This window comes from Pedobacter sp. AC464 (assembly GCF_979253075.1).
Genome location: NZ_CEEDBV010000001.1, coordinates 1383687 through 1499029 on the forward strand (window position 1 = coordinate 1383687; position 115343 = coordinate 1499029).

112 protein-coding genes (2 of these 112 cut by a window edge) are annotated in these 115343 nt (G+C 38.5%); 49 read left to right on the forward strand and 63 right to left on the reverse strand.

Annotated elements, in window-relative coordinates:
- From AC0IWT_RS05915 to mnmE, 10 genes are all read right to left on the reverse strand, one after another.
- Nucleotides 1–763, reverse strand: the start of a protein-coding gene (locus AC0IWT_RS05915; RefSeq protein ID WP_471796401.1) for a SusC/RagA family TonB-linked outer membrane protein. 2183 nt of this gene lie to the left of the window's left edge; 763 of the gene's 2946 nt are visible here — the first part of the coding sequence; its start codon is at nt 761–763; its stop codon lies off the left edge, out of view.
- A 391-nt stretch (nt 764–1154) separates the two neighbouring features.
- Entirely contained in the window at nt 1155–2876 is a 1722-nt protein-coding gene (locus AC0IWT_RS05920) for a DUF6377 domain-containing protein (protein ID WP_471796402.1), read from the reverse strand.
- A gap of 203 nt (nt 2877–3079) precedes the next feature.
- Nucleotides 3080–3871 carry a hypothetical protein gene (locus AC0IWT_RS05925; protein ID WP_471796403.1) on the reverse strand — a complete coding sequence of 264 codons (792 nt, stop codon included), beginning with the start codon at nt 3869–3871 and terminating at the stop codon, nt 3080–3082.
- 254 nt (nt 3872–4125) lie between these two features.
- The gene (locus AC0IWT_RS05930; protein WP_471796404.1) at nt 4126–5082 is read right to left on the reverse strand and encodes a HipA domain-containing protein; all 957 of its coding nucleotides are present in this window, start codon (nt 5080–5082) and stop codon (nt 4126–4128) included.
- Nucleotides 5075–5407, reverse strand: coding sequence for a HipA N-terminal domain-containing protein (locus AC0IWT_RS05935; protein ID WP_471796405.1), 333 nt, complete (start codon nt 5405–5407; stop codon nt 5075–5077). Before AC0IWT_RS05935 ends, AC0IWT_RS05930 begins: the two co-directional genes overlap by 8 nt.
- A gap of 1 nt (nt 5408) precedes the next feature.
- Entirely contained in the window at nt 5409–5624 is a 216-nt protein-coding gene (locus AC0IWT_RS05940) for a helix-turn-helix domain-containing protein (RefSeq protein WP_471796406.1), read from the reverse strand.
- A gap of 150 nt (nt 5625–5774) precedes the next feature.
- Nucleotides 5775–8465 (reverse strand): hypothetical protein, encoded by a 2691-nt coding sequence (locus AC0IWT_RS05945; RefSeq protein WP_471796407.1) that lies wholly within the window; start codon nt 8463–8465, stop codon nt 5775–5777.
- Nucleotides 8466–8469: 4 nt separating this feature from the next.
- Nucleotides 8470–9216 carry a GLPGLI family protein gene (locus AC0IWT_RS05950; protein ID WP_471796408.1) on the reverse strand — a complete coding sequence of 249 codons (747 nt, stop codon included), beginning with the start codon at nt 9214–9216 and terminating at the stop codon, nt 8470–8472.
- A 42-nt stretch (nt 9217–9258) separates the two neighbouring features.
- Nucleotides 9259–9459 carry a hypothetical protein gene (locus AC0IWT_RS05955; RefSeq protein WP_471796409.1) on the reverse strand — a complete coding sequence of 67 codons (201 nt, stop codon included), beginning with the start codon at nt 9457–9459 and terminating at the stop codon, nt 9259–9261.
- Nucleotides 9460–10126: 667 nt separating this feature from the next.
- Entirely contained in the window at nt 10127–11485 is a 1359-nt protein-coding gene (mnmE, locus tag AC0IWT_RS05960) for a tRNA uridine-5-carboxymethylaminomethyl(34) synthesis GTPase MnmE (RefSeq protein ID WP_471796410.1), read from the reverse strand.
- 241 nt (nt 11486–11726) lie between these two features.
- On the opposite strand from mnmE, the gene AC0IWT_RS05965 reads away from it, so the two are divergent.
- The 3 genes from AC0IWT_RS05965 to AC0IWT_RS05975 all read left to right on the forward strand — a co-directional run bounded on the left by AC0IWT_RS05965 (nt 11727) and on the right by AC0IWT_RS05975 (nt 13652).
- Nucleotides 11727–12851, forward strand: coding sequence for an AI-2E family transporter (locus tag AC0IWT_RS05965; RefSeq protein ID WP_471796411.1), 1125 nt, complete (start codon nt 11727–11729; stop codon nt 12849–12851).
- A gap of 12 nt (nt 12852–12863) precedes the next feature.
- Nucleotides 12864–13382: a protease gene (locus tag AC0IWT_RS05970; protein ID WP_471796412.1), complete on the forward strand. Its 519-nt coding sequence runs from the start codon at nt 12864–12866 to the stop codon at nt 13380–13382.
- A 69-nt stretch (nt 13383–13451) separates the two neighbouring features.
- Nucleotides 13452–13652, forward strand: a complete 201-nt coding sequence (locus AC0IWT_RS05975; protein ID WP_056872521.1) for a hypothetical protein — start codon at nt 13452–13454, stop codon at nt 13650–13652.
- A gap of 64 nt (nt 13653–13716) precedes the next feature.
- Here AC0IWT_RS05975 and AC0IWT_RS05980 read toward each other — a convergent pair whose 3' ends face one another.
- From AC0IWT_RS05980 to argS, 3 genes are all read right to left on the reverse strand, one after another.
- On the reverse strand, nt 13717–14133 hold the full coding sequence (locus tag AC0IWT_RS05980; RefSeq protein WP_471796413.1) for a DUF1810 domain-containing protein: 417 nt from the start codon (nt 14131–14133) through the stop codon (nt 13717–13719).
- 71 nt (nt 14134–14204) lie between these two features.
- Nucleotides 14205–14975: a sulfite exporter TauE/SafE family protein gene (locus tag AC0IWT_RS05985; protein ID WP_471796414.1), complete on the reverse strand. Its 771-nt coding sequence runs from the start codon at nt 14973–14975 to the stop codon at nt 14205–14207.
- Nucleotides 14976–15036: 61 nt separating this feature from the next.
- Nucleotides 15037–16809, reverse strand: coding sequence for an arginine--tRNA ligase (argS, locus tag AC0IWT_RS05990; RefSeq protein WP_471796415.1), 1773 nt, complete (start codon nt 16807–16809; stop codon nt 15037–15039).
- 149 nt (nt 16810–16958) lie between these two features.
- On the opposite strand from argS, the gene AC0IWT_RS05995 reads away from it, so the two are divergent.
- The 6 genes from AC0IWT_RS05995 to AC0IWT_RS06020 all read left to right on the forward strand — a co-directional run bounded on the left by AC0IWT_RS05995 (nt 16959) and on the right by AC0IWT_RS06020 (nt 23265).
- On the forward strand, nt 16959–18404 hold the full coding sequence (locus AC0IWT_RS05995; protein WP_471796416.1) for an arginine deiminase family protein: 1446 nt from the start codon (nt 16959–16961) through the stop codon (nt 18402–18404).
- Nucleotides 18405–18760: 356 nt separating this feature from the next.
- A complete protein-coding gene (ctlX, locus tag AC0IWT_RS06000) occupies nt 18761–19675 on the forward strand; it encodes a citrulline utilization hydrolase CtlX (RefSeq protein WP_471796417.1) in 915 nt (304 codons plus the stop codon).
- A 407-nt stretch (nt 19676–20082) separates the two neighbouring features.
- Nucleotides 20083–21471 carry an arginine decarboxylase gene (locus tag AC0IWT_RS06005; RefSeq protein WP_471796418.1) on the forward strand — a complete coding sequence of 463 codons (1389 nt, stop codon included), beginning with the start codon at nt 20083–20085 and terminating at the stop codon, nt 21469–21471.
- A 308-nt stretch (nt 21472–21779) separates the two neighbouring features.
- The gene (locus AC0IWT_RS06010) at nt 21780–22016 is read left to right on the forward strand and encodes a DUF433 domain-containing protein (protein ID WP_471796419.1); all 237 of its coding nucleotides are present in this window, start codon (nt 21780–21782) and stop codon (nt 22014–22016) included.
- Nucleotides 21997–22236: a DUF5615 family PIN-like protein gene (locus tag AC0IWT_RS06015; RefSeq protein WP_471796420.1), complete on the forward strand. Its 240-nt coding sequence runs from the start codon at nt 21997–21999 to the stop codon at nt 22234–22236. The genes AC0IWT_RS06010 and AC0IWT_RS06015 overlap by 20 nt, the downstream gene beginning before the upstream one ends.
- 126 nt (nt 22237–22362) lie before the next feature.
- Nucleotides 22363–23265 carry a DUF72 domain-containing protein gene (locus AC0IWT_RS06020; RefSeq protein ID WP_471796421.1) on the forward strand — a complete coding sequence of 301 codons (903 nt, stop codon included), beginning with the start codon at nt 22363–22365 and terminating at the stop codon, nt 23263–23265.
- Between the two features lie 34 nt (nt 23266–23299).
- Here the strand turns inward: AC0IWT_RS06020 and AC0IWT_RS06025 are convergent, their stop codons facing one another.
- Entirely contained in the window at nt 23300–23797 is a 498-nt protein-coding gene (locus AC0IWT_RS06025) for a DUF1579 domain-containing protein (RefSeq protein ID WP_471796422.1), read from the reverse strand.
- 83 nt (nt 23798–23880) lie between these two features.
- Here AC0IWT_RS06025 and AC0IWT_RS06030 point away from each other — a divergent pair, with 83 nt between their 5' ends.
- From AC0IWT_RS06030 to AC0IWT_RS06055, 6 genes are all read left to right on the forward strand, one after another.
- Nucleotides 23881–24594 (forward strand): 3'-5' exonuclease, encoded by a 714-nt coding sequence (locus AC0IWT_RS06030; RefSeq protein WP_471796423.1) that lies wholly within the window; start codon nt 23881–23883, stop codon nt 24592–24594.
- Nucleotides 24594–26297, forward strand: a complete 1704-nt coding sequence (locus AC0IWT_RS06035) for an ABC transporter ATP-binding protein (RefSeq protein WP_471796424.1) — start codon at nt 24594–24596, stop codon at nt 26295–26297. Before AC0IWT_RS06030 ends, AC0IWT_RS06035 begins: the two co-directional genes overlap by 1 nt.
- Nucleotides 26278–27342 carry a sialidase family protein gene (locus AC0IWT_RS06040; protein ID WP_471796425.1) on the forward strand — a complete coding sequence of 355 codons (1065 nt, stop codon included), beginning with the start codon at nt 26278–26280 and terminating at the stop codon, nt 27340–27342. The genes AC0IWT_RS06035 and AC0IWT_RS06040 overlap by 20 nt, the downstream gene beginning before the upstream one ends.
- Nucleotides 27343–27446: 104 nt before the next feature.
- Complete coding sequence (rnr, locus tag AC0IWT_RS06045) at nt 27447–29576, forward strand: ribonuclease R (RefSeq protein WP_471796426.1); 2130 nt, start codon at nt 27447–27449, stop codon at nt 29574–29576.
- Nucleotides 29577–30776: a carboxypeptidase-like regulatory domain-containing protein gene (locus AC0IWT_RS06050; protein ID WP_471796427.1), complete on the forward strand. Its 1200-nt coding sequence runs from the start codon at nt 29577–29579 to the stop codon at nt 30774–30776.
- Between the two features lie 8 nt (nt 30777–30784).
- Nucleotides 30785–31759: a polyprenyl synthetase family protein gene (locus AC0IWT_RS06055; RefSeq protein ID WP_471796428.1), complete on the forward strand. Its 975-nt coding sequence runs from the start codon at nt 30785–30787 to the stop codon at nt 31757–31759.
- 325 nt (nt 31760–32084) lie between these two features.
- Here AC0IWT_RS06055 and rpmA read toward each other — a convergent pair whose 3' ends face one another.
- Both rpmA and rplU read right to left on the reverse strand, forming a co-directional pair.
- Nucleotides 32085–32498, reverse strand: a complete 414-nt coding sequence (gene rpmA / locus AC0IWT_RS06060) for a 50S ribosomal protein L27 (RefSeq protein ID WP_082491691.1) — start codon at nt 32496–32498, stop codon at nt 32085–32087.
- Between the two features lie 52 nt (nt 32499–32550).
- Nucleotides 32551–32862 (reverse strand): 50S ribosomal protein L21, encoded by a 312-nt coding sequence (gene rplU / locus AC0IWT_RS06065; protein ID WP_056090270.1) that lies wholly within the window; start codon nt 32860–32862, stop codon nt 32551–32553.
- A 406-nt stretch (nt 32863–33268) separates the two neighbouring features.
- Between rplU and AC0IWT_RS06070 the strand changes: the two genes are divergently transcribed.
- Both AC0IWT_RS06070 and AC0IWT_RS06075 read left to right on the forward strand, forming a co-directional pair.
- A complete protein-coding gene (locus AC0IWT_RS06070; protein WP_471796429.1) occupies nt 33269–34228 on the forward strand; it encodes a GLPGLI family protein in 960 nt (319 codons plus the stop codon).
- Nucleotides 34225–36891 (forward strand): TonB-dependent receptor, encoded by a 2667-nt coding sequence (locus AC0IWT_RS06075; RefSeq protein ID WP_471796430.1) that lies wholly within the window; start codon nt 34225–34227, stop codon nt 36889–36891. Before AC0IWT_RS06070 ends, AC0IWT_RS06075 begins: the two co-directional genes overlap by 4 nt.
- 125 nt (nt 36892–37016) lie before the next feature.
- Here AC0IWT_RS06075 and AC0IWT_RS06080 read toward each other — a convergent pair whose 3' ends face one another.
- From AC0IWT_RS06080 to AC0IWT_RS06095, 4 genes are all read right to left on the reverse strand, one after another.
- Nucleotides 37017–38486, reverse strand: a complete 1470-nt coding sequence (locus AC0IWT_RS06080; RefSeq protein ID WP_471796431.1) for a M56 family metallopeptidase — start codon at nt 38484–38486, stop codon at nt 37017–37019.
- A 4-nt stretch (nt 38487–38490) separates the two neighbouring features.
- On the reverse strand, nt 38491–38853 hold the full coding sequence (locus AC0IWT_RS06085; RefSeq protein WP_471796432.1) for a BlaI/MecI/CopY family transcriptional regulator: 363 nt from the start codon (nt 38851–38853) through the stop codon (nt 38491–38493).
- A 112-nt stretch (nt 38854–38965) separates the two neighbouring features.
- Nucleotides 38966–39466: a hypothetical protein gene (locus AC0IWT_RS06090; protein WP_056872503.1), complete on the reverse strand. Its 501-nt coding sequence runs from the start codon at nt 39464–39466 to the stop codon at nt 38966–38968.
- 146 nt (nt 39467–39612) lie between these two features.
- Complete coding sequence (locus AC0IWT_RS06095) at nt 39613–40989, reverse strand: dicarboxylate/amino acid:cation symporter (RefSeq protein WP_056872502.1); 1377 nt, start codon at nt 40987–40989, stop codon at nt 39613–39615.
- 162 nt (nt 40990–41151) lie between these two features.
- Between AC0IWT_RS06095 and AC0IWT_RS06100 the strand changes: the two genes are divergently transcribed.
- From AC0IWT_RS06100 to AC0IWT_RS06110, 3 genes are read left to right on the forward strand one after another with little or no spacing between them, the layout of a single operon-like run.
- Nucleotides 41152–41649, forward strand: coding sequence for an RNA polymerase sigma factor (locus tag AC0IWT_RS06100; RefSeq protein WP_056872501.1), 498 nt, complete (start codon nt 41152–41154; stop codon nt 41647–41649).
- A complete protein-coding gene (locus AC0IWT_RS06105; protein WP_471796433.1) occupies nt 41636–42235 on the forward strand; it encodes a hypothetical protein in 600 nt (199 codons plus the stop codon). Before AC0IWT_RS06100 ends, AC0IWT_RS06105 begins: the two co-directional genes overlap by 14 nt.
- A 32-nt stretch (nt 42236–42267) precedes the next feature.
- Complete coding sequence (locus AC0IWT_RS06110) at nt 42268–42825, forward strand: DUF922 domain-containing protein (RefSeq protein WP_471796434.1); 558 nt, start codon at nt 42268–42270, stop codon at nt 42823–42825.
- Here the strand turns inward: AC0IWT_RS06110 and AC0IWT_RS06115 are convergent.
- The 7 genes from AC0IWT_RS06115 to AC0IWT_RS06145 form a co-directional block, all read right to left on the reverse strand.
- Nucleotides 42817–43188 carry a diacylglycerol kinase family protein gene (locus AC0IWT_RS06115; protein WP_471796435.1) on the reverse strand — a complete coding sequence of 124 codons (372 nt, stop codon included), beginning with the start codon at nt 43186–43188 and terminating at the stop codon, nt 42817–42819. The genes AC0IWT_RS06110 and AC0IWT_RS06115 overlap by 9 nt on opposite strands.
- A 70-nt stretch (nt 43189–43258) precedes the next feature.
- Nucleotides 43259–43858 carry a hypothetical protein gene (locus AC0IWT_RS06120; protein ID WP_471796436.1) on the reverse strand — a complete coding sequence of 200 codons (600 nt, stop codon included), beginning with the start codon at nt 43856–43858 and terminating at the stop codon, nt 43259–43261.
- Nucleotides 43859–43918: 60 nt separating this feature from the next.
- Nucleotides 43919–45829, reverse strand: a complete 1911-nt coding sequence (locus tag AC0IWT_RS06125) for a beta-N-acetylhexosaminidase (RefSeq protein ID WP_471796437.1) — start codon at nt 45827–45829, stop codon at nt 43919–43921.
- Nucleotides 45830–46008: 179 nt separating this feature from the next.
- Nucleotides 46009–46965, reverse strand: a complete 957-nt coding sequence (gene trxB / locus AC0IWT_RS06130) for a thioredoxin-disulfide reductase (protein WP_056872495.1) — start codon at nt 46963–46965, stop codon at nt 46009–46011.
- A gap of 159 nt (nt 46966–47124) precedes the next feature.
- The gene (locus AC0IWT_RS06135) at nt 47125–48300 is read right to left on the reverse strand and encodes a dipeptidase (protein ID WP_471796438.1); all 1176 of its coding nucleotides are present in this window, start codon (nt 48298–48300) and stop codon (nt 47125–47127) included.
- Nucleotides 48281–48745 (reverse strand): hypothetical protein, encoded by a 465-nt coding sequence (locus tag AC0IWT_RS06140; protein ID WP_471796439.1) that lies wholly within the window; start codon nt 48743–48745, stop codon nt 48281–48283. The genes AC0IWT_RS06135 and AC0IWT_RS06140 overlap by 20 nt, the downstream gene beginning before the upstream one ends.
- Nucleotides 48746–48847: 102 nt before the next feature.
- Nucleotides 48848–50476 (reverse strand): acyl-CoA carboxylase subunit beta, encoded by a 1629-nt coding sequence (locus AC0IWT_RS06145; protein WP_471796440.1) that lies wholly within the window; start codon nt 50474–50476, stop codon nt 48848–48850.
- A gap of 332 nt (nt 50477–50808) precedes the next feature.
- Here AC0IWT_RS06145 and AC0IWT_RS06150 point away from each other — a divergent pair, with 332 nt between their 5' ends.
- Complete coding sequence (locus AC0IWT_RS06150) at nt 50809–51252, forward strand: DUF2721 domain-containing protein (RefSeq protein WP_056872492.1); 444 nt, start codon at nt 50809–50811, stop codon at nt 51250–51252.
- 21 nt (nt 51253–51273) lie between these two features.
- Here AC0IWT_RS06150 and AC0IWT_RS06155 read toward each other — a convergent pair whose 3' ends face one another.
- The 6 genes from AC0IWT_RS06155 to AC0IWT_RS06180 form a co-directional block, all read right to left on the reverse strand.
- Nucleotides 51274–51738 carry a MaoC family dehydratase gene (locus AC0IWT_RS06155; protein ID WP_056872491.1) on the reverse strand — a complete coding sequence of 155 codons (465 nt, stop codon included), beginning with the start codon at nt 51736–51738 and terminating at the stop codon, nt 51274–51276.
- A gap of 59 nt (nt 51739–51797) precedes the next feature.
- A complete protein-coding gene (locus AC0IWT_RS06160; protein ID WP_471796441.1) occupies nt 51798–52391 on the reverse strand; it encodes an LOG family protein in 594 nt (197 codons plus the stop codon).
- Nucleotides 52392–52880: 489 nt separating this feature from the next.
- Entirely contained in the window at nt 52881–55460 is a 2580-nt protein-coding gene (locus AC0IWT_RS06165; protein WP_471796442.1) for a TonB-dependent receptor, read from the reverse strand.
- A gap of 396 nt (nt 55461–55856) precedes the next feature.
- Complete coding sequence (guaB, locus tag AC0IWT_RS06170; protein ID WP_471796443.1) at nt 55857–57326, reverse strand: IMP dehydrogenase; 1470 nt, start codon at nt 57324–57326, stop codon at nt 55857–55859.
- Between the two features lie 160 nt (nt 57327–57486).
- Nucleotides 57487–58758 carry a M16 family metallopeptidase gene (locus tag AC0IWT_RS06175; RefSeq protein WP_471796444.1) on the reverse strand — a complete coding sequence of 424 codons (1272 nt, stop codon included), beginning with the start codon at nt 58756–58758 and terminating at the stop codon, nt 57487–57489.
- Complete coding sequence (locus tag AC0IWT_RS06180; RefSeq protein ID WP_471796445.1) at nt 58751–59995, reverse strand: M16 family metallopeptidase; 1245 nt, start codon at nt 59993–59995, stop codon at nt 58751–58753. The genes AC0IWT_RS06175 and AC0IWT_RS06180 overlap by 8 nt, the downstream gene beginning before the upstream one ends.
- A 172-nt stretch (nt 59996–60167) precedes the next feature.
- Here AC0IWT_RS06180 and AC0IWT_RS06185 point away from each other — a divergent pair, with 172 nt between their 5' ends.
- Nucleotides 60168–61292: a CofH family radical SAM protein gene (locus tag AC0IWT_RS06185; RefSeq protein WP_471796446.1), complete on the forward strand. Its 1125-nt coding sequence runs from the start codon at nt 60168–60170 to the stop codon at nt 61290–61292.
- Between the two features lie 2 nt (nt 61293–61294).
- The gene (locus AC0IWT_RS06190; protein ID WP_471796447.1) at nt 61295–61801 is read left to right on the forward strand and encodes a hypothetical protein; all 507 of its coding nucleotides are present in this window, start codon (nt 61295–61297) and stop codon (nt 61799–61801) included.
- A 123-nt stretch (nt 61802–61924) separates the two neighbouring features.
- Here AC0IWT_RS06190 and AC0IWT_RS06195 read toward each other — a convergent pair whose 3' ends face one another.
- Complete coding sequence (locus AC0IWT_RS06195; protein WP_056872483.1) at nt 61925–62776, reverse strand: ferritin-like domain-containing protein; 852 nt, start codon at nt 62774–62776, stop codon at nt 61925–61927.
- Between the two features lie 18 nt (nt 62777–62794).
- Complete coding sequence (locus AC0IWT_RS06200; RefSeq protein WP_056872482.1) at nt 62795–63514, reverse strand: ferritin-like domain-containing protein; 720 nt, start codon at nt 63512–63514, stop codon at nt 62795–62797.
- A 127-nt stretch (nt 63515–63641) separates the two neighbouring features.
- Here AC0IWT_RS06200 and AC0IWT_RS06205 point away from each other — a divergent pair, with 127 nt between their 5' ends.
- From AC0IWT_RS06205 to AC0IWT_RS06225, 5 genes are all read left to right on the forward strand, one after another.
- Nucleotides 63642–64427 carry a LytR/AlgR family response regulator transcription factor gene (locus AC0IWT_RS06205; RefSeq protein WP_471796448.1) on the forward strand — a complete coding sequence of 262 codons (786 nt, stop codon included), beginning with the start codon at nt 63642–63644 and terminating at the stop codon, nt 64425–64427.
- A gap of 79 nt (nt 64428–64506) precedes the next feature.
- Nucleotides 64507–67422, forward strand: coding sequence for a sensor histidine kinase (locus AC0IWT_RS06210; RefSeq protein ID WP_471796449.1), 2916 nt, complete (start codon nt 64507–64509; stop codon nt 67420–67422).
- Nucleotides 67423–67673: 251 nt separating this feature from the next.
- Nucleotides 67674–68240: an SMC-Scp complex subunit ScpB gene (gene scpB, locus AC0IWT_RS06215; protein WP_471796450.1), complete on the forward strand. Its 567-nt coding sequence runs from the start codon at nt 67674–67676 to the stop codon at nt 68238–68240.
- An 88-nt stretch (nt 68241–68328) separates the two neighbouring features.
- Nucleotides 68329–68520 carry a hypothetical protein gene (locus AC0IWT_RS06220; RefSeq protein ID WP_471796451.1) on the forward strand — a complete coding sequence of 64 codons (192 nt, stop codon included), beginning with the start codon at nt 68329–68331 and terminating at the stop codon, nt 68518–68520.
- Between the two features lie 70 nt (nt 68521–68590).
- On the forward strand, nt 68591–69709 hold the full coding sequence (locus AC0IWT_RS06225; RefSeq protein WP_471796452.1) for a GNAT family N-acetyltransferase: 1119 nt from the start codon (nt 68591–68593) through the stop codon (nt 69707–69709).
- A 154-nt stretch (nt 69710–69863) separates the two neighbouring features.
- On the opposite strand, the gene AC0IWT_RS06230 is transcribed toward AC0IWT_RS06225, so the two are convergent.
- The 6 genes from AC0IWT_RS06230 to AC0IWT_RS06255 form a co-directional block, all read right to left on the reverse strand.
- Nucleotides 69864–70181: a helix-turn-helix domain-containing protein gene (locus tag AC0IWT_RS06230; protein ID WP_471796453.1), complete on the reverse strand. Its 318-nt coding sequence runs from the start codon at nt 70179–70181 to the stop codon at nt 69864–69866.
- 26 nt (nt 70182–70207) lie between these two features.
- Nucleotides 70208–71560, reverse strand: a complete 1353-nt coding sequence (locus AC0IWT_RS06235) for a UDP-N-acetylmuramate--L-alanine ligase (protein ID WP_471796454.1) — start codon at nt 71558–71560, stop codon at nt 70208–70210.
- A 78-nt stretch (nt 71561–71638) separates the two neighbouring features.
- On the reverse strand, nt 71639–72484 hold the full coding sequence (prmA, locus tag AC0IWT_RS06240; protein ID WP_471796455.1) for a 50S ribosomal protein L11 methyltransferase: 846 nt from the start codon (nt 72482–72484) through the stop codon (nt 71639–71641).
- Nucleotides 72484–73245 (reverse strand): triose-phosphate isomerase, encoded by a 762-nt coding sequence (tpiA, locus tag AC0IWT_RS06245; RefSeq protein WP_471796456.1) that lies wholly within the window; start codon nt 73243–73245, stop codon nt 72484–72486. The genes prmA and tpiA overlap by 1 nt, the downstream gene beginning before the upstream one ends.
- A 51-nt stretch (nt 73246–73296) precedes the next feature.
- On the reverse strand, nt 73297–74463 hold the full coding sequence (locus AC0IWT_RS06250) for a putative sugar nucleotidyl transferase (protein ID WP_471796457.1): 1167 nt from the start codon (nt 74461–74463) through the stop codon (nt 73297–73299).
- A 72-nt stretch (nt 74464–74535) separates the two neighbouring features.
- The gene (locus AC0IWT_RS06255; protein ID WP_056872608.1) at nt 74536–74784 is read right to left on the reverse strand and encodes a type B 50S ribosomal protein L31; all 249 of its coding nucleotides are present in this window, start codon (nt 74782–74784) and stop codon (nt 74536–74538) included.
- Nucleotides 74785–75027: 243 nt separating this feature from the next.
- On the opposite strand from AC0IWT_RS06255, the gene AC0IWT_RS06260 reads away from it, so the two are divergent.
- Nucleotides 75028–76650: an amidase gene (locus tag AC0IWT_RS06260; protein ID WP_471796458.1), complete on the forward strand. Its 1623-nt coding sequence runs from the start codon at nt 75028–75030 to the stop codon at nt 76648–76650.
- A 111-nt stretch (nt 76651–76761) separates the two neighbouring features.
- On the opposite strand, the gene AC0IWT_RS06265 is transcribed toward AC0IWT_RS06260, so the two are convergent.
- Both AC0IWT_RS06265 and mce read right to left on the reverse strand, forming a co-directional pair.
- Nucleotides 76762–77043 (reverse strand): hypothetical protein, encoded by a 282-nt coding sequence (locus AC0IWT_RS06265; protein WP_471796459.1) that lies wholly within the window; start codon nt 77041–77043, stop codon nt 76762–76764.
- Between the two features lie 258 nt (nt 77044–77301).
- Nucleotides 77302–77709: a methylmalonyl-CoA epimerase gene (gene mce, locus AC0IWT_RS06270; RefSeq protein WP_471796460.1), complete on the reverse strand. Its 408-nt coding sequence runs from the start codon at nt 77707–77709 to the stop codon at nt 77302–77304.
- A 119-nt stretch (nt 77710–77828) separates the two neighbouring features.
- Between mce and AC0IWT_RS06275 the strand changes: the two genes are divergently transcribed.
- The 7 genes from AC0IWT_RS06275 (at nt 77829) to AC0IWT_RS06305 (ending at nt 85032) form a co-directional block, all read left to right on the forward strand.
- Nucleotides 77829–79040: an IscS subfamily cysteine desulfurase gene (locus AC0IWT_RS06275; RefSeq protein ID WP_471796461.1), complete on the forward strand. Its 1212-nt coding sequence runs from the start codon at nt 77829–77831 to the stop codon at nt 79038–79040.
- 120 nt (nt 79041–79160) lie between these two features.
- Complete coding sequence (iscU, locus tag AC0IWT_RS06280) at nt 79161–79574, forward strand: Fe-S cluster assembly scaffold IscU (protein WP_025142622.1); 414 nt, start codon at nt 79161–79163, stop codon at nt 79572–79574.
- A gap of 86 nt (nt 79575–79660) precedes the next feature.
- Complete coding sequence (locus tag AC0IWT_RS06285; protein WP_056872468.1) at nt 79661–79987, forward strand: HesB/IscA family protein; 327 nt, start codon at nt 79661–79663, stop codon at nt 79985–79987.
- Between the two features lie 260 nt (nt 79988–80247).
- Nucleotides 80248–82164, forward strand: coding sequence for an AMP-dependent synthetase/ligase (locus tag AC0IWT_RS06290; RefSeq protein WP_471796462.1), 1917 nt, complete (start codon nt 80248–80250; stop codon nt 82162–82164).
- 173 nt (nt 82165–82337) lie between these two features.
- On the forward strand, nt 82338–82796 hold the full coding sequence (locus tag AC0IWT_RS06295) for a MaoC family dehydratase (protein WP_056872466.1): 459 nt from the start codon (nt 82338–82340) through the stop codon (nt 82794–82796).
- A gap of 212 nt (nt 82797–83008) precedes the next feature.
- Entirely contained in the window at nt 83009–84718 is a 1710-nt protein-coding gene (gene lysS, locus AC0IWT_RS06300) for a lysine--tRNA ligase (protein ID WP_471796463.1), read from the forward strand.
- A gap of 101 nt (nt 84719–84819) precedes the next feature.
- Nucleotides 84820–85032, forward strand: coding sequence for a hypothetical protein (locus AC0IWT_RS06305; protein ID WP_471796464.1), 213 nt, complete (start codon nt 84820–84822; stop codon nt 85030–85032).
- Nucleotides 85033–85104: 72 nt separating this feature from the next.
- Here the strand turns inward: AC0IWT_RS06305 and AC0IWT_RS06310 are convergent, their stop codons facing one another.
- On the reverse strand, nt 85105–85659 hold the full coding sequence (locus AC0IWT_RS06310; protein ID WP_471796465.1) for a pyridoxamine 5'-phosphate oxidase family protein: 555 nt from the start codon (nt 85657–85659) through the stop codon (nt 85105–85107).
- 146 nt (nt 85660–85805) lie between these two features.
- Entirely contained in the window at nt 85806–86345 is a 540-nt protein-coding gene (locus AC0IWT_RS06315; protein WP_471796466.1) for a DUF2892 domain-containing protein, read from the reverse strand.
- 117 nt (nt 86346–86462) lie between these two features.
- Between AC0IWT_RS06315 and AC0IWT_RS06320 the strand changes: the two genes are divergently transcribed.
- The 3 genes from AC0IWT_RS06320 (at nt 86463) to AC0IWT_RS06330 (ending at nt 88279) form a co-directional block, all read left to right on the forward strand.
- Entirely contained in the window at nt 86463–86981 is a 519-nt protein-coding gene (locus AC0IWT_RS06320; RefSeq protein ID WP_471796467.1) for a thioredoxin family protein, read from the forward strand.
- A 72-nt stretch (nt 86982–87053) separates the two neighbouring features.
- Entirely contained in the window at nt 87054–87734 is a 681-nt protein-coding gene (gene ung, locus AC0IWT_RS06325; protein ID WP_471796468.1) for a uracil-DNA glycosylase, read from the forward strand.
- Nucleotides 87734–88279, forward strand: a complete 546-nt coding sequence (locus tag AC0IWT_RS06330) for an alpha/beta fold hydrolase (RefSeq protein WP_471796469.1) — start codon at nt 87734–87736, stop codon at nt 88277–88279. The genes ung and AC0IWT_RS06330 overlap by 1 nt, the downstream gene beginning before the upstream one ends.
- Before the next feature lie 154 nt (nt 88280–88433).
- On the opposite strand, the gene AC0IWT_RS06335 is transcribed toward AC0IWT_RS06330, so the two are convergent.
- Entirely contained in the window at nt 88434–88904 is a 471-nt protein-coding gene (locus AC0IWT_RS06335; protein WP_056090420.1) for an Lrp/AsnC family transcriptional regulator, read from the reverse strand.
- 126 nt (nt 88905–89030) lie between these two features.
- Here AC0IWT_RS06335 and AC0IWT_RS06340 point away from each other — a divergent pair, with 126 nt between their 5' ends.
- Together AC0IWT_RS06340 and AC0IWT_RS06345 are read left to right on the forward strand one after the other, a co-directional pair.
- Nucleotides 89031–89693 carry a metal-dependent transcriptional regulator gene (locus AC0IWT_RS06340; RefSeq protein ID WP_056870401.1) on the forward strand — a complete coding sequence of 221 codons (663 nt, stop codon included), beginning with the start codon at nt 89031–89033 and terminating at the stop codon, nt 89691–89693.
- Nucleotides 89680–91542 carry an Nramp family divalent metal transporter gene (locus AC0IWT_RS06345; protein WP_471796470.1) on the forward strand — a complete coding sequence of 621 codons (1863 nt, stop codon included), beginning with the start codon at nt 89680–89682 and terminating at the stop codon, nt 91540–91542. Before AC0IWT_RS06340 ends, AC0IWT_RS06345 begins: the two co-directional genes overlap by 14 nt.
- On the opposite strand, the gene AC0IWT_RS06350 is transcribed toward AC0IWT_RS06345, so the two are convergent.
- Nucleotides 91532–92008 (reverse strand): TlpA family protein disulfide reductase, encoded by a 477-nt coding sequence (locus tag AC0IWT_RS06350; RefSeq protein WP_471796471.1) that lies wholly within the window; start codon nt 92006–92008, stop codon nt 91532–91534. The genes AC0IWT_RS06345 and AC0IWT_RS06350 overlap by 11 nt on opposite strands.
- 215 nt (nt 92009–92223) lie before the next feature.
- Here AC0IWT_RS06350 and smpB point away from each other — a divergent pair, with 215 nt between their 5' ends.
- Nucleotides 92224–92673, forward strand: a complete 450-nt coding sequence (smpB, locus tag AC0IWT_RS06355; protein WP_056870404.1) for an SsrA-binding protein — start codon at nt 92224–92226, stop codon at nt 92671–92673.
- 55 nt (nt 92674–92728) lie between these two features.
- On the opposite strand, the gene AC0IWT_RS06360 is transcribed toward smpB, so the two are convergent.
- The gene (locus AC0IWT_RS06360) at nt 92729–93385 is read right to left on the reverse strand and encodes a protein-L-isoaspartate(D-aspartate) O-methyltransferase (protein WP_471796472.1); all 657 of its coding nucleotides are present in this window, start codon (nt 93383–93385) and stop codon (nt 92729–92731) included.
- Between the two features lie 190 nt (nt 93386–93575).
- Between AC0IWT_RS06360 and AC0IWT_RS06365 the strand changes: the two genes are divergently transcribed.
- Nucleotides 93576–94262 (forward strand): hypothetical protein, encoded by a 687-nt coding sequence (locus AC0IWT_RS06365; RefSeq protein ID WP_056870406.1) that lies wholly within the window; start codon nt 93576–93578, stop codon nt 94260–94262.
- Here AC0IWT_RS06365 and priA read toward each other — a convergent pair.
- Together priA and AC0IWT_RS06375 are read right to left on the reverse strand one after the other, a co-directional pair.
- Nucleotides 94259–96739 carry a replication restart helicase PriA gene (gene priA, locus AC0IWT_RS06370; RefSeq protein ID WP_471796473.1) on the reverse strand — a complete coding sequence of 827 codons (2481 nt, stop codon included), beginning with the start codon at nt 96737–96739 and terminating at the stop codon, nt 94259–94261. The genes AC0IWT_RS06365 and priA overlap by 4 nt on opposite strands.
- Nucleotides 96739–97125 carry a DUF423 domain-containing protein gene (locus AC0IWT_RS06375; RefSeq protein ID WP_471796474.1) on the reverse strand — a complete coding sequence of 129 codons (387 nt, stop codon included), beginning with the start codon at nt 97123–97125 and terminating at the stop codon, nt 96739–96741. The genes priA and AC0IWT_RS06375 overlap by 1 nt, the downstream gene beginning before the upstream one ends.
- A gap of 92 nt (nt 97126–97217) precedes the next feature.
- On the opposite strand from AC0IWT_RS06375, the gene AC0IWT_RS06380 reads away from it, so the two are divergent.
- Together AC0IWT_RS06380 and AC0IWT_RS06385 are read left to right on the forward strand one after the other, a co-directional pair.
- Nucleotides 97218–98786 carry a hypothetical protein gene (locus AC0IWT_RS06380; protein WP_471796475.1) on the forward strand — a complete coding sequence of 523 codons (1569 nt, stop codon included), beginning with the start codon at nt 97218–97220 and terminating at the stop codon, nt 98784–98786.
- 27 nt (nt 98787–98813) lie between these two features.
- The gene (locus AC0IWT_RS06385; RefSeq protein WP_471796476.1) at nt 98814–100223 is read left to right on the forward strand and encodes a DUF5723 family protein; all 1410 of its coding nucleotides are present in this window, start codon (nt 98814–98816) and stop codon (nt 100221–100223) included.
- A gap of 3 nt (nt 100224–100226) precedes the next feature.
- Here AC0IWT_RS06385 and tsaB read toward each other — a convergent pair whose 3' ends face one another.
- The 7 genes from tsaB to AC0IWT_RS06420 form a co-directional block, all read right to left on the reverse strand.
- Nucleotides 100227–100913, reverse strand: coding sequence for a tRNA (adenosine(37)-N6)-threonylcarbamoyltransferase complex dimerization subunit type 1 TsaB (gene tsaB, locus AC0IWT_RS06390; RefSeq protein ID WP_471796477.1), 687 nt, complete (start codon nt 100911–100913; stop codon nt 100227–100229).
- A 55-nt stretch (nt 100914–100968) separates the two neighbouring features.
- Complete coding sequence (gene yidD / locus AC0IWT_RS06395) at nt 100969–101199, reverse strand: membrane protein insertion efficiency factor YidD (protein WP_056870412.1); 231 nt, start codon at nt 101197–101199, stop codon at nt 100969–100971.
- Complete coding sequence (locus AC0IWT_RS06400; protein ID WP_471796478.1) at nt 101183–101581, reverse strand: ribonuclease P protein component; 399 nt, start codon at nt 101579–101581, stop codon at nt 101183–101185. The genes yidD and AC0IWT_RS06400 overlap by 17 nt, the downstream gene beginning before the upstream one ends.
- A gap of 67 nt (nt 101582–101648) precedes the next feature.
- The gene (gene rpmH / locus AC0IWT_RS06405; RefSeq protein WP_010601723.1) at nt 101649–101807 is read right to left on the reverse strand and encodes a 50S ribosomal protein L34; all 159 of its coding nucleotides are present in this window, start codon (nt 101805–101807) and stop codon (nt 101649–101651) included.
- Between the two features lie 149 nt (nt 101808–101956).
- Nucleotides 101957–102691 (reverse strand): LytR/AlgR family response regulator transcription factor, encoded by a 735-nt coding sequence (locus AC0IWT_RS06410; RefSeq protein ID WP_471796479.1) that lies wholly within the window; start codon nt 102689–102691, stop codon nt 101957–101959.
- Nucleotides 102669–103730 carry a sensor histidine kinase gene (locus tag AC0IWT_RS06415; protein WP_471796480.1) on the reverse strand — a complete coding sequence of 354 codons (1062 nt, stop codon included), beginning with the start codon at nt 103728–103730 and terminating at the stop codon, nt 102669–102671. Before AC0IWT_RS06415 ends, AC0IWT_RS06410 begins: the two co-directional genes overlap by 23 nt.
- Nucleotides 103731–103943: 213 nt before the next feature.
- Nucleotides 103944–104708 carry a LiaF transmembrane domain-containing protein gene (locus AC0IWT_RS06420; RefSeq protein WP_471796481.1) on the reverse strand — a complete coding sequence of 255 codons (765 nt, stop codon included), beginning with the start codon at nt 104706–104708 and terminating at the stop codon, nt 103944–103946.
- A gap of 130 nt (nt 104709–104838) precedes the next feature.
- Between AC0IWT_RS06420 and AC0IWT_RS06425 the strand changes: the two genes are divergently transcribed.
- Nucleotides 104839–105711: a ChaN family lipoprotein gene (locus AC0IWT_RS06425; RefSeq protein WP_471796482.1), complete on the forward strand. Its 873-nt coding sequence runs from the start codon at nt 104839–104841 to the stop codon at nt 105709–105711.
- 39 nt (nt 105712–105750) lie between these two features.
- Here the strand turns inward: AC0IWT_RS06425 and mscL are convergent, their stop codons facing one another.
- Complete coding sequence (mscL, locus tag AC0IWT_RS06430) at nt 105751–106200, reverse strand: large conductance mechanosensitive channel protein MscL (RefSeq protein WP_056870450.1); 450 nt, start codon at nt 106198–106200, stop codon at nt 105751–105753.
- Nucleotides 106201–106367: 167 nt separating this feature from the next.
- On the opposite strand from mscL, the gene rpoN reads away from it, so the two are divergent.
- Nucleotides 106368–107840 carry an RNA polymerase factor sigma-54 gene (gene rpoN, locus AC0IWT_RS06435; protein ID WP_056870417.1) on the forward strand — a complete coding sequence of 491 codons (1473 nt, stop codon included), beginning with the start codon at nt 106368–106370 and terminating at the stop codon, nt 107838–107840.
- An 18-nt stretch (nt 107841–107858) separates the two neighbouring features.
- Here the strand turns inward: rpoN and AC0IWT_RS06440 are convergent, their stop codons facing one another.
- The 5 genes from AC0IWT_RS06440 to AC0IWT_RS06460 form a co-directional block, all read right to left on the reverse strand.
- On the reverse strand, nt 107859–108875 hold the full coding sequence (locus tag AC0IWT_RS06440; RefSeq protein ID WP_056870418.1) for a PorP/SprF family type IX secretion system membrane protein: 1017 nt from the start codon (nt 108873–108875) through the stop codon (nt 107859–107861).
- A gap of 2 nt (nt 108876–108877) precedes the next feature.
- The gene (locus tag AC0IWT_RS06445; RefSeq protein WP_471796483.1) at nt 108878–112372 is read right to left on the reverse strand and encodes a PKD domain-containing protein; all 3495 of its coding nucleotides are present in this window, start codon (nt 112370–112372) and stop codon (nt 108878–108880) included.
- 292 nt (nt 112373–112664) lie between these two features.
- A complete protein-coding gene (locus AC0IWT_RS06450; protein ID WP_471796484.1) occupies nt 112665–112853 on the reverse strand; it encodes a hypothetical protein in 189 nt (62 codons plus the stop codon).
- 87 nt (nt 112854–112940) lie between these two features.
- Nucleotides 112941–113621, reverse strand: a complete 681-nt coding sequence (locus AC0IWT_RS06455) for an HD domain-containing protein (RefSeq protein WP_471796485.1) — start codon at nt 113619–113621, stop codon at nt 112941–112943.
- Entirely contained in the window at nt 113593–113796 is a 204-nt protein-coding gene (locus AC0IWT_RS06460) for a hypothetical protein (protein ID WP_471796486.1), read from the reverse strand. Before AC0IWT_RS06460 ends, AC0IWT_RS06455 begins: the two co-directional genes overlap by 29 nt.
- A gap of 203 nt (nt 113797–113999) precedes the next feature.
- Here AC0IWT_RS06460 and AC0IWT_RS06465 point away from each other — a divergent pair, with 203 nt between their 5' ends.
- Both AC0IWT_RS06465 and AC0IWT_RS06470 read left to right on the forward strand, forming a co-directional pair.
- A complete protein-coding gene (locus AC0IWT_RS06465; protein ID WP_056870422.1) occupies nt 114000–114653 on the forward strand; it encodes a TetR family transcriptional regulator C-terminal domain-containing protein in 654 nt (217 codons plus the stop codon).
- A gap of 3 nt (nt 114654–114656) precedes the next feature.
- On the forward strand, nt 114657–115343 hold the 5' portion of the coding sequence (locus AC0IWT_RS06470) for an ABC1 kinase family protein (RefSeq protein ID WP_471796487.1). It continues 621 nt past the right edge of the window; 687 of the gene's 1308 nt are visible here — the first part of the coding sequence; it begins with the start codon at nt 114657–114659; its stop codon lies off the right edge, out of view.

The following is a 115343-nucleotide window of genomic DNA, read 5'->3' on the forward strand; positions in this document are numbered from 1 at the left end:
TTACAACATCTACAGAGGAGTTTGCATTGTACTCAATTGAAGTGCCACTACGGCTCTTTTTCATGGTTACAATTAATACACCTGATGCACCCCGCGAACCATAAATGGCCGTTGCAGAAGCATCTTTAAGCACTTCTATACTTTGGATTTCTGTTGGTGGTATCTGGTTTAGAAAACTTACATCGCCCTGAACACCATCTATTACCACGAGTGGATTATTGTTGCCCTGAATAGACGTTATTCCACGGATTTTAATGTTGGGCGCACTTCCTGGCTCGCTACCCGTTTGTGTAATAACCACGCCTGCCGCCTTGCCGGCTATTTGTTGCAGCGGACTGGTGATGGCCCCCTGGTTAAAATCTTTACTGTTAATACTGGCTACAGCCCCGGTTAAATCTGATTTTTTCGTGCTTCCGTAGCCAACAACCACAACATCTGCCAGCGATTTGGCGTCTGGTCGCAACTGGATAACCATCGGTTTACCTGCAAGCAAAACCCGTTCTGCTACATCGTATCCAATAAAACGAATGGAAACAGTTAGTGCTGTCTGGCTGCTGCTAATTTGAAAAGCCCCTTTCGCATCAGTAGCAACCATTTGATTGGTTCCTTTTACCTGCAGTGTTGCACCTGCAACTGCCTCGTTATCTTCATCAACAACCCTTCCTGTAAACGCAGCCTGTTGCCCATGGGCAATGCTTAACGTCAGCAGAAAAAGCACCGTTAGTCCATACTTAAAAAAGTAAAAAAAGTAGTTTTTTCTCATAATGATTAGTCTTAAAATTTGGTTAGCGCAGCTTCAAATGGTGGTCTGAAGAATGCAAATCAAAGTAAACAGACTTTAAAATCAATCACAATAGCGAAGAAGCCGGATATTGAAAAAAATGTTATCAACATCAAACTAAATACTTAACTAACAGTTCGTTATTAGAATGACCGACTCCAAAATATATAGATTTTTAGCTTCCTAAGCCTACAATTTCCTAAAAAACTGCCCTGAAATTCGAGCTTTTCAAGCGGTTTTTAAGCCCTTTTTAGATAGACTTCACCCTGTCAAACTTCAACAAAAAAGCCACACATAATTTGCGTGGCTAACCTTAAAATTTCGCTCATCTCAACTGTTGAAAAATCATTCTTTAGGCGGGTTAAATCTTGCTTTAACTGAAAGTTGCAGGCAGTTCATTTTTAACTGTCCTGATGTTCATAATTTTCTTTTTGAAACAATCATTAGCAACGAGCGAACGGTTTTTAACCTTAGTTTTATAGGTGTAGATGGTGTTGACGGAGTAATTTAATATTTTGGCAATCGTCTCATTTTCGTCGATGCCCAATCGGATTAATGCAAATATCCTCAGCTCATTATTTAGCAAGTGACCGGGAACAATTTGTGTTTTGTGTTCTTCATCAAATAGTTTATTAAATTCCTCAATAAAATCGGGGAAAATATTCAGGAAAACCTCATCAAAGCTCTGATAGAAGCTTTCCCGCTCAAAATTGGTGTTCAAACGGTTTACAATAACCTGCAACTCATCATATTGTTTATGATTAACGATCTTCTCAAGCGAACGTTTAAGCCGGTCTAGCTTTTCAATATAATCGGCGTTTACATTAAAAAAATGCCCGATATATTCTTCCTTAATCATATTTACCTCGTCAAGCTTTCGGTTGGTAAGGGTTAGCGACTGATTGGCCACATCCAGCGAAGTGTTAATTTTCATCAGCTTAGCATTAGCTTTATTCAAATCCTCGTTTTGATTTACAATTAACTGGTCCGCTATCCGTAATTTCTTCAACTGCCTGAAAGTTGTAGAAGCAAAATAAATCGTCAGGACGATTAATGAAGTAATTATGGATGCGTAAATCAACAACGACTGCTTCTGCTTTTCAATGTCGTTCACCTTTTCGCGTTCAATAATCGGTAATATGTTGCTTATTTCTACCTTCCGCTGCTTTGCACCGTAAAAATTATTATCCTCAATTGCACTGTGTATATAAGTAAAAGCTTCCTTTATCTCTCCTTTTTGATATAGGTACTTCGCCAGGTTTACCAGCGCAAGCGACTCTTTTGTAGAATGTACATTATCAATTATCGATGATCTCAGCAGATAACTTAAGCCGAGCTCGGGTTGGTTAACGCTGAAATATAAATAGCTTAGGCAACTATAATTTATGGCACTATCCTGAAAGGTCGATTTCTGCTTTAGCAATTGTTCGTATGGCTGGATGGCGGCCCGGTAATGTTTGCTCCGCAACAGTTTTAATCCGGTTCCGGATAAGGATTCATAAGAGCCTTTTGGATACCTCGCCACAATGGAATCGCAGAACGTTAAGCCCCGCTGCGTATACAATTTGCTGTAGTAATCTATTTTATTGTAATCGGCAAGGTCGAAATTACTCCTGGCCATTAAAAAATAGTACTCAAATTTTTGCCTCGCATTTAAAAACCTGGTTTGCACGGTTTGCAAAGTATCAATACCCTCTTTAAACATGCCCGACGAAACCAAAACAAAGCCGAGGTTAACTTTAGCGTAACTGATTTTGTTATCATCTTTTAAAAGATAGGCGCATTCACCCGCCTTTTTGCAGTAAACATAGGCCGAATCATGAATGAAAGATTTATAAGCATTAAATAAATTAAGATAGCTTTGGTAACGTGAATCGACGGAATTGAAATTATTTTTCAATTGCTTTTGAAGCAGCGTTATACTCGCCCATTTCTTCTTATCGAGATTTTCTTTGTTAATAAGAACGGTACCGAGCACTTTTTTTAGACTGTCTACCTGCGTGCTCGCCTCAGCCCGAACACAGAAAAGTGTTTGGAAAGCTAAAATAAACAGCATGCAGATAGTTAAACCCCCATTTCTTAAAAAGCGTCTCATAATTGTTGGAGATGATTAAATTAGGACGCTCAGATGTATTGGGCAGAATGATTTAAAACCACAATGCCGACCATACAAAATCACGTTCGTTATACCTGGTAAACCAAATATAATATAAAATGAATCTGAAAGTTCAATTTGTCACTTATGTTACAAAGTGATAGACTATTGTTGCACATCCCGCAGCAGGGCGTTTCAAGCACTTACATATTCGAAACAGACCGGCTTTTACTTTTCAAACCGTTTTGTATAATGAACAACAGCACAACGAGCATCACGGCATAGCAGGCATATACAACATTTTCCCCACCTGGGTTAGCCTTGTTAGAAACGGAAATGGCAAACAATGCCCATATGCCCACCACCGCAAACTCCCGGAGGTTACGAAAATAGATTATAAGAATGTTCACCAACCCGGCAACCGCAACCATAATAATGGCCCAGGTAGCATTGCCGATACCCCAACCCTGCCATTCCAGTTTAGTAAGATACGCAGAAACATCTGCAACCAGGGCCACCGTAATCCATCCGCTATAAATGGCAAATGGCCAGTAAACAAATAAATATGCTTTTAATGGATGGCCATCCAGTTCCATTCTGGTATTGATTATAATTTTCACCAAAGAAAAAAGTAACACCAGCATAATCAGAACAGATAAACCAATATTATCGGTTAACCAGGCAACTACCCAGCTGGCATTTGCCAAACATGAAACCACAAACCACCAGCCTATTTTTGAAACCACTTCTGATTTCGACGGATGGTCCTTTACATTTATGGAGGTGTAAAGTACGAAACCCAGCAAACCCAAATAAATAACCCCCCAAATCGAAAAAGCAAACCCTGCCGGCGTAAAATAGTTGAAATATCTATCAGAAATGGTTTTCATGCTATTGCCATTGAGCAAACCAGCATTGGCAATGTAGTTAACCGCAATGGTTATAATCAATGCGATTACGTTAGCGATAGGAAGCAGTTTATCAGTCTTTTTCATGCTGGGAATGGGTTACCAGGCAGCTTGTAAGTTCATTTTGAAAGATGCCTGAAGGTAAAACCAAAAATAACTCAAATTGTTGGTAGGCTTATTAAACGGTAAAGCAAGGAAAAGGTTTGTATGGGCGTGGGTATCGGTTGTAAGCGCTATGGTTGGGAATGTGGTGCTTATTTTCCGATACCGAAAGTAAAGTAATACTGATTAATAGATAGTTAAACCACTTAAGGTAAAAATTCGGTACAAAACGAAGAAGATCACTTATTATTAAACAGTACTTGATATCTTTCTTCTAACAAAATTTTGTATTTTTCTTTATATTCGTCAGAAAGAAACGAACGTTGTATCCACTCATCCGCTAGCGGTTTAAATTTTTCAAATCGTTTAAAAACACTCCTCATTTGCTTTTTATTGAGATCAAGCTTCGTTCCTAAATATTGGAAATGCTCCAAGCCTAGTTTTTTCTTTTTGCCTTCTAATGTTAAAGCCAATTCCTCCTTATCCTCAGGATTTACAATTGCCACATTTAATAAATCGTAAGCTGGAGATAAGCTCCACTTCTCATTATCTAATAACAAAGAGAAATTTTTGAGGTGCATATCATTATTGCCTGTTAAAAAACTGAAAACAGTTAATTCAAAATAGTAAAGTTTATCAAATGCCGAACGATTAGAATATTGTCCCACAGCTTTACCAACCTTTTCCATCGAACTTTTGTATTTATCAAAAGCTTCCAAAATTTGAAACATATCGATCATGTGTTTCTTTTCACCTAAATCAGTTCGGTCAAATCTTTTAGTGATGTAAGAGAGTTCTCCAGATTTTAAACGAATTAAGCTGGACTTTGCAGTCTTCATTCCAAAAGCTTCTGCCATTCTCATGGTTAAATGTTCATTCTGTGGCATTTCTGTAAATATTTGAGATGGTGGTTTGAAGATATAATTACCTCCTAAAGCACCAACAACTGTCAGCCGACCCTTTGTACCATCATCTAAGGCAGAATTGACCATCGTTAACGACAGTTTAGGTTGTACTCCAGGAACTGCAATACTTCTTTCTATTATATTCTTTGCTAATTCATCCATCTGGGCTAAAGAATAAGAGAAGTCGGGCTGCTGTTTGGTGCCAAAAAAATCTAAACTGCAATACTCATGGAAATCTCCATTCGTTTCTTCAGGCAGCTGAGCATAACAGTATAAACACTTCTTATTCATCGGCTGTAGTTATTGGTTTAACACTCACAGCACCTATACAATTTCGGCAACAGGCTAAAAGTAATCCCATCCTGTCATTGTGATTAATTTTCCAGTTTTTTGAAGCGATATCCAAAAGCCATCCTTCTGGTATCAATCCTTCAAAAAAAGGGAATAGCCTCTTCTCTTTGTATTTACCTTTAACTACAGGCATAGAGAAAGTAATAAACTGGTTTTGATAGTTAGCGACATAATCCGGCTCATATTCAAATGTGTATTCACCATCGTTTGTCTCGATTAAGATACCAGCCAGTATTTCTCGATAAAAAATTTCTGCCTTTCTCATATTACATCATTTTTTGAAGCATAGTTTCTTCAATTGGCGCAAGTATATAGCCGAACATCTTTAGCACTTGGTTAATGCTAGATAGGTTGAGATTCTCTTTTCCCTGCTCAATTTTGCGTATTACAGTAAGGGCAACACCTGCCCTATCCGCAAACTGTTCTTGGGTTAGCTTTTCTTCTTTTCTTTTCTCTTTAATGAATTCTGCAAGATGTTTCATTATATGCAATTACTCGTATTTCTATCAAATATATAAAATTATATGCAAAAAGATATAAATACATACAATTATTCGATTTATATGCAAAAAGATATAACTTAGTGAAGTTGGTTGAAATACATAAACTAATCAAATGTAATGTTAGAAACGCTAAAAATTGTATCGAATACTTGCATAAAAGCATCTGCCAATGAGCGGTATGGAGGTGAAGTTCTGTTCAATGATTGAGCTGCTGAAAATATTAAACGCTCTTTCATTTGTAATGTTCTCAACCCTCATGCAAGTTGAAAGTGGTTTTTTGACGAACGTATAATTAAGCTCCAGGTCGCTTAAAAGGATTGTAGCTTTCTGGGCAGTAAACAGATTATTATTGAATAGATTGGTGCTAAGCATAACATAGAAATGAGGAGTAAACAGAAACCGATTGTTAATAGTAGTCCTTAAATTGGAAATTCTGTTCGTTGTATTTTCTGTCACACCACTCGGAAAGTTGTAATGATTGATTGAAAAAAAACTTTGAGCCTTAAAAAAATAACGTCTGTTCCAATTTTTCTTTATTGAAACATACAAATTCGTTGCCCTAAATTCTGTTGCTAACAGCCCTTGATTAAAACGCAGTAGTCCACCAGAGTTTGAGTATGTCATCCCGAAGTTGAGCAGTGCATTTATCAGCAAAGATGGCACCTGATTGTCTATGTTAACAGAGAACTGACTTGTAGATTTGTTAACCAACCTGTTTGAAACAAGTTGCAAGAAATACTTATAGGAATAATCGGAAACCACATTGTTGAACCAATGGTCTGAGGTAATCAGAAACGATGTTTGGCTGAGGTCACCTGGCCATTGCCATGACATTACATAGTTAAGGCGGAGTAACTTTCTTCCTCTATCGATACCCTGGGCTTGATAAAAAGACGTTGAGGAAGCCGGATAGTAAGCGTCAGATAGTTGGTTAATGTTTGGTGGTGCTTGAGAATAAATCCCGTTGAATCGACATGAAAAAAACTTAAACAATTCAAACTGTTGTGTTAAAGATGTATTTATTGTTAAGTTGAACCTATTTTTCGCACTGGAAGAACCTTCGATTAATACGCTAGCCACCCCTATTTCTGCCTTTATCAGCATGGGTTCTTTGAACAAAAACCTAACCGTTCTGGATAGATTAAGGTTCAAATTGAATAGTTGGTATTTAAGCTCGTTGTTAAGTGAATCTGGCTTTGTACTTAAGCTTTTATCCCCATTTAACTCTGTATAGTTGGATAGATTTATTACACTTAGATTTGAAGATAGTCCTATTTTATTAATGATTCCCCTAGCACTTCTACGAAATGATGACCAGCTTCCGCCTATTGTTTTAAATTTGGTGTGAATTCCCAGGTCCATTGAATCGTAGACGCCTGGGCTATTAAAGACCTGTCCTATATCCTGTGAAATGTTTCTGGCTGCCTGGGCTAGCAGTTGGCTATTGACAAAAATGGAGTAACTGTTTGCCTGCTTAGCATTTTTTCGAACAGAATAAGTGGCCATGAGGTCCAAACTATGCCAGTCATTACGGATTGATTTTTCCAATGGAGAGCCAATACTGAACCCCCGGTATATAGAGTTGCGGCTTCCAAGGGAGCCGTTAAAGAAAGCTGTGGCGTAAATGGAGAGTTGTTTGGTAGTATCGATATTAAAGTCAAAAGTCTGGCGGATAGACCATATTCTCGGGCTACTCAAATTAGAAGCAGTATCAGCCAATTGCTGATAATATTTGCCATTGTAAATCTGTGAATTAGTGAAAGTGTTTTGCCTTTGAGAATCCCTGATATGGTTTAGTTCAGTTTGGCTTTTAACATTTTTTGAAAGTGGGGCATTGACCTGCAATCTAGAATCCCACTGGTTATTTTTAATATACCATCTATTCTCAAAATTGTTCAGTAAATGGAGGTTGTTGGAATTCACCAGCAATCCGGAAGCACCGATTTCTCTGTCGTTTTTTAATTCACGTTCCTGTTGGAATCCAATTCCGTTACCGATAGAATTATAGTTTCCTATATAGCCGATTTTCGTCTTAGTAAACATGGAGAAAATTACCGGCGAAAGGTTATAGCGTCCTTTGTCGCCAATTCCTACCTCTCCATCTCCAAAAGCAGTACGCAACCTTGCATCCTTTTTTAATTCCAGATTTAAAAATACTTTTTTCTCGCCATTCAGACCCTTCAGTAGCTTTTTACTACTTTGATTTTCTATTGCCTGAACAGTATTGAGCATATGTATGGGCAGGTTGTTGATAAGCAAGTTTACCTTGTCTGAGAACAGTTCCTCATTGTCAATCATGAGCTTGTCGATGGATTGCTGCTTGTAGAGTATCTCGCCATCATTACTCAGTGAAAAATCGGGCAGTTTTAGCAAAATGTCCCTAAGTTTTTTTTCCTCTCCCTCCCTGTAAGCGTCGACCTTGTGGAACGTCGTATCGCCCCGTACCCATTTAATAGGAGCCGTTATATTGACCGTTTCCAGGGTATTATTTTGGCGCTTAAGCACAAATTCAACTGGGTTTTTCCCCAAGGACATGGCTATTCCTTTGATCGTCAATGGGTTATAGCCGATGTGGCTAACTTCTATTTTTATGGTATCTAACTGCGAAACCGCCAAAGAAGTTATAAAATTGTTTTTACTTCCTGTATTAAAATAGGCAAGTATTTGGGCCCCTTTAGATTTGGTGACCTTGATGGTAGAATTCTCCACCCCCACCTGTGCCGAATCCAATATAACGCCCTTGAGTACGGTTTTGGTTTCCTGAGCAAAAGATGGGGAAAAGTAAATTGTAAATAATATGAAAACGGAAATTAGCCTCAACGCTTTACTGATTGGTTAATTCTGCTTGTTTCTGTATCTTACTCTTTTCTCCATTTGTACCAGCTCCTTTTTTCAAATCCGGCATTCTGCTGAATGACTGACTGAATTCTTTTGGATGGAATACTGCTTCGGGAATTTGAGTACCTACGGTGTAAGAAGTAAGCTCATAACGTGTATGAATTGGCACAAACTCAGCACTCACCACTAATCCCGGAAGGCCGATGACCTTGGCTATACCAGCCTGTGTAGGGATACTTGGAGCGAACCAGGCTATCCATTGTAGATTGTTCTTAATCTTAAGCTGTGCCTTCTGGCACTTTAATCCATTGATGTCTTTATACTCATCCAAAAATTCCCAAGTATAAAAGTCTCCCTCGAATCTTTGTATAAAGTTAAAATCGGCCTTGTTCGTACCAGTTATATGCGGTCGGTAAACTCGCTCCAGGCTGTCCATGTTAACGTAGAAAAGCCGCTGGACACTGTCCATGCAGATAGCAACATTATAATTTTCCTTTAATTCAATGCGTCCATTTGGGTAATCCGAAAGATAACTGGGGTATTCGAAGTAAATATATCGATTTCCCTTTTTGAAAAACAGGCCCTTTGACTCAAGTGTAGCGACTTTCTTATTTGTGAACTGTTGCGATGAGCCTAAAATATCTTGGGAAACCTTGTAATTTGCCTCAATGTTCTGTGTCTTACCAATTAATGGAAAAAGCATCAGGCAGTATAATATATAATGAAATTTCATAGAAGAGGGTTGGGCGATTATCTCGCCCAAATTAAAGGGTTATTACTCAGGACAAATATAGCTCTTGGCTTTTACGTTATTCACTACAGTTGAATTTGAGGTCAAGTCTGCCATAATTGAAGCCACCTGGTAGGCCGTCTCACAAGTCTCTGCTGTGGCAGATGAGGTTGAGGTGGCCGTAATGGTAATGGTTGTGCCGTCAGGGCAGTCCACAGTAGCACTACTCGATTGAGTAGCTGTCATTGTACAACTTTCAGTGATTTTCGCTGAACCCGAAACAATAGTTTCAGAAGCATAGCTACACATCGAGAATGCTACAAGTGCGAGCAGCAAAATTGATTTTTTCATAATAATTATTATTAATACTTCCAGCAAGTTAGAGATATAAATCAGAATATCAACCCCTTTTAGGAATATTTTTAGCGTTCAAAAGTGAAAATCATCCGAAAATGAATCCATTTAAAATGATTCAGAATCCTGAATGAACATCGGTTTGAATGATAACTTTTAAGACACCTCAATGCTGTTCCCCTGAAAGTCCGAAAATAACTTGTGTAATAATATGTGACTGGTGCTAAACTATTTAATTGGAGAGCATTCGGCGCAATTTCCGTCGTGAAAACATTTGGCTCTAGTATGGTGATAATGTTGAATTATGCTTAAGAATCAGAATTAGGAGAGATTATTATATGCCTGATTAAAAACAGGAAAACTAATAAAAATGAATGCCTTTCCCAACCTTAGTATTTTAGTGCCTAAAGAGGTATTGCAGCTGAACAAAAAGAATTGGTAGCCAAGTTCGAGAAGAAACTTTTCTCTGATGTTGGAAAGCCAGCAAAAAAGGATGAAAGATACCCAAACAAATATTTTCAACTAGCGTCTGGATGTAGTCCTTGGTAAATTCTTATGCTTATTTTCCGATACAAAACTTGGTAAAAATATTTTCCAGTAAATCATCGGTCGTTACCGTTCCGGTTATTTCACCGAGGTAGTGTAAGGCCTGTTTAATATCCATTGCTAAAAAATCAGAAGTTACGGGGTTGTCAACATTTACAAGCACCCGTTGCAGCGCATTTTCCGTTTGTTTCAAAGCTTCCACATGGCGGATGTTCGTTACCAGCGTTTCACTGGTGTTGATGTTATGCAGGTTTACCTGCTCAAGCAACGTGGTTTTGAGTTCCTCTATGCCCTGCCCTGCTCTGGCGGCGATAAAGGCTACATTTATGTGCTCAAAAGCCTTGCGTTCTTCATCAGAAATTAAATCCGCTTTATTAATAAGCACCAGGTAAGGAATCTGCAATTTATTCAGTCCGTTTACCTGTTCTTCGATTTCTGAAATGCTCTGGGCAGCATCGGCCATGTAAATGATAAGCTTGGCCTGCTTCATTTTTTCGAGCGTACGCTCCACCCCCAGCGCTTCAATAATATCGGCAGTATCACGAATACCCGCAGTATCAATAAAACGAAAAACAATGCCGCCAATCGTAAGCTCATCCTCAATGGTATCCCTGGTAGTGCCGGCAATGTCAGAAACAATGGCCCGCTCCTCGTTCAACAAAGCATTTAACAGCGTCGATTTACCCACGTTGGGCTTACCCGCAATTACGATAGGCACACCATTTTTTATCACGTTACCCATCTCAAACGAGGATATCAGGCGGTTTAAAACGTGATTGATTCTCGTAACCAGATTTCTTAACTGTTCGCGGTTCGCAAACTCCACATCCTCTTCGGCAAAATCAAGTTCGAGTTCTATCATCGAAGCAAAATGAATTAACTGCTCGCGTAAAGCTTTTAGTTCGTTCGCGAAACCGCCACGCATCTGCTGCATGGCAACATCATGAGATGCCTTAGAGTTCGAGGCAATTAAATCGGCCACGGCCTCGGCCTGACTTAAATCAAAAGCACCATTTAAAAAGGCACGTAACGTAAATTCGCCAGGTTTAGCCGCCCGTGCGCCCTTGCTTATTAATAGGTTTATAATCCGTTGGATGATGTAATTTGAACCGTGGCATGAAATCTCCACTACGTTTTCTTTGGTGTAAGATTTTGGCGCAACAAATAACCCGGCTACCACCTCATCCACAATTTGCTCGCCGTCTTTTACTAAGCCAAAATGTAATGTGTGCGACGCCTGCTGCTCCAAATCCTTTCCTGCAAAAACCAAATTGGCGAGGCTGATGGCATCCGGACCCGAAAGGCGGATAACACCAATGGCCCCCGAACCTGAAGGCGTAGATAAGGCAATAATAGTATCCTGATTATTCATTGTCGTTTTTAAAAGGCACAAAAATAAAGTTAATCTGCGGGTATATCATTAATGCGAAGTAAATTTTTAACCCGGGCAATTGCAAACAAAGATATCTTCCAAACAAATCTTAACTTTAAAAAAAAGCGGGTAATCAGTTATGCATCCCTTAAACATTAATTTTGGCTGTTTTACCCCGCCAATTTATGCCGACACCAAACATTTACGACTAAAGCCTGTTTAAATTTCAAACCGGAAAACTATGACTAATAATTTACCACTTACTGTAAAGCGTTCGATAGAACTGCTTGGCCTTATTGCGCTGGTTACAGTTATCGTAATCGGACGCGATATTATAATGCCCATACTAATGGCCTTCTTCATTAGCATCGTATTATTACCTGTTTATCGTTTTCTTAAACGAAAAAAATTTCCGGAAAGCTTGTCCATCATACTTGCAATCATGCTGGTTGCACTATTTGTTGCAATGATTGTCTGGTTTTTTTCCAACCAGATTGGCATGTTGGTTAAAGATTTTCCTCAGATAAAAAGCAACGTAACCCAGCACATTAATTCGCTGAGCGATTGGGTTAGCCGCATTACACATTACGATGATAAGCAGCAAAAAGCCTTTATTCAGGCTAAAAGCGACGACTTGATGAATATGGGAACTTCCCTCGCCGGAGGTGCTGCCGTTACATTAAGTGGTATTTTCGTTTTTATTGGTTTACTGCCAATTTATATTTACCTGATGCTCTTTTACAAAGACATTCTGTTGCGCTTTATTTTTATGTGGTTTAAAACAGACGACCATCCAAAAGTAAAAGAAGCCATCTATGAGACTGAATCCATCATTAAAAGCTACCTGATAGGGTTGCTTATCCAGGTTACTTATATGACCATCTTGCTCGGCGGTATTTTAATGCTCATCGGCATTAAACATGCATTACTAATAGGTGTGGTTTTTGCCATCTTGAACCTTATCCCTTACGTGGGTGCCCTGATTGGAAACCTGATCGGCGTATTGCTAACACTTACTTCCTCGCAAGAATTATGGCCCGTTATTACCGTTTTGGGTGTCATTGCTTTCGTTCAGTTTCTGGATAACAACATTTTAATGCCGAGGATTGTAGGCTCAAAAGTTAAAATAAATGCACTGTTTGCCATTTTGGGGGTCTTCATCGGCGGGAGCATCGCCGGTGTGTCGGGCATGTTCCTGGCCCTGCCAATTGTTGCTGTTTTAAAAATTATTTTCGACCGTACAGAGTCATTTAAACAGTGGGGCGCCTTACTGGGAGATGAACGCCCGGCAAAAAGCCCGATGAGTTTTCCCGCCTTCAGAAGAAGGAAACCGGTCGCCGTAAAATCAGGAGTTGAAAAAGAATAACAACAAATAAATATGAAAAAAATCACTATCGTAGCCGGATTATGCATCGCTTTATTGAGCGCTTGCGGAAACAATGAAGACAAGACAGCAGCAAATGCCGACACCACACTTTTGCCGGAAAAAGGAGCCGTTAAAAAAACGGACCCAATTTTAGGAAAAATGACTTTAGAGGGCACCGCAAAACTCGGCGGACCGATAAACATCAGATTTTCAGTTTATAACAACACCGACAGCACCGTGAAATTTTGTAAATGGCATACGCCCTTCGAAAGGTTAATGAGCAAATACCTTGATGTAGCCATGGAAGACTTTACGGATGTTGCCTACAAAGGCCCAATGGCTAAAAGAATGATGCCGCCACCGGCAGACAGCTATACCTCGCTAAAAAAAGGCGACAGCACAAGTGTAAATTTTAACCTTGCTGATGGCTATGCAATAACTAAAGCAGGCGAATATACCGTAAAATATAATGCAACAAATATCAGCGGTATTGTAGTAAGCGATAGTCTGAAAATCAAGGTGATAAACTAAGTTTTTTATTCGCTTTTTTAAAACCATTGGCTTTTTACAATGTTTAAATAGTAATAAAATTGAAAAGATATGGGATTGTTAAAAACAGCTATTATAGGCGCAGCAATTTATGCTGGCGTGAAATACATCACTAAGAAAGACCCTTTAACCGGTAAATCCGTAGTTGATGATTTAAAGGATAAAGCTCCTGAGTGGATGGAGAAAGCAAAAGATTACAAAAATGAGTTCGAAACAAGAACTGCCTATGCAAAAGATGATTTAGGCATTTAAAAAATTCAGTTAAAGACAACACCGCTTGTGATTACAGGCGGTGTTTTTTTATGTCCATATTATCTTAAATACCTAAAATACGAAGGGTGTTTTGGTCTTGCTCCCCTTTAAAAAACTTTTCGAGTACGGCTTTGAAAACCACGTTGCTGTTTGGCACCGCAGCAAAAAGTGTCATCGATGATTTCAGCTTCATGTCATCCGGTCGGCCAAAAACCTCATTTGCCTGCACGGATTTGAGGTTAAGCAAAGCTTCACAAATTTCGATTAATCGTTTGCCCAAAACAGGGTGCTCAAGGTAGGCGCTGGCCTCATCTAAGTTTTCAATGCCATAAAACTTTGAAGTTTCTGAAAAACCTAAACCTTTTACCTGCGGAAATATGTACCACATCCAATGGCTCGTTTTTCGTCCCGATTTTATTTCCGAAAGCGCAACGTCGTAAGCACTTTGCTGGGCATCAATAAATCTGGTTAATGTTTTCATTAGAGAAGAAATTTGTTTCCAAAACACCTCAACTTTCAGGCCAGAGGAGACTCCAAAATTGTACTAAGCTTTTAGAGGTAATGCTTCAAAATATCGTAGGCGAATCTTAAAATTGTGCCCAGAACAACCAGGAGGAAGAATATCCTTATAAATTTATTGCCTTTTAACAATGCGAGTTTGGTTCCTAAAAATGCGCCTGCAACGTTAAAAATTGCCATGGGTATCGCATACTGAAACAATATATGGCCCGTCGAACTGAAGTAGGCAATTGCAGCCAGGTTGGTTGCAATATTTACAATCTTAGCGTGCGCACTTGCAGCTAAAAAATCAAAGCCAAGCACAGCAATAAAAACAAGAATCAAAAAGGAGCCTGTCCCCGGGCCAATTAACCCGTCGTAAAAACCAATAACCAAACCAAACAGGGCCGCCATAATTGCCTGCCTTTTAACCGAGTGGTTTTTCTCCTGATGGATGCCAAACTGTTTGTTAAAATAAGTATAAATGGCAACCAGGACAAGTACAGCCAAAATGACTGGTTTAAGTACCGAATTGTCTATCCGGCTAACCAAAAATGCGCCGCTAAATGCAGCACAAAATGCTGCGACTGCACAAACAGTTAATACCTTGAGGTTAAACTTAACATGCCTTGAGTATTTAAAAGCAGCAATCGTTGTGCCGGCAAGCGATGGAATTTTTGTGGTGCCAAGCAAAGTTGCCACCGGGTAGTGCGGCAAAATGAGTAGTGTAGCAGGCGTTTGCAATAAACCGCCTCCGCCAACAATCGCATCTATAAATCCTGCACAAAATGCAGCCAGGCAAAGTAAAATTAATTCGTTAACCATCTACAGTTTCGAAGTTTAACACTGAAGGATACAATATTGATATACCCATTCTAGAAATTACCTACATTCTTTCCGGCGAGGTGATGCCTAAAATTAACATGCCTGCATGGATGATGTCGGCCGTTTTCTTACTTAAATTTAAACGGAATTGCTTTGCATCGCCTTCTTCAGTTTTAACAATTGGGGGTACCTCGTGATAAAACTTATTGAAAAGCTTCGCCAGTTCATATAAGTAATTAGCTAAACTCGCCGGACTATGCGCCTTTGCCGCAATTTCAACTTCCGAAGGGTATTTAGCAAGCAGCATAATCATTTCAAGCTCCACTTCAGAAATTCCCGAATACTGCTCGCTACTTACCGCAAACTGATAACCAGCCTTGCCCAACAACGACTTTATACGTGCATGTGTGTACTGAATAAACGGACCGGTATTGCCCTGAAAGTCAATACTTTCGTTTGGATCGAACAGCAGACGTTTTTTCGGTTCAACTTTTAAAAGAAAATATTTTAATGCGCCTAAGCCTATATTTTTATATAGTTCTGCCTTTTCAGCTTCAGAGAAATCGTTTATTTTACCTAAATCTTCCGTTTTTTCCTGCGCAGTGGCAATCATATCGGCAATTAATTCGTCTGCATCAACCACGGTTCCTTCCCTGCTTTTCATCTTACCGTTAGGTAAATCAACCATTCCGTATGATAAATGGTAAAGCCCTTTTGCCCAGCTTTTACCGAGTTTTTCAAGTATCAAAAACAACACTTTAAAATGGTAGTCCTGTTCGTTTCCAACTACGTAAATGGATTCTTCCATACCGAAATCATCAAACTTCATCTTCGCAGTTCCCAAATCCTGGGTAATATAAACCGAAGTTCCATCCGCACGAAGAACAAGCTTCTGGTCTAAGCCATCAGCCGTTAAATCTATCCAGACAGAACCATCTTCTTTTTTAAAAAACACACCTTTCTCAAGGCCTTCATCAACAGTATCTTTTCCTAATAAATAGGTATTGCTTTCATAATAGAATTTATCAAAGTCTACACCCAAATTCTTGTAAGTAACAGCGAAGCCATCATAAACCCAGCCATTCATGGTTTTCCAAAGCGAAACGACAGCCTCATCACCCGCCTCCCACTGCTGCAACATAACTTGTGCTTCTTTAATTAATGGCGCATTTTTCTTCGCTTCCTCTTCGGTTTGTCCACCGGCTTTTAAAACCTCTATTTCTTTCTTGTATTCTTTATCAAAAATTACATAGTACTTGCCCACCAAATGGTCGCCTTTTAAACCTGAACTTTCCGGTGTTTCGCCATTTCCCCACTTTTGCCAGGCCAGCATCGATTTGCAGATGTGGATTCCCCTATCATTAACAAGGTTTACTTTTGTAACGTCGTAACCATAAGCCTTTAGCAGTTCGGCAACAGAATAACCCAATAAATTATTACGAACGTGACCTAAGTGAAGGGGTTTATTTGTGTTTGGTGATGAATACTCCACCATAACCTTCTTTCCGTTTGGCGCAAAAACACCAAACCCGGGCGATAGAATTTCTTGATTAAACTGATTTAGAAAATAACTTTCGGCAATACTTAAGTTTAGAAAACCCTTAACAACATTAAAGGCAGTAACTTTATCAACGTTTTCAACTAAATACTCGCCCAGGGACTGCGCAGTTTGTTCAGGCGATTTTTTGGATATTTTTGTTATCGGAAAAACAACAATGGTAACCTGCCCCTCAAATTCTTTACGGGTTTCCTGTATGTTAATTGCGCTCTCTGCTACTTCTTCGTTATATAGTTGTTTAATAGCATCAAGCGTTGCGGTAATAATAAAGTTCATGGTGCAAAAATAGGGATTAAAGCGCAAAGCTGAAAGACTAAAGAAGAAAGCCATTTGGAATACCAATACCCGGCATGAACTGCGCATTACACGAAACCTGATACTTGCTACTCCATGAAATTGTAATAGCTTTGTGTAACTAAATATTCATGAGCGAACAAAATCAAAATTTCAGAGTTAACGTAAAAACCGAAATCGGCAGACTGCGTAAGTTGTTAATCCATAGTCCCGACAGCGGTTTGGGAAAAGTTGTGCCATCAAAAGCACAAGATTGGCTTTTCGAAGATATTGTTCATTTAGATACCATTCGAAAAGGTGAGTATGATTATTACATTAAGCTTTTAATGTACTTTCTCGACCCCGAAAAAATAAAAGGTAAGCTGGCAAAAATAGATTCGGCAGAAGACGACCGCAGTTTCTATAAACCAAATCACCCTGATTTTCATAACTCGAAATCGGTAATTGAGATTCAAAATCTCCTGAGTGAAATGCTCGAAAATGAATCCATTAGGAAGAAATTAGTAGCCGCAGTTTGCGCCATAGAAGGTTGTACTTACAAAGTGCAAATAGAACTAACCAATACTGACCCGAAACAGCTTGCCGAGATTTTTATTTCAGGTACTTTGGCAAACGATACCATGATTTTTGCGCCAATACCAAATTTGATTTTCACCAGGGATGTAGGCACAACAATAAATGATCACATTCTCTTAAATAAACCCGCAAAGAAAGCCCGCGTTCGCGAAACGCTTTTAATGCGCTACATTTTCTTCAATCACCCGCTTTTTGAACCTTACCAGAACAGAATTCTTGAAATTCCGGATGTTACCATGCACTTCCTGCGCCCCGGTGATGAACCTGCCTTTAGTACCACTTTGGAAGGTGGCGATGTGATGATGGTTAGCCCAAATCATGTGCTGATTGGCTGCAGTGAGCGAACATCAGAACATGGTGCCAACGAGGCTATTAAATTATTGTTTGATAATGATGTGGTAGAAAAGGTAACGGTTGTTAAAATTCCGAGCAAACGCGATTACATGCACCTCGATACCGTGTTTACCCAAGTTAAGCGCAATACCTGGGTAATTTTAAACTCTATTGCCCATTCGCCAAAGTTTAACCCGCATGAGCCGATTAACTTCTTAAAGGAACCTGAAAGGCTCGAGGCAACAACAGCAATACAGTTTACAAAGGCAAATCCCGGCGAACCAAAACATTTCGAACATGTTGAAGCGCTATTAAACGATATTAGTAAAAACGATTTGCAAAGTGCCGAACCAACCCAAATTATTTACAGCGGAAACAATACTTTTCCATACGATTCCAGAGAGCAATGGACAGATTCATGCAATTTGTTAGCGATAAAAGAAGGTGTTGTTTTAGGTTACGACAGAAATGATAAAACGGTAGAAGCTTTCAAGGCAGCCGGCTTTAGCGTTGTTGACGTGAAGGATTTGATTCAGAATTTGGAAAGTGGAAGGGCAAACGCTGAAACCATTACAGATACATTAATTTTAATGCCATCGGCAGAACTTTCCAGAGCCCGCGGTGGTTTCCATTGTATGAGTTTACCAATCCTGAGAGACGATTTGTAGTTGGTCGCTGGTTTATTAAAATGTTCATTGGTCATTGGTTCATTAGGCATTAGGCGTGACGCTTTACTGTTCATTGGTCATTGGTTCATTAGGCATTAGGCGTGACGCCTAAAAATGTTCATTGGGCATTGGTTCATTGGTCATTAGGCGTGACGGCTAAAATTGAAAAACATGATCATAAAGCACTTAACGTTAAACCAATGAAATGAACGATGAACTTGACTAATGAACTAGTGAACAATCGAACCAATGAACGATTGAACAATTGAACCAATGAACGATTGAACTAGTGAACCAATGAACGATTGAACTATTGAACTATTGAACCAATAAACAATTGAACCAATAAAACAAAAATGAAACAACTCACCAACCATATATTAATGATCCGCCCTGTTGATTTCAAATTCAACGAGCAAACCGCTGGCAACAACATGTTTCAGGTTGCGTCGGAAGAAAAAAACGTACAGGCACAGGCTTTGCAGGAATTCGATGGTTTTGTCTCGCTGCTCAGAAAAAATGAGGTGGATGTTACCGTTGTTGATGATACGCTGCAACCCGCAAAACCCGACTCTATCTTCCCGAATAACTGGGTGTCTTTTCATGAAGATGGCTCAGTTTATTTATACCCCATGTTTTCTGAAAACCGCCGCTTAGAGCGCAGAAAAGAAATTATTGAGGGACTGAAAGATAAGTTTGAAATTAATCATATAAGCGATTTGAGCTTTTTCGAGATGCAACATGCTTTTCTTGAAGGCACAGGCAGCATGGTTTTAGACAGGAAAAACAAGATTGCATACGCTTGTTTGAGCGTTCGTACGGATATGGAAGTGCTAAACAACTTTTGTTTGCTTAGCGGTTACCAGGCGGTTTCCTTTCAGGCAGTAGACAGTACTAAATTCCCGATTTACCATACCAATGTGATGATGTGTATCGGCGAAAAGTTTGTAGTAATTTGCCTTGATTCTATTCCAAATGCTGAGGAAAAAGAAAGAGTTGCCATGAGCTTAATCGATGGCGGAAAAGAGATCGTAGAAATATCGCTTGAGCAGATGAATCGCTTTGCGGGCAATATGCTTGAGGTTTCAAATGCAAGAGGCGAGCATTTATTGGTGATGTCTGAGCAAGCTTATCTGGCACTCAGTGCGCAGCAAATTGAGCGGTTGCAAAAGTACAGCAGAATTATTTATGCCCCGATTTACACAATCGAAAAAAACGGCGGTGGCAGTGCAAGATGCATGTTGGCTGAAGTACATTTGCCTTTGAAATAATGATTTATCATTATATTAACCATAAATAATAGTAACTACAGGAGTATTTAAACCTGATGGCAGTGTGCACGATTCCCGGTTTTTTCAATCGGGAAGAGTAAAACGGACAGCAGGACCGACGCGGATTGTTACAGGGATGCTGCTTTCCAAATCCTTTTTTTAATTCTTAGTCCAATTTAGCAGTTTTCTGCAGGATAATAATTTCAAACCTTCCGTGAACAAGAAAACCCGTGGCATAAAACAGCTCAGTTTCGCCTAAAATAAAGTTATTTATAAAAATGCTTGTCCAAAAAAAACGGTCTGAATATTCACTCTAAAACGATTGCGTTTCCATACAGTAAAAATATCTTTAATAAAGATTAATTCTCGATTTAAAATTACATTTTTGCAAAAATTATTTAATGTAAATGCAGAGTTACTCAGAATTTCTCGATCTAAGCGTTGGCTTTCCGCAAGATGGCTTTGATGTTATAGATGATGAATTATATTTTCAGGATTTAAACCTGATGGAAATGATTGAAACTTACGGTACCCCCCTACGTTTCACGTACTTACCTTTGGTGAGTAAGAAAATTCAGCAAGCAAAAATTCTTTTTCAAACTGCCATCTTAAAGAACAACTATCGTGGTGATTATAAATATTGTTACTGCACGAAAAGTTCGCATTTTCGCCACATTGTAGAAGAGGCCTTAAAGAATAACATCCACCTGGAAACTTCTTCTGCTTTTGATATGCCGATGGTTGATGCTTTGGAAAAAAAGGGGCATTTAACTAAGGATACAACCATCATTTGCAACGGCTTTAAAACCTACCAGTACAAGCAATATATTATTGATATGTTGCATGATGGCTACACAAATATTATCCCGGTTTTAGATAATAAAGAGGAATTTAACCTTTTTGATGATGAAGTTGATATCGATACACCTTGTAATTTAGGTATCCGCATTGCAGCTGAAGAGCAACCCGATTCGCAATTTTACACGTCCCGTTTAGGTGTTCGAATGGAAGATATTATTGATTTTTACAACAATAAAATCGTTCACAATCCGAATTTCCGGGTTAAGTTGCTACATTTTTTCATCAATTCAGGAATTACTGATTCGCCATATTACTGGAATGAGCTGGAAAAATACGTAACCCTTTATTGCAAGTTCAAAAAAATCAACCCTGATTTAGATACATTGGATATTGGTGGTGGAATGCCATTTAAAGATTCTTTGGTTTTCGATTTCGATTACGAATACATGGTAAATGAAATTGTAAAACGGATAAAGGAGATTTGTGCAATACACGACGTGATGGAGCCCGATATTATTACCGAGTTTGGTAAATACACTGTTGCCGAAGCATCGGGAATTTTATATAAGGTTTTGGGTAGAAAGCAGCAAAACGACCGTGAGCGTTGGTTAATGTTAGACGGTTCTTTCATTACTAACCTGCCTGATGTTTGGGCGCTGAACCAAAAATACATTTTGTTGCCGATTAATAATTGGGATGCTGAATATGAACGGGTTAACCTGGGTGGTATAACTTGCGACGGACAGGATTATTACAATCAGGAAGCACACATGAACAGTGTATTTATGCCTAAAACGCGTAAGGTACAGTACCTCGGGTTTTTCCACACCGGTGCTTACCAGGAAGTATTAAGTGGTTATGGAGGCATTCATCATTGTTTATTACCAAGTCCGAAACATGTTTTAATCCGCAGAAACCGTGATGAAAGTTTCAACTTTGAGGTTTTTGGAGAAGAGCAGAATAGTAAGCAGGTTTTGAAAATTCTGGGTTATTAATAACACGGATCTTAAGCGTAGCACGCGAATGCTTTCAAAAGTTAAAAATTTAGAGCGCTGGAAACTAACCCAGCGCTTTTTTTTAATTTGATGCACAAGTGCGAAAACATCCACAATATGTAGATTGTAATGGGGCTTTTACCCAAATAACCTAAAAATTCTTATAACCAAAACACGACCTCAAGCTCTGTGTTATTCTGTGTTTCTGTGGCAGAAATTATGCAAACAGTTTTGATGTATAAACCGATCTTAGTTATCACTTGGATTAAAACCATTGTTTTGTATTAACAATTGTTTATATCTATAATATGGAAAGTCAGGACAGTAAATTATTAAAAAGAATTACTTTCATCCCCGGACTAATGGGTGGTAAGCCCACAATCAGAGGTAATAGATTCACGGTAATCGATATTCTCGAAATGTTATCGTCAGGAATGACAAACGAAGAAATTTTAGAGGAGCATCCCATCCTCGAAGGTGAAGACATAAGAGCCGCACTGGTTTTTAGCGCAAAACAACTCAGGGATGAATACATTTACGAATAATTGGGAATTTTGGTTGGATGAAAACATCTCTCCTATTATCGCAAAATGGCTTACAGACGAAATCAATGTTAATTGTATTTCTTTTCATTTCCTGAAATATACTAAAACACCCGATGTAGAGGTTTACGAACGTGCCAGAAGCAAAAAAAGGGTCATTATCATATCAAAAGATTCTGACTTTCGAGAGCTCGTGGCATGGAGAGGAACACCTCAAAACTAGTTTTTATAAAATTTGGTAATTGTTCAAACAAGAAAGTTTACGAACAATTGAAAAGCAAAATTTATGATGCTATGGAGCATCTAATCTATGGGGATTTGGATATATTTGAAATAAATAAAGACTAACATGCAATTCGGTAAAGTAGACGACCCTTCCATTATAGATTATACCCTCCCTGCTGATGCACCGGAAACAGCGGCAATTTTAGCTGCCAACAAGCCTAAGCAAAACTTCAAAGCTTATGTGGGTTGTGCGAAATGGAATAGGGCCGATTTGAAAGGTTTTTATCCGAAAGGAACAAAAGATGAGTTAACCTACTACTCTACGCAATTTAATTCTATAGAGCTTAACGCTACCTTCTACGGAATGCCCAGCAGCGAGCAGGTAATTGCATGGACACAAAAAACGCCGGCCGACTTTAAATTTTTTCCTAAATTAACAAACTCCGTTAGCCACTTTAAAAGACTGATAAATGTAAAGGAACCTGTTGAACACTTTTGCGATGCGATAAGTAACTTTGAAGATAAACTTGGCATGGCTTTTCTTCAATTGCATGATAATTTCAAACCAAAAGATTACGATAGGCTTGAAAAAGTCATCAGGGAGTTTCCAAAGGTGATTCCTTTAGGTGTTGAGGTAAGAAATGGTGAATGGTTTTCGAATAAAAATGTTGCCGATGAGTTTGCTAAACTGTTTGAGGATAACGGTATTGCAAATATTATTGTCGATACCTCCGGCCGCAGAGACATGCTACACATGCGCTTAACCACGCCAACCGCGTTCGTTCGGTTTGTTGGCGCCAACGTGAATGAAATTGATAAAAAACGCCTGGATGACTGGATCGAGAGAATTGTTGAATGGAAAAAGCAAGGACTGGAAAATCTATACTTTTTTGTCCATCAGAATGTGGAGTTATCCTCTCCCTTATTTTCAGCATACTTTACCGAAAAATTAAATAAAGCCCTGGGAACGGATTTAAAAATTCCGGAAATGGCAAACGGCACAGGCACAGCGCTCAGTTCGTTGTAGAGAGGAAGCTTTCGTTTTAAAATACCTTGAGAAATCAAATCCTTTTTAAAATCGTTTCGGTCGCTTTGGCTTCTTCACCTTCCGGAGAAACATTATAGGCTGAAAAGATTATCTGGTTTCCATCAACAATTTCCAGCTCCGTTCGCCATCCCCATAGTTTTTCGCCATATTCGGGACTACCATATGTGCCTAAAATCGAAAAGCCATTTTGAGTAGCATCACCGCTGGAAATCATAATCTGGGTTCCCATATGGAAGCTGTCAATCCAGCTGCTGGTGAACTTTTGGTAAGGGATATCGAAGCCAATGATCATTTTACCTTCAAGCGGTTTATCGTTTAAACTTCCCTGGTAATCGTAAGAAACAAATCTTTTCTCCAAAATTGAAGATATTACGGCTTCAACCGGAGATTCATCAGCTAGAATGTCTTTCTCAAACCAGGTTTTCGTAGTTCCTGCCCATTTTCCTATCAAATTAGATAGAACTTTATGTGGGCCTTCTTCCAGAGAGTTCTCAAACTTAAGCTTTGCCATAATCCAAATATAGAAAAATTGCTGTCTTTTCATCAACAGCTGCGAAGCAACGACGAAATGAAAATTAATGATTAACTTGTTTTATGCTAAAAACATTGGATCTTAATCAGGTGATGGTTATCGATATCGAAACTGTGCCACAATACGCTAATTACGATGAGGTACCACAAAATCTGCAAGATCTTTGGGAACAAAAAACGCACTACCAACGGAAGGCAGATCAAAGTGCGGATGACTTTTACGAAAAGGCAGGAATATTGGCCGAATTTGGAAAGATTGTATGCATAAGCATGGGCATATTTTACACCCAGAATAAAGTGCAGTGCTTACGAATTAAATCTATTTCCGGTGATGATGAGCGCCTAGTGCTTCAGGAGTTTGCCAACCTGCTGAACAAGCAACCGGCGGCCCTGCAGTTTTGTGCGCATAATGGCAAAGAGTTTGATTTTCCGTACCTATGCAGGCGCTTACTCGTTAATGAAATCGAAATTCCTGTCCAGCTTCAAATATCGGGTAAAAAGCCCTGGGAGGTTACACACATTGATACGATGGAGTTGTGGAAATTCGGCGATTACAAACACTACACCTCGCTAAACTTACTCGCCGCCATCTTTAACGTCCCTACGCCAAAAGACGATATAGACGGGAGCATGGTTCGGCAGGTTTATTATGAGGAGAAAAACCTGCCACGAATTGTTACTTATTGCCAAAAAGATGTAATTACAACTGCTCAAGTGCTTTTAAAATTCAAAGGCATGAAGATAATTTCCTCAGAAAACATTACAATTGTAACCTGATGTTAAATGTAGAAAACCTGAATATCGATTTTTTTAATCAGGAGGAGAAAACCTGGTTTAAAGCCGTAAAAAAAGTTAGTTTCAATGTAAAAAAGGGAACTATATTGGGCATCGTTGGCGAATCCGGCTCCGGGAAATCAGTTACTTCTTTCTCTATAATGCGATTACACGATGAAAGGGCAACTAAAATTACCGGAGATATAGATTTCGACAGCGTGAGCTTGCTTAACCTAAACGCCAATGAAATAAGGCAATACCGCGGAAATCAAATTTCGATGATTTTTCAGGAACCTATGACCTCGTTAAATCCGGTTTTTACCTGCGGCTACCAGGTTGCCGAAGCCATTATATTGCATCAAAGCGTTGGAAAAGAGGAAGCAAAACGCCAGACAATTGAGCTCTTTAAAGAAGTACAACTACCCAGACCAGAAAAAATATTTGAGAGTTATCCGCATCAAATTTCTGGTGGACAAAAGCAGCGGGTTATGATTGCAATGGCTTTAAGCTGTAACCCGAAGCTATTGATTGCTGATGAACCTACGACCGCACTAGACGTAACGGTTCAAAAAACCATTTTGCAACTGCTTTTAAAGCTTAAGGAAGAACGCCACATGGCGATGATATTTATCTCGCACGATTTGGGCGTAATACACGAAATCGCGGATGAAGTTGCCGTAATGTTTAAAGGCGAAATTGTAGAACAAGGAAATGCCAGGGCAATATTTCAAAATCCCCAACATCCATATACAAAAGGCTTGCTAGCTTGCCGGCCGTCGCCAGCATTACAATTAAAAAAATTGCCTGTCGTGGCCGACTTTTTAACTGGTGCTGTCGAAGATTCATTTGCGCACTTAAATGCTTCCAATCAGATAACAAAGGAAGAAACCGAGGCGAGACGGGTCGAACTTTATTCAAAAAAGCCGCTACTCGAAATCCGCAACTTATCAACCTGGTATCCAGTTAATAACGGTTTTTTTAGTAAAAGCAAAGAATTTGTTAAAGCCGTAGATCAAATTAATTTCGATGTCTTTCCTGGTGAAACGCTGGGCCTGGTCGGGGAATCTGGCTGTGGTAAAACTACTTTAGGCAGAAGCATTTTGCGCCTCATTCAACCAACTTCAGGAACGATTTCTTTTGATGGTAAAGACATTACACACGTTGGTAAAGCAGAAATGAGAAAGTTAAGGAAAGATATTCAGATTATCTTCCAGGACCCATACGCATCGCTAAATCCAAAATTAACCATTGGGCAATCAATCCTTGAACCGTTAACCGTACATAATATTTGTAAGAACGATGCGGAAAGAAAAGCTAACGTGCTAGAACTTTTAAAAAAAGTCGGTTTAAACGAATCGCATTTTAATCGCTATCCACACGAGTTTAGTGGCGGACAAAGGCAGCGTGTTGTTATTGCCAGGGCCCTGGCGCTAAAACCAAAATTCATCATTTGCGACGAATCTGTTTCCGCACTAGATGTCTCAGTACAAGCTCAGGTACTTAACCTGATAAAAGATTTGCAGCGTGAATTTGGCTTGACCTACATTTTTATTTCACACGATTTAGCAGTTGTTAAGCATATATCCGACCGAATTTTGGTGATGAATAAAGGAAAGATTGAGGAAGAAGGCTTTCCCGAAGAAATCTTTAATTCGCCAAAAGCTGCTTACACTAAAAAATTAATTGATGCGATTCCCGGCACTTAAAGGAGCAGAACTTACATATTGTCTTTTGATAACTTTGGCTTTAGCAATTCCCGCCATTACCAAAGCTCAGGTGCAGGAAATTCGGGTAGTCCAGTCTGGTTATGTTTTCGAAAATGCGCCCTTCGCTGCTTGTCATGCCTCAACGCTTATCGCATTAAATAACCAAAAAGTTATTTGTGCCTGGTTTGGCGGCAAATTTGAGGGTAGCAAGGATGTTTCAATCTGGTCGTCTACAAAAAATGATGGAAAATGGTCTGAACCGGTAGAAATTGCAAACGGTGTGCAAAATGACACTTTACGCTACGCTTGCTGGAACCCCGTATTATTCAAGGCACGAAATGGCCTGTTGTATTTGCATTATAAAGTTGGCCCAAATCCAAGAGCATGGTGGGCTGAATACAAGACTTCAAAAAATAACGGAAAAACATGGTCGGCAGCTAAAAAACTGCCAGACGGTTTTTTAGGACCAATAAAAAACAAACCAATTCAACTGGCAAATGGTAATATACTTTACCCATCAAGTACGGAAAGCGCCGATGAAAAAAAGTGGCAAATTCACATCGAAAAGTCGGATGAGTTTGGACGTAATTGGAAGAAAATTGAAATAGATTGCGATACTTTTGGCGTTATACAACCTTCTATACTTAGCTATCCACATGGGAAACTCCAGCTTTTATGCCGGAGCAGGCAGAATGTAATTGTAGAAAGCTGGTCTCGCGATAACGGCGAAACCTGGTCTAAATTAGCGAAAACTAATCTACCTAATCCCAATTCTGGCAGCGATGCAGTAACCTTAAAAAACGGTAAGCAATTATTGGTTTATAATCCGTTAGAAGCTGGAAAAAACTGGTGGGAAGGTCGCTCGGTTTTAAAATTGGCAATTTCTGATGATGGAAAACTTTGGCAGGATATTTACACTCTGGAAAATCATCGAGAAGGAGAATACAGTTACCCTGCAATAATTCAGGATGAAAACGGCAACGTTCATCTAAGTTATACCTCACTAAGAAAACGAATTAAATACGTCGAACTCAGGCTCAGATAGTCGCTGTTTCCATCAAAAGAACATCACAACTATCACATTTTCCAGCTTCATCTTTACATCATTTTCTTTCTTTTCTGTATCTTCGGTAAAATACATTTGAACATATGGCAAAGAAAAAATCTGCAAATATAAAATTGGTTCTGAATCAGCTGGTTAGTGATGTCTTCGAGAAAAACAGCAACCAACCACTAAATTATAAGCAGGTTTCTGCCAAGTTAAATTTAAATGATCAAGAATCCCGCGAAACCATCTTAGAAGTACTAAAGGAGGGCAAAAGCGCAGGCATTTTTCTCGAACCTGAAAAAGGCAAGTTCAAACTGAAGGAGCTTCAGAATTTTATTACTGGCCGGGTAGATATGACGGCCGATGGTTCAGCCTACATTATCCCGGACGATGAGTTTGAAAAAGACGTTTTTGTTGCACCACGCAAACTTAAAAATGCGCTTCACGGCGATTTGGTAAAGGTTTATGTTTTTGCAAAAAAACATGGCCGCAAAAATGATGGCGAAGTTGTGGAAATTGTTAAGCGAGCCAAATCTGATTTCACTGGTGTAATAAAAATCTCTGAAAGGTTTGCCTTTGTAATTGCTGATGATAAGAAAATGATGCACGATATTTTTGTACCCCTTTCAGATACATTGGGTGCTAAAAATGGCCAGCGTGTTTTAGTTAATTTAACTGATTGGCCTGAAGGTGCAAAAAATCCAATCGGAACCGTTAAGCACGTCCTTGGCGATCAGGGCGAGAATAATACGGAAATGAACGCTATTTTGGCGCAATATGGCTTTCCCCTCTCCTTTCCACCTGCCGTAGAAAAAGAAGCCAATGCAATTCCCGAAGAAATTCCGGAAGCAGAGATTGCCAAGCGTAAAGATTTTAGAAAAACATTAACCTTCACTATCGACCCAGCAGATGCGAAAGATTTTGATGATGCGATTTCTTATCAGAAATTACCGAATGGGAATCATGAAATCGGCGTCCACATTGCTGATGTTTCTCATTATGTAATTCAGGGTACGGAATTAGATAAAGAAGCTTATAGCCGGGCAACTTCTGTTTATTTGGTTGACAGGGTAATACCAATGCTTCCTGAAAGGTTAAGCAACGGCGTTTGTTCGCTTCGCCCACATGAAGATAAACTATGCTTTGCCGCTGTTTTTGAACTTGATGACCAGGCCAATATCCAGGCAGAATGGTATGGCAAAACCATTATTCATTCTGACAGACGCTTTAGCTACGAAGAAGCCCAGGAGGTAATCGAGAATAAAGAGGGTAATTATGCTTCGGAAATACTTAAGCTGAATGAGCTCGCTTATATATTGAGGGAGCGAAAATTTAAAAATGGCGCAATTAGCTTTGAGAGTACAGAGGTAAAGTTTAAACTTGATGAAAACGGGAAACCTATAGGCGTGTATGTTAAGGAACGCAAGGATGCGCATAAACTTATTGAAGATTATATGCTGCTGGCGAACAGAAAAGTTGCAGAATTTATTGCCACAAAACTGAAAGGAAAGAACAAGTTAACCTTTGTATATCGGGTTCACGATTCTCCAAACATGGAAACCCTTAACACGTTTGCCAATTTCGCCTCGCGTTTCGGGTATAAAATAAATACAAAATCTGATAAGGAAATTGCGAAGTCGCTGAATCATTTAATGGCCGATGTTGAAGGAAAGAAAGAACAGAATGTTTTAACTTCCCTGGCCATTCGTTCCATGGCGAAAGCGATTTACACCACTAAAAAAACCAGTCACTACGGCCTTGCCTTCGATTATTATACGCATTTTACATCTCCAATTCGCCGGTATCCCGATGTTATGGTGCACCGTTTACTTCAAGATTATTTAGCAGGAGAAAAATCTGCCGATGCGGAGTTTTATGAAGTTGCAAGTGCCCATTCATCTGCCATGGAAAAAAGGGCCGCTGAGGCGGAGCGGGCATCTATCAAGTACAAACAAGCCGAATACTTGGAAGAAAATGTTGGCAATGTTTACGCTGGTATTATTACGGGTGTTACCGAATGGGGTATGTATGTAGAAATTGAGGAAAACAAATGTGAAGGCATGGTTCGTTTGAGAGAAATTTCTGATGATTTTTATGTGCTCGATGAAAAAAACTACTGCATAATTGGACAACGCAAAAAGAAAAAATACCAATTAGGAGATGAAGTGACAATTAAAGTCAAAAAAGTGGATCTCGCCAAACGACAGATAGATTTTTCGCTGGTTTTATAGATGATAAAAAGCATCCTTTTATTGCTCTTTTTGACGCTCACTGTAAAAAGCTATTCGCAAACGATACAGGGAAAGGTTGTTGATGAGGTTTCAGGCGAAGCAATCCCTTTCGTATCGTTAATGATTGTTGGCACGCAAATTACCTCAATTACAAATGAAAACGGAGACTTTATAATTAAAGCTAACAGTTTGCCTGTTAAGCTGAAGTTTAGCCATGTAAGTTATTTAAATGGAGAAATTGAACTTAAAAGCACATCAGATAACCTGATTGTAAAGCTGAAACAGGCTGCCATAAACTTATCAGAAGTAACGATAGACCCAAACCGGGGTAAGAACTTGCTGAAAAGTGCATTGGAAAAGGCAACGAAATACATCAACGATAAGCATTACCTAAAAGCTTTCTACAGACAGTTAACGTCTGTAAATAACGAACCCGCAAAAATCCATGAGATATTTTATGATCTTAGATGGAATGTTACCAAAACAACTGGTTGGATTGCGAAACAAACACGCTTTGCTGAGCGAAAAAACCAACCTGCATTCGATTTAAGCAACCAGTCTTACTTCACCTTTAGTTCCAGTGGTTACCTAACCCAACCGAATTCGGGCACATTTGTTACGCTAAAAACGCTTGATAAATACAGCATTGAGATTGAACGTTACATTGAACAAGCAGATCAGGATATTGCCGTAATTACATGCACGATAAAAAAAGCTGGTAGAAATCAGTTTTATGCAAACACAACCTTTTTTGTCGGCACAGATGATTTCAACATTTATCGGGTTGAAAATAATATATTAAATCTTCCGATGGACCTGGGCGCAGATGCGAGTTTCAAATACCCGCCCATTGTAAAAACCGTAGCCACATTTAAAGGTGGCCCGGCTGATGTTAATGTTTTAGAAAGTATCTCTACAAAAATGTATTTGGCAATAAGTAATGGTGGGCCAATGCGTACGAATGATTTAAACGCAATCGTAAGCTCACTGCTAACCGTTTATCAGGAAGATAATAATCTGCAGAATGAAAGTTTCCAAAATGTAAGAAGAACTACTAATGATAAAAATGTTGTAGAATCTATTAAATATAATGCCGATTTTTGGCGAAATAATCCAATTGTTAAGCAAACATCACTTGAAGCTAAATTTAGCCAGTTGATGGAGGGCCTAAATGCCTTCGGAACAATGGTTAATCCATAAAACTACGAATGTATAGCACGATACAGTTACAAGAAATTTTAGAAACGGCAATCGGCAACTTAACGTTTCCTGAAAATCCAAAACAACTTTACGAACCAATTACCTACATTATAAATTTAGGTGGCAAAAGAATCAGGCCTTTGCTGGTGTTAATGTCGACAGAGTTGTTTGGCAAGGATCCAAAGGATGCTGTGCATGCAGCAATGGCTATTGAAGTATTTCACAATTTCACGCTCGTTCATGATGATATTATGGACAATGCCCCTTTACGCAGAGGCAAAGCAACAGTGCACGAAAAATGGAGCACGAACACAGCAATTTTAAGTGGCGACGTGATGATGGTTGAAGCCAATAAAAATCTTGCAAAAGTAAACCCACTGTATTTAAAAGATGTGCTGGATACCTTCAACGCAACCGCACAGGGGGTTTGCGAAGGGCAACAGCTTGATATGGAATTTGAAGACCGTGATGATGTAACCATAGAAGAATACATCAACATGATAAGGTTGAAGACCGCAGTATTACTTGGAGGTGCGCTGAAATTAGGTGCCATTATTGCACAGGCATCCGCAAGGGATGCAGATTTGATTTACCAGTTTGGCGAGAATATTGGCATTGCCTTTCAGCTTCAGGATGATATTTTAGATGTATATGCGGACCCTGAGAAATTTGGAAAACAAGTTGGTGGAGACATTATCGCTAATAAAAAAACGTTCCTTTTATTGAAAGCATTTGAGTTGGCAGAAACCGAAAATCTTCATTCGCTCAAAACCTGGACTGATTACGAACAGTTTGATGTGAAAGAAAAAGTGGAGGCCATAAAGCAGGTTTACGATGTATTGGATATCCAAAACATTGCCAAACAAACCATGGACAATTACATGAACAAGGCACTTGCATTGATGGAGCAAATAAGTGTTAGTGACGACGCTAAAGCCAATTTACTACACTTAACCAACCAGTTGATGGCGAGACAATATTAAAAAGGGCAATGCAGGTTCCTGATTTTTTATAATGCTTATGCAATCGCATTGCTAAAAAGCACTTTTTTGCCCTTAAATTGGATTTCTGAAATATGGTTTGAAGAATTTGGAACTTTGGGAGCTTAGCGATGCCTTTTTCCACTTCTACTTTCCTGCTCGCCAGGTGACTGAGCCCACATACGAACTTAATCAGCCGCTGCTTGATTTTAAAAAATAACAGCAACGCGGGATATTTTAACATCGTACTAAACGCACACAAGATACTTTAACGCAAAAAAGCTTCCGGAAAAAATCCGAAAGCTTTTTAATATGAATTTAAAACTAATTATTCTGCTGGTGCAGCTTCTTCAGTAGTTTCTTCTTTTTTAGCTACTGCTTTTTTAGCAGGTGCTTTTTTTACTGGTGTTTCTTCAACAAGTTCTTTAGCTTCAACTTCTTTCTTTGCTTTTGGGGCTTTTGCTACAGCAGCTTCAATTTCAGCTTCTGTAATAGGAAGAATAGATACATAAGATTTGTTGTCTTGTTTCTTTTTAAAGATAACAGTACCATCAACTAAAGCGAATAAAGTATGGTCTTTACCAATACCAACGCCTTTATCTGGGTGGTGTTTTGTACCGCGTTGACGTACTAAGATGTTTCCAGCGATAGCCAATTGCCCACCGAAAATTTTAATACCTAAACGCTTACTATGCGATTCACGTCCGTTTTTCGAACTACCGGCTCCTTTTTTGTGTGCCATGATTTTATATTTTTTAATTCACTTAACAGTGAATTATTGGGTTAACAATTAATTATAGCGTGATGTCAGAAATCTGAATCTTTGTGAAAAACTGGCGGTGACCATTTTTCTTTTTGTAACCTTTTCTACGTTTCTTGTGGAAAATAATTACTTTATCACCTTTTAAATGAGATACGATGGTAGCTGAAACTTTAGCACCTTTAACCGCAGGAGCACCTACAGTAATTGCACCACCATTATCAACCAACAATACGTTATCAAATTCAATACTAGCGCCTTCATCTCCTTGTAATCTGTGTACAAAAAGGTGCTGGTCTTTAGCAACCTTAAATTGCTGTCCTGCTATATTTACTATTGCGTACATTGTTTAAATATTAGTTTTTTAATTTTTATTTAACGAGGTGCAAATATAGAACAAATTCAATTAACACACAAACACATATCGAAAATAATTTTCACTAAAACGCTGCCGAACCTGGAATGACGGATTCTAACATTTCATAATCATTTAACATGCTGCTTTGTTGAAATGCAGCGTTGGCAATCTCACCCATCACCTGCCCTCCCTTTATATCATTCCCCTTTGCATTGCGAACCGATCATCACCTCCTGGTTTTACATAAATGCATTTTGATACGGCAACTCCGGTCGTTTCCTGACTCATATAAACTTGAAAAGAATGCAAGCCAGAAGGTTTAGTTAAAAAATGTTAAAGCGCTTTTGTATTACGAGAATTTCGTAGATTTACGAAAATTAAATAAATTAATTATATGAAACACATTATTACCATCGCCTGTACAGCACTCTTATCTATATCTGTTTATGCGCAAAAGCCAGATAAAGCTTTGGCAAGGGTTCGCTACACTTTAACTCACATACAGGATACGACGCAAAAAGACAAGCCCAGCACAGAGAACATGTTATTGGTTACTGGCAACAATGCATCGGTTTTTACAAGTTATGATAAGATTAACCAAAGTATGAACCTGCAAAAACAAATGCAGGAGCAAATGAAAAACCAGGCCGGTAGCGGTAATTTCACCATCAACATTAAAAGCGAAAGCAAAGGGCCAATAACACAAGCTGACTATTTCTATTTCGCTGCAGAACACAAACTAGTTACTAAGGAACGCTTAGTTAACAATTACCTGATTGAAGAGGCAGCACCAATAATAGACTGGAAAATACTGAAAGACACCACAAGTTTCTCGGGAATTCGCTGCCAAAAGGCGACAACACACTTTAAAGGAAGAAATTGGATAGCGTGGTTTGCAACTGAAATTCCTTTCCAAAGCGGCCCATGGAAGCTTAACGGACTACCGGGCCTAATTGTAGAAGCCTACGACCAAAGGAAAGAAGTGAAATTTGAATTCGCAGGTTTAGAAAATGTTAACGGACAGGCTGCTAAAGAGGCAGAAAATGATGATTCCAAATTATTGATGCCAAATGGTAGTGTTGGCACCGTTAAAATTGTTGGGCTAGACACAGGGAACCCATACCTTGGGCCAGAAATTAAACTCCCGGCAGACGCCATAAAAACAACTAAAAAAGAATTAGATAGATTAAAAGAGGCAAGGGATAAAGATCCGCAAGGCTTTATGCAAGCACAAATGGCTGCAAATGGCATACAAGGTTCATTTAAAAGTTCGACTGCTTCCAGGCCAGCTGGCTCAAATTCAATCGCGAAGCCGGTTATCAACAACCCTATAGAACTTCCTGAAAGAAAATGAGCAAGCCATTCGCATTCATCTTAATTTTCACATTGATAAGTTGTGGCACTGCACTCGCACAGAAACAGCTCAGGGGCAAGGTTAAAGACAGTTCAGGAAAAGGAATTTCGTCAGTTAATGTTACGCTGAAAGATTTGCAAGGCAATATCGTTAACTATAACCGTTCAGATCCAAACGGCGATTTCGCGATAAGCCTCAAAAATGAGGATATTCTTAATTATAGTATCGAAGCCACCAGCATTGGCTATAAGAAAACGGCAGTAAAGATAGCAGATGTAAATAAAAGCTATGATTTAGTGCTTGAACATGGTGAAATAAACCTTGAAACGGTTAACGTTAAAAACCGGCCAAAGCTAACCTCAAATGGTGATACACTCAACTATAAGCCGTCTGATTTTGCCGACAAACAAGATAGAAGCATAGGAGATGTTTTGAAGAAAATGCCCGGCATTCAAGTTGCTGAAGATGGAAAAGTGAGCTATAACGGAAAGGCGATTTCGAATTTATATGTTGATGGAGATAACCTGCTTGATGATAAATACAATATTGGCACCAAAAGTATCCCTCAGGGTGCTGTTGATAAAGTGCAGGTAATCCAGAATGACCAGCCGATTAAAATGATGCGTAAAAATAACACCAGCGACGATGTGGCCCTGAATTTGGTGCTGAAAGACGAAGCTAAACTTAAGGTGATGGGCGATGCAACCGCTGGTGGAGGGACACCCGACCGTTTTGATGAAAATTTAACCGCTATGTTATTCAATAAGAAACTGAAATTCATCAACAACGTTAAAGCAAATAATATCGGTATCGACCCCGGAATTGACCTGACATCACACAATTTTTCTGATTACCTTAAAAGGTTAGATAACGAAAAGCCATCTGGTTTACTTTCTACAGGAGCTGCAGGCGTGCCTTCTTTACCGCAAAGCCGGTACCTGTTTAACAAAGCTGGTTTAATCAATTTGAATAATCTGTATAAGTTCAACGAGGACCTGCAGCTCAGAGCCAATCTTTCTTATTTGTATGATGAGAGAACGCAACAGTACAACAAATTTTCAGAGACCTATCTACCTGAAAAAACGGTGAGGTATAGCGAAGTTCAGAATAACGTTATAAATCCACAGAAATTGAGGGCGCAGTTGAATTTAAACGGGAATGCTAACGAGTATTTTCTGAATAATAATTTCGTGTTGGATTACCTCCCTTTTAAAACAAATTCAGAAATTATAATCAATGATTTACCGGCATATCAGACACTCAACAGAAAAACCTTTGAGGTCTCAAACGAATTTAATTATCGAAAAAAATTAAAATCGGAGGATGTATTAAACTTTTACTCTTATTTAAACCGCTCAACGCAACCAGAGCATTTAAACATTACGCCGGGGTTACATGCCGATGTTTTAAATGCTGGCCAAACTTATGCAGGCTTAAATCAATTTATCAGAATACCAACCTCCTATACAAACAACTACGTTTCGTATGTTCTGACTAGAGGTAATTTTATGCAAACCTATCGTGCAGGGTTTAATATTCAAGACCAATATTTAAATTCCCAGCTATATAAAATCCAAGCCAATGGAGCAAATGAGTTGGTTTCACAAAATGCGGTAAATGATTTAAAATGGCTTAAAACCAGGATTTATTCGGAAGGCAGCTATGACTTTACCGGAGAAAAAGTAAAAATTAACCTTTCAATCCCATTAAGTTACAACCTGATAAATTATGATGATACTGGGAATAGTCTGAATAACAGCTTGTCCAGGTTTTTCATCAACCCATCATTAAACTTTAAATACCAAACCAGCACAGAAAATTACATCTCGGCAAACTATTCTTTTAAAAATGACTTGGGTGGCATAGAGGATGTATACCGGGGATCCATCTTGCGCAACTACCGGTCGCTTTTTGCAAACGATGCGCCAATTTCTGAGCGAAAAACGCATAATATTGGCGCCGGCTTTAATTTTAGAAAAGCAATGCAAATGCTTTTCATTAATGTTAATACCAGTTATAATGATGCCGAATTAAATACAATTTCGGCATATACGCTCAGCAATAACATTCAGCAGCGAATTGTGTTGCCCTTGTCAAACCACGTTAAAAGTTTTTCATTCAATGCAAATGCAAGCAAATATTTATTTGCATTAAAAAGTACAGTTAACCTCGGACTAAGCTTTATACAAAGCAAGTATAGCCAATTGCAAAACAACAATTTATTGCCCATTAAAACGCAAATGGTGACTTATACAGGAGGTATCGATGCAAAATTAAACAATTTTATAAGCTTCTCTTACAGCGCCGTTTATTCGACAAATAATAATACGGTCGAAATTGAAAAAGCTGTAACAACAAATTTTCAGCAGTTGAGACAACAGTCTACCCTGTCATTTACAACGGTTAAAAATGTGTACATAAATCTTTCTGCCGAACATTTGTTTACGCACCAGAACACACAGCCAAATTTGAGTTATCTCTTTGCCGATGCCAACATTAAATACAAATTACTAAAACTTAAAACAGATTTGGAGTTTGGAATAACTAATCTCGCGAATATTAAAACTTTCGATGCCGTAACCCTATCTGCGAATTCACTTACAAAAGGAAGTTATTCCATCCCGGGAAGGGTAGCAATGCTGAGGGCGAGATTTAATTTTTAATTGAAGCGTATGTATCGGGATAAACCCAGTCTGCCCGTCGAAGGGTACAACAAAGCCGCTGATAGGTTTACATAGAATGAGAGATGGGAAATTGAGATCAGGTTAATGTATGATACTGCCTTTATTCATTTTTGTTTTGTACTGATATCTATCATTCCGTTTTGCTTTACCACAATATTTTTGATTTGTTCAGTGGCTAATTTACTTAAATCCGCAGGAGCAACTTTATTGCCATCTATGGTGTAAGTGGCTGAATGCGTAAAGAAAAAATGTTTTACTTTTTTTGGTATTGCCGAAGAGTCGGAAGCTACTTTCCCGGTTAAAGGATTATTTACCACAGCGGTCGCATTATCAACAGCTGAAAACGAATAAGTACCGGAATTTTCATTGCGCATTCTGATTTCAATATTCCTAAGCTTAGTTTTCGGCTGACTACTTGCCGTATCTTTAAAAGTGAAACTGCTTACGAAAACCCTTTTTCTGCCCTCTGCAGCTGTAGAACCTTTCCCCGTCCCTTCTTTTAACACGACTGTAAAAATGCGAGGCAAGGAATCTGCCTGCGCTACGCTATCAGAATTGATGATGGTTAAACTCCTAATTGAATGAACTTTACCCGCCGATAAATTTGTCCTGCTGGCTGTTTTATTGAGATTTACCTTCGGTGATATATTTTTTATTTCAGTTTCTTGTGGGGCTGTAATAATTCTAATGGTCGACTTTAAACCCTTCGCTCTTTCCTTTTTATTGATGGTAAAAGCAAGTGTTATCATTAACAGAATTGGTAAAACAAAAGCATATCTGGTTAAATTTAAGTTTGATGAACGCCTCGCATTCATCATTTTAATTCGCTTTTTAAGGTCAGACGAGTTAAAATTGTTTACAATTGCCACTGATGGCTGCAAACTGCCCACATCAAGCAAACTATATTGATAAGCCTTTTTATCTACACCCTTCTTTAAAATTTTCGAATCGGTAATAAACTCAATATTTTCGCGAACGGCCCTTTTTATCAGCCAAACACCCGGATTAAACCAGTAGAAAACAAGGCTCATCTCCGCAAGTATAATATCAAGGGTATGCCACTCTTCCACATGGACACTTTCATGCTCAAGGATATTTTTTAAATCTCCTTCTTTGTGAAGGGTCGGATTTACATAAATAGTTTGCCAAAAAGAAAATGGACTTACTTTTTCATTCAATATACGTACTTTGAAATTATCGACCCGGCCAGGCTTTGAGTTTTTGTGTACACGGCGAAGCGAAACAAACTGAATCGTTAACCTCAATGCCATAAAGATTACACCTAAATAAAATACAACGGTAATAAACTGCCAGAGAGGCTCAGCAGAATTCTGCTCGGCTAATTGGTTAATGCGCTGATTTAGTTGAGGTAAATAGGCCGGAGCCGCCTGGAGTCGATGTGCAAAACGAGTTAAGTTAATGAAAGGATTAATCGTAGAAAACAAAATGCCAAAAAGGAGAAAAACACGGTTCAGTAAATAAAAGGTTAACCTACGCAAAACCAAATAATAAGCCAAGGCAAAAACCACCAGAATTAAATTTATTTTGAAAAGAATTACGAAGAAAAACGGCATAACCTTACTTTTCAGGGTTTTCTATCAGGTTTATTATTTCCTTTAATTCTGCAGCACTAATTTTTTTATCCTTCGCAAAAAAAGCAACCAATTCCTTGTAAGAACTTTTGAAATAGTTATCTACAAAACCACTCATAAATCGCTTTTTGTAATCGGCCTCCTTAACTTTTGCACTATAGCGATTTGCATTCGCAAAACGCTCGCTAATAAGATAACCTTTACGTTCGAGGTTTTTAACGGTTGAAGCTAACGTGGTGTAAGGTGGCTTCGGCTCGGGCAGCACGTCCATAAAATCTTTGATAAAGCCTTTTTTTATCTGCCAAACGGCAAGCATTGCCTCTTCTTCCTGTAAAGTTAACTTCTCCATTTATTACGAATATCTCGTAAATATACGAAATGCCTTTAACAGAAAAAAGCTTTAATAAAATGTTGATGATAACAATTTATTAAAGCCCTTATAGATTTATAAAAAAAGAATTTTACTTCCCGCTTCTCTTCTCCGCCTGGTTTATAGTTTCTTCAATAACTTTCCTCATTTGCATTGCGGCATCTAAAAGTTTCGGGTTACCATCAAAATCCCCATAAATTACAACATGCTTAGATTTCTCTTTGTATTTGAAAAGCATATCGTATCGTGGCACGGTGATAGATTTTGCACTTTTTTTGCCTATTGTATCCGGAAAATTCCATAGCCCGATTTCATTTGCTTTGCCATGCATATATAGGATATCGTCGTTATTTAAGAAAATGGTTTTTTTAATCGTAGAATCCTGACTGTTTAAATACTGATATGCGCCGGTTTTAGAATCGTACTGATTTTCCAGGGTATCTTTTATCCCCCATTTGTAAGTCATTGATACAAAGTCATTTTTTCGGAATGGCGCATTCTGAATAATAGGCTTATAGTAAATATAACAGTAAATTATCATCGGCACGATGATGGTTAAAGCCAAAAATATCTTCTTTCCTCTGGTAGACATTATAAAATTATAAATGATTTAATTTCGATTTATTAAACGCTCTAAAGCAATTTTCTCGTCAGCATTTAAAAACAGTACAAAGCTTAAAATTTTTATTGATTATCATGACATCTTAAAATCAAAAATACATCGATTTGATTCTAGTACTAGCCTTCTTTAAGTTCGCCTTCCCATTTACTAACTACGGCAGTTGCAATACTATTACCCACAACATTAGTTGCAGACCGGCCCATATCCAACAGCGGGTCGATACCAATTAATAACGCTAAACCTGCTTCGGGAATATTAAAACTTGCAATTGTTCCTGCAATTACAACCAGCGATGCTCTCGGTACGCCTGCAATGCCTTTACTGGTTAACATCAGAATTAAAAGCATAGATATTTGCTGTTCAAAACCCAGATGAATGCCATATGCCTGAGCGATAAATAACGAGGCAAAGGTCATGTACATCATCGAGCCATCAAGGTTGAAAGAATAACCCAACGGTAATACGAAACTTACTATCTTATCTTTACAACCAAAACGTTCTAAAAGCATCATGGTTTTCGGGTATGCTGCTTCACTACTTGCCGTACTGAATGCTAAAATGGCCGGTTCTTTCATATCGTTAACCAACCTAAAAACACGTTTCTTTAAAATTAAAAAACCTAAGAAAATCAAGATTGCCCAGAGAATGGCTAAACCAAGATAAAATTCACCGATAAATATTGCGTAGGTATTCAGCACATTTAAACCTTGTTTAGCAACGATTGCCGTCATGGCGCCGAAAACTGCAAGTGGTGCAAAATTCATAACATAGCCAGTCATTTTAAGAATAACATGTGCAATCGCATCAAAAGCTTTAATTACAACCTGACCCAAATCGCCGATTGCAGCGGTTGCTACACCAAAGAATAATGAAAAAACAACGATTTGAAGGATTTCATTTGTAGCCATAGATTCGGCTATACTCTTCGGAAAAACATGCGCAATAAAGTCTTTCACGCTCATCGCCGTTTTTTGAATTCCTGTATTTACCAGCTGGTCCGGCAATGTTAATTTCATGTGTTTTCCCGGCTCGAAAAGATTGACCAAAATTAAGCCGAGAACAAGTGACATTAACGACATGGCTAAAAACCAACCTAAAGTTTTACCGCCAATGCGGCCAACGGCTTTAATATCACCAACTTTAGCAACACCAACTACCAATGTTGTGAACACTAAAGGCGCAACAATCATTTTTATCAAACGCAGAAAAATATCACTTAGTAAGGTGAAATACTCAAGCTTTTTCTCTCTTATTTCCTCATTTTCACGCTTAATTTTCGAATTTGCTTTTTTATCGGCCTTTAACTGCGTAAAAACAGCTGTAGTAGTATCAGTAGTTTTCGCAATGCTTACTTCAATACTTTTCACTTTTGCATCTGCAGTAAGGATATTCTGATTGTAAACGTCGATGGAATTTACATTCAAAATGTAGCCTAAAGCAATACCTGCAATGAGGGCAATAAAAATAAACAGCGTGAGTTTGTTTTTCTTCATGAATAATTAAGTTTGTGGCTTTATTAATTTGGTAAAACTACGATATTTAGCGCTGACAACAAATTTTTGATCTGTTCGGCACAAGGAGAATATATGTATTTTTATATTTTCCTGTAACAAAAAATATCCTGCAACATCTAAAACGTAATTATAACCCACTAAATGGAACAAAAAGACAAGTTATTTAAGCAAATCTTCGATTCGAATTCCAAAAAAATATTCCATTTGTGTTACGGTTATACAGGCGACACCGATGCAGCAAACGACCTTCTGCAGGAAACATTCCTAAAAGTGTGGCAAAACCTGGATAAATTCAGAAATAAATCATTGATATCTACCTGGATTTACCGAATTGCGGTTAACACTTGTTTAACCTACCTACGCTCTGAAAAACGGCAGGCAAAAGATGAACTGACTGAAAACATTATTGAAAACAAAATTGAAGAGTTTTCTGAAAAAAACGAGCAGGTTGCTTTATTATACACCTGTATATCCAAGCTTGAGGAAAATGACCGTTTGATTATTACTATGGTTTTAGATGAATTACCATATCATGAAATTGCAGATATCTCTGGCATCAGCGAGGGAAATTTGAGGGTAAAAATTCATCGCATTAAACAAAAATTAACAGAACTATATAACCAGTATGCAAGCGTTTGATCAAATACAGGAGTTGTGGCAAAAGCACGAGGTAGAAGTAAAAGTTTCTGCTGATGAAATGTTACAACAAGCCAAGAAAGAAGTTAACGGTTTAAAGCTAAAATCGGCTTTGAACATTATGGGTATGCTTGCATCTTTTTTAGCAATAGCGGCTATTTGGATGTTTTACCATTTCGAGTCGTGGACAACTCACGTTGGTATTAGCATTACCTTGATTGCAATTGGCGTTTATACCTTGATCTTGTATCGGGATCATCGTCTGATTTCAAAGAGCGACTACACGGTGCATCCGAATGAGTACCTAAACAACCTAAAAACCTATCAGCTAAATAGATATAAACTTTACAACTCTCTTTATTGGTTCTATGCAATCGCTTTATCTTTAGGATTGATTTTTTATTTTGTAGAAATTCTCGCATATTTCAGCACCAGTCAAAAACTCATTGCAATCGGTTTAACAGCAATGTGGATAATTTTTTGTTCTACAGTTTTGCGTAAAGCAGTAATCAAGAGAGAAAAAGAGCGTATTGCACTACTCATTGAAAAATTTGAACGGATTAGCAGTCAATTCTCGATAAATGAATAATTTAGGCACGGTTTTTTCGTGAACTTTTGTCTATGAAAAACCTGCTAGTAGTTATTTTATTATCAATCTATCCGATTATTGCCCCGCTAAAGCAAGATTCAGACCAACCCGAGCAGTTGGATTGGAATATTCATTTTAAAGGTAAACCTGATAACAATTCGCCATTTTATGCGCTTACAGCAATGACTTGGAAATATAGTTATGCCTCTACAGTTTATAGAAACCGGGTTGAAATAAAATTGCAAAATGAAATTAGTATTGATAAAACTCGCTCGTGGGTTAAACTCGATAAGGTGAAGACAGAAGAATCGAGGCAAAATCTGCTACATCACGAGCAAGGCCATGTAGACATTCAATACATTTTATATTTAGAGGCAGATAGGGTTTTAAAAAACAGAAGTTATTCGGTGAAAAATTATAAAGCACAAATTTCGCAGTTGGCTAATGAGATAAGCAATTACTTCGACACCATGCAAAAAAACTACGACGAAGAAACCGAACACGGCAGCAACCACAAAATGCAACAAAGGTGGGATAAAATTATAAGTGAGAAAATGGAAGAATCAAGAGCGGCCAGAAACTCAGAATAGTTTAGGAATAAAAATCAGGGCGCCAACTGCTACCGCAAGAAACGCTGCTGCCAAAACAGCACCCGCAGCTAAATCTTTTATAATTTTAATTTTAGGACTTATCTCCGGATGCACCACATCGGCAAGTTTTTCTATAGCAGCGTTTATCATTTCGGCAATTAAAACGGCAGCTATAACGGTTAAAATAGCAATCCATTCAAAAATAGAAAGCTTCAAACAGGCAGACAAAGTTATGGCGAAAATTGCAGCAAGCAAATGAACCCTGCCATTATGATCATTCAAAAAAAACAGTTTCAACCCGTTAAAAGCGTATTTAAAACTTCTAATTCTATCAATCACCGAAAATTTTCTATTGTCTTTCATCCGAGTTTCAAGCCTTGATAGCAAATTAGTTAAATACTTAGTAAAACAAAAAATGAGCTGGCCGGCTTAACTAAGGCGTTACCTGACTTGCGCTAAAATTGCTGCCTCTCAGTTTATATTGGTAGACCTCGCTTATTATTTTTGTGGAGTCTGCTTTATCTTTTACAGGAAATGAACGAAACAAATCACCGTTTTTGATAAAAAACTTATCATTACCCGAATAAGACTTTCTTTGAGCCGAATTGAGTGATGGAAAGCTGATTTTGTTGAATCCACCTCCGGCATACTCGAAAACATTCAGGTCGAGCGAATTCTTTTTAGTCAACAACTGAACATAAATCTCTGGATTTCCATCATTGTCCAAATCCATGTTCCAGGCATCGTTTACAATGCCATTACGCTCAACCGCAACCGATTTATAGCTTCTCTTCACAGAATCAGACATTAATATTTGATAACCGCCAACCGAATCTACCCCTTTTCCCCAACTTACAATTTCAAAATTCAAACCTGGTTTTACTTCAACATCTTTGTAATAGCGGAACGGATTCTTTTCAATCCGGGCGTTTTCTACCTTAATCTCTTGCGGCTTTTCTTCGTTACAGGCAAAAAAAAGCAGCATCCCTGCTATTATCAAAAGATGCTGCATTTCAAACTTATTTATTTTCATTTGTTTTTGGGACAATTTTGTAATCCCAAATTAATGATTTTAGTTTTTTAAACAAAGTATTTATTTTTTCGCTTCCGCCTTCACTTCCGGTGCCCCGTTATTCAAAACAGTCTCAGTCATTACACTTCGTCTGCCGCTCGGTGCGAAAACAATCGTTTTCATAATACGTTTTTCGCCCTGCGGCACAGTTACCTTCACCGGCGTTGTATATAAAAATGCATTTTCAGATGGACGGGAACCGTCTAAAGAGTAATAAATTTTACCACCTTTCACAGGTACTTTTAAGTCGATAGTAAAATCGCCACCCAAAAGTGGTTGCTCACTTTGTCCAATCGGCGTTGGAATCCAATAATTAATGTTCATTTTATCTAATCGAGCTAAGTGGTTGGGTAACCGCTCCTCAGAAAAATTCTTTAAGTCTTTACGCTCAACAGGCGACCATGCAATTTCTGACAGCGCCAACAAACGCGGGAATGCATGGTTTTCAGCTTTCGCAGGCGTTTTAATGTATTCTGTCCACAAATTGGCTTGTACACCTTTGATATATTTGCGCTGATCTGCGGTCAAAACCTTCGGAACAGGGTCATAACCATATATTTTCTGATATGGAGCATAGCCACCAATCGTTACAGGCTCATCAGGCGAATTTGATTGCTTATGGTCGATATACAAACCCATTGACCCCGGGGTCATAATCACATCGTGATTTTGCTGAGCCGCAGCGATACCGCCATCTTCTCCACGCCAGCTCATTACCGTTGCATTTGGTGCCAAGCCGCCCTCTAAAATTTCATCCCAACCAATAATCGAACGGCCTTTTCCATTTACATGTTTTTCTATGGTTTGTATGAAATAGCTTTGCAACTCGTGTTCATCTTTTAAGCCCTTTTCTTTCATTAAAGCCTGGCAAAAAGGCGATTCTTTCCAATAAGTTTTTGGGGCTTCATCTCCCCCGATATGGATATATTTAGAAGGAAAAATAGCAATAACTTCATCCAACACATTATTAAGAAATGTAAAAGTATTTTCTGAGGGAACAAAAATGTCGTCGAAAACACCCCAGGTTTGTTGTACTTGTTTACCTTTTCTGGAGCCCGCCCAAGGCGTTTTGTCGCTTACAAAAGTATCTCTATTCGGGAAACAACTCAGTTCAGGATAGGCGGCTATCGCTGCCGATGCATGTCCGGGCAATTCGATTTCGGGTATAACAGTAATGTAGCGTTCTGCCGCGTACTTTACAATTTCCTTAGCTTCATCTTGTGTATAAAAGCCCTTAACCTCGGTTAAATAATTTCCATTACCAGGATAGTTGCCAATGATAGAACCATTTCTGCTCGAACCAATAGTTGTTAACTTAGGATATTTTTTAATCTCCAGTCGCCAACCTTGGTCATCAGATAAATGCCAGTGAAAGGTGTTTATTTTATAAAAAGCTAGCTGGTCAATGTATTTTTTAATGAACGAGATTGGAAAAAAATGTCTGCAAACGTCGAGCATTGTTCCGCGATACGCGAAACGAGGATAGTCATTAATATCAACCGCAGGAATATTTATCTTATCTCCAACTTTGTCCGGAATCATTTGCATTGCAGACTGCACCGCATAAAATAATCCAGCGCCCCTACCAGTAAGAATCATCTGAGTAGGTGTAACCTTGATGGTGTAACCTTCGGCGGGTAATTTATCGGCACCAACGGATGTTAGCACGATGCTTTTTTGATTTGGCTGAGCAGTTTTTGTTTCTCTTAGTGCAAATCCCGATTTGGTTACAATAAAAGCATTCAACAAATCTGCAGATTTTGCACCATCGATACTTTGATTGATTAAAACGGTTGTTTTGTCGAGGGTAAAGTTGCCATTTGCCCTGGTTACTGAAACTGGGGCCGGTATGATTCCCATATTGGGATCAGACTGGGCAAAGACATTTGTGCTGATTAATACGCCAATAAAAATCGATAATGCTTTGTTCATATTTGGTTTGAAATTAGAATAAATATTTGTTTAAATCGACCTAAGATAAAGATTACCTTAAGAACCTCTTGCTCACTTTTTTGTTACAATCTACAACAAACGTTTGATTTTTAAAAATTAAGGCTAAAAAAAATCTCTCAGAAACTAATCAGAGAGACTTTAAAGCTATTTTTTATAATTTATGCTTCTACCGGATGTTCCTTTGCGGCCAGATACCTTTCAGCATCCAGCGCTGCCATACAACCCGAGCCCGCGGCCGTTACCGCCTGACGGTAGTACATATCCTGCACATCGCCACAGGCAAAAACGCCCTCAATGTTTGTTAAGGTAGAGCCAGGTTTAGTCAACAAATAACCAGTTTCATCCATTTCCAACTGACCTTTGAAAATATCCGTATTTGGTTTGTGGCCAATGGCCACAAAAAATCCTTCAACGGGAATTTCCGAAGTGATATTCGTTTTGTTATCAAGAACTTTTACAGCAGTTACATTTTTTCCGTTTCCTAAAATCTCCTGCGTTTCTGTATTGTAGTGAACAATGATATTTGGTGTTGCTAAAACACGGCTTACCATTGCTTTAGATGCCCTAAACTCATCTCTACGAACCAATAAATGAACGGTTTTACACAGTTTCGCAAGGTAAGTTGCTTCTTCTGCAGCGGTATCGCCAGCGCCAACAATTGCAACATCCTGTCCCTTAAAGAAAAAACCGTCACACACGGCACAAGCCGAAACCCCAAAGCCATTATATTGTTGCTCGCTCGGTAAACCCAGCCACTTTGCGGTTGCACCGGTTGCAATGATAACAGAATCGGCAGTTATTGTTTTAATTTCATCAATAACAACTTTATGCGGGGCCGACGAGAAATCTACCGAACTTACGTAACCAAAACGGATATCCGTTCCAAAACGCTCTGCTTGCTTGCGAAAATCTTCCATCATCTCCGGTCCCATAATTCCCTGCGGATAACCCGGAAAATTCTCTACATCCGTGGTTTGCGTTAACTGGCCACCGGCCTGCATTCCGGTATACATAACTGGCTTTAAATCTGCTCTAGCTGCATAAATGGCCGCCGTATAACCCGCCGGACCAGAACCTATAATTAAACACTGAACGTGTTCGTTTTCTTGTGACATTATTTTAGGTGTTTGAAATTCTGTAATGAAGTACAAATTTAATGCTTTAAGTAATTGTTAACAAGTCTGCATTGTCAACATAGTTTACTTATTAACATTCAATTTTAGCAGGATAGTATATTGCAGTAGCTATCGAGACCAAAAAGCCTAGAACGGCTGTCAATTTCCTTTATTTTCTTTGATGAGCCGCACCACGTTAGCGCCCATAATTTTATTTATGTCCACCGCAGAATATCCCTTCCGCAATAATTCGGAAGTAATTTTCGGGTAATCAGCCACGCTGTTGATACCCAAAGGAAACGATTCTGCACCATCAAAATCTGCACCCAAGCCAACGTGATCTACACCAATTAACTTAACAATGTGGTCAATGTGTTCAACCAGCAAGGAAACTGGCGGCCTTGTGCTGTCGGCGTCTGCCTGATGATTTGCTATTAGCGTATCAATGGCATTGCTACGGCCGTATTTTGAAGAAAGCTTCTTCAACTCATCATCATATTTTGCAAAAAATACCTTTTGCTTGTTGTTGAAGGTTGAATCTAAAAATCCGCTATAGAAATTTACGCAAACAACGCCGCCATTTTTACCAACCGCTTTAATTTGCTCATCCTTCAGGTTTCTGGGAACGGGGTTTAAACTGTAAGCACAACTATGAGAAACAATTACCGGTTTTGAACTCGCTGCTATGGCATCGTAAAACGTCTTTTCTCCAACGTGCGATAAATCGACCATTACGCCGAGTTTATTTAATCGCCTAACAACCTGCCTTCCAAATGCGTTTAACCCGGCCTTTTCGGGCTTCACTTTGCCCGACGTTTCTTCGGCCGCAGAGCTGGCCCAAGAAGTGCTGTTGTTCCATGTTAAGGTGAGATAAGCCATTCCGCGTTTTGCCAGGCTATCGATATAATCCAAGCGGTTTTCTATCATATGGCCACCTTCAACGCCAATCATTGCCGCTAATTTCTGCTCTTTAACAGTACTCTGCAATTCTGTTGCTGTTCTTGCTAGCCCGATACGGTTTGGATACCGTTTGATTAGACTATAAAGCGAATCAATTTCCTGTTTCGCAACAGCATAACCTCCTTTTTCATCACACCAAATGGAGAAAAACTGAACATCCAACCCTCCTTGCGTAGCTCTTACCAAATCGAAATTTCCTTTCGGCTGCAGTTTTCCAATATCAATTCCTGACTTAATCTGGTTAAAGAGAATATCTCCATGTGTATCAACTACAATGGCATCCTGATGGATTTTACTCACCATTTGGGCTTTTACATGTACCGATAAAATGATGAAGAAAGCGAGGCTTAATAAACTACTTTGAAGCTTTTTCAAGAATTCCGTTTTTGTAATTTTCAATTCGTTTTAGGGTACCATCGAGGAAAAAAACACGCCAGTCGCCCTCCTTTTTATTATTAACGATATGCCCCTGCTCCGTTAAATATGATTTTGGTCGTGGTCTGGTCACTTTAGTCGAACCATCACCATCGAGCGCCTGATACTCAGAAAATTTATCACTTAGCACTTTATAATTCTTAAAGAATCCATTTGCAATTGTTAATGCCTCATCGCGGAAAGTTCCATCAACAATAATTTGCCCAGACAAACTATACTGCTTCACCCTATAAAGGCTATCATCGGCAACCTTGGGAAAAATTATAGCATATGTTTTTGCCGATGAAGAATCGGTGGCAAAATTACGCTGATCGAGGTAAATTTTCTTTTGTGCAGATGCAGAAAAGGCAAAAGCTATGATTATGCTAAGCACTAAATATTTCATGTTCTATAAACTTGAAGCTATAAACGGCGGATTGTCTGCAAATTACAAAAAAACAGGATGAAACCAAAGGCGTAAAGTATGATTAAAAACTTTCGTAATCCATTAAGTTTGAATTATCCCGACATTAAAGCGCTTAGTTATTGGCGATTGATTTGCGGCCTCAATACCCATTGAAATTACTTTTCGAGTTTCGAGCGGGTCGATAATTCCATCCACCCAAAGTCGCGAGGCGGCATAATAAGGCGTGGTCTGACTATCGTATTTATCTGTGATTTCTTTTAGCATTTCAGCTTCCTTTTCTGGTGTAATAACTTCGCCTTTAGCTTTGAGTGAAGCTTCCTGAATCTGTAACAGTGTTTTTGCAGCTTGTGAACCGCCCATTACAGCAATTTTGGCTGTTGGCCAGGCATAAATTAACCGTGGGTCGTACGCTTTTCCGCACATGGCATAATTGCCTGCGCCATAAGAATTGCCGATTACAATCGTAAATTTAGGAACCACTGAATTGGCGACGGCATTTACCATTTTAGCACCATCTTTGATAATTCCGCCATGCTCTGAGCGGCTACCAACCATGAAACCTGTTACATCTTGTAAAAATACCAAAGGAATTTTCTTTTGATTGCAGTTCATGATAAAACGAGTGGCTTTATCTGCACTATCAGAGTAGATTACCCCGCCAAACTGCATTTCGCCTTTTTTCGATTTGACTACCTTTCGTTGATTAGCTACAATACCGACCGCCCAGCCATCGACACGACCTAAACCGCAAACGATGCTTTGCCCGTAACCTTGTTTATATTCCTCGAATTCAGAATTATCAACCAAACGGTTGATGATATCCATGATCTCATATTGTTTGTCTCTATTTTCGGGAATAATACCATACAACCCCTCTTCCTTTTCTTTCGGTTTCGATGGTTTAATTCTGTCAAAACCTGCATTTTGAGGTGCGCCCAGCATGCTCATTATGTTCCTGATGCTATCCAGACAGGCCTCATCATTGGGATGTTTATAATCAGTTACACCAGAAATTTCACAATGTGTGGTTGCACCGCCCAGCGTTTCGTTGTCAACCTCCTCGCCTATCGCCGATTTTACCAGATAAGAACCTGCTAAAAATACCGAGCCTGTTTTATCTACAATCATGGCTTCGTCGCTCATTATAGGCAGATATGCCCCGCCCGCAACACAAGCACCCATAATGGCCGAAATTTGCACAATCCCATCCGAAGACATCATTGCATTATTTCTAAACATCCGGCCAAAATGCTCCTTGTCCGGAAAAATTTCATCCTGCATTGGCAAGTAAACGCCTGCACTATCAACCAGGTAAATTACTGGCAACCGGTTCTCCATAGCAATTTCCTGCGCCCGAAGATTTTTCTTGGCCGTCATCGGGAACCATGCGCCTGCCTTTACCGTGGCATCATTTGCAACGATAACACACTGCCTGCCACTCACATATCCAATACCACAAACCACGCCTGCAGATGGGCAGCCCCCTTGTTCAGCGTACATTCCATCCGCTGTGAAAGCGCCAACCTCAAGAAAGTCAGAACCATCATCAATAAGGTAAGCGATGCGCTCACGAGCTAACAGCTTGCCCTTTTCCTTTTGCTTAGCGGCGTTTTTTTCACCTCCGCCAGCGTATATTTTTTTAAGCTTGGTTTTTAGCTCGTAAACCAGCTGCTTGTTCACATCTTCGTTTTTGTTGAATTCAATATTCATGGAGGCAATTTAAATTTAATTTCATAAAAACTAAGAAGACTGAAATGGTTTCTGGTCTACCGTTGCATTTGGGGCAAAGCAAAACAGAAAAAATCACAAAATTCAAGAAACCGGTCTAACTAAAACAAAAGGATAACAGACACCGGTGCCCGGCAAAAATAAGGTTAAGCTATTTACCTAAGTGCATTTCCAACTTAAAACTGTTTGAGCGTTTGGTTAGCGAGTATCAGCTCAGTTATCTATTCATAATCGTACGCCAAGAATTTTACCCACTTTGCGATTAACAAAAAAGATATCCGATTAAAATAATATTTTTGGATAAATCACAACGAATGGAACTTACCGTTAATATCCCTGCATTACTATTCCCGGCAATTAGTTTGATAATGCTGGCCTACACCAATAGGTTTTTAGCACTTGCTGCTTTGGTGAGGAGCTTAAAAGCGAAGTATGAAGAAGGCGAGAAAAACGTTGGGCTGCAAAATCAAATTAAAAACTTGCGCTACAGGTTAAGACTTATAAAAAACATGCAGGCTTTCGGCGTTTTAAGTTTTTGCCTTTGTTTATTCTGCATGTTTTTTATTTACCTGGAATGGAACGTAGTGGCGGAAATCCTCTTCGCCTTAAGCCTGATATTTTTCATGATTTCGCTGATTATCTCTTTAATTGAAATTCAAATTAGCACAAAAGCGCTTGAACTTGAGCTGAGCACTCTTGAAGATTTGGAAGATGAATCGATTGGCGGTTTCATCAAGAAAAAGTTCAGAAAAGAATAATTAACGAATGGGCGATAGTATTTAAGCTGTAATAAAATGATATAGAAAAACGACTTCGCCGGTGAATGCTGGCTTTTTTTGTTCCTCAATCTCCATTTCAATACCCATATGTACTTTAGTTACACCACGTAAATTTACAATGGATGCCAGTTTTGCTTTCAGTCTGATTCTACTATTTACCGTTACGGGCTGTGCAAACTTTAGGGTATCAATGCCATAATTGATTTCCATTTTAAGATTCTGGATATCAACGATCTCTTTCCACAAATAAGGAATCAGCGATAGCGTTAAATAGCCATGAGCAATGGTTGAACCAAACGGCCCTTCATTTTTTGCCCTATCCTCATCGGTATGAATCCATTGATAGTCTAAAGTGGCATCGGCAAATTTATTTATTTGCTCTTGTGTAATGGTGTGCCAGGAAGATACACCAAGTTCTTTACCTAAATGTTGTTCAAATTCTGCGTGAGAAGAAATAATTTGCATTTTTTATGAATGTTATATTGCTAAATTGATTGTTGTTAATCGGCTATTAAGATTGTTCATCAGGTTAGATTACGCTCTTTAAACCAAACTTCGTCTGGAGTAGCCGAAAAATTATCCATTTTATTAATTAAAGTTACGGCATCGGCTTCATTAAAAACCAAATCGCGGTTCGCAGGTTTTAAAAATCTGTTGTTTACCATGATTTCCATTTGGGCGAAGAGCGGATCGTAGAAACCGTTAACATTTAATACTCCGATGGGCTTATTATGTAAACCCAATTGCAGCCAGGTAAGCACTTCGAAAAATTCTTCGAGTGTACCAAACCCACCGGGAAGTATGACAAAACCATCGCTTAAATCGGCCATTTTTTGTTTGCGTTGATGCATGTTTTCGGTTACGATCATTTCTGAAATGCCCTTATGCCCTACTTCTTTATCCATAAGAAACTGAGGAATAACGCCAGTTACCGAGCCGCCAAGTTCTAAAACATCATTCGCCAAAACACCCATTACGCCAACACTTCCACCGCCATAAACCAATTTGATTTCTTGTTTTACAAGTGTTTCTGCCAGTTCTTTTATCGCCTTGCGCAATTGTAAGTCGCCATTAAAATTAGAGCCACAGTACACGCAAACAGATTTAAGCTTATTCATTTAGATTAAAAATTTACCGAAGTTAAGACTTTATCGGCTTTCTGTAAATTTTAATTCTGCACAAGGCCTAAAATGTTTCAGATTTTAAATGTCTCAATTGCGTTAACGATAGTTTATTTTACAGTTTAAGTGACGTTAACGTTATGGTTCGCTTTAGCAATTAACAATTTTGAAACTAAAAGGCTTTACCATTTAGCTGGCAAAAGAATTACTGACTTCCGATTATAGACCTGATGGAAGTGAAATCCTTTTTTGTTGCCAGCTACATTGATTTGCTGTCGGAATGCTTTATGAGATAGCTTAAAAACAAAACACTGACCGGAGCAGAGGCGAATCACCTGTTCATGCGCACAACAGAATCGCAAAAAAGATTGAGCGAACAGCAGGCGTACCGCAACCGAAAAGTGCAGAAACCTGCTCTCCAAAAAAAAGCGCCGGAATAACCCGACGCTTTTTAACCAAATATAAAAAAGAGAAAAGATTGCTGTATTAAAACGAAAACCTTAAAGTAGCGCCATAAGTTCTAGGGTCGCCGAGAACGCCTGCATATAGGCCTGAGTTACCTGCAGCTGCCTGCAATTGTTCGTAGTAATTTTTATTGCCTATGTTTCTACTCCAGATAAATGCAGAGAATTTCTCCGATCTGAAGCCCAATCTGGCATTAAATAATGAATACCCTGTTACGTTTAAAACAGCGGATGGCGTTGCGTTAGAGGAATAATCTGAACGGTAACTTGCATCGCCGGCAATAAAATACCGGCCCGGTTTTGTTGCCAAATTCCCTGCTGTGCTTAGCTCCGCCCCTCCGGAAATGTTCCATTTAGAAATGCCGGGCAATCTGCCGCCCGATGCATCCTTGAAAGCAACTTGAGTGGCAACCCCATTTATCAATTCCGTATGACCAGTTTCTTCTAAAGGAAGTGGTGCGTTGGTAAATTTCACATATTTGCCATCCAAATATGATAATGCGGCATTCAAACTTAAGAATCTTTCCAACTGATAAGTTCCATCGATTTCTAGCCCTTTAACATTTACTTGTTCCGCATTTGCGAGATAGCCACGGTTTACACCGAGCTGTGGAGATTGAACGTTGGTTTGATAGTCATCAATATCGGTGTTAAAAGCAGTAACATTTAAAATTGCGCCTTTAAAAGGCTTGGTTTTAACGCCTAATTCGTAGTGCTCTACGTATTCAGGCTTAACCACCGCAAGCGATAAATCGGCAGCGCCTGTTGAAGTTGTTGGCAAACCACCAACGTTAACGCCAACGGGTTTGTAGGCGGTTGAAAAGGTTGCATAAGCATTTAACCTTGGGGTTGGGCGGTAGGAAACTGTAAAGTTTCCGGAAAGATTATTGTTGTTGGTGCTCGTATTAAATTGTTGGTTGCTGTACACTGCAGCCTTTAAAGCCAGTAAAGCGGCATCGGTAGTTTGCAAACCTCCATAGGTATTTCGGTTATAGTCTACATCTTTTTTATCGTAGGTGTAGCGTAAGCCAGGCAAAACGTGAAGGTTTTTAACCACTTCCCAATCTACCTGACCGAAAACGGCTGCACTTAGCGATTTAATGGTAGAGTTGGTTTTAATACCATAACCATCTAACAAGCCTGGTGTTGCATATAATGCCTGACTTCCGGTTGCGCTCGTTTGCACAAAGCGCCATTGGTCTTTGCCGACTTCTTCGGTTTGATCCAGACCTTTTAAGTTCTGCCCCAATGCGAAAACGCCGATTACCCCGCTTAATTTTTCAGTAATATTACCCGCATACCTAATTTCCTGCGAGTATTGATCGTGGCGGGAGTTACCCTGCGATTTTGTTAATGCGGCCAGCTCGGAAAAATCCCGGTCGTTGGTAGGGTCCCAATTCCAAAATCTCCAGGCCGTTGTAGAAGTTAAAGTACCGTTACCGATTTTATAATCTACGTTTACAGAAACGCCACCGATAGATTGGTTGTGCCTCCAGGGCGTGTTGGTATTAATTTCCCTGGCGAAAGGGTCGATTTTTGGTTGCTGGTAGCCGAGAGCGGAAACGATGGTTGCGTACTGGCGGTAAGCACTTCTTTCAGTTTGAGTAACGCCAGCAATTACCAATGGATAACCTGCCGGATGTTGAACACTAACATCGCCGCTTAATAAAATCTGCAACCTATCTGATGGGGTATAGTACAACTGCCCTTTAAATCCAAGATTGTTTTGCCCGCTGTATTTACGTTCTTCTCTCGTATTCCAGATTGTGCCATCGCGTTGCGTACCCGATAAGGAAATTTTAGCCGCGAGATTTTTTGCGAGTCCTCCGGAAACAGAAGCTTTTGCCTGAAGAAAATTATAGTTACCTACACTCATCTCTGCCTTTGCGGTTGGCGTTTGAGTGGGTTTGGTTGTGGTGATGTTAAATGCACCCGCAGTGGTGTTTTTACCGAACAAAGTTCCCTGCGGCCCACGAATTACCTCAATTCGTTCGATATCAAGAAAGTCGGTAGAGGTTGCAGCGGGGCGGGCGTGGTAAACGCCATCAACATAAAAGCCAACACCTGGGTCTATCCCGTCATTTGTTAAGCCAAAAGTTGAACCCAAACCACGAATATTCAGCGTTGTATTTCTGGCATTCGAGGCATATAGCTGAACAGAGGGAACCAGTTCTTTTAAACGATTAACATTGAAAGCACCAGCATTCTCTGCAGCCTGGCCACCGATTACCGTAATTGGGATTGGCACATCCTGCAACACCTCAGAGCGCCTTCTTGAAGTTACAACGATCTCATCGAGTTGGGTATCCTCAACTAAAATAAGTTCAAGAGGCGTTTCCTGTAACTTTAAAATCTGAAAATCCTGAGGTTTATAGCCCACATAACTTACGCGAATGTAGAATGGTGGCTGTTGCCTGGCATCTATTGTAAAACTACCGGCAGCATCACTGACGGCGGTAATATTTGTACCCCTAACAGTTATTGTTGCGCCGGGTATTGATGTATTATTTGCCCCTTTTACAACGCCGGTAACCGTGTTTTGGGCAAATACCGAAACAGCTATGAAATTTAGAAATATTAAAAGTAGTAAAAGTTTTTTCATGTCTTATGTAAGTGTGTTTAAATTTAATAACGCATCGAATCTTCTATTTTTAAGCATTGTCAATGTAACCAGGCCGGCAAAATGCCAGACTTGAAATCATTTTCAATTTTAAAAATATACAAACCCTATGGATTTAGTCGACAAATATATTAAAAAAATGTATTTGCCAAATTTTATTTTGTTAAATATTTAAATCAGTAAACTAAGAAATTTATTGGACTCAATAAATCGCTGATTTTTAGAGTGAAACACCTTAGGAAAAGGAAATTAATCGTACAAAAAAAAGCAGGGCAATCGAAAACGAGGCCCTGCTATATTAATTACGACTGTTATTATGGACCACTTTTAATATGATCCGCAACGTCAAGAATTTTATTTATGCTTTAACTGCTCAGCTTACCTGGTGTAATTTGGAGCTTCTTTGGTTATTGTAATATCATGGGGATGACTTTCACGCATACCTGCTGCTGTAATTTGAACAAACTGGGCTTCTTGTAAAGCTTCGATGCTTGCTGCACCACAGTAACCCATGCTAGCACGCAAACCGCCAATGTATTGGTACATCACTTCTGCTAATGTTCCTTTAAACGGTACTCGGCCAACAATTCCTTCAGGTACTAATTTTTTAATATCATCTTCTACATCCTGGAAATAACGATCTTTCGAACCCTGCTCCATTGCTTCGATAGAGCCCATACCGCGGTAAGATTTAAATTTACGTCCTTCGTAAATAATGGTTTCACCAGGCGACTCTTCCACACCGGCGAATAATGAACCGGCCATTACGGTGCTGGCTCCAGATGCAATTGCTTTTGCAATGTCTCCGGTATGTTTAATACCGCCATCGGCAATAACAGGTACACCCGTTCCCTTTAAGGCTTTGGCACATTCGTAAACCGCATATAACTGCGGAACGCCAACGCCTGCGATAATTCGTGTTGTACAAATTGAACCCGGACCAATACCCACTTTAACAGCGTCAGCACCAGCATCGGCCAAAAATTTAGCGGCGGCACCGGTTGCAATGTTACCAACAATAACCTGTAAATCCGGATATTTTGCTTTAACTTCTTTCAATTTATCTACCACACCTTTTGAGTGTCCGTGAGCGGTATCAATGGTAATTACGTCAACACCTGCATTAACCAGGGCATCAACCCGCTGTAGGGTATCAGCAGTTACGCCAACCGCTGCACCAACGCGTAAGCGGCCACGCTCATCTTTACAGGCAACCGGGTAATTTTTAACTTTCGATATATCTTTAAAGGTGATTAATCCACTCAAAAAACCATCTTTGGAAACCACAGGCAATTTTTCGATTTTATAATTCTGAAGAATTTCTTCTGCCTGGATTAAGTTAGTACCTTCCGGCGCAGTAATCAGATTTTCTTTGGTCATCACTTCGGCGATTGGGCGAGCCATATTTTTTTGAAAACGTAAATCGCGGTTTGTGATAATACCAACCAGTTTATTGTCGCTGCTTACCACAGGAATACCACCAATTTTGTGCTCTTTCATTATTTTGAAAGCATCGGCAACAACTGCGGTTTCCAGTAAAGTTACCGGATCTTGAATCATTCCACTTTCTGAACGCTTTACTTTACGAACTTCTTCCGCCTGTCTGTCGATAGTCATGTTTTTATGCAACATACCAATTCCACCATTTTGTGCAATGGCGATGGCAAGTTCAGCTTCGGTTACCGTATCCATGGCGGCCGAAATCAACGGAACGTTAAGCTTGATTTTTTTTGTTAAGAAAGTGGCTGTATTTACATCACGAGGCAGAATTTCTGAATATGCGGGCACCAAAAGTACGTCGTCATAAGTTAAACCTGTAGCAATAAATTTTGTGGAGTCGAGTTGCATAGCAAATAAATTAGGATTTATTATTTGCCAGGCAAAGATACAAAAAATCCAGGAAAATAAAAGTTAAAACCCAAAATCGGTTAAATATTGAGCTTAGCTGACAAACCTTAAAGGATAACAAAAATTCGCTGTCCTTCAAGGTTTGAGTTATTAAATGTTACTACTTCTTCCCCACTACAACCTCTGAAAAGGTTTCAACAGTTAAATATTTGTTAGCCAAATCCTTAATTTCAACGGATGTAACCGTTTTAACCTTTTCGATATAGCGTTCGTAATATTCGTAGTTCAATCCTGAAAAGTAAATGTTTTTGAATTTATCGGCATGCGAAAAAACATTCTCCAAACTGCCCAGCATAGAGCCTAACATGTAATTCCTGACCAGTTCAAGCTCTTCATTTTCAACAAGTTCACTTTTAAGCAGTTCTACCTCTTTGTAAATTTCCGTTAACGCTGCCTTGCAAACATCGGCGCCAACCTCTGTTGCAATAAATAAATACCCTGCATTTTTTAATGATACGATACCAGAACCAATGCCATAAGTATAGCCTTTATCTTCGCGAATGTTATTCATTAAACGAGAACCGAAATAGCCACCTAATACGCAATTTAAAATTTGAAGTCCCGGAAAATCTTCGTGTTTGCGATTAATTGCAAGTTGGCCAATTCTTATTGCAGACTGTAAAGAATCGGGTTTCTCTTTGTAAACGTCATTCTTTCCTGAAATGCTGAATTCAAATTTATTTTTAACCGCATTGCTTGGTTGCCAATCCTTGCCAAATTGTTCGTTAAGCAACGAAAAGCTATCGTCATCAAACTTTCCTGCCACCACAATTGTGCAATTATTTGGTGCATACGCAGCTTTGAAATATTCGATAAGGTCATCACGTTTTACGGCATCGTAATGTTTTAACTGAATATCTACACCATAAGCCGTATCACCAAAAAGAGCATTCGAGAAATCCTTGCGGGCTAAGACGTCGTTTTTCTGTAAGTTAACCTGTAATTTCTGCTTTTGGTTCTGAATGTAAATATCAATCTCTCTCTGCGGAAACTGGCTGTTTGAAAGTACATCTTTTACAATTGGCAAAACCGAAGCCAAATGCTTATTTAACGAGTAAAGCGTTACCGTAGACTGGTCCTGGCCGTATTCTGTTTGAAAAAATGCACCGTAAAAATCGATATTTTCGGCAATTTCTTTGGCAGAAAGTTTATTTGTACCATTATTTAGCAAGGCGTTAACGGCGATGGCCTGTAAAGGTTTCTCAATATTCCAGTTAACATTATCAAATAAAAATTCGATCCGAACCAAATCCTGTTCGCCAGAATAAATGGTAAAAACAGGGATGCCGTTCGTTAACTCAGATTTTGTAGGTTTTATAAAATTAATGGTCGATACCTGTTTAAAATCAGGTGCCTGAGTACGATTAAGCATTTTCTTCGGTTAAATAATATAGTGTTGATGATGAATTTTTATCGAAAGTTTCTTTGGATATCCTGCTGATGTCTTCCGCATCCACTTTCAGATATTTTGATGCTTCCTGGTTTAAAATATCGGCGTCGCCAAGCAGTTCGTAGTAAGCCAAATTCATTGCCTTATCCAGCAAACTCATTTCAGAAAACACTAAAACGGATTCTACTTTGTTTTTTACTTTGGTTAATTCCTTCGCCTCAATAGTTTCATTTTTTATTTTTTCCAGCTCTGCCCAAATTGCGGCTTCCGCCCTTTCCATCGAAACCCCTTCAACAAGTTTTCCTTCAACTATAAACAAACCTGGGTCTAAACTACTTGAAATGTAGGCGTTAATATCGCTGAAAAGCTGTTGTTCCTTGAGCAGGCTATTGTGTAGCCTGGATGATTTTCCACCAGAAAGGATATCAGACAATAAATCGAAAGCGTAATAATCCTGGCTCATTCTTCCCGGCATTTTGAAGGCAACATAAATTGCATTAAGTGGCACGTTTGCTTTAACGGTTTCAAACCTGGCTTCGGTTTGTTGCTCCTCCTGTGGTAAGTTTCGGTTATATTTTTCCCCCGCTGGAATGGGTTCAAACCATTTTTCGGCTAGCTTTTTTACATCTTCTGTTTTTACATTTCCGCCTACAACCAAAATTGCGTTTTGCGGATTATAGTGTTTAGCAAAAAACGCCTTAACATCGCTCATTTTTGCCTCTTCAATGTGCGAAAGCTCCTTACCTATTGTTGCCCAACGGTATGAGTGCTTTTTGTAAGCTAATGGTCGTAATTTAAGCCAGATATCGCCATATGGCTGATTGAGATAGCGTTGTTTAAACTCCTCGCTAACTACATTAATCTGCGTTTCTAAACTCTTTTCAGAAAAAGCCAGATTCAACATCCTGTCGCTCTCCAGCCAAAAAGCAGTTTCTATGTTTTCTGCCGGAAGGGTGGTGTAGTAGTTTGTGATATCGTTACTGGTAAAAGCATTATTTTCTCCTCCAACACGTTGTAGCGGCTCATCATAATTTGGAATATTTACAGAGCCACCAAACATTAAATGCTCAAAAAGGTGGGCAAATCCTGTTTTTTCGGGGTCCTCATCGCGAGCACCAACATCATATAATATATTTAAAACTGCCATTGGCGTGGTGGCATCTTCATGCACCAAAACTTTTAAACCATTGGCTAGTGTAAAGCGATTAAAATCTACCATTATCTATTTTTAGGATTGTAAAGATAGAATTTTAAGGTAAAAAGGACGATGAAAATTGTAAGCGCTGTAACACAATTAAATTTTTTAAAGTTTAACGCTTTTTTAACATTGTATTTACTAAAGCCTGACGAGTATGCGCCCGCGACTGACGAGTTTTAATTATCTTTGTGGTATGAATACAGCCGATTTACTGCAGCAGGCATTACATTTCGAATTCTTAACACTTGAAGAAGGTGTACATCTTTATCACAATGCTGATACGGCATCTCTAATGTTTGTAGCCAACGAGCTTAGAAAAATTCAGGTTCCGAGTGGAAAGGTTACCTGGCAGATTGATAGAAATGTAAATACGACAAATGTTTGCATTGCAAACTGTAAATTCTGCAACTTCTTTCGCCGCCCTGGTCACGATGAAAGCTATATAACTGATATTGAAACATACAAGGTTAAAATCGAAGAAACCTTTCGTTTAGGAGGCGACCAACTTTTATTACAAGGTGGCCACCACCCAGATTTAGGCCTGTCTTTTTATGCTGATTTGTTTAAAAAGCTGAAAGAATTGTATCCTGATTTAAAACTCCATGCTTTGGGTCCTCCCGAAATTGCCCACGTGGCCAAGCTCGAAGGCATCTCGCACACAGAAGTTTTAAAAGTATTAAAGGAAGCAGGAATGGATTCGTTGCCGGGTGCGGGCGCCGAAATTTTAAATGACCGTGTAAGGCGATTAATTTCTAAAGGGAAATGTGGAGGACAAGAATGGCTCGACGTGATGAGGGCTTGCCATCAACTGGATATTACCACTTCGGCAACCATGATGTTTGGCCACGTTGAAACCATTGAAGAACGTTTTGAACATTTGGTTTGGATTCGCCAGGTGCAGAGCGAAAAACCGGCTGATGCAAATGGATTTTTGGCTTTTATTCCCTGGCCTTTTCAGGATGACGGAACACTGCTGAAAAGATTGAGAGGAATAAGCAACAATGTTACAGCTGACGAATATATCCGCATGATTGCCCTTAGCCGAATTATGTTGCCTAACATCAAAAACATACAGGCAAGTTGGCTAACGGTTGGTAAAGCTACCGCACAACTGTGTTTACACGCCGGAGCGAATGATTTTGGCTCTATCATGATTGAAGAAAATGTTGTTTCTGCAGCGGGAGCACCACATAGATTTACGGCCAATGGAATTCAGCAATCTATTAAAGCAGCTGGTTTTGAGCCACAGCTTCGTGGGCAAAAATACAACTACCGCGATTTGCCTGAACATCTTGAAGAGCAGGTAATTACCTATTAGTTATGCACAAATATTGTTTTTGTCTGCTGTTGCTGGTTTCAGTTTCATTAAACTTAAAGGCACAAACCAGTTGGTATAGAGTTAAATTAGGCGATAGCATAAGTGTTGCATTTCCAAAAATGCCAGGTAAAGGCGCTGGCCGTTCGTATGGTTGTAAAGACAGTACGGGCGTTGTTTTTGCCGCTAGTGTGTCTGAGATTGCCAAAGCTATCAATTTTGATATAGCAACATTCGATAGCGTTGTAGTTGAACAGGATTTTGCTAAAGATTTCTTAGAAGGCTTTAAACCTTCAATGCCTAACTACAGCTTTGGCCCGGTTTCTATATCAGATTTAACCGGCAAAGTTTCTTACCAAATTGAGGGCAAAAGTGAACTAGATAAATCAAAGGTCTATTTTATCGCAATTTTTATCGACGGTACCGCCTATAGTTTTACCTGCGTGCTGCCGGACGGTAAAAGTGTAATGACTAAAAATCTTTTCTTCAAAGGTATAAGAATAGGTAAATAGTAATTACGTATAATATTAATTCTGAAATTCCTGCGGACGCAATGCCCATAAAAAAGGGAAACAAAACCTAAGTTCTGCTTCCCTACCTTAAACTAAACATTTACTTAAAAAATGTTGGATTTTTTACAATTTATTTCCTGCTTTTAGGAATAAGTTTGCGATGGTAACAACACTTGCAGTGTCTAACGGCTCATCAAAACATTCTACCGCAGCAGCTCTTGTTACCCCAGTTTGGCCATTAATACCTGTAATGGTTACACCAGCCTGAACGTCAAGGTTCTCGCCTGCGTAAACAGCATCAACTGCTGCAACACCTGTGTCGTTTGATACAGTTGCCGAACCAGTAATCCATGGTTTAATTGTCGCACCGTTCGCAGCAAGCATTTGACGGATGTGCGAAGCGTGACGAGCCTCTACAGAGTGAATTTGCAAAGCAGTAGTCAAAACTGACAAACCTTTTAACACAGTAGCCTGACCTTTGTATGCTCTAACGCCTGTATCTTCAAATCCACAAGCAACTTTTAAGAAAGTTACGTAGTCTGAATAAACTGTTGGGAATGTACCACCAGCGGTAAAATCCGTCATTGCGTATGTGATCTCAGCTCTTGCAGAACTACCCAAAGCACCTTTTAACAAATTTACGTGAGCCATTTCGTGGTCGCGGATTGTTGTAATTGCGGCTGTTGGAGCACCTGCAGGGATTAAACCTGGAGCAGCTACTAAAGCGTGATTATAAAAGTTGTACTCTAAATATTCTAATGCTAATGCGAAGTTTAATGTACCAACAACTGCTGTTGGCAAAGTTTGGCCATAAGCTTTTGTAAACATTGAACCCAATGCTAATGGTGCTGCTGCGAAAGCGATTTTTTTACCCATTGAGTAAAAATCTTTCATTGCAGATCTTCTCGGACTTAATCTTTCATAGATTTCGCCGTCAACTTTTTCAATTTCTTCTAATATATTTACGATATTCATGATTTCAGGAGATTAAGATTAAAGATTAATTACGTTAATTTTTGTTTTGATGTATTTACCAGCAATTGCCAATACTTTATCTGGTGTTAATGCGCCATCTAAACCGCCAGCATTATTTGCACCTAAAGCAGTTAGGCTTGTTAAATCGGCAAATGATCCATTTGAAATAATGTCTCTGATGTAAGCAGCATGACGTGCTTCTACTGAAACAATTTTACCGGCTAAAACTAAATAAGCATCAGTTTTAATACGTACACCTGCACCATTGTAAGCTGCAACACCTAAATCTTCGAAAGCCATTGCTGCACCTAAAACACTTGTTGCACTTGTAAAATCAATTGACGAAAAATCAACTTCTAAACTTCCGATTGCAGCAGTGCTCAATGCGTTTTTAAAGAATTCTCTGTGTGCAATCTCATGAAACTGAATGTCTTGGAAATAAGCTTTTTGTGCTGTAGTAAATGATGCTGGTGGAGCAGAAGCAACTTTCACATAAAATGCAGCCTCTAATTGCTCTAAAGCATAAGCATAATTTAATACACCAAAATCATCTTTAAAATCTAAAGTTGCACCAGCTGTTGTTGGGTAACCACGGTCTTTTTTACAACCGGCAGCAATTAACGCCATTCCGGCAGCACTTGCGCCAGCAAACTGAAGAAAAGACCTGCGGCCTAAACTACCATTAAATAAACTTTCTGTTTGAAGTTCATCTTTAATTTTTAGTTCATTGTTTTTCATATTTTTTACGTTTAGGGATTTTTAAATCTCGGTTTTGCTGATATATACGTGACAATCTGATGAGCGGTTTTTTGCATTTGCATTTTTTTTTACAACTCGTTTTTAATACATTCACAAACCCTTTGCCATGATTACACTAAAAGCTATTATTGTTGATGATGAGGAGTTTGCGAGATCTTCATTATTTTTTTTGCTCCAGCAGAACTGTCCTCAGGTAGAAATTACCGGAATTGCCCGTTCTGTTGCAGAAGCTAAAGATATTCTGGCCCACCACCCTATCAACCTCATATTTCTGGATATTGCTATGCCGGGTGGAAACGGATTTGAACTCATCCCCGATGCCCAACAACACAATGCTGCTGTTATTTTTACTACAGCATATGATCAGTATGCATTAAAAGCAATAAAAGCCAATGCCCTTGATTACCTTTTGAAACCGATAGACATCGACGAATTAAAAACTGCGGTGGACAAAGTTTTGGAGTTTACCCGCTTACATAGCACCATTAACCGAGCGGATGAACGCATAAAAAATCTTGCATCAAGCCTCAGCAGCCGGGCAGAAATTCGTAAGCTAACGTTGCCTTACGGCCAGGGTTTTAAGATGGTTGATGTTGACGATATTATTTATATCGAAGCGGACAGCAATTACTCGGTGTTTCATTTAAGTAATCATGAAAAAATTACGGTTTCGAAAGTGCTTCGCGAATTTGAAGAAGTTTTACCTTCGGAGCAGTTTGTTCGCATCCATAAGTCGAGTATTATAAACCTCAATCATCTACGGGAATACAATTCTAAAAACGGTTTACAAGCATTGCTAAAAAATGGCGAAAGCATTAACGTATCACGAAGGAGAGCCAGTGATTTTTATGAGAAAATAAAACTTTTTACAAAATCGAATAGTGAGCATTAAGACTTGCATTTATAGTTTGAGTACGGCGTATACAAGGTGTTTTCGCCTAACAAAGGCGGTTTGCTTTCAGGCAATGCTCATGCTATTAATTCTGGCTGGCTTATCAAAAAATGCTCAGGCTCAAACCACCTACCTGCCACATTATACTTCCAAAAATGGCTTGGCAAGCAACAACTGTTATTTTATTTTACAAGATAAGAAAGGGTTTATTTGGATTGCAACTGATGCCGGACTGAGCCGCTTTGACGGTACCAATTTCCAAAATTTCAATATTGAAGATGGTTTACCAGACACCCAAATTCTTCAAATTAAAGAAGATAGAGAAGGCAGATTATGGTTTTTGGCCTTAAACGGACAATTAAGTTACCTCAAAAACGGTAAGTTTTACAATCGAAATAACGACAAGGTTTTAAAAGCGCTAAATTCGAATACCGTAATCGTTTCCTTCCTCGAAGATAAAAAGGGAAGAATCTGGCTGGGCACTAATTCAAATTTAATTATCCTTTGGGATGGAAAATCCGTTAAAAAGTTTGTCTCGCCAGGCATCAATACGCAATTTACGAATGCGTTTCTACATGAAGATGAATTCGGTAACATCTACGCATACAGCGATTTAAGCCGACAGAAGTATAATGGTAAGACATTTACGGTAACAGATAATAAGGTTAACCCACTATCGTATATGACGGCCTGTAACCTGCCCAGCGGATCGCTTTACTATCTGGACGAGCAGGGCCTGAAACGCTATCAAAGAAACAAGATTACAAGCATTATCGCCATCCCCGATAATCTTTTAAAAAACATGGCGGGCTATTTTTATTACGACGATATTAATAGAGAAGTTTGGTTAGCCAGTAACAATGGTGCCCTTGTAATGAACCCGAGCGGAAAAACGGTTATGTATTTACAGGGCATTTCCGTAAACCAATCTGTTAAAGATAATAGCAACAATATGTGGTTTGCCACGAATCAGGGTATATATATGCTACCCAACATCAATTCAAGGCTATCAATAATTGATGCAGAATCGGGTTTGAGCAGTAATGTAATTAAAAGCATAACCAAAGATGGCAGGAACAGGTTGTGGTTGGGAACAGACGACGCTGTTATCGATATCCTAAACATAAAAAATTACCAGATAGATGAAGTTGGCCTGGATGACTACAAAAAATATAAAACAATAAAACAGATTGTTTACGATAAAAAAAATGAGTCCGTTTATTTCTCTTCCGACTACGGATTAGGCGTTTTTAAAGATATTTATCACTCTAAAGATGATGTAAAATACCTTAAAGAAACAAATAACTCCATGTTCGTTATTAAGCACTTTAGTTTAAGTGAAACCAACAATCGGTTGGCACTTGCACTATCATCTGGCGTTGTTTTCCTTGCAGACCGGACAAACATACTTGAATTTAATTCACTAAAGTACCGGGAAAAAGAGGATTTTTTTAAAGATAGGTCATACCATGCCTTTTATGATAAACAAGGCGCTTTATGGTTTTCTAATGTCGATGGGCTGTCGCAATTTTTAAATGGCAAGTTAATTCAACATTTTAAAAATAACCAGTTGTTAACCAAACGTATAAACGACATCCAGCAGCTGCCAGATGGAAGTTTAATCTTAGCAACCGATGGTTATGGAATTCTTTTTTACAAAAACGGAAAGATAGAAAAGCAAATAACTCAAAAAAATGGCTTAACAAATGATATTTGCACAAAGCTTTTTATCAAGAACAATGAAATTTGGGTTTTAACAAACAAGGGCGTTAACAAAATTTCTAACTACGCAAATAAAGCCGAGGTTATAAATTTCGACTACGGAAAAGATTTACTTACAGAAGATGTAAATAACCTTTACATCGATGACAGCACGGCCTATTTCGCCACCAATAAAGGATTGATTCTCTTCAATTACAATAATAAAAACAGAATAAAAAGCCAGCCCAAAGTTTATATTACCTCAATCATTAAAGATGGAGAACGCTTACCGCTAAATCAGGATAACTTTACCTTTGAAAGTGGCAATAATACGGTGCTTTTCACCTTCGGCGCCGTCGATTTTACGACAAGTGACATTACCTACAGGTATCGCCTGAATGAGAACTCTGTTTGGCTGGAAACAAGAACCCGCCGGCTGGATTTTTCTGCGTTGCAAGCTGGCGATTATATATTTGAAGTGAGTGCAAAAAGTCAGAACAACGACTGGGGACCAGCGGCAAAAATATCATTTACAATAAAAAAACATTTCTGGCAAAGCTTGTGGTTCCTCTCTATTTTAATCTTATTGGTAGGCTACGTTTTTTACAAGCTAGCCGTCTACATCACGCGAAGACAAAAAGATAAAGAACAAGAACAATTACTGCTTAAAAACAGAATATTAATGCTTGAGCAACAAGCGTTGCAGGCAATGATGAACCCTCATTTTGTTTTTAATGTAATGAATTCGATTCAGCATTACATAAATACACAAAATACCACGTCTGCAAATAAAGTTTTAACCGGTTTCGCGAGGTTGATACGCAAAAACCTGGAGATATGTACAAAAAGCTATATCTCTATTGAGGAAGAACTGGATTACCTGAACCTTTACCTAAAGCTGGAAAAAAACCGTTTTGGCGATAAACTTCACTACAAAATAAATGTTGGCGATGATATTGATAAGGACGAAACCCTAATCCCATCGATGCTGTTGCAGCCTTATGTAGAAAATGCGATTTGGCATGGCATAATGCCCAAAGAGACCGGTGGTGAAATTCAAATTAACATCACTTCTCAGGATGACCATTACCTGAAAATCGAAATAATTGATGATGGTGTAGGAATTGAAAACTCGTTAAAAAACAAAAAAGACAAGCACATTAGCAAAGGAATGCAGCTAACACGTGAACGGTTAAACTTGCTTGGACAAATTGAAGCAAAACCTATACAGTTAGATGTGCGTCAAAATGTAGGAAATGGTACTACTGTATTAATTTCTATACCGTTAAAATGACGACTTTACCGTTTACTCAATTATTAATACCACTTACTAAATAGAAATTACGTTGCATGAAGTTTAGCCTTAAACTTGTATTAGAAATAAACGATAGTGTTTATCAAAACGTTCTTATAGAATTGATATAGATATTTAATAACCTAACCTAAAACTATATCTTAATTCAGGTTTCATTTGTGTGTTGAAAGCGGTCTTGTTTTTTAAAAAGCGAGACCGCTTTTTTTTGCCCAAAAATTTTATTTTTGTTTATGCCACAAACTGATGTTACCAACCATCTCGAAGCGCTCATCTTTTCCTCTGTTCAAAGTATTAGTTTACAGGAGATTATCTTAGCCTTAAATTCGGTATTGGAGACGGAAATAACTGATACACAGGTGCAGGAAAGCCTTGCTATCATTCAAAATAAGTATAGCGAAAAAACATTCGCGATAGAACTGGTTAGTTTAAATAACGGTTATCAATTTTTAACTAAGAAGGAATATCATCAAACGGTAAATCAACTGCAGTTGCATAGATCTAAGAAAAAACTTAGTCAGGCTGCTATGGAAACACTCGCCATAATCGCTTACAGGCAACCCATTACAAAACTGGAAATCGAGCAAATTCGTGGCGTAAACTCCGACTACTCGGTACAACGCTTGTTGGAAAAAGAATTGATAAGTATAGAAGGCAAAGCGGAAACGCCAGGCAGACCCATCCTTTACACAACCAGTAGTTTATTTATGGACTACTTTGGCTTAAACAATTTATCGCAGCTACCTCAGTTAAAAGACATAACCAGGGCCGAGAATACAATTGGCGAAAATGCCGAATAGTTAATTTTAAATTGTTTAGAACCAGTTTGTTATTAAAAAAAGTTTTTTCGTATTTTTAAACTATAAAAGCAATTTTTATTTTTGTGGCATGAAAACTCCAAAGAAATCCCCGACAAAACCGACTACTAAAAAAGAGGTAGAAGATAATGACGATTTTGAAGATGATGCAGATTTGAAACCTGCCAAAAAATCCCAGGATGATGATGACGACGACTTTGACATGCCGCTTGATGACCTCGATAATTTCGATAATTTTGATGATGACGAAGATGATTATTAATTTATAAAAACTATATATTTGAAAAAGCATTCAACTTTAGTTGGATGCTTTTTTAATTTAAAATCTGCCCATGCAAATTATACAGGTAAACAACATATCATTAAAAAACGATTTCCTACAAACCCCAAAAATTCTTTACAAAAGCGACAAAAACTGGATTTGCCCTTTAGATTCTGAAGTTGAAAATGTATTTGACCCAAAGAAGAACAGTTTCTTCGCACATGGAAAGTGTACGCGTTGGGTTCTGAAAAATAGTGAAGGGAAATTAATTGGAAGGGTTGCTGCTTTTATAAATGATAAAAAGGCATTTAATTACGAGCAACCAACGGGTGGTATGGGTTTTTTCGAATGCATAGATGATGAAAAGGCAGCATTTTTGTTATTTGATACCGCCAGACAATGGCTTGCTGAAAATGGCATGAAAGCGATGGACGGCCCCATTAATTTCGGTGAGAACGATAGCTTTTGGGGATTGTTGGTTGAAGGCTTTACGCCGCCGTCTTTCGGTATGAATTATAACTTTCCTTATTACAAAAAATTCTTTGACAACTACGGATTTACAACCGAATACGAACAATTAACTAACCACATCAATTTAACGATTCCTTTTCCTGAAAGATTTACGAAAATAGCCAATTGGGTAAGAAATAAACCCGGTTACACTTTCGAATATTTTAGTAAGGCCAATTCGGCGAAGTACATTTCCGATTTGATGGAAATATATAACGATGGCTGGCAGGATTTTGAAAACTTCGTACCGATAAAAAGGGAAACTTTGGAAGAAAGCTTCAAGAGCATGGCGCCAATAATGGATGAACATTTGATTCAGTTTGCATACTTTAATGGCGAACCGGCATCGTTTGTAGTGCTGATACCTGATGCAAACCAAATGATTAAAGGCTTTGATGGAAAACTCGGCTTAATTGAAAAATTAAAATTTGCCTACCGCCGCTGGGTTGGTGTTAGCAGAATGCGGGCAATTGTTATGGGTACAAAACCAAAGTTTCAAAAACATGGTCTGGAATCGGTATTATTTATCCGTTTGGGAGAATATGTACTTCCAAAAAATCAGTATAAAGAATTGGAATTGAGTTGGGTTGGTGATTTTAATGATCAAATGATTGCCATTCACAAAGCTACGGGCGCAACATTTGGCAAGAAGCACTTAACTATGCGAAAGGTATTTTAACCATTGAAAAATATTTTGAGAAAAAAAAGCTAGAGTGCTGAATAATTGGAAAGAAATTAAAACTGGCCGAAAGAAATCTTAACTCATTTTTCTTTTCGTTTCAAAGCTCTGGCCTGGTCTTCTAATCTGGCTGCCGGCTGTTATCGTTTTGTGTCTACATCCCTAATTTATCGTATAAATCAATAACCTTTTTCCTAAGCTTGTTGAGCTCTTCCTCTTTTTCTACAAGTTCTTGTTTCAAGCTATTTATGTTATCTCCGTTCGTTTCAACAGCAGTTTCGCCCAAAAGCTCACCTGCCGAAACTTTAAAAGTTTTCGCTATTTGCAGCAAACGGGATAGGTTTAAATCTGTTTGTCCGGTTTCGATTTTACAAAACGCCGGGGTAGAAATATTTAATAACTTCGCGGCAGCGGCCTGACTTAAACCAAGGGCTACCCTACTCGATTTAATATTTTCTCCGATGCTTTTCATCAAAATGAAGCGTTAGTTTCGATAAATTATCTGGTTAAAGAAGCAGCAAGTTCCGGTAAATCGAATCCTGCATAGTTTCCGGAACTCATCATTAGTAAATTAGAATTTTTGTAATTTAAACTTAAAAGATAGCGCTTAAGTTCAAAAGCATCATTAAAAAATTTAAGGTCAGGATTTGAGAAAGCATCCCGAACGTCCTGTTCAGAGAATGGCTCCATCCGCTTTTGCTCAAAAGATTTTAAATCGATAAATACGATTGCTTCATCTGCCTTATCCATCGCTCCGGCGTACTCTTTTAAAAAATCTTTGTTTAAACTACTAAAGGTGTGCAGCTCAATGCAGGCAACTAATTTTCTATCTGTAAACTGAGCTTTAACGGCATCAATAGTAGCCTTTAACTTTGAGGGAGAATGTGCAAAATCTTTATAAACATTGGTTAATTCATCGGCAGAAATAACCTCTAAACGCTTAGCTGCGCCGGTAAAAGAAGCTATCGCTTCGTTGAACTGAGCACTACTGATGTTCAGCTGTTCGCAAACGAGTTTAGCAGCATTCATGTTCATTAAATTATGGTCGCCGAAAATTTTCAAAGCAGTTTTTTCGGGAAGCAGGTAGGTAATGCCACTTCTAATCTCATGCTCGGGAATGGCGTAGCCAATTCTTTTAATTCCCGCTTCAGATTTCTGCACAATTTCGGTTAAATCAGCATCTGCTTCACAATAAATTAAGGTGCCGCCGGCTTCAATCGTATCGATGAATTTATCAAACTGAGCCGTGTAATCTGCGTACGTTGGAAACACATTTATATGATCCCAGGCGATACCGCTTATCACCGCTACATTGGCTTTATATAAGTGAAACTTTGGGCGCCTGTCAATTGGCGACGACAGGTATTCATCACCCTCGATAATCATTACAGGCGCTTCTTTAGTTACTTTAACCATCGTTTCAAATCCTGCCAGCTGCGCACCAACCAAATAATCGAAGTCTCGGCTGTAATAATTCAAAACATGCAAAATCATGCTCGTAATGGTGGTTTTACCATGACTGCCACCAATTACAACACGCAATTTATCTTTGCTCTGCTCGTAAATGTATTCGGGATACGAGTAGATTTTTACACCCAGCTCCTGAGCTTTTAATAATTCAGGATTATCAATTCTTGCATGCATTCCTAAAATTACGGCATCCAAATCGTTAGAAATCCGGGTTTCATCCCAGCCCATTTCGGCTGGTAACAAACCATATTTATCTAAGCGGGATTTCGCCGGTTCGAAAATAACATCATCTGAGCCAGAAATTTGATACCCTTTTTTATGTAAAGCGATAGCCAGATTGTGCATTGCACTTCCCCCTATCGCAATGAAATGTATGCGCATATTTTTAATTATTGAATTAGAGAATAATCGAATGAAGGATTGCCCGACATTTGAATCAGCATCCACTCACTAAAAAATTCAATCATTTTTCTTTTCGAATTGAGCCGCAACCCAATCGCCATTTTGTTTATGATCAACATACCTGATGCCGAATTCGGCACATTCTGCTGTAATCATTGCTAAATCAGGATCGAGATAGAAGCCGCTAAAAAAAATCTTTCCGTCTGGTTTCAATACTTCAGAATACCTGCCAATCTGATCAAGCAGAATGTTTCTATTGATGTTTGCAAGTATAATATCGTATTCAACATCCGGAATTACTTCCTTACTTCCACACAACGCCTTTAAGTTTTCGACAGCATTAAGCTGGGCATTCTCCAATGTACTTTGGTAACAAATGTCGTCATAATCAATGGCCATTAATGTTTTAGCACCAAGCTTTGCTGCAAGAATTGCTAATATCCCGGTGCCACAACCTATATCTAAAACATCTTTGTCCTTTTCATCTGCAGCCAAAATGTACTGCATCATCATTGTTGTTGTTTGATGATGACCAGTTCCAAAGGCCATTTTCGGGTCAATTATAATCTCGTAAGGATACGATGGCTGAGCCTCATGGAAAGTTGCTCTAACATAACATACATCGTCGATGATTAAGGGACTAAAATTTTTTTCCCATTCAGCATTCCAGTTTTCATCGGCTACATCTTCTAAAACATATTCCGTTTTGAAATCTTTAGCATAGGTTAAAATTAGCTTTTCCAGTCCCTCACTGTCGAAATTATCTTTTATAATAAAGGCGATAAATCCGTTTTCATTATCCTCAAAGGTATCGAAGCCTAAGTCTGCAAGTTCGCTGATGAGCAAATCCTGCTGATAGTCTTCTATACCTTCGAACTTAAAAATTGCTTTTATGTATTGCATTAGCTGTTTAAAGCTTTAATAATATCTGTAAAATCTCTTGATTTTAATGAAGCGCCACCAATTAAACCACCATCAATATCCTTTTGTGCAAATAAGCTCGCAGCATTACCCGGATTGCAACTTCCTCCATATAAAATTGTTGTATCATCGGCAACATTAAACCCATAATTGGCTTCAATTTCACTGCGGATAAAAGCATGAATATCCTGAGCTTGCTCCGGAGATGCAGTTAAGCCAGTGCCGATTGCCCAAACTGGTTCATAAGCAATAACAACTTTTCTAAAATCATCTTCCGTTAAGCTAAAAAGGCCGTTAATTAACTGCTTTTTCAAAACCTCATAGTAACTGCCGTTGTTACGTTCATCTAAAGTTTCTCCAATACAAAATATCGGCTTTAAATTGTTAGCCAGGGCAATTTTAGTTTTTGCTGCTAATAGCTCATCACTTTCAGCCTGATATTGTCTGCGTTCTGAGTGACCTAAAATTACGTATTCAACGCCGACAGATTTAACCATCTTTGCGGAGATTTCACCTGTGTAAGCACCGCTCTCTTTATCATGAATATTTTGAGCACCTATTTTAACATCATTTCCACCCAATTTGGCCAAACTATTTAAATGAATAAAAGGAGCGCAAATAACAGCTAATTGATCACCTTTACGCTCATCCTTCATCATATTTACAATCTCACTGAATAACGAAATCCCTTCGTTATAGTCTAAATTCATTTTCCAGTTACCGGCTACTATTTGTTTTCTCATTGTGTTTTATTTTGTTAATTGATGATTTCTATTATAAATGATGGTTAAATATTAAAAATTTCTGTGAGGAGCTGTTAATTCGAATACCTTGGTCAGTATATCTTTTTCTGTATCATCGAAAATTACATTTTTTCTTGCAAATACTTTCGCTGTAGTTTCGAACATTTTATTTAGTTTGTAATCCAAAAACCCATCTGCTCCACCCCAGCTAAAATCTGGTATGTGATTTGGAGGCAAGCCGCCGCCAAAAATATTTGCGCTAACGCCTACAACACTGCCTGTATTAAACATCGTATTAATGCCAGATTTAGCATGATCGGCCATAACCAAACCACAGAACTGCAGATTAGTATTACGCATTTTCTTGCTTTCGTAATCGTAAAGCTTTACTTCAGCATAATTGTTTTTCAGGTTTGAGTTATTGGTATCGGCACCAATGTTAACCCATTCGCCAAGTACCGAATTACCCAAATATCCTTCATGCCCTTTGGCAGAATTCCCCCAAATTACCGAATTATTAATTTCGCCTCCTGCACGGCTGTTAGGTCCGATAGTGGTACCCGAATAAATCTTCGCACCCATTTTAATTGATGAATTTTCGCAAAGCGCAAAAGATCCTCTTATTAAACTTCCTTCCCAAATCTCAGCGTTTTTACCAACGTAAATTGGTCCGTAACCGGAATTTAAAACGCTACATTCTGCCTTTGCGCCTTCTTCAAAAAAGATATCGTCGCCCAACAATTGATTCGTGCTACTGATTGTTGCAGACGTACGTCCCTTGGTTAATAACACAAAATCCTTCCTTATTTCGGCGGGGTTGTTAACAAAAATATCTTCGGGATAAATAATCCTAACGAAATCCTGCGTGTACTGTATCTTCTTATTAGATGTCACCGCATCTAACTGCGCTGGATCGTTGTGATGTGCAATAAGAAAATCGCCTTTAAGCAATACTTCGCCATCTTTCAATTGGCTTATGGCATCAACCAAAACTTCATCAGGACAAATACAACCATTGATAAAAAGATTTGCATTAACTTTTGCGGGATACTTTACCGACAAATATTCCTGGGTTTGGAATCCAAAATCGGCATTTAGATATTTCGCCCATTTCTCTGCTATCGTTAGAATACCTATTCGTAAATCGGCTACCGGGCGTGTAAAAGTAAGCGGGCGTAATGATTCCCAACTCGAATCATCAAAAAGGTTGATTGTCATAAGCCACAAAAATAAAAAAAGTCCCGATGCTTTTGGCAAAGGGACTTTAAAAAATGCTTTTTACGCCTAAAATTATTTTTTAGCGTAACGGTTTTTAAATTTATCGATACGTCCTGCTGTATCAACCAATTTCATTTTACCAGTATAAAAAGGGTGAGACATATGAGAAATCTCTAATTTATAAAGAGGATACTCATTTCCATCTTCCCATTTAATAGTTTCTTTAGTATCTACGCAAGATTTTGTTAAGAAAGCATATTCGTTAGACATGTCTTTGAAAACAACTGGTCTGTAGCTAGTAGGGTGCAAATCTTTTTTCATTTGAATATTATTTAAGTTATTTGTGTTGAAAGCATCAAGAACATTTTTGCAATTTGCTGGCAACAACGCTTATGACCTTTCTGTTAGTCTTTTCTATCTCTATTTTAGAGGATGCAAATATCTTAATTTTATTTCTGAAATACAAGTGTAAACTAGAATTTTAAATTTAAGCATTTTTCAAATTGTATTTATTTAAAACATTTATCTTTTATATTTATTGCTCTAAGCTTTTTTATCAACTCCATGAATAGAAGAAACTTTATTAAAAGCAGCTCTGCCGCAGGTTTACTTAGCGGCATTGGCTTGCCCGTATCTGCAGCTCTTGTTACTAAACACTCGGATAACAGCGAGTTTACTGATGATTTTGAACTGAATGAAATTACAGTAACCGAGCTTCAGAAACTGATGCAAACCGGTAAAACATCATCAAAGGCACTTACCAAAATGTATTTAAAAAGGATCGAGAAAATTGATAAAAGCGGCCCAAAACTAAATGCAGTAATTGAATTAAACCCAGACGCATTAGAAATTGCCGGCCAACTCGATGCGGAAAGAAAGAATGGAAAATTAAGAGGGATGCTGCATGGTATTCCTGTTTTAATTAAAGATAATATAGATACAGCTGATAAAATGCAGACGACCGCAGGCTCTTTAGCTCTAGCCGGGAATGTGGCGAGTGAAGATGCATTTATTGTTAAAAAACTTCGTGAAGCAGGTGCGGTAATTTTAGGTAAAACTAATTTAAGTGAGTGGGCTAATTTCCGTTCAACACGCTCTTGTAGCGGCTGGAGCAGTCGCGGCGGACAAACGAAAAACCCTTTTATACTGGATAGAAGTCCAAGTGGATCGAGTTCTGGCTCTGGCTCAGCAGTATCTGCAAATCTGTGTGCAGTGGCAATCGGAACAGAAACCAATGGGTCTGTGATTGCACCAGCATCCTACAACGGCGTTGTTGGCCTTAAACCTACCGTTGGTTTGTTAAGCAGAAGTGGCATTATTCCTATATCAAAAACGCAGGATACGGCGGGGCCAATGGGCAGAAATGTTACCGATGTAGCGATTTTACTTTCCGCGTTAACAGGGATAGATACAACAGACAGCGTGACCAAAAATAGTGAAGGAAAAGCCGCGAAAGATTACACATTGTTTTTAAAAACTGATGCGATTAAAGGGAAAAGAATTGGCGTCGAAAAGTCGTTTTTAACCGGACACGAAGGCGTGGTTGCACTTTACAACAATGCCATAAACAAACTTAAAGAACTTGGCGCCGACATTGTTGAAGTTGAGCTTTTAAAGGAAATGAGGGTAATTGGTTCGGCGAGTTTTACGGTGCTGCAATGTGAATTTAAAGATGGCGTAAACGCATACCTTGCGAACGCACAGGCCAAAGTAAAAACGTTAACCGAAGTAATAGCGTTTAATAAAGCAAATGAAAGCACAGCTATGCCCTACTTTAAGCAAGAAACTTTAGAAAGTAGCGAGAAAGCACCCAACATTGACAGCAAAGAATATAAAGATGCACTCGAAAAAGTAATTTCTTCTAGAAAGATAATTGCTGGTTTAATGGCAAAATATAAGTTGGATGCCATTGCAGGAACTAGTTTTGGAATTCCGTCGGCTATAGATCTGTTTAACGGAGATTACAGCGACGGCTTTTATTTCTGTTCGCCTGCAGCAATGGCGGGTTTCCCCCACATTACTGTGCCAATGGGTAAAATTTATGAACTACCTGTTGGGTTATCCTTTATGGCATTAGCTTACGAAGAACCCAAAATTTTAGCTATGGCTTTTGCGTATGAGCAGGCAACGAAACATAGAAGCTCACCAAAATTTATCAAATCGTCGAATTTTTCTTCTGGTGTTTAGTTGTTTCCAACAAAACCCAGAAACAAAATGATTTTACTGAAGCACGATATCTTTAACGGAAAATATTGTTGCCTCAAAATGGAGCGTTAAGTCTGCTTTAAATTTTCGGCTTTAGCCCTTACTGCTATATTTCTTCCATGTTTCAATTTTAGCCAATTGCCTGGCCAGGTAAGCATCGGCGATAACTTCTGCGGAGCTTTTTCCTTCTACAGTTTCGAGAAGTTCTTTAAGTTTATATTGGTCTACATCAGCCTTGTATAAAATCTGAATTAACTTGGGGAAATCGTTATCAATCAGATAGGCGAAAGCAGCTATCAAAACATCCCGAAGTTGGTTTTCTGCAAGGTTCTCGTCTATATCGAAATCTTTGCTGATGATTTTGGTTAGTGACACCGGACAGTGATTTAATGAATTAGCGAATACTAAAGTTGTCTGCTCTTTGCAAACGGGGCTTAGAAGCACCGAACTTGATTAATTAAACCTGATAAAAGCGACAGCTCCCGATTCTTCATCGGGACTATAGCGGTTAGCAGGACTGCTGCAATCGACAGGAATCTGAACGTTCATTTTCTAATCAATATCAGGGCATTTTAAAAAGGCAGTTCAATTTTGGGTTGCGCAAATCTTAAGTTTAGGCCGCAGCACCTGGTTTTACACCCATTTAATTTCCTGACAAAGTTCTATTAACACACCGTTGGTGCTCTTTGGATGAACGAAGCAAACCATTTTATTATCTGCACCTTTTTTAGGCACATCGCTTAAAAGCACAAATCCATTTGATTTTAACCGCTCCATTTCTTCGAGAATATCATCTACTGCAAAGGCTATATGGTGAATCCCCTCGCCTTTTTTTTCTAAAAATTTTGCAATTGCACTCTCTTCAGAAGTGGCCTCCAGAAGTTCTACTTTATTCTCGCCCGTTTTTAAAAATGCTGTGTTAACGTGCTCGGAAGCAACAATTTCGGTTTTATAACAAGAGGTATTTAATAATAATTCGTAGCGTGGTACCGATTTATTTAAGTTGTTTACAGCAATACCGATATGTTCTATCTTATTCATCGTTTAAAAAGGTTGGTTGAATGTAAAAATGCATGTTTTATCTATAAGGTCATAGCTAATATTTATAATTGTTCGAAAACTTTTTTCGTATCTTTGTAATCATAATTAACAGAATAGAGATGAAACAGCCGATATATTTAGATAATAATGCAACAACACCTTTAGACCCTAGAGTGTTGGAAGCAATGCTACCTTACTTTACTGAGAAATTTGGAAACGCCGCAAGCCGTAATCATGCTTTTGGATGGGTGGCTGAAGAGGGAGTAGATTATGCTCGTGAGCAGGTAGCCAAATTAATCGGCTGTACTGAAAAAGAAGTTATTTTTACATCTGGCGCAACTGAAGCAGATAACCTTGCCATTAAGGGTGTGTTTGAGATGTATAAAGATAAAGGAAACCATATCATTACTGCCGTTACCGAGCATAAGGCAGTTTTGGATACTTGTAAACACCTTGAAAAAAACGGTGCTAGAGTTACTTACCTTGGCGTTAAAGAAGATGGTTTAATTGATTTAGCTGCGTTAGAAGCTGCAATGACTCCTGAAACGATTTTAGTGTCGATAATGTACGGTAATAACGAAATTGGTGTTATCCAACCGGTTAAAGAAATCTCTGCTATTGCACACAGGTACGGTGCATTATTTATGACAGATGCTACGCAGGCAGTTGGTAAAATCCCTGTTGATGTTAACGCGGACGGGATTGACTTAATGGCGTTTTCAGCACATAAAATGTACGGTCCGAAAGGCGTTGGCGCACTTTATGTACGCAGAAAAAACCCAAGGGTTAAAGTAACTTCGCAGATGGATGGTGGTGGCCATGAACGTGGAATGCGTTCTGGTACGTTAAACGTTCCCGGCATTGTTGGCTTAGGAAAAGCTTGCGAACTTTGTCGTTTAGAGATGGAAAGTGAAGCAGTTCGTTTGTCAGCTTTACGCGATAAATTAGAATCGACTTTAAACAAAATGGAAGAGAGTTATGTTAATGGTAATACGCAACATCGTTTGCCACACGTAGCGAATATATCTTTCAAATATGTTGAAGGTGAAGGCTTAATGATGGCGATGAGCGATTTGGCAGTGTCTTCGGGTTCAGCTTGTACTTCAGCATCATTAGAACCATCTTACGTTTTAAAAAGCCTGGGTTTATCTGATGATTTAGCACATTCTTCTATCCGTTATGGATTAGGTAGATTTACTACCGAAGAAGATATTGACCACGCGATTGAAATAACTCAAAAAGCAGTAAATCACTTAAGAGAACTTTCGCCACTTTGGGAAATGTTTAAAGAAGGAATTGATTTAAGTAAAATTGAGTGGGCAGAACATTAAATTAATTTACGATTGTAGATTTACGAATCCGATTCGAAAATCTCAATTAAATAGAAAATAAAATTAATAATTTACGGCAGATGGACAGTCAGAAATCGTAAATCTAAAATCTAAAATATTATGGCATATTCAGAAAAAGTAATTGACCATTACAATAACCCACGTAACGTAGGTACATTAAATAAAGACAGTAAATTTGTAGGAACCGGATTGGTTGGCGCACCTGAGTGTGGCGACGTAATGCGTTTACAAATTGAGGTTGGTGAAGATAATGTAATTACAGATGCGAAATTTAAAACATTTGGCTGTGGTTCGGCTATCGCATCTTCATCATTAGCTACAGAATGGCTAAAAGGAAAAACAATTGATGAGGCGCTTTCTATCGATAACATGGATATCGTTGAAGAACTAGCTCTTCCTCCAGTTAAAATTCACTGCTCCGTGTTGGCAGAAGATGCAATTAAATCAGCTATTAACGATTACCGCGTTAAAAATGGTTTAGAAGCAATTGTTTTAGAAAAATCACACCACTAAAACTTGTTTTGGGTATAAGGAACGAAGAAGTGAAATTGCATTTTGCCTTTAAACAACCTTTTACCCGACACTAAAATTTTAATATTATGATTACTATAACTGATAAAGCGAAAGATAAAATTGAGCACCTGATGCAGGATTCTGAAATGGGTTCTGATTACTTTTTACGTGTTTCAGTGAAGGGTGGCGGTTGTTCTGGTTTATCATACAATTTAGATTTTGATAACGAAGAACAAAAAGGTGATCAGTTTTTTGAAGACAGAGGGATTAAAATCGCGTTGGATATGAAATCGTTCCTGTACTTAGCCGGAACTGAATTAGATTTTACTGACGGACTAAATGGAAAAGGTTTCAATTTCGTAAACCCGAACGCCAGTCGTACTTGCGGCTGTGGTGAAAGTTTCTCCGTTTAAAAATTATAAAGCTTATTTAAAAAAGACTCCAAAACTGGGGTCTTTTTCTGTTTTTAGATGTTCTGAAGCTTTTTATAAAAAAGTTACAAACTCATTTCCCGGTTAACTGCGCAATCACTTTAGCCTAAACCAGGTTATGAAATTGCTATATTGTGTTCAGCGATGAAGTCGAAGTCAAATCGCCCGACTTACATCAATTTGTATTTTTTAACCAAAAAGCATTATTATTGTTAATTATATTCAACATCAAATAACGAGCGATGCCATTAATTAACGAATTTTCAACAGTGCCTACATTGTTGCGAAATGTTGTCAAAAATATCCACAAGCCTACAGATACTTTTTTGCTCCATAAGCAAGGTACTGAATGGGCTGAAATTTCCTTCGAAGACACTTTAAAGCGGGCCGATGCGGTTTCTGCGTACTTTTTGGAAAAAGGGATAAGAAAAGGCGACCGCCTGGGTTTAATGATAGAGAATTCGCCCGAATATGTTTATTATGATCAGGGAATTCAGCAAATAGGCGTAATCAATGTTTCTATTTATCCAACGCTTTCTGAGCAGGAAGTGGCTTACATCATTAATGACTCAGGTATAAAAGGCATACTAATTGGCAATAATTTCTTGTATAGAAAGGTACTAAAAGTCGCAGCTAATTGTAAGGCGTTAAAATACATCATCCCTGCTTTTAAAGACTTTGAAAAGGTTAAAATACCAGCTGACGTTGATGTAGAGATTATTTCGTTCTCCGATATTCTCGCCCTTAAGCACCAGATAACCGCAGCTGAAAAAGCTGAGATAGACCAGTGCCGAAACATGGTACAGCCTAATGATGTTTCTTCGTTAATATACACATCGGGAACAACTGGCACGCCCAAAGGCGTTATGCTTACACACTATAACTTTGTTAAAAACGTAGAGGTTTGCCTGCAACAGATTCCTGTAATTGATAAAACCGAAACGTTCCTGTCATTTTTGCCACTGTCGCACGTTTTCGAACGCACGGCAACTTATCATGTTTGCTGTACTCAGGGTTGTAAAATTGCATTTGCCCAAAGTCTGGAGTTGTTGGCCAAAAATATGGGAGAAGTTAGGCCTACGGTAATGAGTTGTGTACCGAGGTTGCTTGAGCGTATACATGACAAGGCCATTAAAAGTGGAACTGCAGGCGGTGGTACAAAGGCGAAAATATTTACCTGGGCATTAAACACCGGGAATAAATATCGCATTGCGAAGGAAGCTGGCAAAAATCCGGGTTTAATGCTAACGGCAAAAAAGGGAATAGCCGAGAAACTCGTTTTTAGTAAGATAAAGGAGAAAACAGGCGGAAGGCTTAAATTTATGATATCTGGCGGCGCAGCCTTACCGAAAAATGTTGGTGAATTTTTTGGTGATTTAGGAATAAAAATTCTTGAAGGCTTTGGCCTAACGGAAACCTCTCCGGTGATGTCGGTAACGGAATACCACAGACAGGTTTATGGCACAGTTGGGCGTGTTATTCCAGGCATTGAAATTGGTATTCAGGATGTGGAGAGCAAAGAGATTATAAACATACAAACCCACGACACCTTTGATGAAGGTTTTGAATGCGCTGAAGGAGAAGTGATTGTTCGCGGACATTGTGTTATGAAAGGCTATTTTAACAAGCCTGCAGAAACCGCAGAAGCTATAGACAAAGATATGTGGTTTCATACAGGCGATATTGGCCGCTTTTATAAAGGTAATTTACAAATCACCGATCGCCTAAAAAACATGATTGTTAATGCCTACGGTAAAAACGTATACCCTACCCCGGTAGAAAATATTTACCTCAAAAGCCCAAAAATAGATCAGTTGTTTTTAATTGGTGATAAACGCGAATTTATCACAGCGATCATTATTCCGAACAGGGAAACGTTAGAGGAAACCTTTAAACTTAAACCTGCTTTTTTTGAGGAAGCTGATCCATTTATCCAAAATAAAGAAATTATAGATTGGATGGAGCTAGATATCAGGAAAATTTCTAATGAACTGGCAAAATTTGAGCGCATCAAGAACTTTAAAATAAAGCGAAACCCTTTCAATATCGACGACGGTGAAATTACGCCGACAATGAAAGTAAAGCGCAGAATTGTTGAAAAGAGATACGCAAACGCTATTGATGAAATGTACGAAGAAGGCATAGAAGCAGAAGGTTAAACAGCTTAGAAACCATACTTGAGTTATAAATTGGCACCGGGTTACCTTTAATTAACCACAAATAGTGATATTTTCTTTCGTCTTATTTAATTTCTCTACCTTCCAAAAGCGAAATCTAAATTATTAGGGTTTACTTTAAACACTTCCATAGCAAACGGGAGGCATTTAGTTATATGGTTATTATAAACAGTTTTGAAGAGTACAAGGCATTTTTAGGTTCCGAAATAGGTGCATCTCAGTGGCACAAAATCGAACAAAATCAAATTGATAAATTCGCTGATGCCACACTGGATTTCCAATGGATTCATACCGATCCGGAAAAGGCAAAAAACAGTAGTCCATTCGGCTCAACAATTGCTCACGGCTATTTAACACTTTCACTTATTCCATACTTATGGAAGCAAATCGCTGACATACAAAATGTTAAGATGGAAGTTAATTACGGCATCGAGTCGTTTAAATTTAACAAGCCTGTTCTGGTAAATGACGAAGTTCAACTCAGGGCAAAACTTATCGCGATTTGTGATTTGAGAGGAATAACTAAAGTAGTTATTGAAGCTAACCTTGATATAAAAGGGCAAACTAAAACCGCATATACCGGAAACGTAGTCTTTCTTTATCATTTCAAGTAGCTATTTCTCATAGCTAGAACAGTTTACCCTTGTAATGCACCTTTTTGGCTGATTTTTTCATTAGCCAATTCTTATCTTTGTGCTACTTGTGATGGACAATTTATTTGATGCATTAAATTGGATGCACACCGCAGATATATTTGTATCATCACCATAGCATAACTATTATTAAACATCTTGCAAAATTGTTACTTTTGCAAAAAATACCCGAAATGAGTATAGGATTATCAGAACAGGAAATATTGCGACGGGAGTCGCTAAAACAATTACGCGACTTAGGCATTGAGCCTTATCCTGCAGAATCATATGAAGTTAACGCATATGCTGCAGATATAAATGCCAACTATGAAAAAGATAAGACTGCTTATAAGACAATAAGCATCGCCGGCCGGTTAATGACCCGCCGCATCATGGGAAGTGCTTCATTCGCAGAACTGCAGGATTCTACCGGCAGGGTTCAATTGTATTTAAAACGTGATGATCTCTGTCCGGATGAAGACAAAACCTTATATAATACCGTATTCAAAAAGCTTTTGGATTTGGGAGATTATATAGGTGTGAAAGGCTATGTCTTTACAACTCAAACAGGAGAAATATCCGTTCACGTCACCAGCTTTACCGTACTTGCTAAATCGCTGAAGCCACTGCCAGTTGTAAAACGAGATGATGAGGGCAATATATACGATGGCTTTACCGACCCGGAATTGCGTTATAGAATGCGTTATGTAGATTTAACTGTTAATCCTGATTACAAACAAATTTTCATCAAGCGTAGTAAAGTTATCAATTCGATGCGGAGCTATTTTGATGAACAAGGTTGGATGGAAGTTGAAACGCCAATACTTCAACCAATACACGGCGGTGCGGCAGCCCGTCCGTTTGCTACCCATCATAATGCACTAGACATGCCACTTTATTTGCGTATTGCGAATGAGTTATACTTAAAACGGCTTATCGTTGCAGGTTTTGATGGTGTTTATGAATTCGGTAAAATGTTCCGCAATGAAGGTATGGACCGTACGCATAATCCGGAATATACCTCCATGGAGATTTATGTTGCCTATAAAGATTATATCTGGATGATGGCAATGGTTGAGGAATGCCTGGAAAAAGTAGCAATCGCAACCAACGGTTCGGCTGTAGTTAAAGTTGGCGATAACAACATCAATTTCGAAGGTCCTTACGAAAAACTAACCATGTACGAATCAATTCAAAAATTCACAGGAATTGATGTTTCTGCAATGAACGAAGAAGCATTGCTGCAAACCTGTAAAGATTTGGGTATCGAAACTGATTCGACTATGGGCCGTGGTAAGCTGGTGGATGAGATTTTCAGTGCAAAAGTTGAAGCAAATCTTATTCAGCCAACATTTATAACAGATTATCCAATCGAAATGACGCCGCTCGCAAAAAAGCACCGCTCAGTTGCTGGTTTGGTAGAGCGCTTTGAGATTTTTGTAAACGGAAAAGAAATCGGTAATGCTTATTCCGAATTGAATGATCCGATTGATCAAAAAGAACGTTTTGAGGATCAGTTGAAATTGGCTGATCGGGGTGATGCAGAGGCAATGGCAATGGACGAGGATTTTGTGCGTGCGTTAGAATACGGTATGCCCCCTACTTCTGGTTTGGGTTTTGGTATTGATAGGATTGTGATGTTGATGACCAATCAAAGTACCATTCAGGAGGTTTTGTTTTTCCCACAAATGCGCCCTGAAAAAAAGAAAATCGAATTATCTCCTGAAGAAACTGAATTGTTTAGCTTAGTAAAAGACGGTGAACAAGTTTTATTGGCTGATGTTAAAGCAAAACTTACCGATTGGAGCAATAAAAAGTGGGACCTTACCTTGAAAGCCTTAACAGGGAAAAATATTTTAAAGGTTACAAAAACCGATGATGGTTTATATCTTTCTCATAAATAAATGTCTTAACACAATCATAACATAAACTTAAAAGGCTTGCTAACAATTGTTTAGCAAGCCTTTTTTATATTTACAGCAATCGACAATAAAATCATTGCATTATGAATACTTCAAGTTTAGAAATCACCGAAAGAGAATACTGCATCAAATTAAGTAAAGAAGCTTTTGATTTATCCCTGGTTCATCAGTTAATTAAAAGAATCCAGGCAGAAGCGTTTTTCTTTAAAAGAGCCCAAGCTGAAGAGGATGATATTTTAAGTAAAAGAAACCAGCGGGAAGAGCTTGAAGGCTTCGATTATTTAGGTGATAAATAAAACCACCTAAATAATCCGCCAGTTATAATCTTATTATAGAAGAACCTCGCTTAGAAAATAGTTTTCGGTTAATTAATCAATATCGAGGTTTCCTTCTACAGAATCATCCATCGTCTTTCCTGTTACCACCGAAGCGGCCATTTTTAAGAAAGCAACGGCAGCGCCGTGTTTTGTATCCCAGTAATAACCTTCTGTAGGAATTACTTTAATCAACGTAATGTTCGGATCATCTTTGCCGCCTTGAAACCAGGTTTTAATAAAGGGGCTCCATAGTTCATCGATTTTAGCCTGATCTCTGCTAATTTCAGAAATGCCGTAGATATTAACGAAACCGGAGTGTGCGCCAGCCTGAAACAAAAGATGAGTAAAAGGGTCTGCAGCTATTTCCTCGTTCTTGTGGCTGTCCTTCATGCTCATAAACCAAATATTTCCTTCTTCATCCACCTGCTGAATGGCCATAGGCCTGATGGATAGAGGAACACCTGTTTTAATATTCGTACAGAAAAAACAACTTTCTGCTTTTTCTGCCAATTCTTTAAGTTTAGCCACAGCATTTGCGCCGCCTAAATCTTTGATGTTGCCTTCTTCCTGAGTATTATTAGTACTTCCTTCTTGTGATGTTGCCATAGGTATAAAGTTTATATACACTACAATTTTCAATTCACTTTAGTTTTGAACATTTGGCAAAGCCAATCGCTTTAACGAATAAGAAGCCGAAAATAAAGACGCTTTTAAACAAAAAAGCCGATTCATTTTCGAACCGGCTTTTTGTGTTATCTGTAACGAACCTGTTGTTGCTTGTCCATCATGCCCATCTGGTCTTTCATCTGCTTAATTTGATCTGCAAGTAATTTGTTCTTATCTGCTTTTTTTGCTTCGGCTAAATACATCGTTGCTTCGCGTTTGTTTCGTTTGGCCATTGCAATACCTGCTAAACTCAATTTTGCTAATGCAACATTGTGTTCCATTTGCATACCCAAACTTAACGCTGCTTTAAAGTATTTTTCCGACTTCATCGGAGCTGTTCTACTCTCTATTAACCCAACCAGTAAATTATAATAACCATGTTGAAGTTTGATAAGTTGTTTCTCATAATTTGTTATTCTATCTAAATACATTTTCGCTTTCGGCATATTGTCTTTTCTTAAAAACCATTGCGCTAAAAGCATGTTCTCATTAAAGAAATAGGTAACTAAAACAATTATGCCCAACAATATGGCAACAATTCCCCATGGCCAAAAACCGAAAATAAATAAAGCTACAGCGCCACCCAATAAAGCAAACCCCGCGATCAATCTGATAATATTTGGCATAAATTTTATTCTAATAATATTTTTTTTTGCAAATATCGTGTTTAAATAGCAGAAATTAGATTTTAAAACAATAATTTCATTAAAAATTTACACTTCTGAATTAAGCAAATTACCAATATGAAATATCTCTTATCCATAACTTTAATCATCATTACTATGAATGTTTCTGCTCAGGAAATCAATAAAAAAATACACGACGCCGCTCATGATAAGGATATTTTAATTAACAAGTGTACCCGGGAAGGCGTAGTTACTTTTCCGGAATTTAAAGAAATGTACGATCCACTTTACGAGGCGTATATCCCAGACGCTGCAACAATGATTGAGCTGAAAAAACTTGTTAAAAAAGAGCATGTAAAAATCATTTTCGGAACCTGGTGCGGAGACAGCAAAGTAAATGTTCCAAATTTCTTCAAGGTTCTGGATGCCTTGCATTTTAATGAAAAGCATGTTGATATTGTTGCTGTTGATGGCCACAAAAAGGCAGAAAATGGAATTATCGATGGTTTGGATATTCAAAAAGTTCCAACATTTATAATCTACGATAAAAAGGGAAAAGAATTAGGTCGCATTGTGGAACACCCGAAAACAACTTTAGAGGGAGATTTTTTGGCTATTCTGAAAAAGAAATCATAAACAATTGCGCTTTAACAGCGTTGTAAATTATGATTACTGAATAATCCTAACCTATTTAAGAAAACAAAATATATGTCTGCAGCATTGGAGCCAGGTTGGCTCGCCGTTTTAGAAGATGAGTTTGAAAAAGATTATATGAAAAGCCTTAAATCTTTTTTAGTAGCAGAAAAGGAAAAAGGTTTTCAGGTTTATCCAAAGGGTGCCGACATTTTTAATGCCTTAAATACTACCCCTTTCGATAAGGTGAAGGTGGTTATATTGGGTCAGGATCCATATCACGGAGCCAACCAGGCGCATGGCTTATCTTTCTCCGTTCAAAAAGGAATAACCGTACCACCCTCGCTAAAAAATATCTATAAGGAATTGGAAACCGACATTGAGGGTTTTGTGATGCCCCAACATGGAAATTTGACGCATTGGGCTGAGCAAGGCGTATTGCTGCTAAATGCTACGCTTACCGTTCGGGCCTCGGAAGCGGGTTCCCATCAAAACAAAGGATGGGAAATTTTTACCGATGAAATTATAAAAGCCCTTTCCGACAAACGTAAGCATGTTGTGTTCTTACTTTGGGGCAAATATGCGCAGCAAAAAGCATCGCTTATCGACCAGCAGAAACATTATGTGTTAACAGCAGCCCACCCATCTCCATTCTCTGCACACACGGGTTTTTTAGGATCGAAACATTTTTCGAAGACAAACCAGTTATTGATTCAAAACAATTTAACGCCAATCGACTGGAAAATTTCGTCTTAATGAATGTTTATTTAGTCAGCGGGTTAGGGGCAGATAAAAGGATATTTTCTAAGATTGGCTTTGACAAAAAACTAAATATTGTCCATTTAGACTGGATACCTTTTGACCGAAAAGAGTTGATGAAAGATTATGCGGGAAGGTTAAGTAGAGCAATAGATGCATCAAAACCGTTTGCTCTAATTGGTGTCTCATTTGGCGGCATGATTGCAGTGGAAATAGCCAAGGTGCTAAAGCCTTCGGTAACTATAATTATCTCAAGCACGATACTAAGCAAACATTTACCATTTGTTTATAAGCTGGTTGGTAAGTTAGGTTTTCTAGACATTATTCCACCTCACGTATTAAAAGCTAGCAACAATTTGACTAGAAATTATTTTTTTGGGACAAAATCAAGTGAAGAAAAAAAATTGCTAAAAAATATAATTGATGATTCAGATTCGCACTTTTTAAAATGGGCGGTTGGAAGCATTCTCAATTGGAAAAATGATATAAGACCTGAAAATCTTTTTCACATTCATGGCACAAGTGATAGAATACTATATTAAAACAAAGCTAAACCAGATTTTACAATTAAAAATGGCACCCACTTCGCAATTTATCAAAACGCAGATGTTATCTCAAAATTAATTAACAAACTAATTCTACGATAAATATAATTCCCCTTACACAAGATTAATCTCTTAAACCATCCGGATAGCTTTAATACTCTAATGGAACTATAGGCTCTTTTTTCGTCGTGGACATAATCATCATGGTTTGAAAAGTCTTAACCACAGAAATTTTACTGATCTTATCCATTATTAATCGTTCGTAAGATTTGATATCCTTCACATAAACTTTTAAAAGAAAATCGGCCTGACCGGTAACATGATGGCACTCCGTAATCTCCTTTATTTGATTTACCTCATCTAAAAAAATCTGAATTGTATTGTTCTTGTGAAAATCAAGCTGAATCTGAATAAAAGTTTTAATACCCAAACCAAGCTTTTCCTCATCCACTAAAGCGTGATAGCTTTTAATGTAGCCGGCCATTTCCAGCTTACGAACTCGCTCTAAGGTTGGTGCGGGCGAAAGGCCAATCTCCTGGGATAAAAGAAGGTTTGTTATTCTGCCGTTTTCTTGTAAGATTCTTAAAATTTTAAAGTCAATTTTGTCTAATTCGGATGCCATATAAATTCAAAGGTATTGAGAACACAAACATAACCAAATTAAATTCTAAATTTTAACATAATTTATCATATATATTTTAAATTAAAATTTTTAGATTTACCTAAAAATAAAATTAGATAAACGTAAATGCAGAGCTTCACCGAAGAGAACTATCTTAAGATTATTTACCACCTGGCCGAAAAAACCAGTAACGTCCAAACGAATGCAATAGCCGAGCAAATTCAAACCAAACCCGCATCTGTAACCGACATGATTAAAAAACTGGCGGAGAAAGGACTTGTGGATTATGTTAAATATCAGGGCGTTACTTTAACCGAAAAGGGGAAGCATGCCGCTGTAGACATTGTTCGAAAACACCGCCTTTGGGAAGTCTTTTTAGTGGATAAGCTAAACTTTAAATGGGACGAGGTGCATGATGTTGCGGAAGAACTGGAGCACATAAGGTCGGTAGATTTAATTGAGCGTTTAGATGAGTTTTTAGGTTTTCCTAAATCAGACCCTCACGGCGACCCAATTCCGGACAAAAACGGTCGTTTTGCGAAAACACAATTTATAAAACTTATCGAACTTGGCATTGGCGACAGCGGAACCATAACTGGCGTTAGCCAGCACAGTTCTCCGTTTTTAAAACACCTTGAAAAACTGGGTTTAACGCTAGGAAAACAAATACAAGTTTCAGATGTTACCGATTTCGATGGCTCAGTTGAAATTTTAGTAGCCGAAAAACAAATCAATATTAGCAGAGAAGTTGCAAAACATATTTTAATTAGCAGTAATGGCAAAAACTGAATCGTTAAGTGAGGTTCATCAGAGTGTAAACACCGATAAGCGTAAAGGCTGGCGAAGAATTCTATCCTTCATCGGTCCGGCCTACTTAATAAGCGTAGGCTATATGGATCCCGGAAACTGGGCGACGGATTTAGCCGGCGGAAGTAAGTTCGGCTACCAGCTTATCTGGGTGTTGTTAATGTCGAACCTGATTGCGTTGCTATTGCAATCACTTAGCGCCAGGTTAGGAATTGTTCGGGGTTTAGATTTGGCGCAGGCTTCAAAACATGCCTATCCCCGCTGGGCAAACATCCCCTTGTTCGGGTTGGCACAACTGGCTATAATTGCCTGCGATTTAGCAGAAATTATAGGTATGGCGATAGGTTTACAATTGCTTTTTGGTTTACCACTAATCTGGGGCATTTCAATAACCATTTTCGACACTATACTTCTTCTTTTCCTGCTAAATAAAGGAATGAGGGCAATGGAAGGTTTTATCGTTTCGATGGTATTTATCGTCGGCATTTCATTTCTTGTTGAAATGTTTATCGTTGAGCCATCTTTAAAAGAAGTTGCGAAGGGTTTTGAGCCTTCTTTGCTTGGTGGCGACGCACTTTACATTGCCATCGGTATTATAGGCGCCACCGTAATGCCACACAACCTGTATCTCCACTCCTCACTGGTGCAAACCAGAAAAATAGAACGAACAAATAAAGGTATAAAAGAAGCATTAAAATTTAACCTGATTGATACTACCGTTGCGCTGAATCTTGCTTTCTTTGTTAACGCGGCGATTTTAATTCTGGCTGCTGCTGCTTTTTTTAAAAATGGTCTTCACGAGGTTGCAGAAATACAGGATGCACACAAGTTACTTTCTAATATTTTCGGCAGCGTTGCCCCAACCTTGTTCGCTATTGCCTTAATTGCCGCCGGTCAAAGCTCCACAGTTACAGGAACGCTGGCTGGCCAGATTATTATGGAAGGCCATATTAATTTAAGAATTCAGCCTTGGCTGAGGAGATTAATAACCCGCTTTTTAGCCATTATACCGGCATTTTTCACCATTCTCCATTATGGCGATGATGCCTTGGGTGGATTGCTCGTGCTCAGTCAGGTTGTGTTGAGTCTTCAGCTTGGCTTTGCAGTTATCCCATTAATTCACTTTACATCAGATAAAAAACTGATGAAGGATTTCGCTATAAAGACCTGGGTTAAGGTGTTAGCCTGGGGTAGTGCCGCTTTAATTATAGCGTTAAATGTAAAACTGGTAATTGAAGAAATCTCCGGCTGGACTAAAGATGCAAACACCTGGTGGATTTATGTGTTCGTTTTCCCGGCAGTAATCGCCATCATTCTCCTGCTGCTTTATGTGTTCTTTCACCCACTTATTGACAAGCGAAACTTGCAAAGGCAAATGGTTCCTCATGGCAATGCGCTCGACATTGGCAAGATTGATAAGATTAGCTACCAACGCATTGGAATTGCAGTCGATTTTTCCAAAAACGATCGGAATACGATTAGACATGCACTAATTCAGGGCGGGAAAGATGCTCATTATTACCTTATTCATGTTGTAGAAACTGCCGCAGCCCGCTACCATGGCGATATTGTAATGGACCACGAAACACAGAGCGATGCCGAAAACCTGGAAAAATACAAAATCAACCTTGCCGATTTAGGCTATGACGCAACCTTATTTATCGGTTTCGGGGGCACTGCGAAAGCAATTGCCGACATCAGCAACAAAAACGAGCTTGAACTATTGGTTATGGGCGCTCACGGTCATCGTGGATTAAAAGATCTGGTATTCGGAACAACAGTTGATGCCGTTAGACACAAAGTGAATATTCCGGTGCTGATTATCCGATAAATTTTAGAACTTTACTTATTCCACCATCGCCATTGCTGTAAACAATAAGCTTTCCACTTGAACCATACAAATACATTGCAGGGTATTGAGAAGGCAAAAATGTTGGAATAAATGTTCTGTTTTTATCCTGAAGCACCGTTACGTTTGGCTTAAGGTTTAGGCCAGGTGCGTATGTACCAAAAAACTTTTGAATGGATATCGATTCATCTAATGTTACCATCAGTATGTTTACATTTTTAAGCTTAGCATAAACCTTATTTAACTCTTTTGCTTCACGTTGGCAATGTTCACATGTACAATCAAATAATATAAAAAGGGTTTTTTTTGATTGATTAATATTCACATTTGAAAACGCTTTTCCATCTAACTTAAAGAACTTAAATTGTGGCAAAAACGCTGGTTGCTGAGCGTTCACATTTACGGCAAATAAAATAGCGACAATTAAAAACAGGTTTCTTAACTTCATACAAATTGATCTAAACTCAAACATAATTTTTTAATTGCGAAGAAGGGTAAGAATTGTTTATGTTTTACATAAGATGAACAAAAATTTTGCAGGCGATAACAAGATGTTGCAATTAAAAAATGATATTAGCCCATTTTTTAAGATATTTGCAGCCCGATGTACACCACCATAATCAAACGGCCTGTACATTATCTAATTAAATACAGCAGTACATTTTGAAAAACGACATCAATATAAAAAATAAAAGGGCTTATTTCGACTACAATCTAATTGATAAGTATGTAGCCGGTATTGCCTTATTAGGAACCGAAATTAAAGCAATAAGGCAGGGAAAGGCAAACATGACGGATGCCTTCTGCATGTTTATTGGCGGAAATCTTTACGTGCGCAACTTACACATTTCCGAATATAGCCACAGTTCCTTTTATCACCACGATATTAAAAGAGACAGAGCCTTGCTTTTACAAAAAAGGGAGATAAAAAAACTGAAAGCAAAAGGCGAAGAAAAAGGCTACACCATTGTACCACTAAGAATTTTTATGAACGAACGGGGTTTCGCGAAAATTGAAATTGCACTGGCGCAGGGTAAAAAAGAGTTTGATAAACGCGACAGTATTAAAGATAGAGATACAAAACGTGAACTCGACAGGGCGATGAAGCGATAAGCTAAGATTCTGTAATCGCCTCTACTGCAACAAATCGTAAAACTATACGACTATTCTACCAGGCCTGGTCGCCCACAAGTGGAACGAACCTAAAGGTATCCAATACGATTTTTTCAAAATCATTTTCGCTTACCCGCAGCACGGTAACCATTTTTTGAGTCTTTTCATCTCCAACGGGAATAACCAAAATCCCGCCGACTTTAAGTTGTTTCAGTAAAATTTCGGGTACAAGTGGTGCTCCTGCGGTAACAATTATTTTATCGTATGGTGCGTTTTCGGCTATCCCCTTTGAGCCGTCGCCGCAGTAAAATGTAGGCTTATAACCCATTCCAGGCAACACCTGAATGGTTCTGTTAAAGATATTTTCTTGTCGTTCGATTGTAAAAACCCGGGCGCCGAGTTCCATCAAAATACAAGTTTGATAGCCAGAACCAGTCCCGATTTCCAGGACTTTATCGCCTTTTTTTATGTGTAAGAGTTCGCTTTGATAGGCAACAGTGTAAGGTTGGGAAATCGTCTGCCCGTCGCCAATGGGGAAAGCGATGTCTTTATAAGCCTGATTCCAGAATGTTTCGTCAAAAAAGAAATGACGAGGTACTTTGCCGATTGCCTGAAGCACGTTTTTATCCTCAATACCGCGAGATGATAACAACTCGACAAGTTTTTTTCTCGCTCCTCTTTCCCGGTAATTATCAACAAATTTGTAGGCCATGAGTATCAAAAGTAGGTTTTTTATGCGTTGAAACAAGATAAAAATTTCATCCTGATTGTAAGTGGCAGAAAATCAAAACTAAAAAATATAGAAGGCGTTTTTGAAGACGAAAATAATTATTTGTTCGTTATTGATATTTATTTCTAATTTTGAGGACATATCTTTTTACTAAATATCTATCTCCGCTTAAATGAAAAAAGGACTAATTAGCATATTGATTTTATGCACCGCCATTACCACTAAATTATTTGCTCAAACCAGTGCTGATTATAATTATTCAATTGCTTTAAGAGGTTTTAGCTTAATGCAGTTGCCAAAAATATTAAATCAAACAAATACGCAGGATTACACTAAAATGGCTGGTAATGGTGCCATCTTAAAATTTAACGATAACCAAATCAGTTATAGAATAAGCGGTAACTATTTCCGCGATAAAGATGTTCAATTCCAGAATACCTGCGAAAGCTGTGAAATAGCGAAAGGAAAAGTAACGGATTATTCATTCAAAATCGGTTTTGAAAAAAACTTCAATTATTCAAGGATTCAACCATACTTTGCATTTGATATTGGATATAGGTCAAATAGATTCACCGGCACATTATCTCCGGCAAATTCTATGGTTGCTTCAACAAGTCAATCAGCAGATGCAACTAAAAATGGTTTGGTGATGACACCATCTTTAGGCGTTAAAATAAATATAATCCCGAATCTTTCAATTTTTGCAGAAAGCAGTCTTGATTTTAACTACTCGTATGAAAAGCAAGACATTACCCAGCCAAACCTTGCTGCCAGAAATATTTACACGTACAATAAGTGGGAATTTTTGTTGAATCCTGTTTCTGCAGGTATACAATTTAATTTTAACAGCAAAAACTAATAAGGGTCTACGTCAATCTGAATTAAGACACTCTTATATTCTTTCATTGCATTAAATTCTGTAAGCGTTTCCCGCAAAACGTTTTTAACTTTTTGTATTGCAGTATGCTTATCGGCTTTGATAATGATTTGCTTAATGTAAAGATTTCTAACCCTGCTTATTAATGGTTGCTCAGGCCCTAAAACCCGGGCACCAAATTTTGCCTTAAGCGTTTGTGCCAGAAACATTGCAGCCTTGTCTAAAACATTAAAATCTTTGTGTTTGACAGCAATAAAAATCATCCTTGAAAAAGGCGGGTAAAGGAATTTTTCACGCTCGGCAATCTCGTCATTGTACATTCCAAGGTAATCATTGTCTACAACCTGCTTAATGATTCTGTTTTCTGCATCATAAGTTTGGATACATACATTCCCCTGATCGGCCCTACGCCCTGCCCTGCCCGAAACCTGTGCCAGCAACTGGTAGCTTCGCTCGTAAGCCCTAAAATCCGGGTAACCAAGCAGGGTGTCGGCATTTATTACGCCGATCAAACTTAAATTGTCAAAGTCCAGCCCCTTAGCTACCATTTGTGTGCCGATCAAAATATCGGTTTTCTTATCCTGGAAATCGCTTAAAATCTGTTGCAAACCATTTTTTGTTCGCGTGGTGTCCATATCCAGGCGGGCAATACTCACTTCTGGGTACAGCAATTTAAGTTCTTCCTCTATACGCTCGGTACCAAAACCTTTCTGCTCTACATGTACCGAGCCGCAAGCCGGACAAATATTAACGCTGCTTTGCTGATAGCCGCAATAATGACAATGAAGTTTGCCACTACTCTTGTGGTAGGTTAAGCTTACATCACAATTAACACACTTTGGCGTATAACCACAGGTTGCGCAAATTAAAATGGTTGCATAGCCCCGTCTGTTCTGAAAGAGCACAATTTGCTCTTTCTTACTAAGCGCCAGGTCGATATCTTTTATTAATACACTCGAAAAATACGAAACCATCGTTTTTCGCTTTGTTTCTTCAGCAATGCTAACAATTTGCTGATTTGGCAATTGAACACCGCCAAAACGTTCCTTCATTTCAATAAGTCCGTATTTTCCTGTTAGAGCATTGTGGTAGCTTTCTAAAGATGGTGTTGCGGAGCCCAGAACAACCTTAGCCTGATGAAGATGAGCTAAATAAATCGCAGAATCTCTTGCCTGATAACGTGGGGCAGGGTCGTATTGTTTATAAGATGGCTCATGCTCTTCATCAACTACAATTAATTTTAAATTTTGGAACGGCAAAAATACGGCAGAGCGGGCACCTAAAACTACTTTGAAAGCACCATGCTTAACTTTATTCCAAATTTCTACCCGTTCACTATTGTTAAATTTCGAATGATATACACCAATTGAATTTCCAAAATATTGCTTTATACGTTCTACAATTTGCGTGGTTAAAGCAATTTCAGGGAGTAGGAATAGGACTTGTCCATCACTGTTTTCTATTACCTGTTCAATTAGTTTTATGTAAACCTGTGTTTTGCCAGATGCGGTAACGCCATGAAGCAGAACGACATCTTTCTCCTCGAAAAAAGTGTTAATTTTCTCAAGGGCATTCTGTTGGCCGGGATTGAGTGTAAAATTTATACTGAAATCATCAGCATTGGAGGCGAGCCTACTAACCGGGCGCTTAAGCACGGTGAAGATATCTTTATCAATTAACGATTTCAAAGCTGCCTGACCACAATTGCTTTCCTCAAGTAACTCATCTTTCGCAATCGGCAAACCCTGTTTATTTAATTTTAAATAGGCAAGCAATGCATCAAGCTGCTTTGGTGCCCGGTCTAGAATTGAAAAAAGTTGTTTAAGATTTTCTTCCTCATTATAAAACTCATTTAAAATAATGAACGATTTCAAAAGTGGCTTGTATTTCTGAATTACCTCTTCGGCCACCAAAATCAATTCTTTATCTAATAATTGATTTATAATCGGGTAGATTGTTTTTTGGCCCAGTAATTTTGAAACATCGTTAATGGTGAGCTTTTGCTGCTTTTTCAACGCATTAACAATTAGTTCTTCTTTTTCGGTAAGAACTACAGCTTCATCAAATTCATCACGGAGAATAAGTATTGTTTCGCTAGCTAGCTTAAGGCTGGCAGGCAAAGCTGCCGCCATCACATCTCCCTCGTTACACATGTAATAATCTGTCATCCATGCCCAAAATTTTAGCTGGGTAGCAGTTACTGAAGGAGCAGAATCTATAACATCAAGCAGGTATTTTGCTTCATAAGCAATGGGTGGTTTAGTTGTAATATTTCTAATTAAGGCTGTATAAATCTTATGCTTTCCAAATTGAACAACTACCCTTTTCCCAATCTCAACTTGTGAATTTAAATCAAAAGGCACCCGATAAGTATAGTTCTTTGCAAGCGATAAAGGCAAAATAACTTCAACAAAAAGTGTTTCTCTTTCTGCAAAAATATCAGGTTCGAATGTGTTCATTATTTATCTTTAAAAGCAGCGAAGAATAACATTATCCAGCCTAAAACGAAAAGCAAACCTCCAATTGGTGTAATGGGCCCTAAAATATCAACAAAACTAAGCTGTAAAAGCGTTCTTGTTGCAAGTAGATACAGCGAACCAGAAAACAACAATATACCAAAGGTGAAACAAAAATAAGCGATATTAATAAGCTTGTTTCGATAACGGGCAAAGGTAGAAAGGTAAAGTAAGGCAAATGTATGATAGAATTGATAATCAACGCCTTTCTGCCAGATTTCCAACGAAGGCGCATCAATCAAAGCCTTTAACCCATGCGCACCAAAAGCACCTAATAAAACAGCAACAGCACCAAAAAAAGAAGCAGTAAGGATAATACGTTTGTTCATATTGTTTTAGCTTAACGCAATTGCTAAATTAATAAATTGAGTAAGAACTTCGTACAAATGGATGTAATAATTTAAATTTGTTTCACAAACAGATGAGAAAAATTTTAGTTCTAGTAATTGCATTAACAACAGGCGTAGCGTTTTTGGCTTACTTGTATTTTTCTAAGTTAAATAATGAGAACAACGCCAAAGATTTAGCACTGCAATCGGCAACTAACAATGCGGCGATAATTTTTTCCTTTCAGAACGATAAGAGCTTTTATCAGATTTTGGAGGGGCAGACTTTACTACAGCAGGTTTTAGGAACAGAAAAGCTGACTTTACTCGAAAGCCTGAAAGAAAATATTGTTAACGATAATGTTTTAAACAGCTACTTTGCAGAGCAACAAATTTACCTGAGCGTTCTACCCGATGAAGAGAAAAAGCTTAATTTTTTAATTACGGTTCAATTACAGGAAGATAAAAATTACCGTCAGTTTTTTAACTATCTAAAAAGCAGGAAAGCCGTTGCCAAAGAAACAGACCAACTATTTACCATCGCCTTTAGTAAAAGTATTACCTTTTTCGTCGGCGTTCAGGATCAGGTACTAACAATTTCCACATCGAAAAAATTAATTGATGATGCTGCAGTTCGGTTGGATGAAAATCCATTTACAGAATATATTAAGGAAAACAGTTTGCTAAATAAAAATGTACTGGCAAATTTATACATCAATTTTAACCAAGCGCCCCTTTTGTTAAAAACCATTTTGGCGGGCAAAATAAATGGCGAGCTGTCGCTTTTTGAAAAACAAAACAGTTTTGCTTCGCTGAACTACAATTTCAGTAAAGAGAAAATACTTTTCAATGGCAATACCGAACTAAAAGCGGGCGATAATTATTTAAAGCTTTTTGAACAAATACCCGCACAGGCAATAAGCATTACTAATCTGTTGCCAGACAATACCGCAAACTACAGTCTGTTTGCTTATGATAACTACAAAAACTGGCTGCAAAAACTTGTTGCCTGGCAGTTGAGCAAGAAAGAAACAACGAAAGTTGATGCCTTATTGAAATCGGTAAAAAATGAATACAGAGTTGACTTAAATTCGATTTTCCAGCCTTACGTAAAAAATCAGTTTATAAGTTTCCAGCTCAGCACTTCCGAAAAACTAGGCGCTATCGCCTTATCTAACGGAGAAAAAGTGAAGCAGTTGCTTATAGACGTTAGCGCAGATTATAATGATGAAATCAAGATCCTTAAATCATCAGACATACTATATGCCTTTTTTGGAGAGCCTTTTAAAAAATTTCGTCGGCCATATTACACAATAATTGATAACAATTTAGTTTTCGCGAATAACGCAAGCACAGTGCAGTCTTTTCTAAGCAGCTATAAGAATAACCGGTTATTAATTGAGTTGCCGCAATATCAGGATGCGCTGAACCAACTTTCTACTACATCAAATGTTAGTTATTATATTAACACAAAAACCTCAGCTGAAATCTTCAGGGGCAATGTGTTAACGCCGTTCTACAAACACCTTCGGGCGGATAGCGGCTTGAAAAATTTCGATACATTTTATTATCAGATGAGTGCCGACAAAAACAAATTCATCACTAACGTGCTTTTAAACAAATATTTACAGGCCGAAATACCAGATTCAACCAGCAATCGTTAATATCAAAACCAGGAAAACGCAAATTAAATGAAGAAACTTCTACTTGTACTCATTCTTTTTATTTCATTCAGTAACTCCTTCGCTCAACAATATGCGCTATTTGGAACAAAAACCATGTTTGATGCCTTTGAAAATCCATCCCAAAAATCGTTTACCCTAGATTCATCGAGAAGGTTTTCATCGAATTTTTTTCTGCCCTATTTTGGGGTAAATGGTGCCAATAAAGGTGATGCAGAATCGGTTGTGCGTCGATTAATTGTTGATGGCGTAAACGATACACGAACGCTGCCGCTCGGAACGGGAAACATTAATCATATATATGAAAACAGCAATGTTTATGTGCTGACGTTAAGAATATTCCAATCCTATAAATACCAGAAAGAAATGGGTTTTGCCTGGCAAATCCGTTCTGATGCGCAAGTAGATTATCCAAATGAAAGCATTGCCGTGTTCGATTCCTATACAAGATTTCCACAGCAAACTGAACTAAATGATATCTTCAACGCAAAAGGCTACCAACAATCCTATCACCAGTTTAGCTTTACCTATCGTGAAAACTATAATAAAAGATTGGCCTTCGGGGTAAAAGCGAGTTTACTAAGTGGAATAATATACAATGATTTAAACATTTCTGATTCATATCTGTATGTCAGCCCAGAAACAAATTCGCTAAATATTGGTCTTGCAGGAACATATTCGAGCAACTTTAACGACGAAAATAAAATTAACCGTAATACCGTTATCCCGACATTCAAGAATCCTGGCTTATCAATTGGTTTCAGCACAAACTACACGACTAAAAAGGGACTTTTTTTAATGGCCAATGTTAAAGACCTGGGCTTTATCTGGTGGCGAAATAATACACACAGCACAACGGTTAACACCCTGAAAAACATCGATAACATTGCTTTCAATCAGGCCAATACAAACAGGGAAATCAGGGATATTTTCGAACTTTCGGAGCAGCCAGACAAATTTTTGGCTTTAACAAATGCCAAAGCCGACATCTATATTTCAAAAAACTATGGTTTTTACAAGCCTGCTTTAGCCATTTCGAAAAATTTATTTTACCGCGGCGGGGATTTAGCTTTCGTAAACACATTCAGATACAACGATTTGTCTGGAAGCATAACCCCACTTTACAACCTAAACAATGTATTTATGGTTGGTTTACAAGGCAAATATCAAACACCAAATTTCGAGATTTTTATGGGTACCGATAACTTAATTTCGAGTGCCAGTACCGCATCTGCAGTATTGAAAAACGATTATACTATTGGAAGCGGTCCAAATGGCGCCTCATTTTATATGGGTGTTGGAATTAAATTTGGCAACGTTGTAAATCATCCTCAGTTTAGCGATGTGATGCCAGGCATCAACGATAATGAGGGCGGTAGCTTCTTTAAAAATTTATTTTCTGTTTTTAAAAAGAAGTAAAGATTAAACCTTTTTTTTGGGCTGCGTAACCACGAAATCTTTAAGATAGAATGGCTCGAAGTAGGCAACATCTTCAAATTTAGCTTCGCTGAAAGCTTGTTCGGCTAATTGGGCCATATTAGTTGCCGAATTGAAATTTGCATCACTAAAAAATGCATGCTCATGCTTTAGTGTTTCATTACATTTTGCTGCACCATCGCCCAAAAAAGTAATCCTGTGCGCTGATAATAAATTTTCAAAGCTATGCTCGTCAATAATTTTTGCAGAAGTCGGCTCAACGAGCTGCAGGTTGGAATCGAAAACAGAGGTGTATACTTCCATCCTTCTTGCGTCTATCATTGGGCAAATCAATCCTGTGTAATCAGGATTTTGAATGATAAAACCCGCCGCCATCATTTCCAACGTTTCTAAAGCAATTAAGGGCTTTTCCAGGGCGTAACACAAACCCTTAGCGGTAGAAACACCAATCCTAAGTCCTGTATAAGAGCCTGGCCCCTTGCTTATGCAAACCGCATCCAAATCATTGTATTTTAAATTGGACCTGGTGAAAACGTCTTCGATAAACAAAGTGAGATTACCTGCATGCAGATTCTGATTAAAGGCTTCTTTAACCGCGATAATTTCTCCGTTTATGGATAAGGCAACAGAACAAAAAGAAGTAGCGGTTTCTAACAAAAGTATTTTTGGCATGCACAAAGATATGCTAAAAGATGAAAACGTAAAAGTATCCGCACATGCTGAGACGCTACGGAACAGGGTCGTGTCCATGCGCTCCCCATGGATGGCAACGGCCAATACGCTTCAAAGCCATCCATCCCCCTTTAAACGGCCCGTACTTTCTGATGGCTTCTATGCCATATTGTGAGCAGGTTGGTGTAAATCTGCAGTTCGCACCAAGCATTGGCGATATGGCATACTGATAAATTCTTATCAAGCCTAAAAAGAACCAGCCAAATATTTTATTTACCAGTTTCATCAGGTGCGATAAGGTTATGAAAGCGCTTAAAGGTTGCTATTAATTTCTTCTCTATAAAAGAAAACTCATACTTGTCTTTTCCTACAAACTGAATTGAAAATAACAGTAAGCCGTTGCTTTCCGGAAGATTTAAATATAAGCTTTCCTGCTTGTGCAAGCGGTAGGCTTCGCGAATGCGACGTTTTAATAAATTGCGATCTACCGCTCTTTTATACCTTTTTTTAGGAACGTTAATTACAACCTGCGCCTGAACTTCGGCCGGAGCATTAACAAAAAGATATGAAATACGAAATGGATATAATAAAAAAGAAGAACCGTTTTTAAACAGCAGATCTAAATGTTTTCTGCTGCATAACCGTTCTTCTTTCCTGAATGTGTACATATATTTTTGATTGATAATTGCAGATTCTGATCTGCCAGTTCCGACTAATCGGAAAAGCAATCAAAAATTATGCTTTATGCTTGCGTTCGTCAGAAACTGTTAATCTTTTTCTTCCTTTAGCACGACGTGATGCTAATACTCGTCTGCCGTTAGCTGTTGCCATTCTTTCGCGGAAGCCGTGTTTGTTTCTTCTCTTTCTTTGCGAAGGTTGGTATGTTCTTTTCATGACTGTATATTATCTTATTGTAATTTCAAAATTAAGAGGTGCAAATATAAAGCGATTTCTCTACAATTGCAAGTGTGTTTAATTTTTTATTTTCTACCAGATTGCAAATGTAATGATTCGTTTCAGAATAAATTTAGAAGGCTAAGGCATTACAGACCCAAAGCCGCCTTTAACTTAACATACCCGGTTTTGCTTACTGGTAACCAGATATCCGATTTTAATAACACCACATAACTATCTTTCTCTTTCAACTCTATTTTTGTTACCTGTGCCAGATTAATGATATAGGAACGATGGATGCGAATGAATTGCCCAGCATCAAGCGCCTGCTCAAAGAACGCCATCGTTTTATTCTTGTAAAAAGCTCCATCAGCGGTACTCAATTTCACATAATCATCATCTGCTTCCAGGTAATTAATATCGCCGACAGGAATGATTTTAATTACGCCATCTTTTTTAACCACGACCCTGCTGCTTTGCGCCGGACTCATAGCCGCTGCATCTAAAACTGCTTCAGTATTTTCAGTCTGGTTTAACCGTGAGGGCAATTTTTTAATAGCAGAATCAAATCTCGCTTTATCAATTGGCTTCAGCAGATAATCTACCGCATTAACCTCAAAGGCCTTAATGGCATATTCATCAAAGGCTGTTGTAAAAATTACGGCAGGCTTATCTTCTACCAGTTCGAGCATTTCGAAGCCGCTGATTTTTGGCATCTGTATATCCAGAAAAATTAAATCGGGCTTATGTTGCGTTATCGCCTTCAAACCTTCAAAACCATCGCAGCACTCGGCCACTATTTCAATTTCTTTATGTTCCGAAAGGTAGAATTTTACAATATCTCGTGCTAAAGGCTCATCATCAATTAATATGGTTTTGATCATTTTTCTGCGGAATTTTTAGAGTCGTAATATATAAATTATTTGCCTCAATTTCTGTTTGCAAAAGGTGTGGGTTGGCAAATAACAAATATAATCTACGCTTAATTGCTGTTAAACCGAAGCCGGTGCCGCCTGTTGCCCGCATTTCAGGGTCGAATGGATTTTGTACCCTTAAATGCAAAACATCCTGCTCAACACAAACATCAACTTTTATTGTAATGGCTGATGAGGTATTGTATAACCCAAACTTTATGGCGTTTTCAACAATAGGCTGTAGTAATGTTCCAGGCAGGCAGAGGTTTAGTGTATCTTCTTCAACATTAACTTCTATATTTAAACGATGACTGAAACGAACTTTCTCAATATCCAGGTACAATTGAATGTACTCCATTTCTTCTTCAACCGAAACCCAAAGTTCATCATCGCGTTTGAGTGTACCGCGTAAAAATGAGGCAAGTTTGGTTATCATCACTCCAGCTTCCTTAGGATTAACCATGGTAAGTGCAAAAACAGAATTTAAACTATTGAACAGAAAATGTGGTTGCAACTGGTGACGAAGTTTGTTTAATTCGGCCTCTTTCGCCAGGTTTTGCGCAGTTAAAAGCCTGCCCTGGGTTTCCGATTGTTCTTCCAACCGATACCACAAAATGTTGGCAAGGGCGCACCAGCCAAGGCACATAAAAGATATCAATCCACGAAATGCAAAAGAAAAGTTATAAAAATCTTTATATTCTTTAAAATCCGTAAAAATATACAGGAGCGCATATTTGGCTATAAAAATGATAACCAGCGTTAATGCCAAGGTAATTATCAACACATATAAAATCCGCTCGTTTTTTGGTTGATAGTACCCAAGCATATTACTTACACTTATGCAGGCCAAAGCCAAAAGCAGATTAGTTATTGTGCTATCGGTAAATGAAATTAACCATGAAAAATTTACCACATAATGAAGCCCAACGGCACATAAAATTAGCCATGCTAATGCTATGCTCAGCGCAGTTCTTTTAATTTGAGGTACTGATAAAGGTCTTGTTGTCAAAACTTATTTATTTAGTTCAGTTAACGTTTTTTAGGGACTCTTAAATTATAACCGCAGTTACAGGCATTCAATTTAAAATGGTCAGAACTGAGTTTCGATGTCTTTCTTGTTGATACTGTTTCGCCATATAATTAACATGCACCAGGCAGTTGCTGCAGCAAGTTCGAAAAGCACACAGAATCTCATAAAAATGCAGCATTGATGCCGCCAACTTTAAAAGCTTTTAATTTCTATCCCACCGAACAGCACTGTTCCGTCGATAATTAATGTTTTCTGCACTTCTCCCGTTTGCATTAAATGACCGCGTTTATCTTCAATGCTACCAAATATTGGTGTTCCGTTGGTTTTGATTATCCAGTTCGCTGGCACAATTAATTTAACGCCACCAAAAATGGCTGTAACATCAAAAACGGTGTCCTGAATAAAGTCTGCCTGGGTAAGGTTAATATCTGCACCGCCAAAAAATACCGTAACATCTCCCCCTCTAAAGTTTTTTGAATAAACAACCTGGTTGGTCGAACCAAAAATTGCTGTCGCCTCCACAAAATCTTCGCTGGTTGATTTTTTGTTGCCCGAAGAAAAGTTTTCTGTTCCGGCACCGAGATTATCTCCCAGGCCATCTCTGCGTCTTTTCTTGAAACCATTACCCTTAGGTTTTAGTATCAGGAAACCACCCAAAACCACCAGCCCAACACCCAAAGCATATTTTGATGCGTCAAAATCAAGTCCTGTAATGTCATCAATGGTATAGTACGTACCAATCAAAACCATTATCAACCACCCTATACCCTTAAAATTGCGCCTTACGCCAACAAAAATCCCTATCACAATTAAAAATGTATGCCAGCTAAATACCCAGTGAGGAATATCAAAGCCCATATTATCTAAAAGAAAAGCAAGCCCGATTATTACAATTACTAATCCACTCAGCATTCTGCCAGAGCGGTTAGTTGTTATATTATTATTTAAATTTTCCATTTGTGTAAATTTTAATAATCAAAAGTATTCATAAGCATTAAGCTAATTCATCGCAAATCTTCGAAAATCAGCAAACAATCGGTAAGATGCATTATTTCGTCGGTGAAAAATATTTTAGTATTTTGAGGTCATGAAGATTTCGTTATTATTTATTATTTTACTCGTTTCGACAACACTTTCGGCACAAATAAACAGCACAACCTATAAAATTTACGATGTTAAAAAGCAAAGTGTAATTTCTTTAGCGGATATCATAAAAGACATGAGCACAGCCGACGTGTTATTTTATGGTGAAGACCACAACGATTCTACCGGACATTACTTAGAATCCGAAATTTTTAAACAACTATGTGAAGCTTTTCCAAAAAAGACTGTATTGACTATGGAAATGTTTTATACGGATACACAGCCGGTTATTGACGAGTATCTGGCGGGCTTGATATCCGAAAAAAATTTTATAAAAGAAGGCAGAGCGTGGCCAAACTATAAAGATTATCGTCCGCTGATGGAATATGCAAGGCAAAATAAAATAAAGGTAATTGGCGCTAATGCTGCCATGCGATACAGCAATGCCGTAACCATGGATGGATTGGATGTTTTGAAAAATTTACCAAAAAGCAGCGCTTCATTTCTACCGCCCTTACCTATTGATACGGCTAATGGACGCTATAACGAAAAGTTTTTGGAAACATTGGGTGGCCACAGCATGGGACCAATGAAAATTTATCAAACACAAAACCTGTGGGATGCAACAATGGCCTGGTCTATAGCCAGGTTATTTAAAGAGCATAAAGGGATTAAAGTGCTGCAAATAAATGGCCGTTTCCACAGCGATGAAAAACTTGGAGCGCTTGCGAAACTCCAGAAATATGCACCGAAACTGCACATTTTAAACGTTTCAGCATTTTCAGATGAAAGTTTTGATAATCCAAACTGGGGGAAATTTAAAAACCTTGGAGATTACATTATCGTTACCGACCCAAAGGTTAAAAGGAGTTATTAGCAAACAAGGTTCGCAATACCTGCGAACCTTGTTTAATATTTAAGCTTTTGTTTTCAGTAAATCTCTGATTTCAGTTAAGAGCATTTCTTCTTTTGTTGGAACAACCGGTGCAACTACTGCGGCAGCTTCTTCCTTTTTCTTCATCTTATTGATTGCTCTAACCATAATAAAAACAACCAGAGCCAAGAGTAAAAAATTAATGGCAACCGTTATGAAGTTACCGTATGCAAATATGGCCGCATCCGGAGCAACTTTTTTTGCATCAGCTAGTGAAGCACCTTTCGGAATAAGCTCCGCACCCTTTCCCATAGCAAAATAGATGCTGCTAAAATCGGGTTTACCCACCATTGCCGCAACAATTGGCATGATTAAATCATCGATAACGCTCGTTACAATCTTACCAAAGGCACCTCCAATGATTACGCCGACGGCTAAATCGAATGCATTGCCCTTTATAGCAAACTCTTTAAATTCTTTTACAATACTCATAATAGTTTGATTAAGTTTAGAATGGTTTCTAACGAATTTAGCAAACATTACGTTCCAAACAAACGTTTGTCGAAATAATTTCGCCAAATTATACAAACCATTGCTACCGATTGTCGAAAATATCTGATATGATTTGTTTATTTTTGCCCTACCCTTTTATATAAAATATGTTAAAGCAACACCTACAACAAAAATTATTACAGAAATTATCTCCGCAACAAATACAGTTTATCAAATTGTTGCAGGTGCCAACAGTTGCTTTAGACACAAGGGTAAAAGAAGAACTTGAAGAAAATCCGGCGCTGGAAGATCCAAGTTTAATGACAGCAGATGAGCCAAAAGGTGAATACGATGACTTAAATGATGGTCCTGACGATTATGAGAAATCATCAGAAGATACCAGCATGGATGAGTTTAATGTAGATGATTATCTTCAGGACGATAATACGAATGATTACAGCACCAGCTACAACAATGGTGATGATGATGAAGAAAAGAAGGAAACACCCATCGCTATAGAAAGCACTTTTTTTGAAAGTTTACAAGAGCAACTAGACTTAATTCCACTCTCCGACCAGGATTTTATCATTGGAAAGCAAATTATTGGCAGTTTAGACGATGATGGCTACCTACGCCGGCCGCTAAGCTCTATGATTGATGATTTAGCCTTTTCGCAGAACGTTATGGTTGAGGAAGAGGATGTTCTAGAAATGTTAAGACTAATCCAGAGTTTCGACCCTCCGGGCATTGGGGCTAGAGATTTAAAAGAATGCTTATTAATACAGCTGAAAAGGAAAGATGCTGGCAACCCGATTATTGTAAAAGCAATGAATGTTGTCGAAAATTATTTAGACGAATTTACAAGGAAACACTACGATAAATTAGAGAAAAGCTTAGGGCTTGACAGTGAGGAATTAAAAGAAGTCGTAAATGAAATACTTCGTTTAAACCCAAAACCCGGTGATGCCAATCAGGTAACCACCAAACAAATGCAAATCATTCCCGATTTCCACATCAGCAATAATGATGGTGTGTTAATTTTGACTTTGAATTCTAAAAATGCGCCTGAACTTAAGGTTAGCCGTTCTTATCAGGAAATGTTCGAGCATTACGATAAAGCATCTTCAAAAGATAAAAAACTAAAAGAAGCCGTGCAGTTTGTAAAACAAAAGCTTGATTCTGCGAAATGGTTTATAGACGCAATAAAACAGAGACAGCAAACGCTGTTAAAAACCATGAATGCGATTATGCATTACCAATACGAATATTTTTTAACAGCAGATGAGCGTAAAATGCGCCCAATGATTTTGAAAGATATTGCTGACAAAATTGACATGGATATTTCTACTGTTTCCAGGGTTGCAAATTCGAAATATGTGCAAACAGAATTTGGAACCTTCTTATTAAAATCTTTTTTCTCTGAAGCAATTCAAACTGAAAACGGAGAGGAAGTATCAAACAAAGAGGTTAAAAAAATACTCGAAGATTGTATCGGCAATGAAGATAAACGTAAGCCACTTGCTGATGAAAAGCTTACTGAAATTTTGAAAGACCGTGGTTACAACATTGCCCGGAGAACTGTTGCCAAATACCGTGAGCAAATGAACATTCCGGTAGCCCGGTTGAGGAAGGAACTTTAGGCTTTTTGGTTTGTTTTACTACCACATTTTAATGTACGATGGTACTTTGTAGATGTTGTTAAGCAAAAGCCCCAAAACAATTTCATGACTGCCGTTGCTTACCGTGTTTAATTCTGACGTGGTAAAATCATAAGAATAAGTAAGGTTAACCATTTTACCAATGTTGAACCCGGCCATAGCAGCAAATGAGTCATCTCTTCTGTAGCTTCCGCCCAACCAAAGCTTATCTTTAAAGGCTATCTTCAGATTCAGATCGTAAGAAACAGGCGAGGGCTGAACGTACTTAACCATTACAGAAGGAATTGCCGCAATCTGATCATCCAAAAAGAATTTATAACCAGCTGTTGCGAAGAAATGTGGCACCTCCTTCCCAAGATTGTAATTATCTGAATTGGTAAAATTTAGGCGTTGTCCTAAAACCTGTTGTGCAGAAATACCGGCGAACACCCTCGCCCCGTACAACCAGATGCCAATACTTAAGTCGGGCTTTAGCTGGCTCACAATTGCATTAGAAAGCGCCGGATCTGTTTGGCTATCGGGAAAAGTTAATGCATTAACATCAAGCTTAATGCTGGATACACCGGCAGCAGCGCCAACTGATAAATTAAAGGAATTGCTAAGCTGCAAATGATAGGCATAAGTCAGGTTTGCATCCAAACGCGACAAAGGCCCTGCTTTATCCTGAACAACCGTAACACCCATACCATGATGCGCTGGCGATGAAGTATAATTTTGTGTATAATTTCTATCCATTGGATCACCGGTTTGCTCGGGGAACGAGGTTAAAGCATTACTCCAAAGGTGGTTGTCGCCGAGCGCCCAATGTGCTGATACGAATGAAGTTTGCGGCGCATCGGTAATGCCCGACCATTGTTTCCTGAAACCAGCCTTAAAATCAATATAATTTTCGATTCCCGATAGTGCCGGGTTGAGCAGATATTGATTGAATATGTATTGCGTGTATTGCGGCTTCTGCTGAGCAGACAACTTAAAACAAACAAAACAAGTCAGGAAAATTATCGTATATTTTTTCAATTTTATCGAATTATAGTTAAGGGTCCGGTTACTGTTTTTCTGCCATTTCGTGGATTGATAAGGTAGTAATAAACGCCAACAGGCAAGGGCTCATTTTGATAATTTCCATCGAATGGGGTCTTATATCCATTACTAAAGAAAACCCGCATGCCGTTTCTGTTAAATACTTCTACCGTAGCCTTTGGGTAGCTTTCCAAATATTTTACCGTCCAAAGGTCGTTAACACCATCGCCATTTGGCGTAAAGGAGTTTGGCGGAACCAAGGCTTGCAAAACCTTCACTGTTACCGGCACAATTACGCTACAGCCATCACTAGTGGTGGCAGTAAGTTGATAATTAGTATCCTTTTCAGGCGATGCAACCGGATTTAGTACATTATCATGATCAAGGCCGAGTGATGGCGACCATTTATAAGTTAACATTGAACCCTCTGCAACTGCTGGGATGGTAACCTGACCGCCGGCAAGAATGTAGAGGGTTGCCCCCGCATCTGCAGTTGGAGATTTATAAACGTTTATGGTTTTGGTTATCGATTCCGTGCAACCACTTGTTGGAACAAAAGTGTACGTAATTAAATGCTGACCAACATCTACAGACTTTGGATTGAAATTTCCCTCTGCGTCTACCCCTTCTCCCGAGTAAGTTCCTGTTCCTGAAATCAGCGAAGTTTCTCTAGCCTGATTAATAACGACTGACCCATCGTTTTGGCAGGCTGCCGGAATATCAGCGAACTCCAATATTGGCGAAGGCTTCAGCTCGATAACTTTTGATGTTTCCAGGAAACAAGTTTCGCCAGAATATGCAACGAAGCGAATGGTAGAATTTCGGTTTGCGTTACCACCAAAAGGACGATAAGATAAATGGATATCATCTGCTTTGGGGTAGTTTATTATGATTGGTGGTAGATTAGGATTCGCCGCAAAATCCTGATAAATTTCGATTTTAGTAATTAAGCCGGAAACCGCTACAGAGAGATTGTTTATTACAACATCCTTGTTGCTGCATAAATTATTTTCATTCTGAATAGAGAAATCTGCAACCCGAACCTGGCCATTTACCGTAAAAACTTTTGAAGTTGTAGTTTCGCAACCGTTCTCATTTTTAATTTTGAGTGTGATGGTATAATCGCCTGCTGCTGAAAAAGTGTGCTTTCCATCCATATCGGTGGATTTGTTAGCAGGCGAATTTGGGTCGCCAAAATTCCATTCGTAAGTAAGGCCATTGCTGCTGCCGCTGATATTTTTGGATGTGTTCGTAAACTTCGCTAAACCATCAGCAAAGCAAACCGCCGGCGTGGTAAAATCGGCAACCGGCAAATCAGTCACTAATACATTTTGGGTGTATGCAGCACTTACACAACCTTCTGCCGAAGTCGTTATTAACGAAACCGTATAACTTCCTGTTGCTTTGTATTGATAGGCGAACGGCGCTTTTGTAGATTTATCAATTTTGGTTCCATCTCCAAAATCCCAACTCCAGTTTACAATCGTGTTTGGACTTTGCGCAACGCTTATCGTAGAGTTGTCCGCTACTACATAATCAGTATTTATACAGGTATTTAGTGATGCCGTAAAATTCGACACCGGCAACGGGTTAATTTTAATCGATTTAATAAACGGGTCAGAATAGCAGCCAGTTCCGGATTTAACGGCTAAACTCACTTTATATGAACCCTCTTTTGCGTAAGCGTGTTTAGGATTTTGCTCAGTGGAAGTAGTTCCATCGCCGAAATCCCAAGCCCAGCCCGTTACCGCGAAATCTACAGAATTTGATAGGCTTTTGTCTGTAAAAGCAATTTCAGACTTTGCACAGCTACTAGCTGCGACCTCGAAATTGGAAGTCGGTAAATCATATATTGTAAAAATATAATTGGTTTCGAGATCACCGTTTTGGCAGCTGGTTTCATTGTTGGGTACATGAGCAATTACATTTAACTTATGGTCGCCAGCAACTGAATAAATCTTATCAGCAGGGTATTTGTAAGTGTAAAAGGTTTGCCCGTTTATTACTTTCACTTCTGGTGCATCCGTCGTTTCACTGGCCGCTTCCGCATCTAAAGTCCATTTAATTTTATCGGGTTTGTATGGTAAATTTATCTTAAAACTAGCCTTCGAATTAATGCAACCATTCTGACTTTCTTCTTTATTTGCTTCGTTAATAACAGTTAAATAATTATTCGAGGAAAGGTTTGTCCCGGCAGAATAAGAGTAAGATTCAGCCTGGCCAAAGCCGTAGGCAATTGCATTAAATCCATCATCGGCATTTAATGTCAAGCTTTTAAAAGTAGAATTATTTGAGGTTCCTGTTACGGGAATCTGATTAAAAGAGTACAATGAATTGCCGATTACCGGTTGCCATGGTGTTGCAGGCGCAACGCCGTCTACCTTAAATGTTGAAGATTTACTAGTTAACATCAACACATTGATATATCTCTCGGTAATATTTTGAAGCGTTGACGAAAAAACGGTTATCGTTTTAATGTTGAACTCTACTGGATTTAACATAACCATTTCCGGGTCGCCGATTGTTTGTAGGCCTACCGCCGAAGAACATCCCTGTGTTAATGAATATTGAGCAACACTTATGAGCTTATCGGCCGTAACAAAAGTAGATTCAGTAAGCTGTTCGCTTTCAATAAATTGCCCTTTGTTTATGGTGTAAGTTTGTCCGTTGTAGGTTACCTTGGTATTATCATCCTGAGCCAGAATCCTGAGTATATACTTTCTCTTCGCAAAAGGTACGATCCCATAATTTCTCCCCCAGCTAACCGTTGGATATAATTGTTGAAACAAAGGATCTTGTGAACCAGTGCAGGCAATCGAGATAACCGACGTTCCTGAAAAAGCAGCAAATCTTTTACAAGAGGATGTTGATGGATCAGTTTCGACGAAAACACCAGTCAAATCATCGGAACCAGAGATATATTCATAAACATCGCCTGTTTTGAGCAGCTTAATTGTTTTAACGCCGCCAGTTTTTTCATGCAATAAAACAGTTGTATTGTCTTCTACAGCAACAATCGCCAGAAAATTATTCCCATTTGCACTTTGAGTGTAATTCATGGAGTAATACGTTTGGCCTAAGGTTTCATAAGGCAAAATCAATGATGCGGCAGACCTGGCGTTACCGTAAATATGTGTATACGCAGAAACTTTTGGCATACCATCTTTAACTTTAATATGGATGCCTCTATTAACAAGATTAGTATTCGATTCGGTTAAATCAACATAGGCGTTACTTCTTGGCACATCGAAGCGGATTGCCGTATTTGCAACAATGGCTTTAGTTTCAGACCACGTGCCACAACTTACCGTAACCTCTGATGCAGATTTAGAAGTTACAAATACTGCAAGATTTGCCAACGCACCGCCGCTAGGCACATGTGTAGGAAACACGGACCAAAAGTCAGTTCCCTCGTTGGAAACATTTTGTCCAAAGGTTTTATTGGCTAGAGAGAAAAATAGTATAGTAAAAACTAAAAAAGCAGCCCTTTTCATAGCTACTAATTTGATTCGGAGATAATTTGCATTTCTTCTTAAATAGTAAGGCAATATACTATTTAAGAACATAGAAGAAAAGTCGAGAGGCAAAAATTAACGTTATTTCATCAATGAATTTACATTTGATGTAATAAAACAGCCGGTTGATGTAAAATTATTTTGTTGCCGAAAATGATTTACTACTAATTCTTAGAAATCTGAATGATGTACAACATCATTTGCAGGCACATAATTAAATTGATGCCGACAAATTAAAAGAAAGGTAGGCTTTAAATCTCGTTACAATCAGCTATTCGGTCTTATTATCCCCATCTTCTTCATTTTGAAACTTTTCGGAAAATAGTTTTGCTTTTTCATCTGCCTCAACATCATTGTGTTGCGCCGGTTCAAGATTTTCTTCCAGTCGGTCGTTCCAGTCATCTAACTTAGTTTCCGGATTATTTTGCGGCCTATTCATTTTGCTTTTAGACGTTTCCATGTGCAGGATTTTAACTAGAAACATCTACAATTACGATAATGTTTTCCATCAGATAATTATTAGCAAAAAGCGATAACAGGAAAATTATTAAGCCAATAAGGCGTTTAAAGTCCTGGGCTTAACTTTTGGCACCGCTCCATGCCTGATAAAATCACCAACACCTTTTAATTGCTTTATAGCCTTTATGGCACTGTATCCAAAAGAGTGACTCCTTATTTTATTTAATAACATCGTATCAGTTTTAAATAAATCACCTTCTGTTAAAACCCCTTTAACAAGTAATTCCTTAATCAGTTCAGCCATTTTACCATTCGCGTATAAATAAAGCGGCAACCTGAAAAACTCATCGTTCAGCTTGATAAAGGTTTCATTAATCCATAATACCTCTGCCTGATTATTAACTGCAATTCGCCCTTCATTAAGTACCACCGCCGCTAAAAAAGTTTTTGCTTTTTGCCTTGAGATAATCCCAGCGTAAATGCCATCTCTTAACGTATAATCTAACCTATCTGCACAAAGCAAGGGCAAAGGCTGCTCTAAAATTTCGAACTTCCCGTACAAAATCTCATTTACGTCATATCCATATTTCCTTAAAACATCAGGTATCTCAGATTTGTATAACACCTCGGCAAATACCTTCTCGTGGAAATCTTCATCAGCATTTTCAAATACATAATCGCCAACGTGAGAGAACGCCGTGTGCGACACATCATGAAGCAAACCCGCGATTTGTTCGAGTTCAGAACCTCCAAGTTTCTTTATCAGCATTGGCAACACCAATTGCATGCTCCAACCGGGTATGACAGATGTCTGGATTAACCAGAAATATTGCACCGCTCTGATGAATACCCGCCAACCTTTTCAGCGCATCTGTTTCCAGGAGTGCCGCAAAAACCGCCGAAAATTCCATTTTCCCATAGAGCATATCATTAAGTTCAATCATGTCAGTTTCGTTAAATAACTTACAATTATACTAATTTTTTTAGTTTTATAAGGCAGTTGACAAAACTAAATAACTATAGATTTTAGCCAGAAAACCAACTTTCAAATATTTTGAAAGTGATTATTACATTAACATGATTAACAAATTACTGCTTAGAAAAACAAGGGTATGATATTAACGTTATCATTGTAAAAAACAGCTATATGGCAACTGCTCAACAAATTCGTACTGCTTATCTTGATTATGTTTTAACAAACAATGAAAAACCTAAATCGGTTTACAGTTTCACCAAAAAACTTAAAATAACCGAAGCAGATTTTTACCAGTTTTATGCTTCTTTTGAAAGCATAGAAAAGAACATCTGGTTTGAGTTAACGTTCGAAACAATCAATACCATTAAGCAGCAGGAAGTTTGGCTTCAGTATTCCTCAAGAGAAAAAATGCTTTCATTTTTCTACAGCTACGCAGAAAATTTAAAAAACCAGCGCAGCTTCATAATTTATAGCTTAAAGAATTATAAAGGGAAGTTCTCTACGCCAAATGTACTGGCCGGGGTTAAACCAATTTTTGAAAACTTTGCAGAAGAAATCATCAATGAAGGCTTAGAAAATGGTGAACTTGCCGAGCGTCGCTTTCTAAGCAAAAGGTATAAGGATGCTTTATGGATTCAGTTTGCATTTATTCTTAATTTTTGGATAAATGATGACAGTGACGGTTTCGAAAAGACGGATGAGGCCATCGAAAAAGGGATTAATGTAACTTTTGATTTGTTTCAACACTCTCCTATCGACAATTTATTTGAGTACGGAAAATTTCTAAGTAGAAACGGGCAGTTTAAAGAGCGTATGGGGTTTTAATTGATGAAAGAACAAAACAGTATTCCGGTAACTAAAGTAGAGCGTTCAGCTAAATTTGTTAAAACAGGCTTCCAAATCGGTGGAAATTACATTAAGCATTATTCTAAAAAACTTTTTAATCCTGAGTTGGATAGAGAGCAGCTTAATGAAGACAATGCCACAGATATTTATAAATCGCTGAGCGAGTTAAAAGGTAGTGCCTTAAAAATAGCGCAAATGTTAAGTATGGATAAAAACATACTTCCAAAATCATACGTGGATAAGTTTACGCAATCACAATACAATGCACCTCCGCTATCAGGGCCGTTAATTGTAAGAACTTTTACAAAAAACTTCGGCAAAACACCTGATAAAATTTATGACAGCTTCAATATAAATTCAACCAATGCTGCATCAATCGGGCAGGTACATCAGGCCACTTTAAACGGCAAAAAACTGGCCGTAAAAATTCAGTATCCCGGCGTTGGTGATAGCATATCGTCAGATTTGAGGCTTGTTAAGCCTTTTGCTTTCCGTTTATTGGGCATGTCTGAAAAAGAACTTAACATCTATATAAAAGAAGTTGAAGAGCGTTTGCTGGAAGAAACTGACTATATATTGGAGGTAAAGCGTTCTATTGAATTCTCAGAAGCGTGTTCAAATCTGGATAATGTAATTTTCCCAAAATACTATCCGGAACTTTCAGGCAAA

Excerpts from the sequence above, each read along its gene's own strand:
- AC0IWT_RS06185 (WP_471796446.1), top strand. The coding sequence starts at position 60,168 with ATGAATACAGCCGATTTACTGCAGCAGGCATTACATTTCGAATTCTTA.
- AC0IWT_RS06165 (WP_471796442.1), bottom strand. The coding sequence starts at position 55,460 with ATGAAAAAACTTTTACTACTTTTAATATTTCTAAATTTCATAGCTGTT.
- AC0IWT_RS06210 (WP_471796449.1), top strand. The coding sequence starts at position 64,507 with ATGCTATTAATTCTGGCTGGCTTATCAAAAAATGCTCAGGCTCAAACC.
- AC0IWT_RS06330 (WP_471796469.1), top strand. The coding sequence starts at position 87,734 with ATGAATGTTTATTTAGTCAGCGGGTTAGGGGCAGATAAAAGGATATTT.
- iscU (WP_025142622.1), top strand. The coding sequence starts at position 79,161 with ATGGCATATTCAGAAAAAGTAATTGACCATTACAATAACCCACGTAAC.
- AC0IWT_RS05920 (WP_471796402.1), bottom strand. The coding sequence starts at position 2,876 with ATGAGACGCTTTTTAAGAAATGGGGGTTTAACTATCTGCATGCTGTTT.
- AC0IWT_RS06140 (WP_471796439.1), bottom strand. The coding sequence starts at position 48,745 with ATGAAATATTTAGTGCTTAGCATAATCATAGCTTTTGCCTTTTCTGCA.
- AC0IWT_RS05940 (WP_471796406.1), bottom strand. The coding sequence starts at position 5,624 with ATGAAACATCTTGCAGAATTCATTAAAGAGAAAAGAAAAGAAGAAAAG.
- mce (WP_471796460.1), bottom strand. The coding sequence starts at position 77,709 with ATGAATAAGATAGAACATATCGGTATTGCTGTAAACAACTTAAATAAA.
- AC0IWT_RS06260 (WP_471796458.1), top strand. The coding sequence starts at position 75,028 with ATGAATAGAAGAAACTTTATTAAAAGCAGCTCTGCCGCAGGTTTACTT.
- rplU (WP_056090270.1), bottom strand. The coding sequence starts at position 32,862 with ATGTACGCAATAGTAAATATAGCAGGACAGCAATTTAAGGTTGCTAAA.
- AC0IWT_RS06235 (WP_471796454.1), bottom strand. The coding sequence starts at position 71,560 with ATGCGCATACATTTCATTGCGATAGGGGGAAGTGCAATGCACAATCTG.
- AC0IWT_RS06145 (WP_471796440.1), bottom strand. The coding sequence starts at position 50,476 with ATGAATATTGAATTCAACAAAAACGAAGATGTGAACAAGCAGCTGGTT.
- tpiA (WP_471796456.1), bottom strand. The coding sequence starts at position 73,245 with ATGAGAAAACAAATAGTAGCCGGTAACTGGAAAATGAATTTAGACTAT.
- scpB (WP_471796450.1), top strand. The coding sequence starts at position 67,674 with ATGCCACAAACTGATGTTACCAACCATCTCGAAGCGCTCATCTTTTCC.
- rnr (WP_471796426.1), top strand. The coding sequence starts at position 27,447 with ATGGCAAAGAAAAAATCTGCAAATATAAAATTGGTTCTGAATCAGCTG.
- AC0IWT_RS06465 (WP_056870422.1), top strand. The coding sequence starts at position 114,000 with ATGGCAACTGCTCAACAAATTCGTACTGCTTATCTTGATTATGTTTTA.
- prmA (WP_471796455.1), bottom strand. The coding sequence starts at position 72,484 with ATGCAATACATAAAAGCAATTTTTAAGTTCGAAGGTATAGAAGACTAT.
- AC0IWT_RS06420 (WP_471796481.1), bottom strand. The coding sequence starts at position 104,708 with ATGGAAAATTTAAATAATAATATAACAACTAACCGCTCTGGCAGAATG.
- AC0IWT_RS06100 (WP_056872501.1), top strand. The coding sequence starts at position 41,152 with ATGGAACAAAAAGACAAGTTATTTAAGCAAATCTTCGATTCGAATTCC.
- AC0IWT_RS06310 (WP_471796465.1), bottom strand. The coding sequence starts at position 85,659 with ATGGCAACATCACAAGAAGGAAGTACTAATAATACTCAGGAAGAAGGC.
- AC0IWT_RS06200 (WP_056872482.1), bottom strand. The coding sequence starts at position 63,514 with ATGAAAAACAATGAACTAAAAATTAAAGATGAACTTCAAACAGAAAGT.
- AC0IWT_RS06050 (WP_471796427.1), top strand. The coding sequence starts at position 29,577 with ATGATAAAAAGCATCCTTTTATTGCTCTTTTTGACGCTCACTGTAAAA.
- AC0IWT_RS05950 (WP_471796408.1), bottom strand. The coding sequence starts at position 9,216 with ATGAAATTTCATTATATATTATACTGCCTGATGCTTTTTCCATTAATT.
- AC0IWT_RS06155 (WP_056872491.1), bottom strand. The coding sequence starts at position 51,738 with ATGCAAATTATTTCTTCTCACGCAGAATTTGAACAACATTTAGGTAAA.
- AC0IWT_RS06345 (WP_471796470.1), top strand. The coding sequence starts at position 89,680 with ATGGCAAAAACTGAATCGTTAAGTGAGGTTCATCAGAGTGTAAACACC.
- tsaB (WP_471796477.1), bottom strand. The coding sequence starts at position 100,913 with ATGCCAAAAATACTTTTGTTAGAAACCGCTACTTCTTTTTGTTCTGTT.
- AC0IWT_RS06075 (WP_471796430.1), top strand. The coding sequence starts at position 34,225 with ATGAGCAAGCCATTCGCATTCATCTTAATTTTCACATTGATAAGTTGT.
- AC0IWT_RS06015 (WP_471796420.1), top strand. The coding sequence starts at position 21,997 with ATGAATACATTTACGAATAATTGGGAATTTTGGTTGGATGAAAACATC.
- AC0IWT_RS05925 (WP_471796403.1), bottom strand. The coding sequence starts at position 3,871 with ATGAAAAAGACTGATAAACTGCTTCCTATCGCTAACGTAATCGCATTG.
- AC0IWT_RS06305 (WP_471796464.1), top strand. The coding sequence starts at position 84,820 with ATGAATACTTCAAGTTTAGAAATCACCGAAAGAGAATACTGCATCAAA.
- AC0IWT_RS05930 (WP_471796404.1), bottom strand. The coding sequence starts at position 5,082 with ATGAATAAGAAGTGTTTATACTGTTATGCTCAGCTGCCTGAAGAAACG.
- AC0IWT_RS06180 (WP_471796445.1), bottom strand. The coding sequence starts at position 59,995 with ATGGTAGATTTTAATCGCTTTACACTAGCCAATGGTTTAAAAGTTTTG.
- AC0IWT_RS06090 (WP_056872503.1), bottom strand. The coding sequence starts at position 39,466 with ATGTCTACCAGAGGAAAGAAGATATTTTTGGCTTTAACCATCATCGTG.
- yidD (WP_056870412.1), bottom strand. The coding sequence starts at position 101,199 with ATGAAACTGGTAAATAAAATATTTGGCTGGTTCTTTTTAGGCTTGATA.
- guaB (WP_471796443.1), bottom strand. The coding sequence starts at position 57,326 with ATGCAACTCGACTCCACAAAATTTATTGCTACAGGTTTAACTTATGAC.
- AC0IWT_RS06410 (WP_471796479.1), bottom strand. The coding sequence starts at position 102,691 with ATGATCAAAACCATATTAATTGATGATGAGCCTTTAGCACGAGATATT.
- AC0IWT_RS06040 (WP_471796425.1), top strand. The coding sequence starts at position 26,278 with ATGCGATTCCCGGCACTTAAAGGAGCAGAACTTACATATTGTCTTTTG.
- AC0IWT_RS06055 (WP_471796428.1), top strand. The coding sequence starts at position 30,785 with ATGTATAGCACGATACAGTTACAAGAAATTTTAGAAACGGCAATCGGC.
- AC0IWT_RS06115 (WP_471796435.1), bottom strand. The coding sequence starts at position 43,188 with ATGAAAGACAATAGAAAATTTTCGGTGATTGATAGAATTAGAAGTTTT.
- AC0IWT_RS06425 (WP_471796482.1), top strand. The coding sequence starts at position 104,839 with ATGAAGATTTCGTTATTATTTATTATTTTACTCGTTTCGACAACACTT.
- AC0IWT_RS06080 (WP_471796431.1), bottom strand. The coding sequence starts at position 38,486 with ATGCCGTTTTTCTTCGTAATTCTTTTCAAAATAAATTTAATTCTGGTG.
- AC0IWT_RS06250 (WP_471796457.1), bottom strand. The coding sequence starts at position 74,463 with ATGACAATCAACCTTTTTGATGATTCGAGTTGGGAATCATTACGCCCG.
- rpoN (WP_056870417.1), top strand. The coding sequence starts at position 106,368 with ATGTTAAAGCAACACCTACAACAAAAATTATTACAGAAATTATCTCCG.
- AC0IWT_RS05980 (WP_471796413.1), bottom strand. The coding sequence starts at position 14,133 with ATGAAAACATTAACCAGATTTATTGATGCCCAGCAAAGTGCTTACGAC.
- trxB (WP_056872495.1), bottom strand. The coding sequence starts at position 46,965 with ATGTCACAAGAAAACGAACACGTTCAGTGTTTAATTATAGGTTCTGGT.
- AC0IWT_RS06020 (WP_471796421.1), top strand. The coding sequence starts at position 22,363 with ATGCAATTCGGTAAAGTAGACGACCCTTCCATTATAGATTATACCCTC.
- AC0IWT_RS06105 (WP_471796433.1), top strand. The coding sequence starts at position 41,636 with ATGCAAGCGTTTGATCAAATACAGGAGTTGTGGCAAAAGCACGAGGTA.
- AC0IWT_RS05985 (WP_471796414.1), bottom strand. The coding sequence starts at position 14,975 with ATGGTTAACGAATTAATTTTACTTTGCCTGGCTGCATTTTGTGCAGGA.
- AC0IWT_RS06350 (WP_471796471.1), bottom strand. The coding sequence starts at position 92,008 with ATGAAGTTAAGAAACCTGTTTTTAATTGTCGCTATTTTATTTGCCGTA.
- AC0IWT_RS05955 (WP_471796409.1), bottom strand. The coding sequence starts at position 9,459 with ATGACAGCTACTCAATCGAGTAGTGCTACTGTGGACTGCCCTGACGGC.
- AC0IWT_RS06035 (WP_471796424.1), top strand. The coding sequence starts at position 24,594 with ATGTTAAATGTAGAAAACCTGAATATCGATTTTTTTAATCAGGAGGAG.
- AC0IWT_RS06195 (WP_056872483.1), bottom strand. The coding sequence starts at position 62,776 with ATGAATATCGTAAATATATTAGAAGAAATTGAAAAAGTTGACGGCGAA.
- AC0IWT_RS06085 (WP_471796432.1), bottom strand. The coding sequence starts at position 38,853 with ATGGAGAAGTTAACTTTACAGGAAGAAGAGGCAATGCTTGCCGTTTGG.
- lysS (WP_471796463.1), top strand. The coding sequence starts at position 83,009 with ATGAGTATAGGATTATCAGAACAGGAAATATTGCGACGGGAGTCGCTA.
- AC0IWT_RS06220 (WP_471796451.1), top strand. The coding sequence starts at position 68,329 with ATGAAAACTCCAAAGAAATCCCCGACAAAACCGACTACTAAAAAAGAG.
- argS (WP_471796415.1), bottom strand. The coding sequence starts at position 16,809 with ATGAACTTTATTATTACCGCAACGCTTGATGCTATTAAACAACTATAT.
- AC0IWT_RS06290 (WP_471796462.1), top strand. The coding sequence starts at position 80,248 with ATGCCATTAATTAACGAATTTTCAACAGTGCCTACATTGTTGCGAAAT.
- AC0IWT_RS05935 (WP_471796405.1), bottom strand. The coding sequence starts at position 5,407 with ATGAGAAAGGCAGAAATTTTTTATCGAGAAATACTGGCTGGTATCTTA.
- AC0IWT_RS06455 (WP_471796485.1), bottom strand. The coding sequence starts at position 113,621 with ATGCTGATAAAGAAACTTGGAGGTTCTGAACTCGAACAAATCGCGGGT.
- AC0IWT_RS06005 (WP_471796418.1), top strand. The coding sequence starts at position 20,083 with ATGCAGAGTTACTCAGAATTTCTCGATCTAAGCGTTGGCTTTCCGCAA.
- AC0IWT_RS06190 (WP_471796447.1), top strand. The coding sequence starts at position 61,295 with ATGCACAAATATTGTTTTTGTCTGCTGTTGCTGGTTTCAGTTTCATTA.
- AC0IWT_RS06385 (WP_471796476.1), top strand. The coding sequence starts at position 98,814 with ATGAAGAAACTTCTACTTGTACTCATTCTTTTTATTTCATTCAGTAAC.
- rpmH (WP_010601723.1), bottom strand. The coding sequence starts at position 101,807 with ATGAAAAGAACATACCAACCTTCGCAAAGAAAGAGAAGAAACAAACAC.
- AC0IWT_RS06335 (WP_056090420.1), bottom strand. The coding sequence starts at position 88,904 with ATGGCATCCGAATTAGACAAAATTGACTTTAAAATTTTAAGAATCTTA.
- AC0IWT_RS05975 (WP_056872521.1), top strand. The coding sequence starts at position 13,452 with ATGGGATTGTTAAAAACAGCTATTATAGGCGCAGCAATTTATGCTGGC.
- AC0IWT_RS06030 (WP_471796423.1), top strand. The coding sequence starts at position 23,881 with ATGCTAAAAACATTGGATCTTAATCAGGTGATGGTTATCGATATCGAA.
- mscL (WP_056870450.1), bottom strand. The coding sequence starts at position 106,200 with ATGAGTATTGTAAAAGAATTTAAAGAGTTTGCTATAAAGGGCAATGCA.
- AC0IWT_RS06160 (WP_471796441.1), bottom strand. The coding sequence starts at position 52,391 with ATGAATAAGCTTAAATCTGTTTGCGTGTACTGTGGCTCTAATTTTAAT.
- AC0IWT_RS06380 (WP_471796475.1), top strand. The coding sequence starts at position 97,218 with ATGAGAAAAATTTTAGTTCTAGTAATTGCATTAACAACAGGCGTAGCG.
- AC0IWT_RS06110 (WP_471796434.1), top strand. The coding sequence starts at position 42,268 with ATGAAAAACCTGCTAGTAGTTATTTTATTATCAATCTATCCGATTATT.
- AC0IWT_RS06255 (WP_056872608.1), bottom strand. The coding sequence starts at position 74,784 with ATGAAAAAAGATTTGCACCCTACTAGCTACAGACCAGTTGTTTTCAAA.
- AC0IWT_RS06275 (WP_471796461.1), top strand. The coding sequence starts at position 77,829 with ATGAAACAGCCGATATATTTAGATAATAATGCAACAACACCTTTAGAC.
- rpmA (WP_082491691.1), bottom strand. The coding sequence starts at position 32,498 with ATGGCACACAAAAAAGGAGCCGGTAGTTCGAAAAACGGACGTGAATCG.
- AC0IWT_RS06150 (WP_056872492.1), top strand. The coding sequence starts at position 50,809 with ATGGAACTTACCGTTAATATCCCTGCATTACTATTCCCGGCAATTAGT.
- AC0IWT_RS06010 (WP_471796419.1), top strand. The coding sequence starts at position 21,780 with ATGGAAAGTCAGGACAGTAAATTATTAAAAAGAATTACTTTCATCCCC.
- AC0IWT_RS06125 (WP_471796437.1), bottom strand. The coding sequence starts at position 45,829 with ATGAACAAAGCATTATCGATTTTTATTGGCGTATTAATCAGCACAAAT.
- AC0IWT_RS06450 (WP_471796484.1), bottom strand. The coding sequence starts at position 112,853 with ATGGAAACGTCTAAAAGCAAAATGAATAGGCCGCAAAATAATCCGGAA.
- AC0IWT_RS06365 (WP_056870406.1), top strand. The coding sequence starts at position 93,576 with ATGAAAAAAGGACTAATTAGCATATTGATTTTATGCACCGCCATTACC.
- mnmE (WP_471796410.1), bottom strand. The coding sequence starts at position 11,485 with ATGAATAATCAGGATACTATTATTGCCTTATCTACGCCTTCAGGTTCG.
- AC0IWT_RS05965 (WP_471796411.1), top strand. The coding sequence starts at position 11,727 with ATGACTAATAATTTACCACTTACTGTAAAGCGTTCGATAGAACTGCTT.
- AC0IWT_RS06445 (WP_471796483.1), bottom strand. The coding sequence starts at position 112,372 with ATGAAAAGGGCTGCTTTTTTAGTTTTTACTATACTATTTTTCTCTCTA.
- AC0IWT_RS06225 (WP_471796452.1), top strand. The coding sequence starts at position 68,591 with ATGCAAATTATACAGGTAAACAACATATCATTAAAAAACGATTTCCTA.
- AC0IWT_RS06360 (WP_471796472.1), bottom strand. The coding sequence starts at position 93,385 with ATGGCCTACAAATTTGTTGATAATTACCGGGAAAGAGGAGCGAGAAAA.
- AC0IWT_RS06285 (WP_056872468.1), top strand. The coding sequence starts at position 79,661 with ATGATTACTATAACTGATAAAGCGAAAGATAAAATTGAGCACCTGATG.
- AC0IWT_RS06025 (WP_471796422.1), bottom strand. The coding sequence starts at position 23,797 with ATGGCAAAGCTTAAGTTTGAGAACTCTCTGGAAGAAGGCCCACATAAA.
- AC0IWT_RS06175 (WP_471796444.1), bottom strand. The coding sequence starts at position 58,758 with ATGCTTAATCGTACTCAGGCACCTGATTTTAAACAGGTATCGACCATT.
- AC0IWT_RS06295 (WP_056872466.1), top strand. The coding sequence starts at position 82,338 with ATGGTTATTATAAACAGTTTTGAAGAGTACAAGGCATTTTTAGGTTCC.
- AC0IWT_RS05995 (WP_471796416.1), top strand. The coding sequence starts at position 16,959 with ATGAGCGAACAAAATCAAAATTTCAGAGTTAACGTAAAAACCGAAATC.
- AC0IWT_RS06120 (WP_471796436.1), bottom strand. The coding sequence starts at position 43,858 with ATGAAAATAAATAAGTTTGAAATGCAGCATCTTTTGATAATAGCAGGG.
- AC0IWT_RS06320 (WP_471796467.1), top strand. The coding sequence starts at position 86,463 with ATGAAATATCTCTTATCCATAACTTTAATCATCATTACTATGAATGTT.
- AC0IWT_RS06205 (WP_471796448.1), top strand. The coding sequence starts at position 63,642 with ATGATTACACTAAAAGCTATTATTGTTGATGATGAGGAGTTTGCGAGA.
- ung (WP_471796468.1), top strand. The coding sequence starts at position 87,054 with ATGTCTGCAGCATTGGAGCCAGGTTGGCTCGCCGTTTTAGAAGATGAG.
- AC0IWT_RS06460 (WP_471796486.1), bottom strand. The coding sequence starts at position 113,796 with ATGATTGAACTTAATGATATGCTCTATGGGAAAATGGAATTTTCGGCG.
- AC0IWT_RS05970 (WP_471796412.1), top strand. The coding sequence starts at position 12,864 with ATGAAAAAAATCACTATCGTAGCCGGATTATGCATCGCTTTATTGAGC.
- AC0IWT_RS06340 (WP_056870401.1), top strand. The coding sequence starts at position 89,031 with ATGCAGAGCTTCACCGAAGAGAACTATCTTAAGATTATTTACCACCTG.
- AC0IWT_RS06230 (WP_471796453.1), bottom strand. The coding sequence starts at position 70,181 with ATGAAAAGCATCGGAGAAAATATTAAATCGAGTAGGGTAGCCCTTGGT.
- ctlX (WP_471796417.1), top strand. The coding sequence starts at position 18,761 with ATGAAACAACTCACCAACCATATATTAATGATCCGCCCTGTTGATTTC.
- AC0IWT_RS06375 (WP_471796474.1), bottom strand. The coding sequence starts at position 97,125 with ATGAACAAACGTATTATCCTTACTGCTTCTTTTTTTGGTGCTGTTGCT.
- priA (WP_471796473.1), bottom strand. The coding sequence starts at position 96,739 with ATGAACACATTCGAACCTGATATTTTTGCAGAAAGAGAAACACTTTTT.
- AC0IWT_RS06095 (WP_056872502.1), bottom strand. The coding sequence starts at position 40,989 with ATGAAGAAAAACAAACTCACGCTGTTTATTTTTATTGCCCTCATTGCA.
- AC0IWT_RS06400 (WP_471796478.1), bottom strand. The coding sequence starts at position 101,581 with ATGTACACATTCAGGAAAGAAGAACGGTTATGCAGCAGAAAACATTTA.
- AC0IWT_RS06315 (WP_471796466.1), bottom strand. The coding sequence starts at position 86,345 with ATGCCAAATATTATCAGATTGATCGCGGGGTTTGCTTTATTGGGTGGC.
- AC0IWT_RS06070 (WP_471796429.1), top strand. The coding sequence starts at position 33,269 with ATGAAACACATTATTACCATCGCCTGTACAGCACTCTTATCTATATCT.